The organism is Nonomuraea sp. NPDC047529 (assembly GCF_040642995.1).
Classification (GTDB): Bacteria; Actinomycetota; Actinomycetes; order Streptosporangiales; family Streptosporangiaceae; genus Nonomuraea.
Map to the genome: position 1 here is coordinate 1 of NZ_JBEYTJ010000014.1, position 114,594 is coordinate 114,594.

The following is a 114,594-nucleotide window of genomic DNA, read 5'->3' on the forward strand; positions in this document are numbered from 1 at the left end:
GGCGCCCTGCCGCGCCCGGTCAGGGGCCGCCGGCGCCCTGCCAGGGGTCGTAGTCGACCTCCAGCGGCTCCTGCGCCGGCCGCTCCTCCTCCGGCACGTGCTGGAGGTTGACCCGGATCCGGTACCAGACGCTGCTGCGCCCGCGCATGCCGTCGACCAGCACGTCGGCGGCCTCCAGCAGGGCCGCGACCTCGGGGTGGCGGGCCTTCCAGCGGTCGAGCCCCGCCAGCGCCTCCTCCTTGTGCTGGGCCCTGGCGATCTCGATGACCGGCATGGTCTGCTGCCTGCGCCCGCTGCCCTTGGGCGGCTTGGGCGCGGGCCCGAGCTCCTCGGCCAGCTCCAGCAGCCCGTCGAGCGACCCGGCGTGCAGATCCATGTCCTCCCACGGGTCGCCCAGCTCGGCCAGCCGCTTGGGCACGCTGTCGACCGTGAACGTCTCGGGCCGGCAACCGGGCACCTCGTCCCAGGTCAGCGGCGTGGACACGCGGGCGTCGGGCACCGCGCGCACCGAGTACGCCGAGGCGACCGTGCGGTCGTAGGCGTTCTGGTTGAAGTCGACGAACACGCCGTGGCGCTCCTCCTTCCACCACCGGCTGGTCGCAAGGTCGGGGGCCCGCCGCTCGACCTCGCGGGCCACGGTCTCGGCCGCCTTGCGCACCTTCGCGAACGGCCACCGCCGCTCGATCCGGGCATAGACATGGAACCCGCGCGACCCGGACGTCTTGGGCCAGGCGACCAGTCCGTGGTCGGCCAGCACCTCCCGCGCCACCTGCGCGGTGGCCAGCACGTCGGCCCAGGCGACGCCGGGCACGGGATCGAGGTCGATGCGCAGCTCGTCGGGCCTGGCCAGGTCGTCGGCGCGCACCGGGTGGGGGTTGAGATCGACGCACCCCAGGTTGATCACCCAGAGCAATTGCGCCAGATCGGTGCAGACCACCTCTTCCGCGCTCAGCCCGGACCGGTAGCGCAGCTCGGCCACCTCGATCCAGTCGGGCCGCTTGGCGGGAGCCCGTTTCTGGAAGAACGCCTCCTGCTCGATGCCGTGGACGAACCGCTTGAGCACCATCGGCCGCCCGTGCACGCCGCGCAGCGCCGCCTCGCCCACCGCCTGGTAGAACCGGATCAGGTCGAGCTTGGTGTGGCCCGACTGCGGGAAGACCACCTTGTCGGGGCTGGTGATGTGGACGGAACGCCCCGCGACCTCGATGTCAGGCATGAGATCACAGTACGCGGCGGGTCCGACAGTCAGCCGGGACGCCACCCCCGGCTGCGCGCCTCCCAGTACGTCAGCCCGAGCCGCCGGTGCAGCGCGACCGCCGCCTCGTTGTGCTCGCGCGCCTCCCGGTCGCGGCCGAGCCGCCCGGCCAGCTCGGCCAGCACGTCGTGCACCGAGCCCCAGGCGGCGCTGCCCATCCCCATGACGATGAGCTGGCCGGAAATGGGCAGCAGCCGTTCGTACAGGTCGGCCGGGTCGGGCGTGCCGAGCCGGGCGGCCACCAGCCCCCAGACCGGGTGGAGGAAGTCCGCCGACCAGTCCTCGCGCAGCTCCACGCCCCACCGGCCGATCAGCTCCCTGGCGACCTCGGGCCGCCCGGCCTCCAGCGCCGCGAGGACGGCGAGCGGGCGCACCGGGCTCATCAGCGGCCGCTCCCCCGCCGCCACCAGCTCCTCCAGCAGCTCCGCGCCCCGGTCCTGGCCGCGCCGGCAGGTGTAGAGGGCGGCCAGGCGGCGCGCCTCGATCCCCCACAGGCTGCCGCCGTACGTGAGGCCGGGGAAGCGGCCGAGCAGGGCTTCGGCCTCGTCCCAGCGGGCGTGCAGGGTGTGCGCGGCGGTCTGCGAGACGCGGACCATCGCCTCCAGCTCGGGCCTGGCCACCTCGTGCAGGAGCTGCTCGCAGCGGTCCAGGTCCCTGGCCCACTCGGCCAGGTCGCCCGCGCGCAGCAGGCACGACATGCGCAGGACGCGTCCCACCAGCCGGGCCTCCCTGGGCAGGCCGGGAATGGCGAGCATCTCCTCGGCCGCCTTGAGCCGCACGTCGTTGCGGCCCGGGACGAACCCGGCGATCAGGTAGTTGTTCAGCGCCGTGGCCAGCAGCATCGGGTCGTCCAGGCCGCGGGCCAGCTCGACGGCCTCCAGCGCCAGCCGTTCGCCCTCGGCGCGGCGCGGGCCGTAGTGCAGCTCGATGCCGAGCGTGCCCAGCAGCGCCGCCCTGGACGCCGGGTCGAGGCCGCCGGCCAGCAGGTCCTCCAGCACCGTGACCATCGCCTCGTCCACGACGCCGTACGGCCGCCAGTTCCACACCGACAGGCCGCCGAACACCGAGACGGCGGCCACCAGCGCGTCCTTGTCGCCGAGCCGCTGGGCCTGGGCGACGGCCTCGTCCAGGTCGCGGCGGGCGCCGGCGGCGTCGCCCAGGGTGCGGCGGGCCCGGCCCAGCTCGACGAGCAGCCGGCAGCGCCGCGGCGAGTCGCCGGGCGGGAGGTGGGCCAGCGCCAGCTCCCACAGCTCGACGGCCTCCTGGTAGCCGTGCCGGGCGGCGGCCTGGGCCGCGGCCTCGGTGGCGTGCTCGACGGCCTTGGCCGCCCCACCCAGCCTGGCCGCCGCGGCGAAGTGGCCGGCCAGCAGCGCCGGGTCGGCGCCGGGCACGCCCTCCAGGGAGCGGCCGGCGCGCAGGTGCAGCCGGGCGCGGGCCAGGGTGGTCAGGCCGGCGTCGAGGGCCTGGCGGACGAGGGCGTGCGAGAAGCGGTAGTCGGCGGCCTCGGTCAGCAGCCCGGCGGCCAGGGCGGGCTCCAGGCCCGTCATGACGTCCTCGACCGGCTGCTCCACGAGCGCGGCCAGCAGGTCGACCGAGACCTCGCGGCCCGCGACGGCGGCGGCCCTGAGCAGGTCCCGCGTCGGCCCGGGCAGCCTGGCCAGCCTGCGGTCGATCACGTCGGCCGCGCCGGGCGGGACGAGGTGGCGTTCGCGTTCGGGCAGGCGCAGCAGCTCGGCGAGGTAGAACGGGTTGCCGCCGGAGCGGTCGAGCAGCTCCCCGGGGTCGGCGCTCACCTCGCGCAGGCGCAGGAAGTCGCGCACGCCTTCGGCGTCGAACGGCGCGAGCGGCAGCCTGCGGCCCTCCCTGGACAGCGTGCCCATCGTCTCGCGGAGCTGGGCCGGCTGGTCGGCGGGCTCGGGCCGGAGCGTGGCGATGATCAGGGCGGACGTGCCCGCCAGCTCGCCCGCGACGTGGCCGAGCAGCTTCAGCGACGAGGCGTCGGCCCAGTGCAGGTCCTCCAGCACCAGCAGGAGCGGGCCACCGCGCAGCGAGGCGAGCACGGCGTCGTAGAGGTCGAACAGCTCGGCGTGCGGGGACGGCGGGATCATGCCCGCCCGCGCCCACGGCCAGAACGCCGGGGCCCTGGGGTCGTCCAGGCATCTGCCCCACTCCACCCGGAACCCACGGGCGGCGGCCAGGTCGGCGGCGGCCCTGACCAGGCTGGTCTTGCCGATGCCCGCCTCGCCGGTGACCAGCGCCAGGCCGCCGTGCCCGGCCCTGGCGCCGCCCAGCAGCTCTTCCAGCGTCCGCAGCTCCGCCTCCCGTCCGACCAGGCGTTCTCCCGCCGCCCGTCCGCCCGCCGCGGCACTCGGTGCCGATGGGGCCTTCGCGTCGTCCGCGTCCGGTCGCCGGGGCGGTTCGGCGGCGGTCGTCCCGCCGGGGGCGTCCAGGGCCGGGGACTGGTCGAAGACGGCCTGCTCCAGGCGTTTCAGCTCCGGGCCCGGCTCGATGCCCAGCTGTCCGGCCAGCAGCCCGCGCACCCGGCGCAGCGCGGCCAGCGCGTCGGCCTGCCGGCCCGCCCGGTAGAGCCCGAGCACCAGCAGCCGCCAGGCCCGCTCCCGGTACGGATACGCCTCGGTCAGCGCCTCCAGGTCGGGCACGGTGGCCTCCCCCAGCTCCAGCCGGGCTTCGAGCAGGTCCTCCTCGGCCGCCAGCCGCAGTTGCCCCAGCCGGGCCGGCACGTCGGGCGCCAGCCCGGGGAACTCGGCCAGCGGCTCGCCGCGCCACAGCCCGAGCGCCCGGTCCAGCACCCGCGCCGCCTCGCCGTGCCGGCCCTGCCGCACCAGCCGGGCGCCGTCGGCCGCCCAGGTGGCGAAGCGGGCGACGTCCGTCTGGCCGGGCGCGATGTCGAGCAGGTAGCCGGGCTCGCGGGTGAGCAGCACTTGAGGCGGCGTGCGCGGCTTGCGTCCGGGTTCGAGCACCCGTCGCAGGTGCGACACGTACGCCTGGAGCGTGGCGGTGGCCCTGGCCGGGGCCTCCCCCGCCCACAGCTCCTCGATCAGCCGGTCCAGTGGCACGATCCGGCCCGGCTCCAGCGCCAGCATGGCCAGCACCGCCCGCTGCTTCCTGGTGCCGAGGTCGAGGCGGGCGCCGTCGTCGTCGTCCACCTCAAGCGGACCGAACAGTCTGAACTCCACGGGGCTCAAGTCAACCCCAATTCCCACGCAAGTGGGACCAAGCATCATCGATCACATGAACGAACTGAGGAACATGACGACCGGCCCCGTTCTCCTTCCCGGCGACGACGGCTTCGACCAGGCGCGCCGTCCCTGGAACCTGGCGGTCGAGCAGCCGGTGCGCGCGGTGGTCGAGGCCGCCGACGCCGACGACGTGGCCGCCGTGATCGGCTACGCCCGCCTGCACGGCCTGGCGGTGACCGCGCAGCCGGGCGGCCACGGCGCGTCGGGCGACACCGAGGGGACGATCCTGCTGCGTACCGGCCGTCTGGGCGGGGTGGCGATCCGCGACGGAGTGGCGCGCGTCGGCGCGGGCGTGAAGTGGGGCGAGGTGCTGGACGCCGCGAGCCCGCTCGGGCTGACCGGCCTGGCGGGCAGCTCGCCGGTGGTGAGCGTGACCGGTTACACCCTGGGCGGCGGTCTGAGCTGGTTCAGCCGCAAGCACGGCTTCGCCGCCGACAGCGTGCGCGCCTTCGAGGCCGTGGACGCCGACGGCGGCCGGATCACGGTCACCGCCGAGAGCGACCCCGAGCTGTTCTGGGCCCTGCGCGGCGGCGGCGGCGACTTCGCGATCGTGACGGCCATGGAGTTCGACCTGCACCCCGCGCCCTTCCTGTACGGCGGCCGGATCATGTGGCCGGCCGACCGCGCCGAGCAGGTCATGGCGGCCTTCCGCGAGGTCACCGCCGACGCGCCCGAGGAGCTGTCGGTGTGGTTCCAGCTCCTCACGCCGCCCGGCGCCCCCGGCTTCGTCATGGTCGAGTGCACCTACCTCGGGGCCGACCCCGGGACGCTGCTGCGGCCGCTGGAGGCCGTGGGCGGGGCGATCGCCGACACCAGGCGGGTGCTGCCGGTGGCCGAACTGGCCTCGATCTGCGACGAGCCGGTCGACCCGAGCCCCGGCATGGGCCACACCGAGCTGCTGACCAGGCTGGACGACGAGGTCGCCGGCGTGCTGACCGGGGAGCCGATCGAGCCGCTGCTGGCGGTGCAGGTCCGGCACCTGGGCGGGGCGGTGGCCAGGCCGGTCGAGGGCGGCGGCGCGGTGGAGCGGCTGCCGGAGCCGTACCTCGTGCACGCGCTGGGCCTGCCGTCGCCGGAGGTCTCGGAGCGCATCGAGCGGCTCGGCAAGGTGCTGGTGCCGTTCAGCAGCGGGCGGCGGCCGTTCACGATGCTGCACGGCGGGGAGCAGGCGGCGGCGGCGTTCTCGCCCGAGACGCTGGCCCGGCTGCGCGACCTCAAGCGCGCCCGCGACCCGCTCAGCGTCATCAGGTCCAACTTCCCGGTGCTCGGCTGAACCGATGGGCCCGGGAGCCGCGGGCGGCGGGCTAGGTGAGGTCGCCGTGACGGCCGGCGCCGGCGGCGAACCTGGCGGCGCCCGCCGCCGCGCCGGGCAGCGAGACCAGCCCGTGGCGCAGCTCGTTGCGCATGGCCTCCTCCTCGGTGAGGCCGTGCTGCTCCAGCAGCGACATGCGGTCGCCGCGCAGGCACGCCTGCGGGGACGCGGCGATCCGCGCGGCCAGCTCCTCGGCGTGCCGCCGGGCCGTGCCGGTGGGCACCAGGCGGTTGACCAGGCCCATGTCGAGGGCCTCCGGCGCGTGCACGGCGCGGCCGGTGAGTATCAGGTCCATGGCGCGCGAGGCGCCGATGAGCCGGGGCAGCCGGACCGTGCCGCCGTCGATCAGCGGCACGCCCCAGCGGCGGCAGAAGACGCCGAACACCGCGTCCTCCTCGGCCACCCGCAGGTCGCACCAGAGGGCCAGCTCCAGCCCGCCGGCCACGGCGTGCCCGGCGACGGCGGCGATCACCGGCTTGGACAGGCGCATCCTGGTCGGCCCCATCGGGCCGTCGCCGTCCTCGCCGACGTGGTTGTCCAGCGCCTTGAGGTCGGCCCCCGAGCAGAACGTGCCGCCCTCGCCCCACAACACCGCCACGGCCGCGTCGGAGCGCTCGAAGTCGCCGAACGCGTCCGTGAGCGCGCCGGCGGTCTCCCTGTCGACCGCGTTGCGCGCCGCCGGCCTGCTCAGGACGACGGTCGTGACGGGTCCTTCGCGCTCGACGCGTACGGTCATGCGGCCCTCCTCGGGGAGACCTGGCGAGCGTACTGTCAGGCGAGCGCCCCGGCCAGCAGCTCGTCGAAGTGGTCGGCGGCCGGGGCGTCGACGCCGCGCAGCGGGCCGCGGTCGGCCAGGTGCGCCTCGGCGTACAGGCGGGCGACCAGGGCCTTGCGCCCGTCGTCGAGCCCCCAGGCGGCCTGGTCCTCCAGCAGGGCGGCGGCGTAGACGTCGGCCATGAACTGGGCCAGCGGGTAGAGGCGTTCCTCGGCGAGCGCCGGGTCGAGCCCGTGCCAGGCTTCGACGGCCTTGGACAGGTCGTCGATCCGCGCGTTCACCAGGTCGGAGGTGGCCAGGGCGCGCAGGCGGGCCAGGAAGGGCACGTGGGCCTCCTCGCGCAGCATGGCGCGGCGCACGTCCAGGCACAGGATGTTGTCGCCACCCTCCCAGATCGGGTTGACCTGGGCGTCGCGCAGCAGCCTGGCCACCGGCCACTGCTCGATGTAGCCGTTGCCGCCGTGCACCTCGATCGCGTCGCTCGCCGCCGTCAGGCCGAGCCGGGCGGCGCGCAGCTTGATCAGCGCGGGGCCGAGCCGCAGCCGGGGGCCGACCAGGCCGTCGAACACCATCGCCTGGGCGGCCTCGACCTCGACGATCAGCTCGGCGAGCTTGCGGCGCATCAGCGGCTGGTCGATGAGCGGGCGGCCGAACGCCTCGCGGGAGCGGGCGTAGCAGATCGACTCGACCAGCGCCCGCCTGGCCACGCCGACGCCCATCATGGCGACGCCCAGCCGGGAGGCGTTGGTGAGCTTCATCATCGTCCCGAGCCCGGAGCCGGAGCCCTGGCCGGCCAGCAGGAACGCCTCGGCGCCGGTGAACTCGACCTCGGCCGAGGCGACCGAGCGGGTGCCCAGCTTGTCCTTCAGCCGCCGGATGCGCACGCCGTTGCGCGAGCCGTCGCGCCGCTCCCACAGCGCCAGGAACGGCGCCACCGCGCCGTCGGGCGTGCGGGCGAGCACCACGAACGCCGACCCGTTGGCGTTGGAGGCGAACCACTTGAACCCGGTCAGCCGCCACGCCTCCCCGTCGGGCTCGGCCCACGCCTCCAGGGCGGCCAGGTCGGACCCGCCGGTGCGTTCGGTGAACATCTGAGCGGCCTCGCCGGAGTAGTAGCCGTCGGCGAAGATCTCCCGGACCCGGTCGCGTACGTCCGGCGGCGCGTGCTTCTCGGCCAGCGAGACCACCATGTCCCCGCCGGTGCCGAGCGCGCAGCCCATCCCGATGTCGGCCTGGTCGAGCAGGTACGTCCAAGCCGCCGCCAGCGCGGACGGGTCCGCCCCGTTCGCCCGTGCCTCCTCGGCGAACGACGGCGAGGTGAAGTTGTCCTCCATGAGCGCCGCGCGGGCGGCCTCGAAGGACGGCGGCATGACGACCCGGCTGACGTCCCTGCCCCACTTGTCGTACTTCTCCAGGCGGGGCGGGTTGCGGTCGGTCTCCTCGGCGCACTCGGCGACCAGGCCGCCCATCAGCGCGCCGAGCCGTTCCAGGCGGGGCTCGGCCCAGGCGAAGCCGTCGCCGAGGTGGCGCCGCATGAGCAGGCGCAGCGTGGGGTCGCAGGTCCACCAGTTGCGCCCGGCCGCCCCCTGGTAGCGCTCGGTGGCGTAGCGGTCACTGTGGTCGAAAGGTTCGATGAGATACCGGCCCATACTCGCGAGTGTTACATATAATCAACACGCGATGGAAGACCGTAACACCTCACTCAGCGCCCGGTCGGCGGTCCTGAGCGCGCTGCTGGGCAGCCACCCGCCCCGGCTGCCCGTCCGGCATCTGGTGCGCATCGGCGCGCTGTTCGGCATCGCCGAGGGCACGGTCCGGGTGGCGCTGTCGCGCATGGTGGCGGCCGGCGACCTGACGCAGCAGGGCGGCCGCTACACGCTGTCCGAACGGCTCGTCGAGCGCCAGGCCCGCCAGGACGAGAGCCGCGACCCGCACACCAAACCGTGGGACGGCACGTGGGAGGTGGCGGTGGTCACCGCCGAGCGGCGCGCCCCGGCCGACCGGGCGGCGTTCCGGCACACGATGTCCGCGCTGCGCATGGGCGAGCTGCGCGAGGGCACCTGGCTGCGTCCGGCGAACCTGGTGCGCGCCTGGCCCGAGACCGTCACCGCGCAGTGCACGCTGATCGACGGCCGCCCGCACGGCGACCCCACCCCGCTGCTGTGGGACCTCGACGGCTGGGCGGCCGAGGCACACCAGCTGGAGCGGGCGCTCGACCGGGCCGACGGGCTGGCCGAGGGCTTCCTGGTCTCGGCCGCCGTGCTGCGCCACCTGCTGGCCGACCCGCTGCTGCCCGCCGAGCTGCTGCCCGCAGGCTGGCCGGGAGCCGCGCTGCGGGCCCGCTACGACGCCTTCGACCACCGCTACCGCGAGGTCCTGCGCGCCCACATGGAGGGCTGATCCCCGCCCCCACCTGGTGCCCCGCCCCGGCCCCGGCTCAGAGTGCGACGGCGAAGACGATGCGCTTGTTCCTGAACTCGGTGACGCTCCACAACTTGCCGCCGCGCACCGTCAGGTCCTCGGGCCCGATCGGGTAGGGCCTGGTCAGCAGCTTGTCACCGCTGTGGACGAGCAGCCTGCCGTTGGTGTTGCCGTCGGCCGCCTGGCTCAGGTACCACTTGCCGCCCCAGGAGACCGCCCCCTGGATCTTGGGGTGTCCCATGACGAAGGCGTCCTTGGGCGTGCCGTCGGTCAGGGGCAGGTTCCAGCGGGCGACCCACCCGCCGGGGTCGTTCTCCCGGTACTCGCCCGAGACCAGCGCGGGCGTGGCGCCGCTGCGGTCCACCGACAGGAACGAGAAGTGCGGCCCGCGCCGCGCGAGCTTCCAGCAGTCGGTCTGCGGCAGCAGGTAGCGGTAGCCGAAGGCGTGGAACTTGCCGCCGGAACGCCCGACGCGCGCGGGATCGCCCAGGTCGCTCTGGACGGTGCGCAGGTCGAGCAGGTTGCCCAGGTCGAACACGCGCAGGCCGTTGTAGGTGTCGGCGACGTAGAGCAGGTCGCCGTGGCAGGCCAGGCCACCCGCGTGCACGTCGATCGGCTTGTACGTCCCGTCGGGCGCGGCCTCGACCAGCAGCGCGTGCTGGTACTTCAGCGTCCGGGGGCTCAGGAACGACACCCTGATCCCCCGCTCGCCCGGCGTCGGCTTGAAGTACCAGCTCACCAGGAGCACCGGCACGCCGATGCTGCCGGACTCCTCGCCGCAGGTCACGCCCTGCGGGTACCAGTCGACGGTGTCCTGGTCCTTGCCGTCGAAGGCGTACCAGTCCGACGGCCTGGGCTGCATCGAGCCCAGCGCCGCCGTGGCGCCCTTGTGGACGGCGGTCCTGTTGGCGTGGGCCAGCAGGGCCTCGACCCCGGTCGCGCCGATCTCCCCGGCCAGCTTCGCCGCCCCCTCGGCCAGGGTCCCCGTGGCCCGCGTTAACGCGTAGGGCGCCTTATCGGCCGGAACCATCCCCGTCGCCGCCATATCTGCCTCACTTCGTCCGTCTCTCGGAGTAGTTTGACGGACGAACGGCGGCATTTGTTGGCGTTCAATCCCACAGATGCACCGGCAGGCCCGACAGGGCCAGCTCCCGGTAGCGCCGCACGAGCCGTTCCCGGTCGCCGCCGAAGCGCGCCAGCGCCTCGCGCTGCCAGACCGCGCCGGTGCGCCGCAGCCGGGTGCGCTGGGCGATGACGTCCAGGGCGGTGTCGGCGTCGTGCGGGGTCACCCCGTGCGCCAGCAGCGCGGCCCGCGCCTCGGGCAGCAGCCTGAGCACCAGGTCGGCGGCCTCGAACTCGCCGTCCAGGCCCGGCCAGGCCAGCTTGGCCTCCAGCCCGTCCTGGGCGGCGCGGTAGAAGTTCTGGTACGCCTCGGCGAACCGGTAGCCGGTCAGGTCCCGCTCGGCCTGCGAGAGCGTCAGCCCCAGCAGGAACGCCGTGTTCGCGGTCATGTCCGCGCACGAGGGCCCGGCGGGCAGCGCGCGCATCTCGACCCGCAGGTGCCCGCCGTCGGCCGGGTCGTAGACGGGCCGGTTCCACTGCCAGATCGTGCCCTGGTGCAGCCGCAGCTCGGGCACCTCGTGCGGCTCGGCGCCGTCGGACAGGTCGGGCACGATCGGCTCGTAGTCCTGCACGTACCGCTCGAACAGCTCGTGCGCGCCCTCCCGCACCCAGTCCGAGCCGAACGTGACCCGCCCGTCCCTGCGCCCGCGCCGCTCCACGTCGCGGTCGTCGGCCGCCTCCTCCATCAGCGCGATCCGCGTCTCCGCCCACAGGTCCCTGCCCAGGAAGAACGGCGAGTTGCCGCACGCGGCCAGCACCGGCCCGATGGCGAGCTGGGCGGCGTTGAACAGCCGGGCGAAGCGGTCGGGCGGCGTGCGGATGTGCACCTGCCAGGAGGTGTTGGCGCTCTCCAGGATCACGTCCTCCACCGACAGCTCCAGGTCCTCGATCTTGACGAGGAACGGCTCCAGCCGCAGCCGCCTGATGCCCCTGCTCATGGCCCGGTAGCGGTTCTGGTCGCTCAGCGCGCCGCGGGTGAAGTCCTTCGCGTCCAGCGTGGGCAGGATGCCGATCGGCAGCGCGCCGCCGTCCTCGACGGCGGCGTCCACCTTGGTCACCGTCTCCTGGATCTCGGCCCCCATGCGCTCGAAGGGCGCGCCCGCCAGCGGCGTCGGGGTGAGGTTGACCTCAATGTTGAAGCGGCCCAGTTCGAGCACGACGCGCGGGTCGTCGAGCTGGTCCCGGACCTCGTCGTTGCGTGGCAGCGGCCGTCCTTGCCGGTCGATCAGGAACAGCTCCAGCTCGGCCCCGATCGTGGCCGGCCCCTGCCCGAAGCCGGGGGTTTCGAGCAGCTCGCGAAGCGTGCCGAGTTGCTCCCGGATGCGTTCTCCGAAGCGCGCGTACTCCGCCTCGGAGAACCGCTCCTTGTCCAGATCTCGTCCCATCGCCCCCTTCTGTCCACTACGCAGGTGTCCACACCTCACCAGGCGATCGGTCCGTCATCCTCCAGGTAGGCGCCGGTCGGGCCGTCGGCGTCCAGGGTCGCCAGCCGTACGGCGACGGCCGCCCCCTGCTCGGCGGTGCGGAAGCCGGTGTGCCCGTTGAGGTCGGTGGCGCAGTAGCCGGGGTTGGCGGCGTTCACCTTGATGGAGGTGTCCATCAGCTCCTTGGCGTAGCAGACGGTGATCATGTTGAGCGCGGTCTTGGAGGAGTTGTAGACGGCGAAGTTGAGGTCCCAGAACGGGCCGCCCGGCGTGAGTGCCAGGCTGATCGAGCCCAGCTCGCTGGACATGTTCACGATCCGGCCCGCCGGCGACCTGCGCAGCAGGGGCAGCATGGCGTTGGTCACGGTGACCACGCCGAACACGTTCGTCTCGTAGACGTCCCTGAACGCCTGCGCGCCGGCGGCGCTCGGGACGCCCCCGTCCAGGCCGCCGGCGATCCCGGCGTTGTTGACCAGGATGTCGAGCGAGCCGTACTCGGCCTCGATCCACTTGGCGGCGGCGGCCACGCTCGCCTCGTCGGTCACGTCGATCCGCACGTACGGCAGGCCCAGCCGACCGGCGGCGGCCCGCCCGCGCTCCTCGTCGCGGGCTCCCACGATCGCGGTGATCCCCCGCTCCGACAGCAGCCGCGCGATCTCGTGGCCGATTCCCTTGTTGGCGCCCGTGATGAGGGCAGTCGTCGTCATGGCCCAACGTTCTCCCAGGTCGGAAGGGGTGTGGGAGAGACCCGCGGAAGCTGGGATCAGCGGTACCACCTTCGCGAGCCCGCTCACCTGGCCTCAGGACGGAGGATGGAGGCATGAACCGCGACGAACTGGCCGCATTCCTGCGCAGCAGGCGCGCCCGCGTCACCCCGTCCGACGTGGGGCTGCCGGGCGGTGACCGCCGCCGCACGCCGGGCCTGCGCCGGCAGGAGGTGGCCCAGCTCGCCGGGATGTCGATCGACTACTACATCCGGCTGGAGCAGGGCAGGGGCCCGCACCCGTCGCGCCAGGTGCTCGGCGCGCTGTGCCGGGCGCTCATGCTGGACCAGGACGAGCGCGCCCACCTGTTCCGGCTGGCCGGCCGGCTGCTGGAGGCCCCCCGCATCCGGGAGGACGTGCCCGCGGGCATCCTGCACCTGCTCGCCTTCCTGGAGGACGTCCCCGCCTACGTCCTGGACGCCCGCTACGACCTGCGCGCCTGGAACCCGCTCGCCGCCATGCTCATGGGCGACCTGGACTCCCTGCCTCCCGACCGGCGCAACGTGATCCGCTGGGTGTTCATGTCGCCCGGCATCGCCGAGCACCTGTCCGACGAGGAGAAGGGCCGCTTCGCCCGCGCCTCGGTCGCCGACCTGCGCGTGGCCGCCGGGCGCTACCCCGACGACCGGGCGCTCCAGGCGCTGGTGGCGGAGATGCTGGCGCTCAGCCCCGAGTTCGCCGAGCTGTGGGCCGGGCACGAGGTCGAGGTGCGCAGGGAGCAGCGCAAGCAGGTCACCCATCCGCTCGTCGGCACGATCGACGCCATCTGCCAGGTGCTGCCGTGGCCCGACCGCGACGACCTCCGGCTGGTGCTCTACACCACCGAGCCCGGCTCGCCCTCCCACCGGGCCTTGCGCGACCTGCGGCGACTCACTCTAAGCTCATGAGATGCGAGCGGTTGCCTTTGACGTCTTCGGCGGGGAACTCGACCTGCGCGAGCTGCCCGATCCCACCCCCGCGCCCGGCGGGGCGGTGATCAGGGTCGAGGCGACCGGTCTGTGCCGCTCCGACTGGCACGGCTGGCAGGGGCACGACCCCGACATCACGGTCTTCCCGCACGTGCCCGGCCACGAGCTGGCGGGCGTGATCGAGGCCGTGGGCCCCGACGTGCGCGGCTGGCTGCCGGGGGCGCGGGTCACCGTGCCGTTCGTCTGCGCCTGCGGCACCTGCGCGGCCTGCGCGACGGGCGAGCAGCAGGTGTGCGAGCGGCAGACCCAGCCGGGCTTCACCCACTGGGGCTCCTTCGCCGAGTACGTCGCCGTCGACCACGCCGACGTCAACCTCGTGCCGATCCCCGAGGAGATGGCCTACGCCACCGCCGCCGGGCTCGGCTGCCGCTTCGCCACCGCCTTCCGGGCGGTCGTCCAGGTGGGCGAGGTGCGTCCGGGCGAGTGGGTGGCGGTGCACGGCTGCGGCGGCGTCGGGCTGTCGGCCGTGATGATCGCGGCGGCGTCCGGGGCGCGGGTGGTGGCGGTGGACATCAGCACCGACGCGCTGCAACTGGCCGAGCTGGCCGGGGCCACGCACTTCGTCAACGGCTCGGCGGGTGACACGGCGGCCCAGGTCAGGGAGCTGACCAGGGGCGGCGCGCACGTCTCGCTCGACGCGCTGGGCAGCCCGCGCACGTGCGCGGCCTCGGTCGAGAGCCTGCGCAGGCGGGGGCGGCACGTCCAGGTCGGCCTGCTGCCGGGCGGGCCGACGCCGGTGCCGATGGACCGCGTGATCGGCCACGAGCTGCGGCTGCTGGGCAGCCACGGCATGGCCGCGCACGCCTACCCGCCCATGCTGGAGCTGATCAGGGCCGGGATCCTGCACCCCGACCAGCTCGTCACCCGGACGATCGGCCTGGCCGACGCGGGCAAGGCGCTGGCCTCGATCGGCTCGGTCCCGGGCGTGACGATGATCGTGCCCGGCGGCTGACCGCCGGGCCGGGCTCACTCCTCCAGCTGCACGCCGAGCGCCCTGAGCACCAGCGCCAGCATGGAGTAGTGGGCGACGAGGACGACCAGCTCGATCCTGCGCACCTCGTCGTAGCGGTCGCACAGGGCAGCCCAGGTGGCGTCGGTGAGGTCGCCCGCGTAGTGGAGGTCGTCGGCCACCTGTAGCACCAGGCGGTCCTCGACCGGCCAGAGGGCGTCGAGCTGGCGGACCGACTCGATCTCCACGTCCGTCAGGCCCGCCTCGCGGGCGATGCGGGCGTGATGGGTCCACTCGTACGCGCTGCGGCTGTGGAAGGCGGTGCGCAGGATGGCCAGCTCGCGGTCGCGGGCCGGCAGCGTGCCGTTCAGCAGGGCGCCGCCGAAGCGCAGCCAGCCCTCGTAGACCGCGGGGTGCCGGCCCAGCGTCGTGAACACGTTCTGGGGGTTCGCCTGCTGAAAGTCGTCCCATTCCGCGGGAGGCAGGGGCTTCACTCGAGGCTTCATGGCTTGACCATTCCCCAAATGAGCGCCCTCTTGCGGGGGACGGCTTTACCCTCACTTAGGGGGACTTTCCACAGTGCGGGCAATAGGTCAGGATTAAGACGCCCGCAGGACGTTGCAAGCCTGGTCGACCGCAAGGATCCCATGGTGATTCGAACGTTGCTCGCTGAGGACATGCACCTGGTACGAGGGGCGCTTGTGGCGCTGCTGGCCTACGAGGAGGACATCGAGGTCGTCGCCGAGGTCGAGCGGGGCGACCACATCCTGGCCGCCGCCCAGTCGTGCCGTCCGGACGTGGCGGTGCTCGACATCGCCCTGCCGGGCATGGACGGGCTCGCCGCCGCCCGCGAACTGCACGACAAGCTGCCCGGCTGCGGCGTGCTGATCCTGACCGGCGTCGGCACCCCCGGGCTGCTGAAGCAGGCGCTGGAGGTGCACGTACGGGGGTTCATGGCCAAGGACGCGCCGCCGGAGCGGCTGGCCGACGCCATCCGCAGGGTCGCCGACGGCGAGCGGGTCATCGACTCGGAGCTGGCCATCGCCGCCATGCGCCCCGAGGAGCCGCCGCTCACCCCCCGCGAGCTGGACGTGATCGGCGCGGCGGCCGACGGCGCCTCCATCGGGGAGATCGCCGCCTCGCTGTTCCTGGCCGAGGGAACGGTCCGGAACTACCTGTGCCGGACGACGGCCAAGCTGGGTGCGCGCAGCCGCATCGACGCCATCCGCATCGCCCGCGAGTCCGGCTGGATCTGACCTCCTGCCGCCTCCCCTCAGCCGCCCGCCGCCCGGTCAGGGCCGGGTGTGGGCGGCCAGGAAGGCCAGGACGTCGGCGGCGAGCGCGATGGACCGGCTGACGGCGCGGGCACCGTGGCCGACGTCGCGCTCGTGGCGCAGCAGGACGGGACGGGAGCCGTCACCGGCCCACTGCATGGCCGCGCACATCTTGCGGGCGTGCATCGGGTCCACGCGGGTGTCGGCGGCCGAGACCGTGAACAGCGTCGCCGGATAATCCGCGTCCCGGCGGACGTGGTGGTAGGGCGAGTAGGCCAGCAGCCAGGCCAGATGGTCGGGGTCGCAGGGGTCGCCGTACTCGCCGGTCCAGGACGGGCCGAGGCCGCTGCGGTGGTAGCGGGCCATGTCCAGCAGGCCGGCCGAGCAGACGGCGGCGGCGAACAGGTCGGGGCGCTGGGTGACGGCCGCGCCGACGAGCAGGCCGCCGTTCGACTCGCCCCAGATGCCGAGCTGTTCCGGGGTCGTCCAGCCGTCGGCGACCAGCTTCTCGGCCGCGGCGACGAAGTCGTCGAAGACGTTCTGCTTGCGTTCCAGCATGCCGTCCCGGTGCCAGGACTCGCCCTCCTCGCCGCCGCCGCGCAGGTTCGCGATGGCCAGCACGCCGCCCGACTCCACCCAGGCCAGCGAGTCGGCCGCGTAGCCGGGCATGAGGGGGATGCCGAAGCCGCCGTACCCGTTGAGTATCGCCGGGCGGGGGCCCGACCCGGAGGAGAGCGCGACCACGACCATGCGCACGCGGGTGCCGTCGGCGGAGGTGTACTCGACGTGGTGGCTCTTCACGTCGGGCAGCGCGACGCGGCCGGGCGGGGCGGCCCACAGGGTGCTGGCGCCGGTCCGGGCGTCGTAGCGCCAGATCTCGGCGGGGGTGACGGCGTCGGTGTAGGTGAACCAGGCCTCGTGGCCGCCCTCGGGGCGGGAGGTGAGCGAGGCGATCGAGCCGCTGCCGGGCAGGGGCACCTCGCCCAGCCGCTCGCCCGTCCTGGCGTCGTGCACGGCGATCTCGCCGACCGCGTGGCGGGTCCTGGAGACCAGCAGGCGGTCGCCGTCCAGCAGGGTGAACGCGCCGAGCACCGCCCGGGGGTCCTCGGGGACCAGCTCGCGCCACACCTCCGGCTCGGCCGGGTCGGCCACGCACAGCCGGCGCCGGGGGGCGTTGCGGTCGGTGAGCAGGTACAGGCGGCCGTCGGGGGCCACCGCGCCCGCCGTGCGCACGTGCGTCCCCTCCTGTACGGCCCGCAGCTCCGGCCGCTCGGGGTCGCCCGCGGCCAGGTCCGCCAGCCAGAGCGAGTTGCCGACCGTGCCGCCCGCCGAGATCGTCAGCCAGCGGCCGTCCGCGCTGATCTGCACGCCGTACGAGACCGGCCCGCCGGTCAGGACGGGGACGTCGTCGGGGACGCCGAGCCGGTGCAGGTGCACGCCCTCGTGGAAGCGCACGTAGTAGAAGCCCTCGCCGCCGGGCAGCCAGGCGACCGGCGAGTAGCGGCAGCCGCCGATGGGGCCGTCCACGAGCTTGCCGGTGTCGACCTCCTCGACGTACAGGTCGGCCTTCTCGTCGCCGCTGCGCGAGATCTGGTAGGCGACCAGACGGCCCGACGGGTCGGGTTGCCAGTCGTCCAGGGTGGTCAGGCCGGTGGGGTCGCGGTCGGCGGGGTTCAGGAAGGGCCGGTCGTCGCAGTAGAGGACCGGGTGCTCCTGGCAGCCGGTCTGCCGCAGGTGGAAGCACCGGCCGCCGCGCCACACGGGCGGGGTGACCAGGCCCGTGACGCTCAGCTCGGTGAGCCGGGCCAGGAAGCGCTCGCGGTCCGGCAGGCGCGCGGCGGCCTCCCGCCACAGCCGGTCCTGCCCGGCCAGCCACTCCTCGGTACGGGGGTCGAGGGGGTCCTCCAGCCAGCGGTACGGGTCGGGGACGTCGTGCCCGCCGAGGCGGTCGGTGACCGGTTGACGTTCGGCGGGCGGGTACTCGTCTGCAAATGTCATGACACGGGCTCCGGTTGCCAGTGGCCGGCCAGGTCGGCGTACAGGGGCGAGACCCGGATCAGCTCGTCGTGCGTGCCGATCGTGATCCGGGGACCGTCCATGAGCAGGACGCGGCGGGCGCGCAGCGCGGAGGTGAGGCGGTGCGCGACCACGATGAGCGTGCCGCCCCTGGCCGCGAAGGCGTTCTCGGCCAGGGCTTCGGCGGCGGGGTCCAGGTGACAGGTGGCCTCGTCCAGGATGACCAGCGGGGCCTCGGTCAGGTGGGCGCGGACGAGGGCGATGAGCTGCCGCTGCCCGGCCGACAGCGCCGCCGGGTCCAGCGTGGCGTCGTACCCGCCCAGGCTCTCGACCAGCTCTCCGGCGCCCAGGGCGGCCACGGAGCCGTCCAGGTCGCCGGACCCGGGCACGAGATAGGCGAGGTTGTCGCGCAGCGTGCCGCGGAAGACGTACGCCTCCTGCGGGATCAGCACGCGGGCGGCGGGGTCGGCCCGGCCGGCGGGGACGCCACCGATCAGCACCTCCCCCTCGCCGGGCGGCAGGATGCCGCTGAGCAGGGCGGCCAGCGTGGACTTGCCCGCGCCGCTCGGCCCGACGACGGCCAGGTGCTCACCCTCGGGGACGGCGAGGTCGAGGCGGTCCAGGACGGGCGCGGAGTGCGGCCCGTAGGAGAAGGTGACCGACCGGAGCGCGACGTCGGCGCCAGCCGGGCGGACCCTGGGCGGGGCGGGCGGCGGGGGCGGCGCGGCGGCGGCGATGCGGCGCAGCGTGGCCACGAGCCGCACGCCGCTCACCCCGAGCCCCTGGACGAGCCCACCGAGCGCGGGTGCCAGCGACTGGGTGACGTAGGCGAGCGCGCCGACGATCACGCCCGGCCCGGCGCCGCCGTCGAGCAGCCACGGGGTGCCGGCGAGCAGCAGGACGACGGGCAGCCAGCCGCCGACGGCCAGCGCGGCGGTGCGCACCGAGGTCACCCTGGCCAGCGCGCGGGCGGCGTCGCGCTGCGCGCCGACCTGGCGGGCCAGCCGCTCGTCCTCGCGGTCGGCCAGGCCGCACGCCTCGATGTCGCGCAGCCCGGTGGCCGTCGCGGTCATCGACCGGGCCAGCTCCTCGTCGGCCAGCAGGAACGCGCGCTGCCGCCGGGCCAGCGCGGGCAGCGAGGCCAGGAAGAACGCCAGCCCGGCCGCGAACGGCGGCAGCACCAGCACGAGCGTGCCCGGCGCCAGCGTCAGCAGCCCCAGCACCACGCTGACCAGCGTGAACGCGAACCCTCTGACCGTGGTGACGACGGCGGCGAAGGCGTCCCTGGCCAGCTCGACCTGGAGCCCGGCCCGTGCGGTGGCCGCGCTGTCGGGCCGCTCGGCGAGCGGGCGGCGCAGCGCTCCCTGCACCACCCGCGTCAGGAGGCCGTCGCGGAACGGCTCGGCCACGGCGGCCACGGCCAGCACCACCTGGCGGGCGCCGACGGCGGAGACCAGCCACGCCAGCCCGAGCGCCGCCAGCCAGGCCAGGCCGGTCAGCGGCCTGGCGCGGGCGAAGCCGTCCTCGATGGCGCGGGCGACCGCGTGCCCGACGAGGAACGCGGGCGCCGCCTCCAGCACCGACCACAGCAGGATCGCGACCAGCCGCCGCGGCTCACGGACGAGCACCCGCCAGAACCCGGCGGGGGCGCCGGGGATCGAGGGGCCGTCAGGGGCCGCGGGAACGTCCGGGGCCGGGGTCATGGGGGGCCCTCCTGGAAGACGGCGCGGTAGGCGGGGTCGCGCCACAGGGCGTCGTGGGGGCCGGCGGCGCGCACCCGGCCCTCGTCGAGCCAGACGACCTGGTCGGCGCGGGCGGCGGTGGCCAGGCGGTGGGCGGTGATCAGGCGGGTGCGACCCCGGGGATCACCGGTGAGCGCCCGGCTGACCTCGCGTTCGGTGACGGTGTCCAGGCTGGAGGTGGCGTCGTCGAGCACCAGCACCCGGTCCCCCCGCGCGAACGCCCTGGCCAGGCCGAGCCGCTGCCGCTCGCCGCCGGACATGGGGGTCTCGGCCAGCGGCGTGTCGTAACCGGCGGGCAGGCGGCGGACGAACCCGTCGGCGCGGGCCGCCATGGCGGCCTCCCGTCCGGCCTGGGAGCCGGGGACGGCGCCGATCGCCTCGCCGACGGTGTCGCCGACCAGGACCGGGCGCTCGAAGGCGTAGCCGATGGCCGATCGCAGGCCGTCGCGGGTCAGCTCGCGCAGCGGGACGCCGTCGAGCAGCACGTCCCCGCGTTCGGGGTCGGTCAGCCGGCCGGCGAGCGCGGCCAGCAGGGACTTGCCGGAGCCCGACCGTCCCACCACGGCGGTGACCGTGCCGCCGGGGATCGTCAGGTCGCCCACGGTGAGGCCGTTCGCGGCGACGTCCCGGAACTCGACCGTGCCGGGGCCGGACGGGAGCGGGCGCGTGCCGTAGGAGACCGGCGGCAGGGCGAGGACGTCGGCCACCCGGGCGGCGGCGGCCCGCGCCCTGGCCAGGCCGCCGATGTAGCCGAGCGAGGTGCTGAGCGCGGCGCCGAGCGCGGCGTAGCGGGCGGCGGCGTACAGGTCGCCGACGGTGAGCCGCCCGGCGGCCAGCATGACCCCGCCGGCGGCCAGGACGGCGACCTCCAGCAGCGGGATCATGAGCCCCGACCGGACCCCGGCGGCGGCGTTCGCGCGCCACAGGGCCATGCCGTGCGCGCGCAGCCGGGGCAGGGGCGCGAGCACCCGCCGGGCCTCCTGGCCCGCGGTCCCGGCGGCGGCGATGGTGCGGGCGCCGTCGAGCGCGTCCACCAGGCGGGCCGCGATCTCGCCCTGGACCTCCTGGTAGCCGCCGGAGATGACGGTCGTGGCGCGCAGGAAGGCCCGCAGGACGAACACGATGAGGACGATGCCAGCCCCGAGCGTGAGGGTCAGCAGCGGATGGATGAGGGTGAGCGCGACCAGGGCGCCGGCGGTCGGCACCAGCAGGGCCAGGGCGCCGGTGACCGTCTCGGGGGCCCGTCCGGCCTCCTCGGCGTTCAGCCCGGCCCGGGTGACGAGGTCGCCCTCGGGGAAGCGTCGGGTGGCGGCCCGGCCGACGCCGAGCACGTGCCGCAGCACGCCGAGCCGCAGCCGGGCGGCCGCGTACGCGCTGCTCGCCCCTCTGGCCCAGCCGCCGAGGCTCTCGCAGAGCACCACCACGGCGACCACGCCCGCGCACAGCACCAGAGCGGTGGCGGCGCCGGAGGAGCGGGCGAGGAGCAGGTCGAGCGTGCGGCCGACGAGGAACGGGACGGCCAGCTCACCGGCCGCGCCGGCGACGGCGGTGACCGCCAGCACGGCGGGCCACGGGCCGCAGCGCCGTACGGCGTCCGCCACCAGGCGGTCTCCCGGTCCCACCTGCCGGCCTCCTTCAGACTCGGGAGGTCCCCGCGCCACCACGAAACGGCGCGGGGACCCTGTCAGCTATCAGTGGCAAAGAGCGACACTGAGGTTGCTCGGGTGGCCCGAGTGACACGTGAGAGCAGTGAGCGAGCTGCCGCCGCTGGCCACGTCGCTGGCCGCGGGAGCCTCCAGACCCTGCAGGTCGAGAAGAACCATGTTCTACACCTCCTTCCACGGTTGATCATGCGCAGGCCGCTCGGGTGCGGCCTCCAGGAACGGCAGGCGTGCCGGCTGGTCTCCCAGCACCGCCCCGAGGGCGAACAGCACGCCGGCCGTTCCGGTCGCGAAATCCATGGACAGGCGCAACAGCCCGTCACCGGGGAAGGCCAGGCCGCCGCCGTACGGCATGGCGTGCCAGCTCAACCCCTTGATCAGCTCGCGGGCCACCGGATCTCCGGCGAGCGCCGCGATGATGCCCGCGCGGCCGGTGAACAGCCCCGGCTGGACGAAGAACCCGGAGCGGGCGACCAGCTTCAGCCGGTCCAGCTCCGCGGCGAGCTCCTCGTCGTCGCGATGCACGAGATGACGTCCGAGCACCAGGGCGATGCCCACGGAGCCCTCGTCCAGGTAGGGCAGCGTCCGCCAGCCCTGGTCCACCTGGAGCGAGCCGTCCTCCGAGGCCCGGCAGCGACGCAGGTCCTGCCTGAGCGCGATCTCGGCCAGGTCGAGGAGCGCGTGGTCGCCGGTGTGCTCGTAGGCGTGCAGGAAGAGCAGGGCGGAGCCGGACGAGCCGTACATGAGGCCCGCTCTCGGGTTGTCGCCGCCGCTGATCCCGGGCACGTCCTCGGGGCCGCCGAGGCGGTCGGCGCACATGTCCACCGCGCGCATGGCGTGCTCGGCCAGGGCGGGCTCGGTCCGGCCGAGGCGCAGGAGGTTCAGGCCGATGCCGGGCAGGCCGGAGAACAGGGCCGTCTCCAGGCGGTCCCACTGCTCCCGCAGGGCGATGTCGACGACGTCGAGCGCGTCCTGGCGGTGTCCGAGCCGGTCGAGGACGTGGGCGATGCCGTGCAGGCCGTCGTACAGGCCGATCCCGGAGCCGGCGGCGGGGCGCAGGGCGCGTTCGCGCAGCCATTTCTCGTACTCGGGGAAGGGGCCGAGGCCGGTGGCCGACAGGGCGAGCAGGACGCCGGCCGCGCCGGTCGCGATGTTGAGGCCGCCGCCGGGCCTGAACTGGGCGACGTCGCCGGGGAAGAGGCGGTCGTCGCGGCCGGGGGTCGCGGCCGCCCGGATGGCCCGGCACATCGCGTCCCGCAGCTCGGCCCAGGTGGCCGTCCCCGGCATCGGCACGGGGGTCTCGACGGCCTGGTCACCCGCGATGGTCGCGGCGGCGGTGTCCATGAAGGCGGCGGGGACGGGGAAGGTCTCCTTGACGATCCGCGCCAGCTGGACGATCTTCGGCCGGTGTATCGGCAGCATGATCGTGCACTGCGGGGCGAACAGGGCGAACCGCAGGCAGGCCAGCGCGTACCGGTCGACCTCGACGCCGTGGCGGTCGCGCGGCGCGGCGAAGGCGGGGTGGGCCAGCGCGGCCCTGGCCTGGTCCGCGGCGAGGGTGGCGACCTCGTAGTCGATGAGCACGACCCGGTCGTCCTGGGTGATCAGGATGTTGTCGGGGTGCAGGTCGCCGAAGACCACGCCGCGTCCGTGCAGCGACGCGACGGCCTCCTCGACGCTCTCCAGGGTCGTGGTGGCCCAGGCGGTGTACTCGGCGAGGTCCTGGTCGGTGCAGGTGGCGCGGGTCAGCGGGAAGCGGCGCACCAGCCGCCGCTGGAGCGGGGTGCCGTCCACGAACTCCTGCACGAGGAAGTGGTGGCCGCCGATGCTGAAGTAGTCGCGCAGCCCGGGGGCGGCGGGCAGGCCGGCCAGGCGGCGCAGCATGTCGCGCTCGTGCTGGAGCCTGGCGACCGCGTCCCGGCCGGCCACATCCAGCCCGGCGTGCGGCCTGGCCTCCTTGAGCACCACCCGTTCGTCCGTGCGGGTGTCGCGGGCCAGGTAGACGCCGCCGCCGTTGGAGAAGTGCAGCACGCTCTCGATCCGGTACGGCAGCTCTTCCATGGTCACGGCGTTGCGCGCGGCCAGGTGGGGTTCCAGGAACTCGGGCAGCGTCGTCCAGGGCGGCACCGAGAACGTCGCGCCGCGCACGTCGGGGATCAACGTGCCGTCGCCGTCCTCGACGGCCAGCACCCGCTCCCCGGACGGGGACAGGCAGTGCCGCTCGGCGAACCCGCCGTACCGGACGAACATCGGCCCCTCGCCGTAGCGCAGGTCGCTCAGGATGTACGGCCCCTCGACGCCGCGCAGCAGCTCGTCGAGCTCCTTGAGCACGAGTTCGAGCTGGCCCTCGTCCCGGGGGTAGATGGTGATCAGCTTGCCGCTCGACGCCCGGGAGGCGGCCTTGGAGTTGACCATGACGAGCACGGCCGGGCCGCGCAGGAACTTGAAGGCGACCCCGCGGGGCACGCAGTAGTCCCACACGGTCTGGACGACCTTCTCGGCGTCCTCGACCCGGGCCGACACGTGGATCTTCCAGCCCTGGGTCGGCAGGGGCGCCTCCTGGGTCGGCATGTAGTAGGCCCAGGTGTCACTGAGGTCGTGGGCCCAGCCTTCCGGGACGGGCCGGCGCAGCTGGGGGAAGTCGGCGTCCGCCGCCGTGCTGTGGTCGGGAGTGTCGTAGAAACACTGGTCCACAAGGCAGTAGAGCTCGTACTTGTCCATTTGGCGCGGCCCTCCGAGGCGGTGTGCTTAGAGCCTGCCGCAGCCGCGCCGGGGCGCACTAGTAACACGCAACATAAGTCATATATGGCTATGGAATGCGCTTTGATGTGTTTTTCACAAAAGGTAATTATCTGCGCGGGGCATAAACACTGAAAGAGAACTGCCCGCCGCGCGACGTGGACGCCTCCAGCCAGCCGCCCAGCTCCGAGACGCGTTCGGCCAGGTTGAGCAGGCCCTGACCGGCGTCGCCCGGCCGGCGCGGGGGACGTACGCCATCGTTCCTGATCGACAGGCGGACCACGTTGTCGCGTTCCATGAGCTGGATCCAGCACTGCCCGGCCTCGGCGTGCCGCAGCACGTTCGTCACGCCCTCGCGCAACGCGTGCGTGAGGGCCTCCTCCACGTCAGGGTGCAGATCGCGGCAGGCCACCCTGATCTGGCAGCGCACCCGCGCCGACTCCAGCAGCGCCCGCGCCGAGCTCATCTCGGCCGCCAGCGAGGAGCTGCGCAGGCGTCCGTGCGCGACGGCCCGGACGTCGGCCGACAGCTCCCGCAGCAGGTCGAGCGTCTCGGTCAGCTCCTGCCGGGCCTTCTCGTCACCCTCCGCCACCAGCCGCTGGATGAGCCGCGCCTTGAGCGTCAGGACGGTCAGCCGGTGCCCGACCAGGTCGTGCAGGTCGCGGGTGAAGCGGCGGCGCTCCAGCGTCACGGCCTGGCGCATGACGTCGGTACGGGCCCCGGCCAGCCGGCGCACCTGGGCCAGCAGGCTCAGCAGCGCGAACTCCACGACGCCGACCAGCGGGCAGGCCAGCGCCCACGCCGGCTCGACCTGCCAGGAGGGCGCGGCCAGCAGCACCGGCCCGCACGACAGCGCCAGCACCACCAGCACGACCGACCTGATCCGGGACGCGACCACCAGCAGGGCGCCCGCCAGCAGCCCGCACACCGGCGTCCAGGCCGGCCCGAACACCGCCAGCGGCACGTACGTGAGCCACGCCTGGACGGCCACCAGCCACCACGCACCGGCCCGGCGCGAGGGCTCCTCCAGGACGAACCTGCCGTGCACCGTGAGCAGGACGGCCAGCGCGACCGACCCCTCGACCACCAGCCCGGACCCGGCCAGCCCGGCCTGCACCGGGATCGCCAGCCCGACGCCCCCGGCCACCAGGCCGAGCCCCCCGGCCCAGGACGGCGACGAGAGACTGTGCATCCTGGACCGTAATCGAGGCGTCAGGCCACGGTGTGTCGAGTCCACCTCACCCCCGGTACACGGTTGATGCGTCGGGACAGTACGCGTGGCGAGTGCGCTCACCGCTGCCTCGTTCCTCTAATCGACCTGATCGCGAAGCCCCGTGTAAAGGCCGAGGCCGCTTCCGGACACGCTGACTTCCCACCCCACAACAGGTTAGACAGTTCATATCAGCCATAGGGTGGCGGTATGGAATACATGCGACTTGGCGCGACTGGTATGAAAGTTTCTCGCATCTGTTTGGGGATGATGAGCTACGGCGACCCGGCGCGGCAGGAATGGGCGCTGCCCGAGGAAGAGGCCGAGCCGATCATCCGCCGGGCCGCCGACGCGGGCGTGACGTTCTTCGACACCGCCGACATCTACAGCCGGGGCCAGAGCGAGGTCGTCACCGGCAGCGTGCTGCGCCGGATCTTCCCCCGGCGCGAGGACTACGTGCTGGCCACCAAGGTCTACTTCCCGATGGGCCGGGGCGCCAACGACCGCGGCCTGTCGCGCAAGCACATCCTGTCCGCCGTCGACGCCTCGCTCGACCGGCTCGGCACCGACTACGTGGACCTGTACCAGATCCACCGATGGGACGACGAGACCCCCATCGAGGAGACCATGGAGGCACTGCACGAGGTCGTCAGGTCGGGCCGGGCCCGCTACATCGGCGCGTCCACGATGTGGGCCTGGCAGTTCGCCAAGGCCCAGCACGTGGCCGAGGCCAACGGCTGGACCAGGTTCGTCTCGATGCAGAACCACCTCAACCTGCTCTACCGGGAGGAGGAGCGCGAGATGCTGCCCCTCTGCGCCGACCAGGGCGTGGGCGTGATCCCGTGGAGCCCGCTCGCGCGCGGCGTGCTGGCCCGGGCGGGCTCGGCGGGCTCGGCGGCCTCCGCGACCGCCAGGACCGGCTCCGACCAGCGCATCGACTTCCTGTACGACCCCGACAACGACCGGCAGATCCTCGACCGGGTCGCCCAGGTCGCCGCCGAGCGGGAGCTGCCGCCGGCCCAGATCGCCCTGGCCTGGCTGCTCAACCGGCCGGGGATCACCGCGCCGATCGTCGGGGCCACCAAGGACCGGCACGTGGACGACGCCGTCGCCGCCGTCGGCCTCACGCTGTCGGACAGGGAGATGGAGTTCCTGGCCGAGCCGTACCGGCCGCGGGAGGTCAAGTTCTGATCACCGGGATTGTCGGTCGGAGATCCTAAGGTAGGGGCATGCGGGCTAATGAGGAGGCGGCGGCGGCGCTGCAGGAATACGCGGAGCTGTTCGCGCTGAGCGGCGGCGACGCCTTCCGGGTGCGGAGCTACCAGAAGGCGGCCAAGGCGATCGCCGGGTTCCCCGAGGACATCTCGGAGGTCGACGTGCGCGGCGTCCCCGGCGTCGGGGAGGCCATCGCCAAGAAGATGGAGGAGTTCCTCCAGCGCGGCAGCTTCCGGCAGCTCGACGACCTGCGGGGCCGGGTGCCCGAGGGCGTGCGGCGGCTGACCCGGGTGCCCACGCTCGGCCCCAAGACGGCCATCATGCTCTTCGAGGACTACGGCATCGACTCCACGGTGGCGCTGGGCGAGGCCATCACCTCCGGCCGGCTCGACGGCGTCAAGGGCCTGGGCCCCAAGACGCTGGCCAACCTGCTCAAGGGCATCGAGCAGCTTGAGCAGGCGGGCCGGCGGGTGCACATCGGCGTCGCCATGGCGCTGGCCGAGCAGGTCATCGGCTCGCTCAAGGCCGAGCGCATCGCGTACGCGGGGTCGCTGCGGCGGATGAAGGACACGATCGGCGACATCGACATCCTGGCGGTGGCGCCCGAGTCGGTCATGGCCGACTTCCGCGCGCAGCCCTACGTGGCCGACGTCATCGCCGCCGGCGACAAGAAGACCTCGATCCGCACGACCTCCGGCGTCCAGGTCGACCTGCGCCTGATCCCGGCCGGGTCGTGGGGCGCGGCGATGCAGTACTTCACCGGCTCCAAGGAGCACAACGTGACCATCAGGGAGATGGCGGTGAAGAAGGGCTGGAAGCTGTCCGAGTACGGGCTGTTCGAGGGCGAGCGGGTGATCGCCGCGGAGTCCGAGGAGGACATCTACGAGGCGCTCGGCATGCAGTTCGTGCCGCCGCCGATGCGCGAGGACGGCGGCGAGGTCAAGGCGGCGCTGCGCGGCGAGCTGCCCGTGCTGGTGGAGCTGGCCGACCTCAAGGGCGACCTGCACACCCACACCGACCTCACCGACGGCATCGCCTCGTTGGAGGACATGGTGGCCGCCGGGGCCGCGCGCGGCTACTCCTACTACGCGGTCACCGACCACGCGCCCGACCTGGCCATGCAGCGCATGACGCTGGACAAGGCGCTGGAGCAGCGCGGGCGGGTGGCCGAGCTGCAGAAGAAGTATCCGCACATGCGCATCCTGCACGGGTCGGAGCTCAACATCGCGCCCGACGGCTCGGTCGACTGGCCCGGCGAGGTCCTGCGCGAGTTCGACGTGTGCGTGGCGTCGGTCCACTCGCACTTCGGCATGTCGCGGGAGGAGATGACCCGCCGCTTCATCGCCGCCTGCGAGAACCCGTACGTCGACATCATCGGCCATCCGACCACCCGGAAGATCGGCAAGCGGCCGCCGGTCGAGGCCGACTGGGACGCCGTCTTCCGGGCGGCCGCCCGTACGGGCACCGCGATGGAGATCGACTCCTATCCCGACCGGTCCGACCTGCCGGCCGACCTGGTGCGGCTGGCCAAGCACCACGGGGTGAAGTTCTCCGTCGACAGCGACTCGCACGCGATCCCGCACCTGGCCCACCAGCGGTTCGGGGTCGGGATCGCGCAGCGGGCCTGGCTGACCGGCGACGACGTCATCAACACCTGGCCGCTCGACCGGCTTCTCGCCTTCCTCGGGCGCTAGTCCCGTCCCCGTCCCGCGTCGGAGGGCGGGTCGGGTGCGGCCCGCACCCAGCGCGGGCCGCACCCGAGCCTGGAGGCGGGGGTCCGCCGCGGGCGGTCGCCGCCTTCGTCCTGGAACGGGCGTCCACCCAGATTTCTGCTCTAAAATTCGGACTTAACACCACAAATTAGAACATTTGCCGCATTCTTGCCGCGCCGCGCGCAGATCATCCCGCTTCGCTAGCTTGGACGGCGATGAAGGACAACCATCCCCCGGCCCGGCCCACCGAACGGGCATCCGGGACGAAGAGCAGGCGGCGCTGGTGGCGCATTCTCGTCGCCGTACTGGCCTCGTTGCTGCCGGCCGCCGTCGGCGGGGTCGCGCTGGCCTACCCCTCGCTCGCCGCCACCACCTGCCCCGGCTGCTACGGCCTGACCGAGCTGCACCCGGGCGTCTACACCGAGGACGGCCTGACCCCCGCCCAGCGCACCCGCGTCGGCGAGGTGGCCGAGCAGGCCGCCCGCCGGGTCACCGGCTTCTACGGCACCCGCCTCAGCTCCCCCGGCCTGCTCGTCTGCCTGACCGACACCTGCTACCGGCGCATCGGCGGCGGCCAGGAGCGCGGCGTCGCGGTGCTCAACCGGTCGGTCATGCTCTCGCCGCGCGGCCTCGACCCGGTGATCGCCTCGCACGAGCTGTCCCATGTCGAGCTGCACGCCAGGCTCGCCTCCTCCGCCGCCGTCCCGCAGTGGTTCGACGAAGGGCTGGCGGTGGTGGTCTCGGGCGACCCGCGCTACCTGGCCCCGGAGTCCGCGCCGGACCGCTGCCTGGTGGCGCCGTCCGGGCCGCTGCCGGTGACGCTGGAGGAGTGGCTGCGGACCGCGAGCGCGGACCCCGCCACGTACGCCAGGTCGGCCTGCCAGGTGAGCCGCTGGCTGCGGGAGAACGACGGCCGCACCGGACTGCTCGGCCTGGTGGCCCGGCTCAACGCCGGCGAGCCCTTCTCCACCCTCGTCCGGACGCCCTGACGAACCACCCCGAAAGGCACGGTTGCCGCACCCACGCCGTTGGGTAGGTCTCGTCACGGCCGGAACGGTCCCAGATCCGGGACAGGATTCGGCAGGCACTCGCACGCGGAGACAGCGCGAGGAGATTAAATGGTTTCCAGGTAGGAAATACGTCTTGCGAGAGGTGGCTCCCATGAGGCAAGTCGCGGCGACGATCGTCAAACCGCTCCCCGACCACCTGTTCCTGGTCCACGACGGGAACGCGGAGATGCGATGGGAGGCGATGTCCGGGGTCGGCTACCACACGCCGAACGACCGCTTCTTCGTCAGGAACCACACCTCCACGCCGCTGATCGACGCCGCCGCCTGGCAGCTCCACCTGCACGGCGCCGGGCTGCGCGCGCCGCGCGCCTTCACCTACGACGAGCTGCTGTCGATGCCCTCGCGCACCCACGACGTCGCCATCGAGTGCGCCGGCAACGGCCGCGCGTTCTACGGCACCCAGCAGGGCGACCCCGCGCCCGGCGCCCAGTGGGGGCTGGGCGCGGTCGGCGTGGCGAGGTGGCGGGGCGTGCCGCTGCGCCACCTGCTCGCCGAGGCCGGGCTGCGTCCCGAGGCCGTGGACGTGCTCCCCACCGGCCTCGACGCGCCCTTCGAGCACCACGGCCACGTCCGCCGTCCGCTGCCCGTGGCCAAGGCCGTGGACGACGTGCTGGTGGCGTACGAGATGAACGGCCGGCCGCTGCCTCCCGACCACGGGTTCCCGGCGCGGCTGGTGGTGCCGGGGTGGGTGGGCATCGCCTCCATCAAGTGGCTGGGGGACATCGAAGTCTCCACGAGCAAGCTGTTCACGCCGTGGAACACGGTCTTCTACCGGGACGTGGCGGCGCAGCCCGTGAAGAGCGCCTTCGAGCTGCCCTGGGACGCCCGGCTGCCGATCCGCGGCCCGCACGCCTGGCGTGGCCGTCCGGGGCCGCACGTGCTGCGCGGCCGGTCGTGGTCCGGGCGCGGCCGGATCGTCAAGGTCGAGGTCAGCTTCGACGGCGGCCGGACCTGGCACCTGGCCGAGCACCACGGTCCGCACCTGGTCGGGGCGTGGTTGCCGTGGCACGTCCAGTGGGCGCCGAAGCACCTCGGGTCCGCCGTGCTGATGGCCAGGGCCACCGACGAGACCGGCGCCACCCAGCCCCTGCGCACGCCCAAGCACCCCTTCGGCTACTCCTTCGACGCGGTCGTGCGTCATCCCGTGCAGGTGGTCAACGGATAGGTAAGTGTCACGAACGCGGCTGAGCTGGCCCTTCACGAAAAGGTGGTCCGGAGGTGTGCATTTCATCTGAAAGACTCTCGCGGAAACGTTACGGAAATGACACCGTGCGAGGCTTTCGCACACGACGAAGAAGGGAGAGCAGATGCGCCAGCTGACCCCGTTGGACGCCCAGTTCCTCCATGTCGAGTCCGAGACCACCGCGGCGCACGTCGCCGGGCTGGCGGTCCTCGACCCGGCCGGCGGCGCGGTGGACCGGGACGCGCTGGCCCAGCTGCTGCTGGACCGCGTCCACCTCTCCCCCGCGCTCAGCCTGCGCCTGGTCGAGGTGCCGTTCGGGCTCGACCGTCCCTACTGGTGCGCCGATCCGGCCTTCGACCTGGGCAACCACCTGTTCGAGACGACGCTGCCCGCGCCCGGCGACGACGCCGCGCTGGCCGAGGCGGTGGCCGCGATCCACGAGCGCAGGCTCGACCGGTCGCGTCCGCTGTGGGAGATGCACCTGATCAAGGGCCTGGCGGGCGGCCGGGTCGCGGTCTACACGAAGGTGCACCACGCCGCCATCGACGGTGTGTCGGGCGCGGAGACCCTGGCGACCCTGCTCGACCTGACCCCGGAGGGGACCCGGGAACGACGGCCGCGTCCGGCGGCGCCGCGGCAGGACGCGCCGGGCCTGATGGAGATGCTGGCCGGCGCCGCCGTGCGATCGGTCACCCATCCGGTGCGGGCGGCCCGCTCGGCGGTCAGGGCCGCGGGCGACCTCGACGCGATCCCGCTGGCCGGCGCGCTGCCCGGCGCGAAGGCGATCGCCAGGGCCGCCCGGCTGGTGGCCGGCGACCAGAAGGAGCGGCCCGAGCTGCCGGGCCTGACCGCGCCGCGCACGCCGTTCAACGGGCCGATCAGCGCGCGGCGGGAGCTGTCGTTCGGGTCGGTGCCGCTGAAGGAGGTCAAGAAGGTCGCCAAGGCCAACGGCATCAGCGTCAACGACGTGGTGATGGCGCTGTGCGCCTCGGCGCTGCGCTCGTGGCTGGACGAGCGGGACGCGCTGCCGGAGGAGCCGCTGGTGGTGGCCGTGCCCGTGGCGGTGCGCACGGGCGGCGCCAAGGACGTGGTCGGGAACCAGATCGCGGCCATGGTGGCGCCGATGCCGACGAACGTCCCCGACGCCGGGGAGCGGCTGCGGGCGGTCGGCGAGACCATGAACAGGGCCAAGCGGCGCTTCGCGCTCGCGCCGCCGAGCTGGCTCGGCGAGCTGTGCTCGCTGCTGCCCGCGCCGGTCACCAGCCTGGCCACCCCGGCGATCTTCCGGCTGGCCGGCTCGGCGTTCCCGCCGATCAACCTGATCATCAGCAACGTGCCGGGCCCGCAGTTCCCGCTCTACATGTGCGGCGGCCGGGTGCTGGCCTACTACCCGCTGTCGGTGCTGACCGACCTGTCCGGCGGCGTGAACATCACCTGCTTCTCCTACGACGGCATGCTCGACTTCGGCATCGTGGCCTGCCCCGAGCGGGCGGACGACGTGTGGGGCCTGCTCGGCCACCTGCGCGACGCCCTCGACGAGCTGCTAGCCGAGTGCGTGGGCGATGAGTTCGGCGACGGCGTCGGGGTCGATCTGGTGACCGGTTAGCTGGCAGAGGTTCTCCTGGTAGAGCAGCACGGCGGCGAACGTCGCCGCGGCCACCTCCAGCCGCGCCGCGTCGCCGCGCGTGCCGGGCAGCGCGAGCTCCAGCGCGAACCTGGCCCTGCTGATCAGCTCGCCGTTGAGCCTGCCGAGCCGCTCCTTGACCGAGCCGTGCGTGTCGGCCTCGCGGAACAGGATGCGCCGCATCGCCGGTGAGGCCCGCAGCGGCAGCCCGCGCGCCAGCCGGGCGAGCGTGCCGGCCGGGTCGCCGGGCACGGCGTCGACCTCGCGGCCCTCCTCGACCAGGGTGCGCTCGTCGACCAGGGCGACGAGTACGTCGATCTTCCGCGGGAAGTAGTGGAAGATCAGGCCCTTGGGGACTCTCGCGAGCCTGGCTATCACCGCGGTCGGAGTGGCCTCGTAGCCGCCGCCCGCGAACAGTTCCTCGGCCGCGTCCAGGATGCGCGTGCGCGCGTCACCGATCGACACAGCTCGCACCCTAACGCCACCTGCGACTTCGTCGCCATCCCGCCGGGGCGAGAGCCTGCTGCCCTTGGGCCGTCATGTAGCATATGAGACGTAAATGTCTCATATTCGACGGAGTTGTCTCATGGTGGTGAGCCGGGAGCAGATCATGACCGCGGCGATCCAGCACCTCAACGAACATCCGGCCGCCTCGATGGCCCAGCTCGCCGAGGCGGTGGGGATCAGCAGGGCCACGCTCCACCGGCAGTTCAGCAGCCGCGAGGAGCTGATGACGGCGCTCGGCCACCGCGCGCACGACCGGTGGCACGACCTCCAGGTGCGCGCGGACGTCAGGTCCGCCGCCGCCTCCGACGACCCCCACCTGATCCGGCAGGCCCTGGAGGCCCTGCTGGAGGGCTGGATCGACGTGGCCGACGACTACGGCTTCGGCCTGACCGACTACGCGATGGCCGTGCACCCGGAGCTGCTGCGCCGCGCGGACGAGCTGGAGGAGCACGAGATCGCGCTCTTCGCCGCCGCCCAGCGGGCCGGCCTGCTGCGCGCTGACCTGCCCGCCCGCTGGATCAGCAACACGGTCTACGGCCTGCTCGTGGCCGTCCGGGAGAGCCTGCGCCGCGGCGACGTCGCCCGCAGGGACGTGCCCAGGCTGCTGCGCGAGACGTTCCTGACCGGCGCGGGCGCCGGGGGGTGGTCGTGATGACGGCCACCGGCGTCCCGGCGCGCAGGCGGTGGGCGGGCCTGGCCGTGTTGTCGGCCAGCGTGCTGCTCGTGGTCATGGACATGACCGTGCTCAATGTCGCCCTGCCCGCGATCACCGAGGACCTGCGGCCGACCTCGGTCGAGCTGCTGTGGATGGTGGACGCGTACTCGCTGGTGCTGGCCGGCCTGCTGGTCACGGCGAGCGCGCTGGGCGACCGGTGGGGGCGCAAGCGCATGCTGCTGGCCGGGTTCGCCGTGTTCGGGCTGGCCTCGACGGCGGTCCTGGCGGCCGACTCGGCCGCCGAGGTGATCGCCGTACGGGCGCTGCTCGGCGTGGGCGGCGCGATGATCATGCCGTCCACGCTGTCCATGATCCGGAACCTGTTCACCGACCCGGGCGAGCGGGCCAGGGCGCTCGGCGTCTGGTCGGCGATGGCGGCGATGGGCGCGGCGCTCGGCCCGATCCTGGGCGGGTTCCTGCTGGAGCACTTCGCCTGGCAGTCGGCGTTCCTGGTGAACGTGCCCGTCATGGCGGTGGCCGTGGTCGCCGGGCTGCTCCTGCTGCCGGAGACGCGCAACCCCCGGCCGGGCCGGTGGGACGCGCTGGGCACCGTCCTGTCGATGGCGGGCATGGCCGCGCTGCTGTACGCGGTCAAGACGTTCGGCAAGGACGGCCTGACCTCGCCCGCCGCCCTGGCCGCCACCGCGGTCGCGGCGGTCGCGCTGGGCTGGTTCGTGGTGCGGTGCCTGCACAGGCCCGATCCGCTGCTGGAGATCAGGCTGTTCCGCAGCGGGCCGTTCTCGGCGGGCGTGGTGACGGCGCTGACCACGTCGATCGCGATGGCCGCCGTGCTGCTGCTGCTCGCGCAGTGGATGCAGCTCGTCCAGGGATACGCGCCGCTGGAGACGGGCGTGCGACTGCTGCCCGCCGCGCTGGCCGCGCTGATCGCCTCGCCGCTCGCGCCGGTCCTGGCCGAGCGCGTCGGCGCCCGCCCGGTGCTGACGGGCGGGCTCGCGGTGACGGGGCTGGGGTTCCTGCTGCTGGCCCTGGCGCCGCACCCGCTGGGCTACTGGCCGGTCGCCGTCGCGCTGGCGCTGATCGGCGCGGGCAACGGCGCGCTGGCCATCGCCTCCGCGGTGATCATGGCCGGTTCGCCGCCGGAGAAGTCGGGCAGCGCGGCGGCCATCGAGGAGACCAGCTACGAGGTGGGCGCCGCGCTCGGCGTGGCCGTGCTGGGCAGCGTGGCCGCCGTGGTCTACCGGGACGGGCTGAACTACGGCGGCCCGGCCGCGGGCGCGGCGCGCGAGTCGCTGGGCGGCGCGCTCGACGTGGCCGCCGAGCTGGGGGCTCAGGGGGCGCGGCTGGTGGAGACGGCCAGGACGGCCTTCACCGACTCGCTGGCCCTGACCTCCGGGGCGGGGGCGGCGCTGATGCTGATCGGCGCGCTGGCGGTCTGGCTGCTCACCCCGCGCGCCCTCGACCTGGCCTCCGTGGAGCACTGACGTCAGGTCCGCGACCAGGCACGGACGTGACCGGGGCGCCGTCCGTGCCTCTTCGCCGGGGGCGCGGATAATGGCCGCATGAGATCAATAGGCACGACGGACCTGTCCGTTTTCCCGATATCGCTCGGCACCAACGTCTTCGGCTGGACCGCGGACAAGGAGACCTCGTTCGCGATACTCGACGCCTATGTCGAGGGCGGGGGCAACTTCATCGACACGGCCGACGTCTACCCCCACTGGGTGACCGGCGAGTCCACGTCCGAGCTGATCATCGGCGAGTGGATGGCCGACCGCGGCAACCGCGACTCCGTGGTCGTGTCCACCAAGGTCGGCATGCTGGAGGGGCTCGAAGGGCTGGCCCCGGCCACAATCCGGACGGCCGTCGAGGACTCGCTGCGCCGCCTGCGCACCGACTACATCGACCTGTACTGGGCGCACGTGGACGACCACGACACGCCTCTGGTGGAGTCGCTGGCCGCCTTCGACGCGCTGGTCAGGGAGGGCAAGGTGCGTCAGGTCGGCGCGTCGAACTACGGGCCGGAGCGGCTGGCCGAGGCCCTCCGGATCTCCCGGGACGAGGGGCTGGCCTCGTACGTGGCGTTGCAGCAGCCGTACAACCTGGTCGACCGGGGGTATGAGGGCGAGCTGCGGGACGTGGTGGCGGCGGCCGGTCTGTCGAGCACGCCGTACTTCGGGCTGGCCCGCGGGTTCCTGACCGGCAAGTACCAGCCCGGCGTCACCGTCGACAGCCCGCGGGCCGGGAAGGCGGCCGAGTACCTCGACACCGAGCACGGGCGCAGGGCGCTCGAAGGGCTGCTGAAGGTGGCGGCCGAGCGCGGTGCGGAGCCCGCCTCGGTGGCGCTGGCCTGGCTGGCCGCCCAGCCCACGGTCACCGCGCCGATCGCCAGCGCGCGCGACCCGCGCCAGCTCAAGCCGCTGCTGGCGGCGGCGGAGCTGGAGCTGAGCGAGGAGGAGCTGACCCTCCTCGACGAGGCCTCCCGCCCCTGACACCACGAACCAGGGTGGCAGGCGGCCCCGGGCCGGCAGGTCAGTGCGCGCGGCCGGCCAGGGAGAGGCAGAGCTCCTTGAGCTGGGCGGCGGCCGGCAGGCATTCGTCCAGCACGTCCAGCGCCACGGTCAGGTGCCGGGCGGCCAGCCGGTCGGCGGCGTCCCGGCCGCCCGCCTCCTCGATCAGGCAGGCGGTCAGGGTCAGGGCCGCGTCGTCGGTCTCGCCGGCGGCGAGCGCGTCGGCCAGGCGGCCGGCGGCGGGCTTCCCCGAGCCCAGCGCGGCCAGGATCGGGACGGTCTTCTTGCGCGATCGCAGGTCACTGTGCACCGGCTTGCCGGTGACCTGCGGATCCCCCCAGATCCCCAGCACGTCGTCGGCGATCTGGAAGGCCACGCCGAGCTCCACCCCCATGGCCCACATGCGCTCGGACAGCTCGGGCCGGCCCCCAAGCGCGACCCCCGCCGCGGCGGCCGCCCCCAGCAGCGCGCCGGTCTTGCCCGCCGCCATCTCGGTGTACTCGGCCATGCTCACCTCCCCGGGCCCGCTCCAGGGACGGCTCTCGAACGCCATGTCGGCCGTCTGGCCCTGGACCAGCTCGACGAGGGCTCGCGACAGGTAGCCCATCGCCTCCGGACGGTCGGCGAGCCGGGCCACGGCCAGGGCCAGCAGCGCATCCCCGGCCAGGAGGGCCGGCCCCACCCCGTACGCCTTCCACAGGGCGTCCCGGTGCCTGCGTCTTTCGTCCTGGTCGATGATGTCGTCGTGCACGAGGGAGAAGGCGTGCACGAGCTCGACCGCGACGGCCCCCGGCAGCGCGGACTCGGCGGTGCCGCCGGCGGCCTCGGCGCTGAGAAGGGCGATGGCCGGTCGCACGCTCTTGCCGCCCGCACCCTCGTACGGGCGCCCCTCGGCGTCCGACCAGCCCAGGGTGTAGGAGACCATGTCGGCTCCCCGCGGGTGGAGGCGGGAGACGGCGGCGCGCATGGCGGGCTCCACCAGGCGGCGGCAGCGCGCGATCACGTCGGTGTCCGGCAGGGACGGTCCGGTGCGGCTGAGGTTCACAAGATGTTCCCGTCAAACTTCGATCTTGAATGTCTATGTACGGTCATGTGATACTCCAGCCTGAGTTTAACTTTCGTCATTAAATGTCCGTTATGTAAGACGGGCGCAGAGGAGACACGCCCGTGGCGGACAATGCCACTGCCACCAGAACTGTCCCTTTCCTCGGCAGGCTCAGCAGACACCACCGCATCCCGGTACACGCGCTGGAAGAGGCCGGCGCCGAGGCCGGCGGCCGGGTCGTACGGCTCAACATGGGCCCCTTCCGTCCCTACCTCGTCACCCACCCCGACCACGTCGAGCACGTGCTCACGGTCCGCCAGGCCAACTACGTGCGCGCGGGCATGTTCTGGGACCCGCTCGCGCCCCTGCTCGGCGAGAGCATCCTGTCCGACGGCGAGAACTGGGCCGACAGCCGCCGCATCCTCCAGCCGCTGTTCACCGCCCGGCGCGTCAACGCCATGGCGGAGAACATGGCCCGGATCATGGACGAGCTGATCGAGACGACCGTCGTCCCCGGACGGCCGTTCGACGTGACCGAAGGCATGGGCGCCCTGGTTCACCCGGTGATCGTGCGGCTGTTCTTCGGGGCGAAGATCTCCATGGCGGACATCGACCGCCTGGCGCCGGCCTATGACGTCGCCGTCACCGCCAAGGCGCTGCGCCTGGTGCTGCCGTTCGTGCCGCACCGGGTGCCGCTGCCGGGCGACCGGGCGTTCAGGCGAGCGATCAAAACCATCGACGAGGTCGTCTACGGCTGCATCGCGCGGGCCCGCCACGAGGAAGGCGACGACGTGATCTCGCGCCTGGTCAGAACGAGGGCGGACGACGGCGGCGACCGGCGCATCAGGGACGACCTCGTCGCCATGCACGGCGCCTCCACCGAGACCACCACCACCGCGATGTCCTGGGTCTGGCCGACGCTCCAGGCGCATCCGGAGATCGCCGCGAAGGTGTACGAAGAGGTGGACCGCGTGGTGGGCGACGAGCCAGTCGGCATCGCCCACCTGCCGCACCTGCGGTACCTGAAGATGTTCGTCAGCGAGCTGCTGCGGCTCTACCCCCCCGGCTGGCTCCTGCCCCGCAGGACCGTCGAGGCCGACGTGGTCGGCGGGGTCGGCGTCGAGGCCGGCTCCACGATGATCCTCAGCCCCTACCTGACGCACCGGCTGCCGGAGTTCTGGGACCGCCCCGCCACGTTCGACCCCGGACGCTTCGCCCCCGGCGGGGACGCCCGGCGGCACCGCTACGCCTACTGGCCCTTCGCCGCCGGGCCGCACGTGTGCCTGGGACAGCACCTGTTCGCGTTGAAGGCGCCGCTGCTCATCGCCGGCATCCTGCGCAGGTACCGCCCCCACGTGCACCTCGACCGGCCGATCGTGCCGCGCCTGGCCTCCACGCTGCGCCCGCCGCACGGATTGACCATGACACTGGAGAAGCGACGGTGAACCCCTTCGACATCGGCCGCGCCTGCGCCCTGGCCGTGGCCGGCGGGCGGGAACTGGCCGGGCACGCCACGCGCTTCGGTGACCTGTTCCCCGCCGGCGCCTTCGACGCCGGGCTGCACCTGTCCCTGGGCCTCGCCGGCGCCTTCGGCTCGCCCTTGGCGACCGCCGCCGAGCTGCGGGCCGTCAACCGGGCCTCGCTGCTGGTGTTCGCGGTGGACCGGCTGATCGACCACGAGGCCGGCACGCGCGAGGAGGTCGCGGCGCTGATCGGCGACTGCCTGTCGGAGTCCCCCGCCGGGCCGGCCGGCGCGTTCGCCGCCGACCTGCGGGCGGAGCTGGACACCACGCCGGAGCTCGCGTCGGCCTGGCGTGACCGGCTCGCGCGCATGCTCGCGGCCATGGCCCGCGAATGGGAGTGGAGCCGCGCGGACGAGCCGCCCGCCGTCGAGGAGTACCTGGCCAACGCCGACAGCTGCGGCGCCTCCTTCGTGGCCGTCTCGCACTGGATCGCCACCGGCCAGGTGGGCGCGCCGGGTGACCTGGAGGTCCTGCGCCCGGCGGGCGAGGCGGTGCAGCGCTACCTGCGTCTGCTCAACGACCTGGCCACGCACCACCGGGAACGGGCGTACGGCGACTGCAACGCGTTCACCCTAGGCCTGACCCACGACGAGGTGACCGAGCGGATGGCCGTGCTGGCCCGCGAGGCGCACGCGCTGATCGAACCGCTGCGCGGCGACCATCCGCGCCCGGCCGACTACCTGGCATGGCAGATCGACTACAGCACAGGCTTCTACGGCCTGTCCGACTTCTGGGCGGCGACGTGAACCTCTCCGAACAGGCCTGTCTCCTGGTCAACGAGCTGATGGCCACGCCGTGGGGCCAGGTGTCGCCGTCGGTCTACGAGACCGGCCGCCTGGTCACGCTCGCCCCCGGCCTGGCCGGGCACCGGGAGCGGGTGGCATACCTGCTGGCGGAGCAGCACGGCGACGGCGCCTGGGGCGCGCCCGACGGCTACGGGCTGGTGCCCACGCTGAGCGCCACGGAGGCCCTGCTCACGGCGATCGCGCGCGGCGACGGCGACGACGGCCTCCTGCTCCCGGCCGCCAAGGCCGGGCTGGAGGCGTTGCGTCCCATGCTGGCCGCGGCGTCGGAGCCGCCGGACACGCCGGCCATCGACCTGATCGTCCCCGCCCTCGTCGAGCTGGTGAACCGGCACCGTCCGGAGGGCTCCCCGCTGCCGCTGCCCCCCACCATGGACACCACCCGGCTCACCCGGGTCAGGCGGCTGCTGGCGTCCGGCGCCGAGCCGCCGCAGAAGGTCCAGCACGTGCTGGAGGTCGTCGGGGCGACGGGGGCGATACGACCGGCGCCGATCGGCACCGTCGGCGCCTCGCCCGCGGCCACCGCCGCCTGGCTGTCGGCCCGGCCCGATCCCGAGGCCGCGGGCCCGGCCCTCCACCACCTGCGGGCCGTCGCCAGACGGTACGGCGGCCCGGTGCCGGTGGGGCTGCCGATCACCGTCTTCGAGCGGGCCTGGGTGCTGAGCTGGCTGCTCAGGGCTGGCGTCCCCGTGGACGTGCCGCCGGAGATGACGGCCGACCTGTGGGCCGCGATCGGGCCCGCGGGCACCCCAGCCGGGGCCGGTCTGCCCGCCGACGCCGACACCACCAGCGTCGCGCTCTACGCCCTGGCCCTGCTCGGGGTCCCGTACGAGCCCTCGTCGCTGGCGACGTTCGACACCGGCGCGCACTTCTGCACCTGGCAGGGGGAGGACGGCACGTCCGTCAGCGTCAACGCCCACGTGCTGGACGCGCTCGGCCAGTACGCGCGGGTCAGGCCGGCGGCCGGGGAGGCGTACCGGCCACGGATCGAGCGGGTGGCGAGGTGGCTGGCCGAGCGGCAGCGGCCCGACGGGAGCTGGAGCGACAGGTGGCACGCCTCCCCGTACTACGCCACGTTGAGCTGCATGCTGGCGCTCGGCGAGTTCGGCGGCGCCCGATACGCCGGGGCCGTGCGCAAGGGGCGGGAATGGATCCTGTCCACGCAGCGGGCCGACGGATCCTGGGGCCGGTGGGCAGGCAGGCCGGAGGAGACGGCGTACGGGATGCAGGCCCTCCTGCTGGCCGGCCCCGAGCCGGACGAACGGTGCGCAGGGGCGGCGCGGCGCGGTTATGAGTACCTGAATCGGGCAGCCAATTTATCCGACTATCCTCCGTTGTGGCATGACAAGGAGCTTTACTCGCCGACAGCCATCGTGCGGGCAGCGGTCATCGCCGCTCAGCATGTCACGATATGTAGCACCGAAGGAAATTCCAGGTGCGAAAACAGGACATAATGCCCTTTATGGTGCTCTAGCGTGTTGAGGCAGTATTCCTGCGTTGCTAGGGTGATCCGAGTGCCGGATTCCTGGAGTGCCCCTTTCTCTGCCTTGACATGGCCTGCTGACCCCGCGGTCTTTTCTTCCGGAGGGCTTCATGCGCTTCCGTAATGCCAGTGTCCGGGCCAAAGTCACGGCGCTTATCGTGTCGCTCACGCTGTTGTGGGTGTTCGCGGCCTGGGTCACGCTGCGGGAAGGCGTCAACCTGCTCGGGGCCGCGACGGTCGACGGCAGGATCGTCGAGCCGAGCGAGCCGCTGCTGGTGGAGCTCCAGCGCGAGCGCCGGCTGACCGTCGCCCACCTCGGCACCGGATCCCGCGTCGTGGACAAGGGCATGCGCGACCAGCGAGCCAGGACCGACTCCCTGCGCGCCGAGTTCACCTCCATGGCCCAGGGCAACGTCGTCGACCTCGCCGCCGAAGACTCGCTCGTCCAGCGCATCGCCGCGGTCAACGCCGAGCTGGACAAGCTCGTGGCCGCGCGCAAGGCGATCGACGCCGGCAAGACGGAACCGTCCCGGGCGGCGCAGCAGTACAACACCACGATCGACGCGATGTACCGCATGTACGACTCCGTGGCCGCCTTCGACGACAAGGACATCGCCGCGGACGGCCGCGCGCTGTCGGACATGCACCGCTCCCGGGAGTTCCTGGCCCGCGAGGACTCGCTGCTGTCCGGGGTGTTCGCCAAGGGCAGGTTCACCGCCGACGACCACGCCGAGTTCCTCAGGATGTCGGCCGTCTTCCACTACACGCTGACCGACGCGCTGAACCGGCTGCCCTACGAGGACCGGGCCACCTTCGACGCCTGGCTGAAGAGCGAGCCCGTCGTCCGGCTGCAGACCATGGAGGCGCAGCTCATCCGGCACGAACCGGGAGCGGGTCCGCTTCCGGTGAGCGGCGAGAGCTGGCGCGTGGCGGCCGACGCGACGCTCTCCGGCATGCACGCGCAGGTGGTCGCGGGCGGTGACCGCCTGTTCGACCGGATCGTCCCCGTCGCGATCGGCGTCATCGTGCGGCTGCTCCTGGCCGGTGGTCTCGGCCTGATCGCCGTCATCGCCTCGATCGTGTTGTCCATCACCACGACCAGGCAGCTGCTCGCCCAGCTCCAGAAGCTGCGCGACGCCGCGCACGAGCTGTCCGACGAGCGCCTGCCCGGCATCGTCGAGCGCATCGGCCACGGCGAGGAGGTGGACGTCGCCAAGGAGGCGCCCGCGCTGGAGTTCGGCGACGACGAGATCGGCCAGGTGGGCCAGGCGTTCAACACCATGCAGCACACGGCCATCACCGTCGCGGCCGAGCAGGCCGAGCTGCGCCGCAGCATCCGCGACATCCTGCTCAGCCTGGCCCGCCGCACGCAGGGCCTGGTGCACCGGCAGCTCACCGTCCTGGACGTGATGGAGCGCCGGGAGACCGACCCGGAGGAGCTCAAGGAGCTCTTCCGCCTCGACCACCTGGCCATCCGGATGCGGCGCAACGCCGAGAACCTGATCGTCCTGTCCGGTTCGTCGCCCGCCCGTACGTGGCGGCGGTCCGTCCCCATGGTGGACGTGGTGCGCGGCGCGCTGGCCGAGGTCGAGGACTACACCCGGGTCACGCTCATGCCGATGGGCGAGGTCGTGCTCGTCGGCCGGGCCGTCGGCGACGTCATCCACCTGCTGGCCGAGCTGATCGAGAACGCCGTGTCGTTCTCGCCGCCGTACACGAACGTGCAGGTCAGCGGGCAGCTCGTGGCCAACGGGTACGTCATCGAGATCGAGGACCGCGGGCTCGGCATGAAGCCCGAGGACCTCGACGCCGCCAACGAGCGCATCGCCGACCCGCCCGAGTTCCGCATCTCCGGCACCGCCCGGCTGGGCCTCTACGTGGTCAGCCAGCTCGCCCGGCGGCACGACATCCAGGTCGTGCTGAAGTCCTCCCCGTACGGGGGGACCACGGTCGTGGTGCTGCTGCCGCAGGAGCTGGTCGAGCTCGACCCGGCGCCGCGGCACCCGGAGGGCGACGACCGGCCGAGCCTGCCCCGCCGTACGAGCACCGGGACCACGCTGGCGACGGTCGCGCGGCCCGCCGAGAACGTCCGCACCCTGACCCCGCCGCGTCCCGCCCCCATGTCCGCCCCCGCCCCGCTCCACGCGGTGGCCAACCCCTTCCCAGCACCAGCACCCTCGCCTTCACCTGAACCAGAACCGCCCGCGGAACCGGAGCAGCAGCCTGTGGCCGAGTTCACGCCGTCCGGCCTGCCCTTCCGAGTCCCCCAGGCCAACCTGGCGCCAGCGCTGCGTGACGACACGCCGACGCAGCCCGATTTCGAGGAGGACGATGACGAGCGCTCGCCCGAGGAGATCCGCGCCATGATGGGATCCCTGCAGTCAGGCACCCGTCTTGGCCGCACCGAGGCGGCCAGGCTGATGGAAGAGCAGCCGGGGGGCGAGGCATGACCGCCGCGGCCCGGCTCCCGACGGGAGGCCCGACATGACGCCCACCGCGGGCACCGACCTCAACTGGCTGCTCGACGACCTGATCGGCCGGATCAAGGAGGCCGAGCACGCCATCGTGCTGTCCTCCGACGGCCTGCTCATGGCCTCGTCCGCCGGTCTGCAACGCACCGACGGCGAGCACCTGTCGGCCGTCGCCTCCGGCCTGCAGAGCCTGGCCAAGGGCGTCGCGGACCACATCTCCGCCGGTCCGGTGCGGCAGACGGTCGTGGAGTGGAAGTCGCAGTTCCTGATCGTGACCACCGCCGGCGAGCGCGCCTGCCTGGCCGTGCTCTGCGCCCAGAACGCCGACATCGGGCTGGTGGCGTACGAGATGGCGATGCTGGTGGCGCGGGTCGGCCAGTACCTGACCTCCGGCGCGCGCAACGCCGAGGCCGTGGCCAGGAGCGACCGGTGAGCACCACGGAGGAGTCCACGGACGAGCACTGGATAGATCCGGAGATCATCCGGCCCTATGTCGTCACGCGCGGGCGGACCCAGCCCGCGCACGGCAAGTTCGACCTCATCTCCATGGCGCTGGCGGTGGGTCCGCCGCCGGGCCCCGACGCCGGGCTGGACCCCGAGCACCTGCGCATCCTCCAGCTCTGCCGCGAACCCAAGTCGGTCGCCGAGATAGCCGCGCACCTGAACCTCCCGGCCGGCACGATCCGCGTGCTGCTAGGCGACCTGTTCGACCGTGAACTCGTCTCTGCCCAGGAACCGCAATCCGAGGTGGACATGCATGACATGAAGATGTACAGGGCGGTGCTCGATGGTCTTCGCTCGCTCTGAGCGCCCGCGCCTCCCGACGGCGATCAAGATCCTGATCGCCGGAGGATTCGGCGCGGGCAAGACGACGATGGTCGGCGCCGTGTCCGAGACCAGGCCGTTGCGCACCGAGGAGGTGCTGACCGACCGAAGCGTGGGCGTCGACGACCTCACCTCCGTGGAGGCCAAGCGCACCACCACGGTGGCCATGGACTTCGGACGCATCACCCTGGGCACCGACTACGTCCTGTACCTGTTCGGCACCCCGGGGCAGGAACGCTTCTGGTTCGTGTGGGACGAGCTGGCCGAGGGCTCCCTGGGGGCCGTCATCCTGGCCGACACCCGCCGCCTGGCCGACTGCTTCCCCTCGGTCGACTACTTCGAGCGGCGCGGGACGCCGTTCGTGGTGGCGGTGAACTGCTTCGAGGGGGCGCCGACGTTCGAGCTGGACGAGGTGCGGCTGGCGCTGCAGCTCAACCCGTCGATCCCGATCGTGATGTGCGACGCGCGGAAGCGGGACTCCAGCCGGGAGGTGCTGATCACCCTGGTCAAGCACTCGGCCCGGCTGCGCGCGGAGCCCGTCGGGAGCTGAGCCGCCCAGAACCCGAGCCGACCGGTGGCCGCGCCGGTCGGCTCACCTGGCGGGCCTGGGACGATGGGCCCATGAGAGCCTCCTGGCGCAACACGACGCACGACTGGACGGGCACGGTCGACGTCGAGCATCTCGCCCACGTCCGCGCCCGTCCCGACGTGTTCGCCGCCGGCGGCGTCCGGCACCTGGTGCTGGAGGTCCTCGCGTACGCGGCCGACGAGGCGGAGTCCCGTGGCGGCGGGCGCTGCGTCGTCGTCCTGCGCCCGGACGGGTCCGTCGAGGTCGCCGACGACGGCCGGGGCACCGACACCCGCCTCGACGAGCACGGACGTCCGGTGCGCAAGCCGGTCATGGCGACGAAGGACCTGCGCTTCTTCGACCACCCCGAGGCCCCGGCGCTGCCCGACGGCCGCCCGCGCCGGGGCATGTCCGTCGTCGCGGCGCTCAGCACGTGGCTGGTCCACACCAACCGCCGCCTCGACGGCTCCTGGAGCGGCCGCTACGAGCACGGCGTGCCGGTGACCGGCCTCGAACCCGTCGCCGACGACGGCACGACCGGGACCGTCGTCCGGTTCCTCCCGCAGGAGGGCCTGCCTCCGCTCGGCGCGCTGACCGCCGCCGACCTGGCCTGGCCCCACCTGGCCGTCGAGGTGGACGACCGGCGGGGCTGAGGCCCGGGTCAGGGGATCTGCAGGGCGAGCAGGGCGACGTCGTCGCGGGCGCCGTGCTCGGTCATCACCCGCAGGGCGCGGTCGCAGACCGACTCGGCGTCGCCGGGTCCGGCGGCCAGGGCGGCGCGCAGGTCGTCCAGCCGCCGGGTCAGCGGCTCGTCGCGGGTCTCGACCAGGCCGTCGGTGTACAGCAGCAGGGTCGAGCCCCTGGGCAGGACGAACGTCTGCCCGCCGTAGGCGAACCCGGGGTCCACGCCGAGCGCCTGGCCGTGGTGCGCCTCCAGCAGGCGTACCGCCCCCGTGGACGGCACCAGCATCGGCGGGACGTGACCGGCGTTCGCGATCTCCAGACGGCGCTCGGCCGGGTCGTAGACGGCGAAGAGCATGGTGGTGAAGTAGCGAAGGCCGCCCTGGGTGACGAACACGTTGAGACGTTCGAGCAGGCGGGCGGGGCGCACGCCTTCGAGGGCGTAGGCGTGGACGGCGGCGCGCAGCCTGCCCATGAGCGCGGCGGCCTCCACGCCCTTGCCGACCACGTCGCCGATCACCAGGGCCACGCGGCCGCCGGGCATGGCGATGACGTCGTACCAGTCGCCGCCGACGAGCCGTCCTGAGGTGCCGGGCTCGTAGCGGGCGGCCAGGCGCAGGCCGTCGAGGTCGGGCAGCCGGGCCGGGAGCAGCGAGCGCTGGAGGCTGAGGGCGGTGCGGTGCTCGCGGGCGTAGGCGGCGGCGTTGTCGAAGGCGAGGGCGGCGCGGTCGGCCAGCGCGGTCAGGAAGGCGCGGGCCTGCGGGTCGGCGGTCGCGGCGGCGGGCTGGGCGAGGCTGACCACGCCGACGCTCCCACGCCGTCCCCGCAGGGGTAACGCGAGGAGCCCGGCGGGGTCGGGCGGGGGTGGACCGTGCAGCAGGGCGCGGGCCGGGTCGGATGCGGGCGGGGTGCGGAGGAGGGTGCGGGCGGGGGCGGGGAGGTCGGGGGTGGTGCGGACGGCCTGGCGGCGCGGGGGCGGTGGCGGGCCTCCGGGAGCGTCCGCGTCGTCCGGGACGAGCCAGACCGCGCAGCCGGCCGCGTACTCGGGCACCAGGTGCTCGCACAGCACGCCGGCGATCTCGTCCGGGTCGAGGCTGGCGTGCAGGCGTTCGCCCAGCTCGGCCAGGGCCCGGATGCGCCGGGTCGCCTCGGCGCGCCGACGCAGGGCACGCAGGTGGGTGCCCACCCTGGCGACCAGCTCGGCGGCCGTGAACGGCTTGATCAGGTAGTCGTCCGCGCCCGACTCCAGGCCCTCGACGGTGGCCTCCTGGCCGGCCCGCGCGGAGACCATGATCACGGGGATGGTGCGGGTGCGTTCGTCCGCGCGCAGGGCGCGCAGCAGGCCGTACCCGTCGAGGCCGGGCATCATGACGTCGGTGAGCACCAGCTCGGGCGGCGCCTGCGCGACGGCCCGCAGGGCGGCCTCGCCGTCGGCGACGGCGGCGACCCGCCAGTGCGGGGACAGCAGGCGGACGAGATGCGCCCGCATGTCGGCGTTGTCGTCGACGACCAGCACCTCGGGCGCCCGTTCCGCGGCGGCGGGGTCGTTCGGGACCCAGCCGAGCGCCTCCTGCACGAAGGCGGCCGCGTGGACGCCGCTCCCGGCGGCCGTCCCGGACGCCTGCCCGTCGGGTGCGAACGGCAGCAGGACCGTGAACGTGCTCCCCTCCCCCAGCACGCTCTCCACCTCGATGACACCTCCGTGCCGCTCCACCAGCTCCCGCGTCAGCGCCAGCCCGATGCCGCTGCCCTCGCCGCTCCTGGCCCGCGTGCCGGCGACGCGGCGGAACCGTTCGAACAGCCGGGGCAGCTCGGCGGCCGGGATTCCGACGCCGGTGTCGCCGACGGTGACCCTGGCCCGGTCGCCCGCCACGTCCACGCGGACCCTGATCTCCCCGCGCAGGGTGAACTTGAACGCGTTGGACAGCAGGTTGAGCACGACCTTCTCCCACAGGTCGGGATCGACGAGGACCGGCCTGGGCAGCGGCGGGCAGTCCAGGACGAGGCTCAGCCCGCCGCGCTCGACCGCCGCCTGGAACAGGCTGGCCACCTCGGCGGTGAGCGCGCCGAGCTCCACCGGCCGGGGCTCGGCGGGCAGCGCGCCCTCCTCGCCCCTGGAGAACTCCAGCAGCGTGTTGACCAGCTTGAGCAGCCTCAGCGCGTTGGCGTGCACGGTACGGACCCGCTCCCGGTCGGCCTCGCGCAACACCGAGCCGAGCAGGTCCTCGGCCGGGCCGAGCATGAGCGTGAGCGGCGTGCGGAACTCGTGGCTGAGGTTGGCGAAGAACATGGTCTTGGCCCGGTCCAGCTCGGCCAGTTGCTCGGCGCGGCGGTGCTCGGCCTCGAACGCGGTGGCGTTGGCCAGGGCCGCCGAGATGTGGTTGGCGGCCAGGCCCAGGAAGGTGTGGCAGTCGGCGTCGAGCGGGCGGGCGCTGTTGACGCCGGCCACCAGGAACCCGGCCGGGTGATCGGCTCCCGCCTGCTCCAGCGGCAGGACCAGGGCGGTGTCCGGCGGGTCGAACCCGGGCCTGACCAGCCGGGCGAGCGCCTGGTCGGGTGGGCAGGGCGTCACGACGCGGCCCTTCTCGGCGGCCTCGCGCAGCGGCCAGCGGGTGCTCTCCTCCTCGTCCAGGAGGAGGGTGGCCGGGCTCAGCGCGCCGCCGGGTTCCAGGCCCGCGGCGGCGGCCAGGCGGGCGGTGCGGCCGTCGGCGTCCAGCAGGTAGAGCAGCGCGAACGGCACGTCGTCGCGGTGCCGGGCGAAGACGGCGGCCGCCTGCGCGCAGGCCTCGGCGGCGGAGGTGGCGGTCATGGTCCGCTCGCCGAGGTCGCTCAGCACGGCCAGCCTGCGTTCGCCCACCACCCGGCCGGTGGTCTCGGTGACGGCGCAGAACACCCCGCCCACGCCGCCGGACTCGTCGCGGATCGGGCTGAAGGAGAAGGTGAAGCAGCACTCCTCGGCGTACCCGCTGCGCCGCAGCACGAGGTGCAGGTCGTCGGAGTACGTCGCCTGTCCCCGGTCGAGCACCTGGTGGAGCATCGGGCCGACGACGTCCCAGATCTCCCGCCAGCACTCGTCGGCGGGCTGGCCGAGCGAGCCGGGATGCTTGCCGCCGAGGATCGGGACGTAGGCGTCGTTGTAGAGCTGCGCCAGCTTGGGGCCCCAGAAGATGATCATGGGGAAGCGGGAGGACAGGCAGATGCCGACCGGGCCGGTCAGGCTCTGCGGCCAGCTCTCCGGCGGGCCCAGCGGGGTGCGCTCCCAGGGGTGGCTGCGCATGAGCGCCCCCATGGCCCCGCCCGCGCCGAGCACGGCGTCCATGGCGGACCGGTCCTCGCACAGCCGGTCGGGTGGCTGGTCGGACGCGCCGCCGGAGGGCTTGCCTGAAGGCCGAATGGCGTCCATCTCAACCTCCATACGCTCGGAGGCGTCCAGATTATGCTTGTTCGCTCGCCGCGCGCCTCCCCCTGCCGTACGCACGTGAACGGGGCCCGGCCGGTGACAGGCCGGGCCCCGTTCACGCGGGGGGGGTGGGTCAGTGCTCGGTGGCCTTCTCGGCGCCCACGCCGGTCAGCGAGCGCACCTCGATCTCGGCGTACTTGGCGGCGTTGTACTCCTTGCTGAGGATCGTCCCCAGCCAGCCGAACAGGAAGCCGAGCGGGATCGAGACGATGCCCGGGTTGCTCAGCGGGAACCAGTGGAAGTCCACGCCGTGGATCAGCGCGGTCACCGCGCCGCCCGCGGGCGGCGGCGGGGCCGAGACCACCGGCGAGAAGATCACCAGGATCAGCGCCGAGCCGAGGCCGCCGTAGATGGCCGCGACCGCGCCCGCCGTGTTGAACCGCTTCCAGAACAGGCTGTAGAGGATCGCCGGCAGGTTGCCCGAGGCCGCGATGGCGAAGGCCAGGGCGACCAGGAACGCCACGTTCTGGCCCTGGGCCAGGATGCCGAGGCCGATCGCGATGGCGCCGATGACCAGGGCCGAGACGCGGGCCACGACGACCTCCTGCCGCTCGCTGGCGCCGCCGCGCTTGAAGACGTGCGCGTACAGGTCGTGGGCGAAGCTGGAGGAGGAGGCCAGGGTCAGGCCCGCGACGACGGCCAGGATCGTGGCGAAGGCGACGGCGCCGATGAGCGCGAGCAGGATCGTGCCGCCGACGTCGCCGAACATCTGGGCGCCGATACGTTCGGCGAGCAGCGGGGCGGCGGTGTTGGCCGCCTTGTCGGCCTTGAGGATGTCGGTCTTGCCGACGATCGCCGCCGCGCCGAAGCCGAGCACCAGCGTCAGCAGGTAGAACACGCCGATGATGCCGATGCCCCACAGGACGGACTTGCGGGCGTCCTTGGCGGTCGGGACGGTGTAGAAGCGGATGAGGATGTGCGGCAGGCCAGCCGTGCCGAGCACCAGCGCGAGGCCGAGGCTGATCAGGTCGATCTTGCCCGCCAGGCCCTGGGCTTCGGTGCCGTACTTCAGGCCCGGGATGAGGAAGTTGCCCGGGTTGGCCTTCGGGCCGCTGGTGGCGGCGGCCTCGCCTAGCAGGGACGAGAGGTTGAAGCCGTACTTGCCCAGCACCATCAGCGTCACCAGCGCGGCGCCGGTCATCAGCAGCACGGCCTTGACGATCTGGACCCAGGTCGTGCCCTTCATGCCGCCGAAGACCACGTAGACGATCATCAGGGCGCCCACGCCGATGATCGTCCAGACCTTGCCGGCCTCGCTGGTGATGCCGAGCAGCAGGCCGACCAGCGCGCCCGCGCCGACCATCTGGGCCAGCAGGTAGAAGATGCTGACCACGATCGTGGACACGCCCGCCGCCGTGCGCACCGGACGCGGGCTCATCCGGAAGGCCAGCACGTCGGCCATGGTGAACTTGCCGGAGTTCCGCATCAGCTCGGCCACCAGCAGCAGCGCCACCAGCCAGGCGACCAGGAAGCCGATGGAGTAGAGGAATCCGTCGTAGCCGGAGACGGCGATGATGCCGGCGATGCCGAGGAAGGAGGCGGCCGACATGTAGTCGCCGCCGATCGCCAGGCCGTTCTGGACGCCGCTGAAGGACCGGCCGCCGGCGTAGTAGTCGGCGGCCGTCTTGGTCTGGCGGCTGGCCCAGAACGTGATGGCCAGGGTGCCGGCGACGAAGGTGAGGAAGAGGATCATCCCCAGCGTCGTAGAGCTCACTGCGTCTTCTCCTCGACCTCGTGGCGGAGCTTGTCGGCGATCGGGTCGAGCTTCCTCTCGGCGTGCCGCGCGTACGCCCACGCGATGAGGAACGTCGAGACGAACTGCAACAACCCGAAGACCAGCCCGACGTTGATGTCGCCGAGCAACTTGATGCCCATGAAGTCACGGGCCCAGCCGGACAGCACCACGTACAGCAGGTACCACAGCAGGAAGGCCACCGTCATGGGGAAGGTCCAGCGGCGGAAACGCCGTTTCAACTCCTGGAACTCAGTGCTCTCCTGTACCTGTTCATAGACAGACGCGTCATGTTCTCTGGTCGTCACGAGACCTCCACTGTGATGCGGATCACGCCCAACGTAAGAGCGCAACCTACCCGTCGTGGAGAGCCGCGGGGGCGCTGTTCGGCGAGCCGCTCGCGTACCGCGATTAGTTGGGGATGGCCTGCGGTGAAAGGTCTGTTCAGCGCGATGAGCGGTCGGGTATTCCGTTCACCCCGATATCGGGCCCGCGTTGCCGGGCAGGGCGTCCAGAGCCTGGGCCAGGTCCTCGATCAGGGTCTGGGCGGGCTCCAGGCCGATCGACAGGCGGGCCAGGCCGACGGGGATGCCCATGGTGGCCCGTACGCTCTCCTCGATGGTGAGGGCGGGCGCGTTGACCAGGCTCTCGAAGCCACCCCAGGAAACACCAATCCTGAAATGTCGCAATTTATCGAGAAAAAGTGCGGCTTGTTGGCGATCGTCGGTGGCGAGTTCGATGCTGAACAGGCTGGAGAAGCCGGACATCTGGCGCGACGCGATCGCGTGGCCGGGATGGGAGGGCAGCCCCGGATGGTTCACCGCGCGTACGGCCGGATGCCCCTCCAGGAACGCCGCCACCGCGAGCCCCCGCTCCTGGTGGGCGGCCATCCGGACGGGCAGCGTGCGCAGCCCCTTGATCACCTTGGCCGCGTCGTGCGGCGACATGGCCGCGCCGTAGAGCTGGTACTCCGTCAGCGCCAGCGGCCGGATCAGCCGGGACGGCCCGACCACCACGCCGCCGACCAGGTCGCTGTGCCCGCCGACGTACTTCGACAGCGAGTGCACGACCAGGTCCACGCCGAGCGTCAGCGGCTTCTGGAACAGGGGGGTGGACCAGGTGTTGTCCATGACGGTGACCAGCCCGCGCCCGCGCGCCCAGTCGGCCACCCCCGCGATGTCCACGATCTCGTACGCCATGTAGGAGGGCGACTCGAAGTAGAGTAGGCGCGTGCTCGCCCTGATAGCGCTGTCACATCCCGCGAGGTCGTCGACGTGCGTATGCGTGACACCGAACTTCTCCAGGTAGCGCAGGAACTGCGTGGTCGGCCCGTACACCGCGCCGAGCACCAGCACATGGTCACCGGCGGAGACCAGCGAGGAGATCGTCGCCGAGATGGCGCCCATCCCCGAGCCGAAGCACTTGGCCCGCTCACCGCGTTCCAGCGCGGCCAGCTTGCGCTGCGCCACGTCGACGGTCGGGTTGGTGCCGCGGCCGTAGACGTACCGCTCGTCCTCGTCGCGGATCGCGGCTCCCAGTTCGGCCGCCGTGGCGAAGGTGAACAACGAGTTCTCGAACACCGGCGGGTTCACCGCGCCCAGCGTCCACGGCTCGTCCTCGCCCATCCGGCCGCAGATCCATTCATCCTCCATGGGGGGAGACTATGACAAACCGGAAACCCACCATGGCGGACGTCGCCCGGCACGCGGGCGTCAGCCTGAAGACCGTGTCCCGCGTGGTCAACCAGGAGCCGCACGTCCGGGCGTCGCTCCAGCAGCGCGTGCACGACGCGATCAGCGCGCTCGGCTTCCGCCGCAACGAGGCCGCCGCCCGGCTGGCCCGCGGCGCGACCATGCTGACGCTCGGCCTGGTCATGGAGAACATCTCCAACGAGTTCTACGCCCGTCTCGCCGCCGCGGTGGAGGCCGCGGCGGCCGAGCAGGAGGCGCTGGTGGTGTTCGGTTCGTACGAGGAGCGGCCGGACAAGGAGCGCATGCTGATCGAGTCGATGCACGCGCGGGGCGTGGACGCGCTGATCGTCGTGCCGTCGCCGGCCGACCACGCGTGGCTGGCCGAGCACGGCGGCCCGCGCACGGTCTTCGTCGACCGCGTCCCGCGCGGCCTCGACCACGCCGACGTCGTCATGCTGGACGACGAGCGCGGCGGCCGGACCGCGACCGCGCACCTGCTCGCCCACGGGCACCGCCGCATCGCGCTGATCTCCGACGACGACGGGCTGAGTTCGGTGCACGACCGGGCCCGCGGCTACCGGGCGGCGCTCGGCGCGGCGGGGGTGGCGGCCGACGAGGCGCTGGTGGTGCGGGGGGTGTTCGATCCGGGGCGGGTGTCGTACGAGGTGGGGCGGCTGCTCGGCCTGCCCGACCCGCCGACGGCGTTCTTCGCGACGAACAACCGGGCGGCGATCGGCGTCCTGCAGGCGTTGCGGGGGCGTCCCGAGCGGCCGGCGTACGTGGGGTTCGACGACTTCGCGCTGGCGGACCTGTTCAGCCCCGGCGTGACGGTGGTGCGTTACGACATCGGCCGCCTGGCGCGCGGGGCGGTGGAGCTGCTGCTGGATCCCGTACGCGAGCCGCGCCGGATCAGGGTGCCCGTCGAGCTGGTCGCCCGGGGGTCCGGGGAGCTCCCGCCTCCCTGACCTTCTGGTCAAACCTCCCCCAAGTCCCCACATGTCGGGGCCTGAGGGGATACGCGAGGGGTAATCGCAGGTCATGTCCGAGAGCAGCCCGCACCGCGACGACCGTACGCCCGAGGAGCGGGCGCTCGGCTCCGACGCCTCCGCGCCCGCCTGCCCGAGCCCCGACGGGCGGCTGCCGCGGGCGCGCGACACCTCGACGGGGCCGGGCGCTCCCGACGTCCGCCTGGAGATCTCCGAGGTACGGGTGGAGGAGCTCGACGTCGAGGGCGAGGACCTGCACGCGCGGCTCGGCGGCACCCGGGCGCGAGCGACGCTCCGGATACGGCTGGACGACGTGGCCCACCTCATCGACCGCCTCCTGGACGCCGACCCCCACTTCCTGGACCACCTCCCCGCTTCCCTGCCCCGCCACGCCCTGCGCACCGCGGGCACGTCCGCCCCGGGAACGCCTGCGTCGGCGGCCCATGAAGCCGGAGCGGCCATGGGCCGGGCACGAGAGCCCGGGACGGGCGTCGACCGGGCACGCGAGGGCGGGACGCCGCGGGACTGGCCGAGAGGCGGCGCCCCCTCCTGGCGACCGGGCCGCAAGCACGCGGGCGACCTGGGAGCGGCCACCGGCCGGACCGTCCACCACCCGCCCCCGGTCGAGGAGCCCCTGCACACCGTCCCCGGGCACGAGGTGCTCGACGTCGAAACCCACGCGGGCACGGACGCCAGACCCATGACCGAACAGGCCACCCGGCACGGCGACGTCCCCCGCCCGACGCCTCCCACGAGACCGTACTTCGCCCCCGACGAGGGAACCACCCCGGACGATCCCTCCGACATCACCCCGCACGAGCCTGCCGGCACCACGCAGTACGGCACGCGCGCTCAGCGTCCCGGCCGGACCGCCCGGCCGTCTCCCACGGACGGCCTCTCCCGCCGACCTCGGCCCTCCGCCCAGGACCCGGGCCCCGGTCGCTCCAAGACCCCGCCCACCGACGTCAGCCCGCGTCCGGGCCTGGACCCTCCACCGCCTGAGCCGCCCCACCCGAGCCTCGCCCACCGGATACCGGCCCAACCCGGCCCTCCCCCACACGCACCACCCCATCACGACCGGACACCGCAAGGCTCGGCCCAACCACGCCCCGGCCGCGCCCCGACCCCACCCGGCCCCGCCCTGTACCGCCCCGGCCTGGACCCGCCGCCACAGAGCGGCCGGCCCCACGACCAGGCCCGGCTTCCTCGGCACGCGCGAAGCACCCGCGAGGCCCCGGCCGGACACGACCGCGCAACCGAACCCGCCACCAAGGCCGGGGCCGGAAGCGGGGCTGGGACCGTGGCGGAGAACGAGGGTGCGAGTGGGAACAGGGTGGCGTCGGAGCGGTTGGGAGGCGTCGCCGCAGGCTGGTCGTGAGCCGAGGAGGCGCACCGGCTCGCGTCCCAGAGCACCGGGAAGGCTCGGAAGGCCGTCCCCAACGGGTCAGGGGGAGCGGGGGTGCCAGTCGCCGCGGTCCAGGTCCAGGTTCTCCGGGGTGTGGAGGCGGACCATCGTGCGGGCCACCCCCGGCGGTACGCGGTGCGGCGTCAGGAACGACACCGACACCATCACCGTGAACGCGATCGGCACCGTCCAGGCCGCCGGCTGGGCCAGCAGCGCCCCCGGCAGCCCCTCGTACGGCCCGCCGGTGATCGTGACGAGCACGGCCGCGCACGCCAGCCCGCCCCCCACGAACAGTCCCGCCAGCGCCCCGGTCGTGGTGAGCCGCCGCCACCAGATGCCCAGCACCAGCAGCGGGCAGAACGACGAGGCGGCCACCGCGAACGCCAGCCCCACGACGTCCGCGACCGGCAGCGCCCGCGCCCAGAGCGCCAGCGCCAGCGGCACCGCGACCGCCATGAGCGTGGCGATCCTGAACGAGCGCACCCCGCCCTTCAGCAGGTCCTGCGCGATCACCCCGGCGACGGACACGGTCAGCCCGGACGAGGTGGACAGGAAGGCCGCGAACGCCCCCGCCGTCACCAGCGCGGTCAGCAGGTCGCCGAGCGTGCCGCCGATCATGCGGCTGGGCAGCGTGAGCACGACGGCGTCGGTACGCACGAGGTCGGGGGCGTAGAGGCGGCCGAGCCAGCCGTACAGGGCGGGCAGCAGGTAGAACGCGCCGAGCAGGGTCAGCACGACCAGCGTCGTCCGGCGCGCGGCCCGTCCGTCGGGGTTGGTGTAGAAGCGCACGAGCACGTGCGGCAGGCCCATCGTGCCGAGGAACGTGGCCAGGATCAGCGAGTACGTCGAGTAGAGCCCGTACTCCTTGGCCCCGGCCAGCGGCATCTGCCAGGTGACCGCGTCCTGGACGCTGAGGGCGGGCGCGCCGTCGCCCTTCCAGGCCAGCAGCAGGAACACCAGCGGCACGGCCAGCGCGGTCAGCTTGAGCCAGTACTGGAACGCCTGCACGAACGTGATCGACCGCATGCCGCCGGACAGCACGTTCACCGCCACCACGCCGGCGACCAGCAGCCCGCCGGCCCACACCGGCGCGCCGGTGATCGTGCGCAGCACCAGCCCGGCGCTCTGGAACTGCGGCATCAGGTACAGCCACCCGATCAGGACGACGAGCACGCTGGCCGTCCTGCGCACGGTCATCGACTCCAGCCTGGCCTCGGCGAAGTCGGGCAGCGTGTACGCCCCCGAGCGCCGCAGCGGCGCCGACACCAGCACCAGGAGCACCAGGTAGCCGCCGGTCCACCCGACGGGCAGCCACAACATGTCCACGCCGTAGGACAGGATCAGCCCGGCGACGCCGAGGAAGGAGGCCGCCGACAGGTACTCGCCGCCGATGGCCGAGGCGTTCCACAGGGGGCTGACGGTCCGGGAGGCGACGTAGAAGTCGGAGGTGGTGCGGGAGAACCTGATGCCGTACGCGCCGATGAGCACGGCCGCGGCCATCACGACGACCACCGCGGCGAGGCTCACGACGGGCCCTCAGCGCCGGTCACCGGCGTTCCACCAGCTCGGCGAAGTGGCGTTCGTTGCGCTCGGCCTGGCGGACGTACAGCCAGGCGCCGATGACGAAGGCGGGGTAGATGAGCCCGGCCAGCACCGCCCACGGCAGGGAGACGCCGAGGACGTCCACCTCGCGCAGTTCGGGGATGAGCAGGAACAGCAGCGGCAGGCCGCCGACCACGCAGGCCAGCACGGTGCAGACGAACAGGGCGAGCCGGAACTGGGTGCGCAGCAGGGAGCGCATGTAGACCTCGCCGAGGCGGGTCTGCTCGTCGATCTCCCTGGTGGCCGGGTAGCGGGGACGGCGGGCGGCGGCGCGCGGGCTGGTGACGCTGACCCGGCGCGGCGTCTCGGACCGGCGGAAGGCGTCCATGCGGCGGGCGGCGTCGGTGCGCGGCGCCCCGGCGGGGCGCCCCGGACGGGGGTCGGAGGTCATTCCGTCCTGCCCTTCCTGGCCCGGCGGACCAGCAGGTCGCGCAGCTCGCGGGTGTGCCGCCGGCTCACCGGCAGCTCGGTGTCGCCCACCCGGACACTGCACCGGCCCGAGTCGATGTGCAGCTCCTCGATGTGCCTGACGGCGACCAGATGACTGCGGTGCACCCGGACGAACCCGGCCGGCGCCCAGCGTTCCTCCAGCGTGGCGAGCGGGATGCGGACGAGGTGGCTGCCGGTCGCGGTGTGCAGCCGCGCGTAGTCGCCCTGGGCCTCCACGTAGAGGACGTCCGCGCTGGAGACGAACCTGGTCACACCGCCCAGCTCGACGGGGATCGTGTCGGTCTCACCGGTCTCGGCGGGCACGTCGGCCGAGACCGCCACGCGCCTGATGGCCTCGGCCAGCCGTTCCGGACGTACGGGTTTGAGCAGGTAGTCCTCGGCCTTGATCTCGAAGGCGTCCACCGCGTGCTCCTCGTACGCGGTGACGAACACGACCCGCGGCGGGTTGGCGAACTGCGACAGCAGCCGTCCGAGCACGACGCCGTCCAGGCCGCGCATGCGGATGTCGAGGAAGACGGCGTCGATCGGGCGGCCCTCGGCGATGCCCCGGTCCAGCAGGCGCAGCGCGGCCGCCCCGTCGCGCGCCGTCATCACCTCGCCGATGCGGGCGTCGGCGCGGAGCAGGTAGGACAGGTCCTCAAGTGCGGGTAGCTCGTCGTCCACCGCCAGGACGCGCAGCCCGGTCACACGTGACTCCTCACACCTCGAATGCATTAGACAGTGATGAAACCGGCACCAAACGTCAAGGCCGTCACGGCAGGGTCACAGGTGGGGGCAGGTGTGTGTGAGGGGCGGGTCAGCGGGCCGAGACGCCGGGGTGGTACTTCGGCAGGCGCACGTTGACCTTCGTGCCCGCGCCCGGTCCGGTCTCGACGACCAGGCCGTACTCGTCGCCGTAGACCTGGCGCAGCCGTTCGTCCACGTTGGCCAGGCCGACGCCGCCGGTGGGGGCGATCTCGCCGGCCAGGATGCGGCGCAGCCGTTCGGGGTCCATGCCGAGCCCGTCGTCCTCGACGCTGATGCGGCACTCGGCGCCGGCGTCCTCGGCGATGATCGTGATGCGGCCGACGCCGTTGCGGCTCTCCAGGCCGTGCCGTACGGCGTTCTCGACGAGCGGCTGCAGGCACAGGAACGGCACCGCGACCGGCAGCACCTCGGGCGCGATGCGCAGGGTGACCTGCAACTGGTCGCCGAACCTGGCGTGCTCAAGGGTGAGGTAGCGCTCGATCGAGTGCAGCTCCTCGGCCAGCGTGGTGAACTCGCCGTGCCGCCGGAAGGAGTAGCGGGTGAAGTCGGCGAACTCCAGCAGCAGCTCGCGGGCGCGTTCGGGGTCCGTACGGACGAAGGAGGCGATCGTGGTGAGCGAGTTGTAGATGAAGTGCGGCGAGATCTGCGCGCGCAGGGCCCGGACCTCGGCCTCCATGAGCAGCGTGCGCGAGCGGTCGAGCTCGGCCAGTTCGAGCTGCGAGTTCACCCAGCCGGCCACCTCCTGCGCGGCCCTGACCAGCCCGGCCGAGGCGTTCTGCCCGTAGGCGGCCAGCGCGCCGACGAGCCGGTCGTCGGTGGTGAGCGGCACGACGACGGCGTGCCGGATCGGGCATTCGAGCAGCTCGCAGTCGATGGTGAGCACCTGGGTGCGGCCGTCCTCCAGGGTGGCGGCGGCGTGCTCGAACGCCTGGGCGGCGTGGTGGTCGCCGGCGCCGTCGTAGACGAGCAGGCGCTCGCGGTCGGTGATCGCGAGCGCGGCCGAGCCGAGGAGCGCGCGCAGGTGGCGGGAGGCGCGCTCGGCGCCCTCGGCGGTCAGCCCGGCCCGCAGCGGCGGGCCGGCCATGGAGGCGGTGTGCAGGGTCTCGAACGTGGCCCGCTCGGCCGGGCTCGTGCCCAGCTCGCGACGGCCCCGCATGACGCGCCAGAGCACGATCGCGGGCACGCCCACGAGCACGGCCACGACGGCGACGCCGACCAGGTACTCCACGCGCCCCGAGCCTAGCGCCCCCGCCTCCCGGCCCCGACCCCGCCTGCGGCCCGCACTCCCCCACCGGCCCGCACTCCCCCACGGCGCTCATTCCGCCGCCGTCAGCGCCTTGGCGACGGCCGCCGCGTACGACTCGGCCTCCTGCGCGGACTCGTACGTGGTGCGCGGCCAGAAGAAGCCGCGCAGGCCGTCCTTGCGGTTGCGCGGCACGACGTGCACATGCAGGTGGGGCACGCTCTGGCTGACCCGGTTGTTCATCGCCACGAACGTGCCGGCCGCCTCCAGCCCCTCCTCCACGGCCCTGGCCACGGCCTGGACGCGCGCGAAGAACGGCCCCACGTCGGCGAGGTCGGCCAGCGTCTCGACGTGGACCCGGGGCACGACGAGCACGTGCCCCTTGAAGACCGGCCGGGTGTCGAGGAAGGAGACGGCCACCTCGTCGGCGCTCACCACGTACGCGGGACGCTCACCCGCGACGATCTCGCAGAACAGGTCGGTGCTCACCGGCCGACCTTATCGGCGAAGGCCGTCCAGCTCGTCATGTTGGGCGCCGTCCACTCGGTGGGGGCGTGCAGGAAGTGCTCGCCGACGCGGTCGCGCAGGCGCTGGGGCACGTCGGCGACCTTGGCGCCCCTGCAGTGGTAGACCAGCCCGCCCGGACGCTGTCCCATGGCCATCCAGGGCAGCCAGGGCGAGACCCGGCACCAGGAGAAGACCGCCGGCACGTCGGGCATCCCGGACTCGACGTCGGCGGCGGAGGCGAAGAACTGGAACAGCTCCAGCGCCCGGTACATGTCCCGAGCCGAGTTATCCGGATATTTCGCGACAGGAAGCGGTGAAGGGTAAGAAAGGCGGATATCGGCGTTGAAGACCACCTGCTCCCCCAACCGCGTCACCGGCACCGGATACGCCCCGAGCCGCTGGTTGACCGGGTCGTTGAAGACGTGCATCACCTCCACGGACCGCCCGGTGAGCGGGTTGTCCCACACGTCGAGCGGTTCCCTGGTCCTCGGGTCGAGGTAGAGCGCCGCCTCCCTGGTCAGCAACTCCCAGCCGCCGTCCGCCGGACGCGCCCGCGCCACGTTCAGCCCCTCGAAGCCGAACAGGTGGTGGGGGCCGTCGTCGTCCTGCCAGCCGTAGACGTCGCCGGTCCAATACGAGATCGTCTCGGCGCCGTCGGCCGAGGCACGCACCCGGATGAAGTCCATGATCCGGAGCTTACCCCTTGTTTCGCGACAGCATGTTGCTATCTTTAGGGACATGGTGTCGCTAAATGAGCGGACCCGGCAGAGCTGGCTCCCGCTGTTCGTGCTCGGCGTCGGGATGTCGATGATCATCATCGACGCGACGATCGTGAACGTCGCCGTCCCCGCGATCATGGGCGATCTGGGGCTGTCGGCCACGGACGTCGAATGGGTGAACTCGATCTACTCGCTGGCCTTCGCCGCCCTGCTCATCCCCCTCGGCCGGACCGGCGACGTGCACGGCAGGCGCCGGATGTTCGCCGCCGGGCTGGTGGTGTTCCTGGCCGCGAGCATGCTGGCCGCCGCCGCGCCGACCGGCGCGCTGCTCATCGCCGCCCGGGTCGTCCAGGGAGTGGGAGCGTCCATGGTCGTCCCGATGACGCTGGCGATCATCAACTCCCTCTACACGGGCTCGCGCCGGACGATCGCCTTCGCCGTCTGGGGCTCGATCATCGGCGGCATGGCCGCGCTCGGCCCGCTGCTCGGCGGCTGGGTGGTGACCGACTTCGGCTGGCGGTGGGCGTTCTGGGTGAACCTGCCGATCGGCCTGCTCGTGCTGCTCGGCGCGGCAAAGGTGCCCGAGTCGAAGGACCCGGCGGCGGGCGGCTCGGACGTCCCCGGCGTGCTGCTGTCGGTGATCGGCCCGGCCGCGCTGGTGTTCGGGCTGATCGAGGGCCAGCGCTACGGCTGGTTCACGCCGACCGGCGAGGCCACCCTGTTCGGATGGACCTGGCCGCTCGGCGGCGTCTCGCCGATCCCGTTCGCCTTCGCGCTCGCGGTGCTCGCGCTGGTGGCGCTGCTGCTGGTCGAGCGCGCGCGGGCGCGGGCCGGCCGCCCGGTCGTGCTGGACCTGTCCCTGTTCTCCATCCCCTCCTTCAGGTACGGCGGCGCCGCCGCGATGATCATCACGCTCGGCGAGTTCGGCCTGATCCTGGTGCTGCCGCTGTTCCTCCAGGCGGCCATGGGGTTCACCGCGTTCACCACCGGCCTGATCATCGCCTCGCTGGCCGGGGGCACGTTCCTGGCGGGCGGCGTCGTCCCCCGGCTCAACCTGGCGCCCAGGCTGATCGTGCGGCTGGGGCTCGCGCTGGAGGCCGCCGGCGCGATCGCCATCGGCCTGGCCGTCTCCCCCTCGCTCGGCCCGTGGACGCTGGTCCCCTGGCTCGTCCTGTACGGAGTCGGCGTCGGCTTCGCCTCGGCCCAGCTCCCGAACGTGATGCTCGCCGACGTCCCCGCCCGCCGCTCGGGGGTGGCCTCCGGGCTCCAGAGCACGATCCGCCAACTGGGCGCCGCCGTCGGCATCGCGGTGCTGGGTGCCGTCCTGGTCACCGGCCTGGACGCGGCGATGGCCGAACGCCTGCCGGACAAGCCCGCCCTCGGGCACGCCGTACGGGAGAGCGGCGGCGCGGCCATCGCGGCGATCAGGGAGCCCGCCGACCACGCCGCCGCGGTCGCGGCGGGCGCGGACGCCACCCGCCGGGTCACGATCGTGACCGGCATCGTGCTGTTCGGCGGCGTCGGGGCGACGTTCCTGCTGCCCGATACTGGGAGGAGACGACGCGAGGAGGAGTGAGCCCGGTGCCGAGGATCAGCGCGGCGACGGTGGCCGACCATCGGGCCAGCCAGCACGCGGCCCTGCTGGCGGCCGCCATGGAGATCCTGGTGGCCGAGGGCCCGGCCGGGCTCACCCCCGCGGCCGTGGGCGCGCGGGTCGGGCTGGCCCGCTCCAGCGTCTACCGCTACTTCTCCTCCACCGCCGACATCCTGTCCCAGCTCGTGGAGGACGCGATCCCCCGGTGGGCCGAACGGCTCGTCACGGCCACCCGCGACGGCGGCCTGGAGGAGCGGGTGCGCGCCTTCGGCGCCGTGTCGCTGGCGTTCGTGACCAGCCCCGACTACGCGCTGCTGCGCGCGGTGGCCTCGGTCGACCTGCCCGGCGAGTGCCGGCACCGGCTCGACCAGCTGCACGAGACGATGATCGAGCCGCTGCGCGGCCTGCTCGCCGAGGCCGGCCAGCCGCATCCCGACCTGGTGGCCCACCTGGGGTGGAGCATCCTGGGCGAGGGCCGGCGCCGCCTGGCCGCGGGCGCCGACACCGACGCCGACGCCGACGTGGTCACGACGACCACGCTCGACGTGCTGTGCCGCGCCGTGCTCAGCGCACGGTGATCTCGAAGACCGCCTCGCCCGACTGCCGCCTGCTCGCCTCGTCGGGCGGCGTCGAGCCCTGCCCGCAGCGCCAGCAGTCGCGCAGCGTGATCTGGGCGCTGCCGGGGCTCTTGGTGTTGAAGACGAAGTAGGCGGTGCCGCCGCTGCCGGGGCCCTCGCCGGCGCTCTTGCGCTCCTCGCTGATGTAGGAGGCCACCTTGGCGTCGGGCACCGCCACCAGCCGCCAGTTGTCGCCCACCGACGGGTTGTCCGGCACTGCCAGCGAGAACCGCTGCCCGGCGCGCAGCTCGGCGCGCACGGTGGTGCCCTTGGCGCCCTTGACCACCGTGCCGAAGTCGCTGACTGCCGAGCCGTCGCCGCAGCCGGCCACCAGGCCCGATGTCGACACCGACGTCAACAGGGCGATCGCGACGACGAACCTCCCACGCTTCACTCCGGCAGGCTATCCTCCTTCGGCGGGTCCCGGGGCTCCACGTACGGCTCCCGCTCGGCGGGCTCCCCCTCGGCGATCCGGCGTTCCCTGATCAGCTCGGCGTCCAGTTCGGCGCCCAGCAGCAGGGCCATGTTCGACAACCACAGCCAGATCAGGAACACCACGACACTGGCCAGCGTGCCGTAGGTCTTGCCGTAGGAGCCGAAGTTGGCCACGTACAGGGCGAAGCCGCCGGAGACGACGACCCAGAGCACCACGGCGAGCAGCCCGCCGGGGCTGATCCAGCGCACACCCGGCTGGCGCACGTTCGGCGCGGCCCAGTAGAGGACCATGATCAGCCCGGCCGCGACGAGCGCGAGCACCGGCCATTTCACGATGTCCCAGGCGGTCACCAGCGCGCTGCCCAGGCCGAGCGCCCTGCCGACGGTCCTGGCCAGGTCGCCGGTCAGTGCGACGGAGATCGCGCCGAGCGCCAGCAGCACGGTGGCCAGCACGGTGAGCCCGATCCGGAGCGGGGTCACCTTCCAGAACGGGCGTCCTTCGTCGATGTCGTAGATGGTGTTGCCGGCCCGGATGAAGGCGCCGATGTAGCCCGACGCCGACCAGAGCGCGACCAGCAGGCCGATGACCGCCACCAGGCCGGCCGAGGCCGCGTTCTGCTGGACCGACTGGACGCCCGACACGATCAGGGAACGCACCTCGTCGGGCGCCAGCACCACGAGGTTGCCGACCAGGCTGGCGGTGTCGCGCCGCCCGAGCAGCCCGAACACCGAAACCAGCACGATCAGCGCGGGGAAGATGGACAGGACGGCGTAGTAGGTGAGCGCTGCCGCGAGATCCTGGACCCCGTCGTTCCGGAACTCGACGACGGTCCTCCTGAGGACGCTCCACCAGGCCCTGCGCGGCAGTTCAGCGGGTCTTTCTGGGGAACGCACGCCTACTTCGTCCTGCTGCGCTTCCTGAGGCTCCGCACGATGATGGCGGTCACCGCCGCCGCCGCGGCCATCAGCAGCACGGGACGCTTCCGCGCCCCCGTGGCGGCGTCCTTGACCTGGTGGGGGGTGGCCTCGCGGACCTTGTCCGCGACCTCGCCGGCCTTGCCCTTGGCCACGCCGGTCACCTCCGCGGCCTTGCCCTTGGCCACGCCGGTCACCTCGGCGACCTTGCCCTTGGCCGTGCCCGCCGCCTCGGCGGCCCGGCCCTTGAGGTCGGCCTTGTGGGCCAGGGCACTCACCGTGTCGCCCAGTTCGTTCCTGGTTTCCTTGATGCTCTTTCGCACGTCGTCGTCCTCCTCGTCTTCGTCTTCGTCCTCCCCGCGTCCCCCGGTCAACGACTCCTCCTCGACCGCGCGGCTCTCCACCGCCTCGGTCCGGTCGTCGGGCACGGGGGTCTCGGGGATGAAGGTCTCGTGTTCCTGCCGGGCCAGCTCGGCGCGCCTGGCGTTCTCCGCCGCCCCGGGTCTCGTCGGGGGCACGTTGATCGACTCGCGCTCGGTCGGCGTGCCGACGGTCGCCCTGCGGGCGCCCACGTCACCGGCGTGCTGTTCGCTGTATCCGGGATCCGTCTCGCTCATCGGCGTGCCCTCTCCTTGACCATGTCGATATCGGCCTTGACGCTCGCGATGGTCTCCGCGGGGACCGGCGGCCCGGCCTGTTTCACCTGGTTCTTGCCGGTCAGGCCGAGCAGTGCGGCGGCGATGAGCAGGACCGCCCCCACGATCGCGGCGGCCGCCCACCCGGGCAGGACCAGGGCGAGGAGCAGGATGACGGCGGTCACCAGCGCGGCACCGCCGAAGAACGCGGCCATCCCGGCCGCGCCGAACAGCCCCGCGCCGAAGCCCGCGCGCTTGCCCTTCTCCGCCAGCTCCATCCTGGCCAGGCGCAGTTCGTCCTTGACGAGCCTGGAGACCTGGTCGGAGAGATCACTGACCAGCTTGTGGGTATCGTTCACGACGTCGCCTCCTCCGCTGCGGAAGGCGACTACCCAGCTGACCGCCGGTTATTACCTCTTGGCGGCCTTCAGCAGGAACCCCAGGACGGACACCACCGGCGACTTGGGCACGTCGCACCAGTTGTCAGGCTGCTTCGGCCTGCTCCACGGAGAGGGGAGCTCGCACGAGGGAGCCTGCGGCTCGGGCCGCTCACACCACGATCCGGGAGGATTCATACCTTCATGCTACAACTTCGGGTTCGGCTGGGCGAAGCCTCGGGATCGGCCGCCCGGCGGGCGGCGGTAATCTGCCGAGGTGCTGGTACACGGGGTTTGGGCGGGTGACGGGCTCGCCTTCTGGGGTGAGGATCCCGGTCGTGCCGGCGCCGCCGTGCCGCGTGGGGCGGGCGCGCGTCCCCATCCGTTCGCCGCGTCGCCGGGTGAGCTCGCCGGCGTGGCGGGGCTCGGGGTGGGCGGGCCGCCGTCCAGGGTGCTGGAGCTGCTGCTGCCGGGGTCGGCCAGGGGTCCGCTGCCCTCGCCGGAGACCGGGCTGCTGACGGAGGTGGTCCGGCCGCGGCTGCTGCCGTGGGAGGTGCCCGCGGTGGTCCTGCCGCCCGCCGAGGCCCTTCAGGCGCTGGAGGAGCATCCGGGCGAGGCCACCGCCACCGTGCGCCACTGGGCCGCCGTCGCCGCCCTAGCCCGCGACCTGGTACGCCGCGGCCGGGTCGTCCCCCAGCTCATTCCCGGGAGCCCCGAGGACGGCGGCGCTCTGGCCCTGTGGCGGCCCGTGCCGACCGGGGCCGACGCCGCCTACTTCCGCGACCTGGCGCTCGCCATGCCGCCCGCCTGCCGCACCTGGGCCGCCGAGCGCCCGGCCGCCGTCGTGCAGCTCCAGGCTCTGGAGGCGTTCACCGACGCGCTCGTCCGGCGGGCTGTGGCCGCTCCCCTGGTCGCCGGCCCGAGGACGCCGCGGGAGCGGTGGCTGGCCGCGCTGACCGGCGACCCGGCCTGCCCCGACGACCCCGCGCTGCGCGAGGAGCTGGACCGCTGGCGGGCGGCCGTCACGGCGGCCGAGGGCGCCACCCGCGTGTGCTTCCGCCTGCTCGAACCGGCCGAGGGCGACGGCTGGCGGGTCGAGCTGGCGTTGCAGGCCGCCGACGACCCCAGTCTGTACGTCCCCGCCGCCCGCGTCTGGAGCGGCGAGAAGGGCCTGCCCGGCCGGCCGGAACGCGAGCTGCTGGCCGGGCTCGGCCGGGCCGTGCGGCTCTACCCGGAGCTGGACCGGGCCCTGCGCGTCCCGGAGCCGAGCGAGCTGGCCCTCGACACGGCGGGCGCGTTCGGCTTCCTGCGTCAGGCCGCGCCGCTGCTCCAGGCGGCCGGGTTCGGGGTGCAGCTGCCGCGCTGGGCGGGCCGTACGCGGCTCGGGCTCAAGCTCACCACCAGGACCAAACCGCAGACGGCGGCCGTCAGCCAGGGCTTCGGGCTGCGCGAGCTGGTCGACTTCCGCGTCGACCTGGCCGTGGGCGAGGAGACGATCAGCGAGGCGGAGCTGGCCGAGCTGGCCAGGCTCAAGGTGCCGCTGGTCCGGGTCCGCGGCCAATGGGTGGAGCTGGACGACCGGCAGCTCAAGGCGGCGCTGCGGGCCGTGGAGGGGGTGCGCGCGGGCGAGGCGGCGGCGGCCGACCTGCTGCGTCACATCGTCCAGGGCGACGACGAGCTGCCGCTGCTGGAGGTCGACGCCGACGGGGTGCTCGGCGACCTGCTGTCCGGCCAGGCCGAACGACGGCTCGTCCCGCTCGCGACCCCGCCGGGCCTCGACGCGGTGCTGCGGCCCTACCAGGAGCGCGGGCTGGCGTGGTTGAGCTTCCTGTCGGAGCTGGGCCTCGGCGGGGTGCTCGCCGACGACATGGGGCTGGGCAAGACGGTCACCACGCTGGCGCTGCTCGTCCACGAGCGGGCCGCCACGCCCACGCTGCTGGTCTGCCCGATGTCGCTGGTGGGCAACTGGCAGCGGGAGGCGGCCAGGTTCGCCCCCGGGCTGCGGGTCTACGTCCACCACGGCGCCGGCCGGGACGCCGCCCGGATCGCCGGGGCCGACCTGGTGATCACCACGTACGGCACCGCCCACCGCGACCTGGAGACCCTGCGCGGGCACGAGTGGCGCCGGGTGGTGTGCGACGAGGCCCAGGCGATCAAGAACAGCGGCACCCTCCAGGCCCGCGCCGTACGGTCGATCCCCACCGGCACCCGGCTGGCCCTGACCGGCACGCCGGTCGAGAACCACCTCGCCGAGCTCTGGTCGATCATGGAGTTCGCCAACCCGGGCCTGCTCGGGCCGCGTTCCCGCTTCCGCACCCGCTTCCAGGAGCCCATCGAGGCCCACCAGGACGAGCAGGCCGCCGAGGCGCTGAAGCGGGCGACCGGCCCGTTCATCCTGCGCCGTCTCAAGACCGACCGGTCCGTCATCTCCGACCTGCCGGAGAAGATGGAGGTCAAGGAGTGGTGCCCGCTCACCCCCGAGCAGGCCACGCTCTACCAGGCCGTCGTCGACGACATGCTGGCCAGGATCGACGACAGCGAGGGCATCGAGCGGCGCGGCCTGGTGCTGTCGGCCATGGCCCGGCTCAAACAGGTCTGCAACCATCCGGCCCACCTGCTCAAGGACGGCTCCCGCCTGGCCGGCCGGTCGGGCAAGCTGGCCCGGCTGGAGCAGCTGGCCGAGGAGATCCTGGCCGAGGGCGAGAAGGCGCTGCTGTTCACGCAGTACGCCGAGTTCGGCACCATGCTCCAGCCCTACCTCGCCCAGCGGCTCGGCCGCCCGGTCCTGTGGCTGCACGGCGGCCTGCCGAAGAAGACCAGGGACCGGCTGGTCGACCGGTTCCAGCACGACCCCGAGCCGATGTTGTTCCTGCTGTCGCTCAAGGCGGCCGGCGTCGGGCTCAACCTGACGGCCGCCGGCCACGTGATCCACGTCGACCGCTGGTGGAACCCGGCCGTCGAGGACCAGGCCACCGACCGCGCCTACCGCATCGGCCAGCGCAGGAACGTCCAGGTGCGCAAGCTCATCTGCGTCGGCACCCTCGAAGAGCGCGTCGACCAGATGATCGAGCGCAAGAAGGCCCTGGCCGAGCGGGTGGTCGGCACCGGCGAGGAGTGGCTGACCGACCTGTCCACCGACGAGCTGCGCGAGGCGTTCCGCCTCACGGGAGGGGCCTGACCATGCCCAACCGGCCCAACCGGCCCAACCGGCCCAACCGGCCCAACCGGCCCAACCGGCCCGACCGGCCCGACCGGCCCGACCGGCCCGACGGCGGCGGGCCCGTCGAGGTCGAGGGCGGCCTGCGGGCCCGCTCGCGGCGCGGCAGCATCGGCTCGGCCTGGTGGTCCCGGCGTTTCGTGGACATCCTGGAACGCGTCTGCGACAAGGGCCGGCTCGGCCGGGGCCGCGCCTACGCCCGCAAGGGCCAGGTGCTCTCGATCGACCTGTCCGCGGGTCTGGTACGGGCCTCCGTCCAGGGGTCGCGGCCCGCGCCGTACGACGTCGTGGTGCGGATCGACGCCTACGGCGAGGACGTGTGGGCGCGGCTGGAGGAGGCCGTCGCGGCGCAGGCCGTCCACCGGGCCAGGCTGCTGGCCGGGGAGATGCCGGTGGAGATCGAGGAGCTGTTCGCCGCGCAGGGCGTCGACCTGTTCCCGCGCGACCTGGACATGGAGTGCTCGTGCCCCGACTGGGGGTTCCCGTGCAAGCACCTGTCGGCCGTGCTCTACCTGCTGGCCGAGTCGTTCGACGACGACCCGTTCCTGGTGCTGGCCTGGCGCGGGCGCACCCGCGAGCAGCTGCTCGGCTCGCTGGCCGACGACCCGCCCGCGCCCGATCCGCTGGAGGTGGCCGACGTGCCGTTCGCCGACCGGCTGGCCGACTTCTACGCGCCCGGCGCCACCGCGCACCGCCCCGAACGCCGCCCGGCCGCGGACGCGCCCGACCTGCTGCCGCGGGTCTTCCCGCCGCCCGCCGGCCTGGCGGACGCGCTCATCCCCGCCTACCGGTCGCTGGGCGGCTGAGTCAGTTGTCCTCGAAGGAGTCGGGCACCATCACGCGCACGCCGTTGGGCACCACGCGCAGCGTGATCGGGGTGCGCAGGCGCACCTCGCCGTCGACGTCGGCGGCCATCGGCGGGTCGGTCTCCAGCAGCATCTCCCGGCCGACCACGAACGGGCCGCCCGCCAGGCTGCGCCAGCGGCCGGTGGTCGCCCGCAGCAGCGTCTCGCCGAGCAGGCGCAGCTTCTTGCCGGAGCCGAGCTGGTAGGCCACCAGCATGCCGTTGTCGATGCTGATGTCCTTGGCCACCTGCCAGCCGCCGTGGAATCGGCCGTTGGCGATGTTGAGCTGGTGGGTGAGCAGCTCGTGCCGCCGCCCCTCGACGGTGATGTACGCCCGGAAGGGCCGGTGCCCCGGCAGGACGGTGAGGGCGGTCATCGGGTAGGCCGGACGGCCCACGATGCGCTTGAGCCACGGCTTGACCCGGCCGGCCACCTCGACCGAGACGCCGAAGCTGGCCAGGTTGGCGAAGGGCCGGTCGCCGGCCATGCCGAGGTCGATGTCGGCGACCTTGCCGGTGGAGAACACCCTGATGGCCCCGGCCAGGTCGAGCGGCAGGCCGAGGCTCCTGGCGAAGTTGTTGGTGGTGCCGAGCGGCAACACGCCGAGCGCCACGTCGCGGTGGGCGACGTGGCGCACGGCCGAGGAGAGGGTGCCGTCGCCGCCGCCCACGATCAGCAGGTCGGGGTCGGTGGCGAGGGCGGTGTCGAGCAGGTCGCGCAGCCGCTTGGGGTTGTAGACCGACAGCTCGGCCAGCGGCTCGAACCCCAGGTTGTGCAGCTGCTCGATGACCTCGAAGTAGTGGCGGCGGCCGCGGCGTGAGCGAGTGTTCACCACCACCGCCACCCGGCGATCCCGCCGGATCGCCTCAGTGTGCTCGATCTTGGTGCGCAGTTCGCTCATGGTCATCAATCGTAGGTGCTGGATCCGCCGTTCCGTGCTGGAACGAGGGGCCGCCGGGATGCGGCGGCCCCTCGTCGCCCTACTTCTTCGGCGGGACGACCTGGACGATGGCGCCCAGGTTGCCCGGCAGCGGGCTGATCAGCTTGAACTGCACGCCCAGCGCCTTGCCCTCGTCGCCCGGGTTGCCGGTGCCGGCCACGTGGCCGCCGCCGAGGTCGGTCCCGTACAGCTCGGTGGCGGGGGTGCCGTCCACGTGCACCACGCGGGTGCTGTACGGCTGGTCGCCCTTGCTCGGCACCACCGTGGAGGCGTCGAAGTCACGGTAGTAGAGCGAGCCGTTCTGCAGCTCGAAGCCCGGAACCCAGGTCTTCGCGTCGGTGAAGTTCGGCACGCCCTTGAGCGCGGGGATGGTGGAGCAGTACTCGCTGAACGGCTCGTCCGGCGCCTCCAGGCACTCCTTCAGCGGGTAGGTGTTGTTGAAGGAGAAGGCCGCGTTGGAGGACTGCGTACGGCCTTCCAGGTTCTTGTGCCTGCTCGGGTCCTTCTGGGCGGCGGTGCCGTTGCGGCGCAGCGGGTCGTAGTGCGAGTCCACGACCAGCAGGCTGCCCTTGGAGCCGATGCTCGGCGGCAGGGTCAGGTTGTTGACCACCGAGTTGTTGGTGAAGGTCGAGTCGCGGTACCAGACCAGCAGGCCGGGCGCGTTGTACTTGACCTTCTCCACCTTCCACGCCCCGTCGCGGGAGTAGTTGGTGTCGTAGGCGTACTGCAGGCCCTTGTCGAAGCCGTCGAAGTTGCGCCACTCGGCGAGGTAGAAGCGGGCGATCTCGCGGGAGCCGTTGTTGACGGTCCAGCCCTGGCCGCTGGTGTTGGTGAACGTGCCGCCGGTGGCCTTCCAGCCGTTGTCGCCGTTCTCGACGTCGTCGCTCCAGACGGTGGTGCCGCCGTTGGTGAGCGAGAAGTCGTCGGCGTGCCAGCCGCGCGGTTCGAAGGCGGCGTCGGTGTTGTAGGCCAGACGCAGCTTGACGGACTGGCCGGCGTACGGCGTCAGGTCGACGTAGTCGTGCCGCCACTGGCCGCCGGTGTCACCGGTGAGCCCGTACTTCTTGTTGCCGAACGTCTTGAGGTTCTTGTTCGGGTCCGGGTAGCCGTCGGGGGTGGTGACCTCGTTGCCGGCCTCGTCGCGCACCTTGAGCTGGCTCCACGTCTGGCCGCCGTCGGTCGAGACCTCCACGAAGCCGAAGTCCCAGTCCTGCTCGATCTCGTAGTTGTTCCACATCCAGAACCGCACGTCGGAGCCGGCGGGCACCGGGACCTCGCGGGTCAGGGTCTGGTTGGCCCAGTCCTGGTCCAGGTTGGACCACCAGGCCTTCGTGCCGCTGTGCGGGTCGATCATCTTCAGCGGGGTGGAGGCCAGGTTCACCCGGACGCCGTCCTCGGTGAGCTTGGGTGTGCGCGAGGACTGTCCGACCGTGACGATCCTGGAGGCGTCACCCGGGTTGAACGTCTTCGGGTTGGCCCAGCCGAGCACCCACTTGTCCCACAGGCCCATGTGCGTGGGCATGGACTGGAAGATGGGGCCGGAGTGGGAGCCGCTGGACATCAGGTCCCAGAAGTCCACCGCGGAGCTGGCCTGGCCGCTGGTGTCGTACAGGTCGGGCAGGCCGAGGTCGTGGCCGTACTCGTGGGCGAAGACGCCGACGCCGGAGTCCTCGGGCTGCACGATGTAGTTGGAGATCTTCTTGTCGCTGCCCGGGATCTTGTAGCCGCCCGCGACCGCGCTGGAGTGCGCCCAGATGGCGTAGGTGCCCTCGGCGCCGCCGTCGGAGGACTTGTCCTTGCCGGCGTGCACCATGACCAGGTGGTCGATGACGCCGTCGGGCTCGTCGAAGTTGCCGTCACCGTCGGAGTCGGCCACGTCCTCGACGTCGTAGTCGGCCCACGGGAAGTTCGGCTGCGCCTTGGCGAGGGCGTCGACCGTGTCGATGGCGAGCTGGCCCGCGCCGGTCGGGTTGCTGGGGTGACCCGACATGTCCTGCGGCTGGCCGCCACAGGCCGCGGCGCCGTAGTACGCCTCGGAGTGCGGGGCCTTGATCCAGCCGACGGCCGAGCCGGTGACGGAGTAGGCGCCCTTGGACAGCTCCTCGTACATCTTCTTCATCGTGTAGCCGGAGATGTCGATGCCGGGCTTGCCGTCGCGGGGGTCCTTGAGGTCCTTGCGCACGCGCTCGGTGATGCCCTTGTCGCTGTAGAGCATCTTGTTGAAGTGGTCGGTGCTGAAGTCCTTGAGCCAGAAGGAGTTGTTGTCCTTCTTCGGCAGCGTCGCGGGGTCGGGGATGTTGTTGTGCAGCGGGCCGTTCTTGAACGTGCCCGCCGGCTCGACCACGCAGTCGTCCGGCGCGCTGTCGGTCGTGCGCAGCCGGTTGAAGCCGGAGAAGTCGTCGTTCGCCTGGTCGTTGAACTCGACCAGCACGGTCAGGAGCTTGGCGGTCTTGACCTGCTTGGAGTTCTTGAAGATCCATTCGGCCGGGTTGCGGCCGGTCCTGATCGCCTGGTTCTCCCGGGCGGCCAGAACGCGGGCCGCGGCGGGGTTGCCGGTGACGAACTTCCTGTCGAACTTCTCCGCCGGTGAGAGCGAGCGGGCCTTGCCCTTGTTCAGCCCGGGTTCCTGCGGCTCCTTCTCGACCCGCGGAGGTGCGTAGTTGATGTAGTAGTCCGCCGCCGTGGGCTGGTAGTTGGCCACTGACGTGGCCTGGGCCGCGGGGACGGTCAGCGCGGCGCCGAGGAGGGCGACCGCCGGGAACGCGACTAACAGGCGCTTTGAGCTTGGCACCAGGTACCCTCTCTGCCCGGGGTCGCCGGGCGCATGGCCATAGGGTGTGCAATGCCGGACGCTAGAGGGTGGATAAACGGGTCGTAAAGTACGTTGTTGAAACGTGATCAAACTACGACATTTCAACCAGCAGAATTGCGGCGGCGGTACCGCCCGCAATGGCCCGCGGATAAACGCGACAACGCGATCATGGAATGCCGGCCGCACGGCCCTCCGGGAAGGTCAGTCGGAGGCGAGCACCGGGGGTGGCTCGGGGCCGGCGTCCGGCTCGACCGAGGGCTCGACGGCGGGCTCGTCGTCGAGCGGGGCGTCCTTGTGCGTGGCGTCCTCGTGCGGGTAGTGCAGGTCGAACGCGGGCCGCTCCGAGCGGATCGGCGGCATGCTGGTGAAGTTGTGCCGCGGCGGCGGGCAGGAGGTCGCCCATTCCAGCGAGTTGCCGTAGCCCCAGGGGTCGTCGAGCGTGACCTTGGGCGCGTGCCTGGTCGTCTTGTAGACGTTGTAGAGGAACGGCAGCGTCGAGGCGCCGAGCAGGAACGCCCCGGCCGAGGAGATCTCGTTGAGCGTGGTGAAGCCGTCGGCCGCGCTGTAGTCGGCGTAACGCCGCGGCATGCCGAGCTGGCCGAGCCAGTGCTGGACGAGGAACGTCGTGTGGAAGCCGACGAACAACGTCCAGAAGTGCACCTTGCCGAGCCGGTCGTCGAGCATCCTGCCGGTCATCTTCGGCCACCAGAAGTAGAAGCCGGCGAACATGGCGAACACGACCGTGCCGAAGACGACGTAATGGAAGTGGGCGACGACGAAGTAGGTGTCGCTGATCTGGAAGTCGAGCGGCGGCGAGGCCAGGATGACGCCGGTCAGGCCGCCGAGCAGGAACGTGACCAGGAAGCCGACCGAGAACAACATCGGCGACTCGAACGACAGGTGACCCCGCCACATCGTGCCGACCCAGTTGAAGAACTTCACCCCGGTCGGCACCGCGATGAGGAACGTCATGAACGAGAAGAACGGCAGCAGCACCTGCCCGGTCGCGAACATGTGGTGCGCCCACACGGTCATCGACAGCCCGGCGATGGCGATCGTGGCCCCGATCAGGCTCATGTAGCCGAAGATCGGCTTGCGGCTGAACACCGGGATCACCTCGGTAATGATGCCGAAGAAGGGCAGCGCGATGATGTAGACCTCGGGATGGCCGAAGAACCAGAACAGGTGCTGCCACAGCAGCGGCCCGCCGTTGGCGCCGTCGAAGACGTGCGTGCCGAGCTTGCGGTCCGACTCCAGCACCAGCAGCGCGGCGGCCAGCACGGGGAAGGCCATCAGCACCAGCATGCTGGTCAGCAGCACGTTCCAGGTGAAGATCGGCAGGCGGAACATGGTCATGCCGGGCGCCCGCATGCCGATGATCGTGGAGATGAAGTTGACCGCGCCCAGGATCGTGCCGAGCCCGGACATCACCAGGCCCATGATCCACAGGTCGCCGCCGACCTGCGGCGAGTGGATCGCGTTCGACAGCGGCGTGTAGGCGAACCAGCCGAAGTCGGCGGCGCCGCCGGGGGTGAGGAAGCCCGCCAGGACCATGAGCCCGCCGAACAGGAACAGCCAGTACGCCACCGCGTTCAGCCGGGGGAAGGCGACGTCGGGCGCGCCGATCTGCAGCGGCATGACCACGTTGGCGAACCCGGCGAACAGCGGCGTGGCGAACAGCAGCAGCATCACCGTGCCGTGGATGGTGAACAGCTGGTTGTACTCGTGCTGGTTGACCAGTTGCATGCCGGCCTGCGCCAGCTCGGCCCTGATGATCATGGCCATGATGCCCGCGACCAGGAAGAAGCCGAAGGAGGTGATCAGGTAGAGGTACCCGATGACCTTGTGATCGGTCGTCGAGAGCCAGGAGGCGATGACGGTCCCGGTACGGCGGCGCCTGACCTGCTCGATCGAGGTGTCCCGAACAGTCGTCACGGCTGCTCCCTCCTTCGCGGAGTTGTGCCTGCCCGATGCCGTCCATTCCACGCCAACCAACGCCGGACGGGAAGCGCTTCTTTAGAACGTCTTTGAAGCGGTGTCCCACATGCCGGGCGATTACCGGTCCCCCTGTGGATTTCTTCTATCCTTTGGACCGAACCGACCCGGAGGAGAGATCTCGTGACCGCACAGAGTGACTACGCCGCCCTCGTCCAGCGGGGGCTCTCGCTCGACCTCACCAGGGGCAAGCCGTCACCGCGCCAGCTCGATCTCTCCGACGGCCTGCTCGGGCTGCCCTCCTCCGTCAAGGCCGCCGACGGCACCGACGGCCGCAACTACGGCAACCTGCAGGGCCTGCCCGAGCTGCGCGAGATCTTCGCGCCGCTGGTCCAGGTGCCCGCCGGGCAGCTCGTCGTGGGCGGCAACTCCAGCCTGACGCTGATGCACGACACGATCGTGCACGCGCTGCTGTCGAAGGTGCCGGGGGCCGAGCGCCGCTGGGTCGAGGAGCCGGAGATCACGTTCCTGTGCCCGGTGCCCGGCTACGACCGGCACTTCACCATCTGCGAGCGGCTCGGCATCAAGATGACGGCCGTCCCCATGGACGGCGACGGCCCCGACATGGACGTCGTCGAGCGCCTGGTCGCCGCCGACCCGACGGTCAAGGGCATCTGGTGCGTGCCGAAGTACAGCAACCCCTCCGGGATCACCTACGGCGACGAGACCGTGCGCAGGCTGGCCGCCATGCCGACGGCCGCCCCCGACTTCCGGATCATGTGGGACAACGCCTACGCCGTCCACCACCTCACCGACACCCCTGACGAGCTGGCCGACCTGCTCGCGCTGGCGGCCGAGCACGGCAACGCCGACCGCGTGTTCGTCTACGCCTCCACCTCGAAGGTCACGTACGCGGGCTCGGGCGTGTCGTTCTTCGGCTCCTCGCCGGCGAACGTGGAGTGGTTCCTCGCCAACACCGCCAAGCAGTCCATCGGCCCCGACAAGCTCAACCAGCTCCGGCACGTCGAGTTCCTGCGCGACGCCGCGGGCGTGGCCGCGCACATGCGGCGGCACGCCGCGCTGATCGGGCCGAAGTTCGAGCTGGTCGACAAGGTGCTGACCGAGCGGCTCGGCGACCTGGCGAGCTGGACCAGCCCGCGGGGCGGTTACTTCATCAGCCTGGAGGTGCCGCACGCCGCCGAGGTCGTGGCCAGGGCCAAGGCCGCCGGCATCGCGCTCACCCCGGCCGGCGCCACGCACCCCTACGGCCAGGACCCGGCCGACAGCACGATCCGCATCGCCCCCACCTTCCCCGAGCTGGACGAGCTGGAGCAGGCCATCGAGGGCCTGGCCGTCTGCGTCCGCCTGGTGGCGGAGGAGCGCGGCTAGATCGCCCGGCCCCTGAAGCCGAAGATGTACTCGCGCGTCTCGCCCGGATGGAACGAGACGCCGACCCCCGGCTCGAACGCGACGTTGTCGCGGGCGCAGTAGTACAGCCGTTCCCACACGGCCAGTGCCTTGTCCCGGGCCGGGGCCTCGGCGTGGTCGCGCCTGCGGGCGCCGCGCGCGCCGAGCACGAACAGCAGCCCGAGCCCCCAGAACAGCCCGGTGAGGCAGAACGGCGCCAGCAGCACCTCGGTCCACCGCGAGTCCTTGCCCATCGCGATCACTAGCGACACGACGAGATGCACCAGGGCCGCCGCGCCGAGCATGATCCACCCCTGGTTCCTGGCCCAGGGCGTGTAGTGGCGGCTGGGGAACGACATCCACACCGCGAGCTGCGTACGGCTCATGACGTGCTTCGACGCGCCCATCGACGGCGCCGTCGGCAGGTCGGCGATCTGCCGCTGCCCGGGCAGCCGGACCCTGCCGATCCGGTATGTCGTCCCCGCGGCGACCGCCCCCGGAACCGAGACGAGCTGGTCAGCCTGCGTACACACCGGGCACCTGACTTCCACCCGGGCAGTCTGGCCTTAAGGCACGTTCCGCGCAAACCGTAAGGTGCAGGTGTGAGACCGATTGATGCCCTGGTGAACTCGCTGTCCGAAGCTCGTGTGCTGACCGACCCGGACGTGATCGACTCCTACGCCCGCGACCGCACGTTCGTCGAGCCCGGCAAGCCGCTCGGCGTGGTGCTCGCCGCCTCCCGCGAGGACGTGGTGACGACCCTGCGGTGGGCCACCGAGCACCGGGTGCCGGTCGTTCCGCGCGGCGCCGGGACGGGCCTGGCGGGCGCGGCCACGGCGGGCGACGGGACGATCGTCCTGTCGCTGGCCAGGATGACGGCCATCAGGGAACTCTCCCCCGCCGACGAGATCGCCGTGGTGGAGCCGGGCGTCATCACCGCCGACCTCGACCGCGCCGCCCGCGAGCACGGGCTCATGTACGCGCCGGACCCCTCGTCGTACGAGATCTCCACGATCGGCGGGAACCTGGCCACCAACGCCGGCGGCCTGCGCTGCGTGAAGTACGGCGTCACCAGGGACGCCACGCTCGGCCTTGAGGTCGTGCTGGCCGACGGGCGCGTCCTGAACACCGGCCGGCGCACGATGAAGGGCGTCACCGGCTACGACCTGACCGGGCTGTTCGTCGGCTCGGAGGGCACGCTGGGTGTGATCACCGCGGCCACCGTGCGGCTGAGGAGGGCCCCCGCCGCGCCGCCCGCGACGTTCGCCGCCGAGTTCGGCTCGCTGCGCGAGGCGGGCGCGGCCGTGTCGGCGATCATGGCCGCGGGCTGCCAGCCCTCGCTGATGGAGCTGCTGGACCGGGCCACGCTGGAGGCCATCGACGACTGGCGCAACATCGGGCTCGAACCCGCCACGCAGGCCATGCTGATCGGCCAGTCCGACGCGACCGACAGCCAGGACATGGCCGCCCGCATGGAACGGCTCTGCCTGGACAACGGCGCCTCGTTCGTCGCCGTCTCCTCCAGCCCGCAGGAGACCGAGGAGCTGGTCGGGCTGCGCAGGATGGCCTACCAGGCCAAGGAGCGGCTGGGGGCGTGCCTGGTCGAGGACGTGTGCGTGCCGCGCTCGGCGCTGCCCGAGATGATCACGGCGATCGAGGCGGCGGCGGTCCGGCACGGCGTGCGCATCTGCACGGTCGCCCACGCCGGGGACGGCAACCTGCACCCGGTCTTCATCTTCGAGCACGGCACGGCCGAGCCGCCCGCCGAGGTGTGGGCCGCGGCCGACGAGGTGTTCCGGCACGCGCTGTCGCTCGGCGGCACGCTGACCGGCGAGCACGGCGTGGGCGTGCTGAAGCGGCGCTGGCTGGGACTGGAGTCGGGGCCGGTGGCGACCGAGGTGCAGCAGGGCATCAAGGCGGTCTTCGACCCTCTGGGGATCATGAACCCGGGCAAGGCCATCTGAATTTGCCAAGCCGTGACCTTGGCCTCCGACACGGACACGACCTGCGACGAGACACTGACATCTTTCGTCAGAAAGTGGAAGTTACTTACACGTCCGGCAGACGCCCCACTTGTCACGCTGGTAGCGTTTTGCCCCATCTGTTGGTTGTGATGGGGGTCCGACGTGAATCAGTTCCAGCCGTTGGCAGGGGACGACCCGCGGCGGCTGGGGGCGTACGACATCGTCGCCCGGCTCGGCGAGGGTGGTCAAGGCGTCGTTTATCTGGGCAAGAGTGACTCAGGTGAACAGGTCGCCGTCAAGCTGCTGCACCACGCCCTCGTGGCCGACGCCGACGCGCGGACCAGGTTCCTGCGCGAGGTGGCGGTGGCCCAGCGGGTCGCCCGGTTCTGCACCGCGCCCGTCCTCCACGCCGACCTGGACGGGAGCCGGCCGTACATCGTGAGCGAGTACGTGCCGGGGCCCTCCCTGCGCGAGCTCGTCATCAACGAGGGCCCGCGGCGGGGCGCGGCGCTGGAACGGCTGGCGATCAGCACGGCCACCGCGCTGGCGGCCATCCACCGGGCCGGGATCCTGCACCGCGACTTCAAGCCCGCGAACGTGCTCATGGGCCCCGAGGGGCCGGTCGTGATCGACTTCGGCATCGCCCGCGCGCTGGACTCGCCGGGGGCGACGGCCACCGGGATGGCGATGGGGACGCCGTCGTACCTGGCGCCCGAGCAGCTCAGCGGGGCCGCCGTGTCGGAGGCCGCCGACGTCTTCGCGTGGGGCGTCACGATGGTGTACGCGGCCACCGGCAAGCCCGCGTTCGGGGCCGACTCCATCCCCGTGGTGATGAACCGCATCCTGAACGAGGAGCCGCAGCTCGGCGGGATGGAGGGCGAGCTCGCCGCGCTGGTGGGGCTGTGCCTGTCCAAGGACCCGGCGCAGCGGCCGAGCGCCGACGAGCTGATCGTCCGCCTCACGGGGCAGCCCGCGCCCAAGGCCGCCGTCGAACCGGTCACCGGCGCCACCGTCACTCCCGCCGTCCCGCAGCAGGCCGGTCCGTCCGGGGCCGGGCAGGACGCCTATCCGGGGCCGTGGACCCAGATGTCCGGGACCAATCCCGTCCCGCAGCAGGCCGGGCCGCACAACCGCCCCGCCCCCGGCGCCCCGCAGGGACCGGCGGGCGCCATGCCCGGCGGCCAGCACGCACCGGGCGGCCCTCAGGCGGGCGCGCCCCAGGGCGGCGCGCCGAACGGCCCTCAGGGCGGCGTTCCCGGCGCACCTCAGCACGGCGCACCCCAAACCGGCGCACCTCAGCACGGCGCGCAGGGCGGCGCCATGGGCGGACCGGCCGCGCAAGGCGGCCGGCCGGGTGCGGCCCCGCACGGGCACCCGCACGGCGGCATGCCCGGTGGCCCTCAGGCGGGACCCGCCGGCGGCCCTCAAGCGGGTCATCCCGGCGGACCCCAGGCGGGTCATCCCGGCGGGAACCCGGGGGCGACCCGGATCGGAACCGCCGGTGGTCCGCAGGGCGAGCCGTCCGGTGGAGCGCCGGACAAGCAGCGGCGGACGTTGACGCTCGCCCTCTCCGGCGCGGCCGCCGCCGCGCTGCTCGTGGTGGCCGGGGCCGTCGTCGTGCAGGCCAACAGCGGCGACGTCGCGATCACCGCCACCGGCAACGCCTCCCAGAACCCCAAGGGTGACGGCCAGGGCGCCGGGCAGCCCGGCGAGCCGCCGGTCGCCGAGGTGACCCCCGACCCGATCCTGACGGCGGACACCGGCGAGCCCGTCCCCACGCTGGACGTCGGCCAGGCCGATCCGCCCAAGAAGGCCAAGCACACCAAGGAACCCGTCATCGCGGTCCCGAACCCGGTGACGAACGTGCCCACGACCCACCCCACCACCACCAAGGCCCCCACGGCCAAGCCGACCCCCACCAAGACGAAGAAGCCCACCGGCCTCGTCGACGGCGAGGACGAGCCGACGGCCGACCCGACCTCCGGCCTCTCGGCCACGGCCCCGACGAAGAAGCCGGCGACGACCAAGCCCACCACCAAACCCACCACCAAACCCACCACGAAGCCCACCGCCAAGCCCACGGCCAAGCCGACCGCCACGCTCAAGCCGAACACTTTCAACGTGGTGACCGTCTGCGGCTCGGGCTTCAAGGTGATCGACTCGCACGCGCTGGGCGGTTCGGCCACGATCTACCTGCTCTACAACACCAGCGCGGGCAAGAACTGCGTGGTCACGATGTCGAAGCTGGTCTATCCCGGCAAGGTCTCCATGAACGCCACCCTCCAGGTCCAGGGCGGCGCGAGCGGCAGCAACCCGGGCAAGTTCACCGCGTACGCGGGGCCGGTGCGGCTGGCGGCCGTGAAGAAGTGCGTGATCTGGGGCGGTTCCTGGAACTCGCTGAGCTGGAAGTCCGGCTGGAGCCACTGCACCTGACGCGGCCACGCGCGGCGGGACCCCTTCCTTCCGCGCGCCCCGGTCGCTACCGTGACTGACGTGATCGTCAGGTCCCTGACCCTGCGTGGCAAGCGCACGCGGGCCACGTTGCTCGCGGCCGGGCGCGAGGCGTTCGAGGAGCACGGGTACGACGCCGTGCGGATCGACGACGTGTGCGCGCGGGCGGGTGTCTCCCACGGCACCTTCTACACGTACTTCGACTCCAAGGAGGCGTTGTTCGGGGAGGTGGCGCAGGCGGTGGTCGGCGAGATGTTCGCGGCGAGCGCGGTCGGCGCGGCCGCCCCCGACGACCCCTACGCCCGCGTCGAGGCCGCCAACCGCCTCTACCTGCGGGCCTGGGCGGCGAACTCGCGCCTGGTCCGCATGGTGGAGCACGCCGCCGACGCCGACCCCCGGTTCGGGCGGCTGCTGCTGGAGCTGCGCGAGGCGTTCGTCCGGCGCGGCGCCGACGGGCTGCGCCGCCTTCAGGAACAGGGCCTGGCCGACCCCTCGCTCGACCCGCGGCTGACGGCCGTCATGCTGGGCGGCATGGTCGAGCACTTCGCCCACGTGTGGCTGGACCTCGGTGAGCAGGCCGGCGAGCAGGACGCCGTCGACCACCTGACCCGGCTGTGGGCGCGGGCCATCGGGTTGACGCCCACGTCGACTTCGTCACAGGAGGCTTCGTGATCAGGAGCCGGCTCGACCCGCGCGGCGCCGAACAGCGGGCCCGGCGCGAGGCCATGCTCGCCAAGCTGGCCGAGCTGGACGCCGAGCACGCCAAGGCGGTGGGAGGCGGCGGCGAGAAGTACGTCGAACGTCACCGCCGGCGCGGCAAGCTGCTCGCCAGGGAGCGCATCGAGCTGCTGGTGGACCCCGACTCGCCGTTCCTGGAGCTGTCGCCGCTGGCCGCGTGGGGCAGCGAGTTCCAGGTCGGCGCGGGCATCGTGACCGGCATCGGGGTGATCGAGGGCGTCGAGTGCCTGATCACCGCGAACGACCCCACGGTCAGGGGCGGCGCGTCCAACCCGTGGACGCTGCGCAAGACGCTGCGCGCGGCCGACATCGCGCTCACCAACCGGCTGCCGTACGTGAACCTGGTCGAGAGCGGCGGCGCGGACCTGCCGACGCAGAAGGAGATCTTCATCCCGGGCGGCCGCGTCTTCCGCGACCTGACGCGGCTGTCAGCGGCGGGCGTCCCGACGATCGCGCTGGTCTTCGGCAACTCCACGGCCGGCGGCGCGTACGTGCCCGGCCTGAGCGACTACGTGGTGATGGTCCGCGACCGCGCCAAGGTGTTCCTCGGCGGCCCGCCGCTGGTCAAGATGGCCACCGGCGAGGAGTCCGACGACGAGTCGCTGGGCGGCGCCGAGATGCACGCCAGGACCAGCGGCCTGGCCGACCACCTGGCCGAGGACGAGCACGACGCGCTGCGCATCGGCCGCGCCGTCGTGCGCTCGCTCAACTGGCGCAAGCAGGGCGTGACGCCGCTGCCCGCCCGCGAGCCCGCCTATCCGGCCGAGGAGCTGCTGGGGATCGTCCCGGAGGACCTGAAGATCCCCTTCGACCCGCGCGAGGTGCTCGCCCGGGTGGTGGACGGCAGCGAGTTCGACGAGTTCAAGCCCCTGTACGGCCCGTCGCTGGTCACCGGCTGGGCGCGGGTCCACGGCTACCCGGTCGGGGTGCTGGCCAACGCGCGCGGGGTGCTGTTCAGCGAGGAGTCGCAGAAGGCCACCCAGTTCATCCAGCTCGCCAACCAGTCGCGCACGCCGTTGCTGTTCCTGCAGAACACCACCGGCTACATGGTGGGCAAGGACTACGAGCAGGGCGGCATCATCAAGCACGGCGCCATGATGATCAACGCCGTGTCGAACTCGACCGTGCCCCACCTGACCGTCGTCATGGGCGCCTCCTACGGCGCCGGCAACTACGGCATGTGCGGGCGCGCCTACGACCCCCGGTTCCTGTTCAGCTGGCCGAGCGCCAAGTCGGCGGTGATGGGCCCGGCCCAGCTCGCCGGGGTTCTGTCGATCGTCGGGCGGGCCGCGGCGCAGGCCAGGGGGCAGGTCTACGACGAGGAGGCCGACGCGGCGATGCGGGCCATGGTGGAGTCCCAGATCGAGGCGGAGTCGTTGCCGTTCTTCCTGTCGGGGCGGCTCTACGACGACGGGGTGATCGACCCGCGCGACACCCGTACGGTGCTGGGCATGTGCCTGTCGGCGATCAACAGCGCGCCGGTGCCGCCGGCCGCGGGGTTCGGGGTGTTCCGGCCGTGATCACCCGTCTGCTCGTCGCGAACCGGGGCGAGATCGCCCGCCGGGTCTTCCGCACCTGCTGCTCGCTCGGCGTCTCCACGGTCGCCGTCTTCTCCGACGCCGACGCCGGCGCGCCGCACGCCCGGGAGGCCGACCTCGCCGTCCGCCTGCCGGGGTCCCACCCCGCCGAGACGTACCTGGCGGTGGACCGGATCATCGAGGCGTGCCGGGCCTCCGGCGCCGACGCGGTGCACCCGGGTTACGGCTTCCTGTCGGAGAACGCCGCGTTCGCGCGGGCCGTGCTGGAGGCCGGGCTCACGTGGGTGGGTCCGCCGCCCGCGGCGATCGAGGCGATGGGCTCGAAGATCGCGGCCAAGCGGCTGATGGCGGAGGCAGGGGTTCCGGTGCTGCCCTCGCTCGACCTGGCCGCGCCGGGCGAGTTCCCGCTGCTGGTGAAGGCGTCCGCGGGCGGGGGCGGGCGCGGCATGCGGATCGTCCGGGACGCCGGCGGGCTGGCCGCCGAGGTGGAGTCGGCGCGGCGGGAGGCCGCGGCGGCCTTCGGCGACGGCGCCGTGTTCGCCGAGCCGCTGCTGGAGGCCGCCCGGCACGTCGAGGTGCAGGTGCTGGCCGACGTCCACGGCACGGTGTGGGCGCTGGGCGAGCGCGAGTGCAGCGTCCAGCGCAGGCATCAGAAGGTCGTCGAGGAGTGCCCGTCGCCGGGGATCTCGGAGCGTACCCGCGAGCTGCTGTGCGCGGCGGCCGTACGGGCGGCCCGCCGGATCGGCTACGTCGGGGCCGGCACGGTCGAGTTCCTGGTCAAGGACGACCGGGTGGCGTTCCTGGAGATGAACACCCGGCTCCAGGTCGAGCACCCGGTCACCGAGCTGGTTTTCGGCGTCGACCTCGTACGGCTGCAACTTGAGGTGGCCGAGGGCGCGGCGCTGCCGCCGGAGCCGCCCGGCCCGCGCGGCCACGCGATCGAGGCGCGGCTGTACGCCGAGGACGCCGCCTACGTGCCCCAGACGGGCGTGCTGCACCGGTTCGAGGTGCCGGGTGACGTGCGGGTGGACTCGGGCGTCGAGTCCGGGTCGGAGGTGTCGCCGCACTACGACGCGATGCTGGCCAAGATCGTCGGCTACGGGGCGACGCGGGCGGAGGCGGCGCGGAAGCTGGCCGCGTCCCTGCGCCGGGCCCGGCTGCACGGCGTCACCACCAACCGCGACCTGCTGCTGGAGATCGTGACCAGCCCGGCCTTCCTCGCGGGCGAGACGAACACCGCCTTCCTCTCCCCCGGCGGCCCGCTGTCGCCACTGTCGGCGCCGTCGTCCCCGCCTTCCGGCGACGGCGGGCTGCCGGCGCTGGCCGCCGCGCTCGCCATGGCCGCCGCCAACCGTCGCGACGCCCGCGTCCTGGCCGGGCTGCCGGCCGGCTGGCGCAACGTGCGCTCACAGCCCGCCCGCGCCCGCTTCGAGGAGGCCGACGTCGTCCACGACCCGCTGCCCCCGGGCGTCAGCGTGCTCTCGGCCCGGCCGGAGGAGGTCGTCCTGGAGAGCGACGGCCTGCGGCGGACGTTCCAGGTCGCCCGGTACGACGGCGACGACCGCGTCTACGTCGACTCCGCGGCGGGCGCGGCGGTGCTGACGCCGGTGCCGCGCCTGCCCGAGCCGGTCGAGCACGTCGCCCCCGGCTCCCTGCTCGCGCCCATGCCGGGCAGCGTGCTGCGGGTCGAGGTGGCCGAGGGCGACACGGTGGTCCAGGGCCAGCCGGTCCTGGTGCTGGAGGCGATGAAGATGGAGCATCGCATCGCGGCCCCGGCGGGCGGCGTGGTGTCGGACGTACGCGTCGAGAAGGGACAGCAGGTCGAGGCCGGGGCCGTGCTGGCGATCATCCAGGAGGAGAACCCATGACGAGCCTGGTGCACAGGGAGCTGGCGGAGGGCGTGGCCACCGTCACGCTCGACTCGCCGGCCAATCGCAACGCGCTGTCCAGGCGGCTGCTGGCCGAGCTGGCCGAGCAGCTGCGCTGGGCGCTGGCCGAGCCGGACGCCCGGGTGATCGTGCTGACCGGCACGGGCCGGGTGTTCTGCTCGGGCGCCGACCTGAAGGAGCAGCGCGGCGACTCCGACGCGCCGGTGACGGCGTCCTTCCCGGAGATCATGACGCTGCTCTGGGAGAGCCCGAAGCCGGTGATCTGCCGCCTGAACGGCACGGCCCGCGCGGGCGGCCTCGGCCTGGTCGCCGCGTGCGACTTCGCGATCGCGCCGGACACGGCGTCGTTCGCGTTCACCGAGGTGCGGCTCGGGGTGGCGCCTGCGATGATCTCGGTGCCCGTGCTGCGCCGGCTCGACCCGCGGGCGGCGGCCGAGTACTTCCTGACCGGCGAGGTGTTCGACGCCGCCACGGCGGCCCGCATCGGCCTGCTGACCAGGGCCGTGCCCGAGGACGAGCTCGACCCCACCGTGCGCCACTACGCGGGGATGCTGGTCAGGGGCGGCCCCGAGGCGCTGGCCATCACCAAGCGGCTGGTGCGGGAGGTTCCGGCGGTGTCGTTCGAGGAGGGGCTGCGGCGGATGAGCGAACTGTCGGCCGAGCGGTTCACCTCGGCCGAGGGGCAGGAGGGCATCGCGGCGTTCATGGACAAGCGGCCGCCCAAGTGGGTGCCGTGATGGCGTTGCGCGTCGCCAATTGCAGCGGTTTCTACGGCGACCGGCTCTCGGCGGCCAGGGAGATGGTCGAGGGCGGCCCGATCGACGTGCTCACCGGCGACTGGCTGGCCGAGCTGACCATGCTGATCCTGGCCGGCAACCGGCTCAAGGGCCGTCCCGGCTACGCGCCCACGTTCCTGCGCCAGCTTGAGGACGTCCTCGGCGCCTGCCTCGACCGCGGCATCAGGATCGTGACGAACGCGGGCGGGCTCGACCCGGCCGGGTGCGCCGAGGCCGTGCACGAGCTGGCCGCCCGGCTGGGCCTGTCGCCCAAGGTCGCCCACGTCACCGGCGACGACCTCATGGGCCGCCCGCTCGACCTGATCGACACCGGCACCGACACCGGCGAGCGCGCGCCGGCCGCGCCGCTGACCGCCAACGCCTACCTCGGCGGCCGTCCCATCGCCGCCGCGTTGTCGGCGGGCGCGGACGTCGTGGTGACCGGCCGCGTGACCGACGCCGCCCTGGTCACCGGCCCCGGCATCTGGCGGTACGGGTGGGGCCCCGGCGACCTCGACCCGCTGGCCGGCTCGGTCGTGGCGGGGCATGTCATCGAGTGCGGCTGCCAGGCCACGGGCGGCAACTACGCCTTCTTCCAGGACGTGCCCGACCTGGCCCACTGCGGCTTCCCCATCGCCGAGCTGCGCGCCGACGGCTCGTCCGTGATCACCAAGCATCCGGGCACGGGCGGCCTGGTCTCGGTCGGCACGGTCACCGCGCAGCTCGTCTACGAACTGGGCGGCCCCCGCTACCTGGGCCCCGACGTGGTCGCCCGGTTCGACACGATCACGCTCTCGGACGACGGCCCCGACCGGGTGCTGATCTCCGGCGTCCGGGGCGAGCCGCCGCCGGACACGCTCAAGGTCGCCGTCAACTACCCCGCCGGCTACCGCAACACGATGACGCTGGTCCTGACCGGCCTGGACGTCGAGGCCAAGGCGCGGGTCGCCGAGGAGGCCATCTGGGCACGGGTGCCGCGCGAGACCTTCGACCAGGTGGACGTGACCCTGACGGACGCGGGCCTGCTGCGGATCACCGTCATGGACGCCGACCGGCGCACCGCGGGCCGGGTCTTCTCCTCGGCCGTGGTGGAGACGGGCCTGTCCAGCTACCCGGGCTTCTACGGCCTCACCCCGCCGGGGGACGCCTCCCCGTACGGGGTGTACCGGCCGGCCCTGGTGCCGGCGTCCGAGGTGCGGCCCCGCGTCTTCCTGGACGGCGTGGAGCTGCTCCTCCGGGAGACGCCTCCGGTTTCCCCGGGCGAGCCGATCGAGCCGCCGGTCGAGCCGTCCGTTCCGGCGCCGACCGGCGGGCCCACCGTGCGCGTGCCCCTGGGACGGGTCGCGGGCGCGCGCTCCGGCGACAAGGGCGGCGACGCCAACCTCGGCGTGTGGGCCGCGACCGGCGAGCAGTACGCCTGGCTGGCGGCCACCCTCACCGCCGACCGGCTCAAGGTCCTGCTCCCGGAGCTGGCCGCCCACCACGTCGACCGGCACGAGCTGCCCAACATCAGGGCGCTCAACTTCGTCGTCCACGGGCTGCTGGGCAGGGGCGTGGCGGCCAGCCCGCGCATGGACCCGCAGGCCAAGGCCCTGGGCGAGGAGCTACGCGCCCAGGTGGTCGACGTCCCCGCCCTGCTCCCGCAGGGCGCGCAGGCCGAGCAGGCCGGCGCCTAGCAGGCCCGCGTCCACGCCGAGCGCCGAGACCCGTACCTCGGGCGCGGGACGGAAGGCGAGGCGGGCGGCCAGCCGGGTCCGCAGCGGGGTCAGCAGGGCGTCCCCGGCCAGGGAGAGGCCGCCGCCGGCCAGGGAGAGGCCGCCGCCGACGACGATCACCGCGGGGTCCAGCACCAGCGTGTACGTGGCCAGGCCCAGCGCGAGCGCCTCCACGGCCTCCGCCCACACCCGGGCGGCCGGTTCGCCCCCGGCCGCGGCCCGGCGGACGACGTCCTCGGCGGAGGTCTCGCCGGCGCGGGCGGCGACGGAGGCGGCCGAGGCGTAGGCCGCCAGGCAGCCGCGCTGCCCGCACGGGCACGGGAGCCCGCCGGGGTGCACGGGGACGTGCCCGATCTGCCCGGCCCACCCGGCGGCGCCGCCGTACAGGGAGCCGGACAGGACCACGGCTCCGGCGATGCCGGTGCCGATGGGCACGTACAGCGCGTCGGCGGCGGCCGATCCGTAGGCCAGCTCCGCCTCGCCGGCCGAGCGCACGTCGTGGCCGAGGGCCAGCGGGAGCGTCCCGTCGGTGAAGGCGGCGGCGGGGACGTCCCGCCAGCCGAACGCGGCCGAGAAGACGGCCCGCTCGGGCGTGACCAGACCGGGCACGGCCAGGCCCACGGCCTGGGGGCGCAGGAGGACGCCGGAGACCGTGCGCGGCGGGGTCAGGTCGGCGACGAAGCCGGAGATCGCCGCGATGACGCGTTCGGGCCCTTCGGAGCGGGGAGTGGGACGGCGTTCCCGGTAGAGGATGGTGCCGTCCTGGGCGATCAATCCGCCTTTCAGGGTGGTCCCGCCCACATCAATCGCCACAACACACTTCATCCACCCATATTCTCCCAATGCGGGATGATGTCTGACATGACGCTACGTCGCCTGACATTTGATGACCTGGAGGACTGCACCCGGCTCGCCGAGGACCGCGGCTGGGGCGCCGAGCGGCACAAGTGGCGCCTGCTGTTCGAGGTCGGGGAGCCATACGGCATCGAGGCCCCCGACGGCGACGGCCTGGCCGCCACGAACATCCTCACCCTCTACGGCGACGACCACGCGGTGATCAGCATGGTCCTGACCGCCTCCAGGTTCGCCCGGCAGGGCCTGGGCCGCACGCTGATGCGGCACGTGCTGGAGCGCGCGGGCGGCCGCACCGTCTCGCTGCACGCCACCGAGCACGGCCGCCCGCTCTACGAGGAGTTCGGCTTCCGCGTCACGAACCGGACCGCGACCAGGACCGGCGTCTTCCACGGCGAGCCGTCGGGCCGCACCCGCCCGGCCACCCCGGACGACCTGGACACCATCCTCGCCCTGGACGCCGAGGTGTTCGGCACCGACCGGTCGCCCGTGCTGCGCCGGATGTTCGGCTTCGGCGAGGGCGTCAGGATCGCCGACGGCGGCTACGCCCACCGCTGGGACAACGACGGCACCGCCACCATCGGCCCGGTCGTGGCCCAGGACGAGCGGACCGCCCGCGACCTGATCGGCGACCTGGCCCTGGACTCCGGCCGCAAGGTCAGGATCGACCTCGACCTGGCCAGGGAGGACCTGACGCGCTGGGCGGACGGGCACGGCCTGACCGAGGCGTTCACGAGTTCCCAGATGGTGTGGCACGGCGACCTGCCCGGCGACCGCTCGCGGCAGTTCCTGCCGTTCATGCTGGCCCTGGGTTGACCGGCCCTCGGAGGCTCTCATAGGTTGAAGCTCTCCAGAATATCGTTCTGTCAAAGGGCGGCCATGACCTCCACCCACATCGACGTCAGTGCCATCGACCTCGACGACCTCGGCGCGTGGATGGACGCCGAGGGGCTGCCGGGCGGGCCGATCACGGAGGTCGCCCCGATCCCGGGCGGCACGCAGAACGTCATGGTCCGCCTCGAACGCGGCGGCCGGCCGTACGTCCTGCGCAGGCCGCCCCTGCACGCCCGGCGCAGGAGCAACGAGGTGCTGCGGCGCGAGGCGCGGTTGCTGGCCGCGCTGAGCGGCACGGCGGTGCCCGCACCGCGCCTGGTGGCCGCGCAGACCGCCCGGGAGCCGGTGTTCTACCTGATGGAACCCGTGGCCGGGTTCAACCCTTCGACCGGGCTGCCCGAGCCGCACGCCTCCGACCCGGCGATCCGGCACCGGATGGGCCTGGAGGCCGCCGCCGCGCTGGCCGAGCTGGGACGGGTGGACCCGGACGTGCTGCCCGGCTTCGGCCGTCCCGAGGGCTTCCTCGAACGCCAGGTGCCGCGCTGGCTGAAGGAGCTCGACTCCTACGGCGAGCTCGACGGCTACCCCGGCCCCGACATCCCGGGCCTGGAGGCGACCGCCGGCTGGCTCACCCGCCACCGTCCGGCCACGTTCGTCCCGGGGATCATGCACGGCGACTACCACTTCGCCAACCTGATGTTCGCCCTCGACGGGCCCCGGGTGGCCGCGATCGTCGACTGGGAGATGTGCACGATCGGCGACCCGCTGCTCGACCTGGGCTGGCTGCTGGCCACCTGGCCGGTCAACAACGGGCACGTGCCTGGACTGCCGGGCGAGCGGGAGCTGGTCGCGTACTACGCGGAGCTGTCGCGGCGCGACCTGTCGGCGATCGACTGGTACGCGGTGATGGCCTGTTTCAAGCTCGGCATCGTGCTGGAGGGCACGCACGCGCGGGCGTTCGCCGGCAAGGCGCCCCGCGAGATCGGCGACGTGCTGCACGCCACCACCCTCGGTCTGTTCGCCCGTGCCCACGACATCATGGAAGGTTTGTTGCGCTGAACCCGATGCGGGAAAAGGATCACGCCGAGACCCCAGATGCGTACAATTGCGCGCAATTGCATCTGGCATTCGGGGAAAGGATCGTCATGCGCATGCGGTTCCTCGGCTCCACCTCGGAGGCGGGCGCCTGCCCCACCCTGTACGAGACCGATCGCGGCACCATCGTCGTCCAGGGGCTTCACGTCACCGACCCCGAGGCGCTCGCGGACCTCCGCGACGTGCTCGACGGCGAGGCCGCCGTCGAGGTGCCCCGCGAGCTCCTGACCGAGATCGCCCGCCGGGTCCTGCCCGACGGGTCAGCCGGTGTCCGGCCCACCAGCGACGGGACACCGTCGGCAACCGCTTGATCACGATTGCGCGGCTGGGCCTGGCATGATCGGTGCCCGCGAGGCTAGCCTCTTGCCGCGTGACGTCCTATCAGCAGGCGCGGATCGACCTCGGCGGCCAGCTTCGACAGCTGCGCGAGGCCGCCCACCTGTCGGGCAAGGACCTGGCCGAGCGGCTGCGCTGGCAGCCGTCCAAGGTCTCGCGCCTGGAGAACGCCAGGCAGACGGCGACCGAGGACGACGTCGTCGTGTGGGCGCAGGCCGTGGGGGCCTCGCCCGACACGGCCGACGAGCTCATCAGGCAGGCCATCGCGCTGCTGGAGCGGCACGACGACTGGAAGCAGCGTCACCGCAGCGGCCTGGCCGCCATCCAGGAGGACATCCGCGACCTGGAGGCGCGCACCAAGCTGTTCCGCGTCTTCGAGCCCGGCATCGTGGTCGGCCTGCTCCAGACCTCCGAGTACGCCCGGCACGTGTTCCGCAAGGTCAAGCGCCTCTACAGCGCGGCCGACCAGATCGACGCGGCCGTCCGCGTGCGCATGCAGCGCCAGGAGATCCTCTACGACCGCACGCGCACGTTCCGGTTCGTGGTGCCGGAGTCGGCCCTGCGCAGCGCGCTGGCCCCGGCCGACGTCATGCGCGGCCAGCTCGACCGGCTGCTGGCCGTCAGCACGCTGCCCAACGTGGAGTTCGGCGTGATCCCCTTCGGCACCGAGCTGCCGTCCGCGCCGATCAACGGGTTCTGGATCTACAACGAGGCCATGGTCGGCGTCGCCACGATGACCAAGGACCTGGTGCTGCGCGACCCCGACGACATCGCCTTCTACGTCCGGGCCTTCGACGACTACGCCAAGGTGGCCGAGTTCGGGGAGCCGGGGCGAGAAGTCATCATCCGTATTCTTCGCGAATACCTGCAACAAACTCCACATTAACCTCAGCAATTGCTTGCCACCCGCAGCAAGATCGTGCAATTCTGTCGCGAGACGTTGCGGAGGTGACGCATGATGCTGGATACCGCGCTCTGCCTTGAGCGGTTCGCGTGGCACGCGGGCCGTCACGCCGATCTTTCGGTGCAGAGTGTCGCGCTGGCCAGCGACCCGGCGTACGTGTCGGTGCGCAATCGTTTCTCCGCGACGCTGGCCGAGACCGTGACCTGCTCCGACGAGGGCGCGTACATCACCTCGTGGGGCTACCGCCTCGGCACCGCCGAGGACGTCGAGTCGGCGGCGGCCCGCCTGGCCTTCCTGCTGGCCGCCCTGCCCGCCTGACCCGGGAAACCCGCCTGACCCGCAAGCCTGCCCGCCGGGTCAGCCGAAGCTCTCCTCCGCGATGCCCGCCTCCCTGGCGGCGGCCGTGCGCGCGTGAGCCAGCAGCCGCGCCCGGTCGAGCACGTTGGGATGCAGGGTGTAGCGGATGATCAGGCCGTCGAGCATGGCGTCGATGCGCTCGGCCGCGCCCGCCGGGTCGGCGCAGGCGAACTCCCCCGCGTCGGTGCCCGCCGACAGCACCTGGGCCAGCGCGTCGAGCCAGGCCGTCTCCAGCTCCAGCATGATCGCGTTGACGGCGGGCTCGCGCAGCGCCGTGTTCCAGGCGTCGATCCAGAGCAGCCAGCTCTGGTCGGAGCGCGACTCGGGGATGTAGTAGCGCAGCACCCGGTCGAGGCGCTCCACCGCCGTGCCGGGGCCGTCGGCCAGCTCCTTGAGCCGGGCGCTCTCGATGTCGAGCGTGGCCCGCAACATGGCGGTGATCAGCTCGTCCTTGGTCGCGAAGTGGTAGTGGATCAGGCCGCCGCTGACATTGATGGACTTGGCGATGTCGGCGATGCGCGTGTGGGCCAGGCCGCGTTCGAGCACCACCTTGCGGGTGGCCTCGAGCAGCTCTGCTCTGCGCTGGTCGGCCTGATCGGCTCGGGTCGTACTCGCCACCCGATCAGCCTATAGCGCGCCGCGGGAATGATCCCCGCGGCCGCTCTCGCTCGTTCGTCAGCCGGCGCAGTCGTACAGGCCGGTGTGGCCGTCCACGGCCGCGCAGTTGGCGGTGACCCAGGCGGTGACCCTGCCGGTGACCTCGGTGTCGCCGCCGCCGGGGCCGCCTCTGCCGCCGCCGGACAGCACGTACCTGAGTCGTCCCGCCGCGACGAGGCCGCGGAGGCGGGGGACCGTCATGGCCGGGTCGGAGCCGGTGAAGCCGCCCATGGCGATCACCGGGCGGCGGGTGGACAGGATCATCGAGGACGCCTGCTGGGCGCTGCTCACGGCCGCCAGCCAGGTCGCCTTCCCCTGGTTGGCGACCAGGTACTTCACCGTGGAGTCGGCCACGCCGCCCATGAAGCCGCCGCCACGAGCGCCCGGCCGCTCCTGAGCCGACTCACCGCCCGGCGCCTCACCGCCCTGAGGCGGGCCGCCGGGGAACTCTCCGCCCGAGGGTGGGCCGCCGGGGCCGCCGAAGCCGCCCATGCGGCCCGTGGACGGGCCCGCCGTGGGGTTGGTGCCGTTCACCGGCGACCCCAGAGGCGAGACGGCGTAGGCCGCCGGACCGGCGAGCCCCGCGACCAGGACGGCCGCCAGCGCCACGGCGGTCACCCCGCCCGCCGCCCGAGAGCCGCCCGCCGTCCGCGACCTGGCCACCATTCGAGACCTGGCCGGTACGAGCACCGCCACGGCGGCCGAGGTCGCCCCGAGCACGACCCAGGCCAGCCACGGCAGCCACTCCGGCGTACGGCGCAGCACCGCGAACGCCCACCCGCCCGTCACCGCGACGCCCAGCGGCAGCGCCCACGCCCACCCCCGCGACCTGCGGTACGCCTGCCACATCACGGTCACCCCCATGCCGGTCAGCGCGGCCACGGCGGGCGCCATCGCGGTCGTGTAGTAGGGGTGGAAGGTACCGCTGGAGAAGCTGAACACCGCGTAGTGCACGACCAGCCAGCCGCCCCACACCAGCCACGCGGCCCCGTCGAAGCGCATCCCGCGCAGCCGCAGCAGCACGGCGAGGACCAGGGCCACCGCGCAGAACGGCAGCAGCCAGGAGATCTGCCCGGCCATGACGTCGTTGAACAGCCGCCCGGCCCCGGCCTGCCCGCCGAAGTTCGCGCCGCCGAACCCGCCGCCGGCCCGGTCCTGGCCGAAGATCCGGCCGAGCCCGTTGTAGCCGATCACCAGGTCCCGGACGGTGTTGTCGGTCGAGCCCCCGACGTAGGGCCGCGAGCCGGCGGGCCACAGGTCGACGACCACCATCCACCAGGCGCTGGACACCGCCATCACGACCCCGGCCGCCAGCAGGTGCCCCACCCGCCGGGCCAGGCCGTGCCGCGCGCACGCCAGGTACGCCACCCCGAACGCCGGCACGACCAGGTACGCCTGCAACATCTTGGCGTTGAACCCGAGCCCCACGAACAGCGCGGCGAGGAGCAGCGGCCGCGGCCGTCCCGTGCGCAGCGACTCCAGGCAGAACCAGGCCGCCAGCACCAGCAGCAGCACGAGCACGGTGTCGGGGTTGTTGTCCCGGTTGATGGCCACGGTGATCGGGGTGAGCGTCATGACCACGGCCGCGACCAGCGCCGCGACGTGCCCCTGACAGCCCTGCCCGAAGGACCGCCGGACCGCCGACCAGACCGTGCCGACGGCCGCGACGCCGGCGAGGACCTGCGGCAACAGCATGCTGTACGTGCTGTAGCCGAAGATCCGCGCCGACAGCCCCATCACCCACAGCGCGAGCGGCGGCTTGTCCACCGTGATGAAGGACCCGGCGTCGATCGCGCCGAAGAAGAACGCCTTCCAGCTCTGCGTGCCCGACAGGACGGCGGCGGCGTAGTACTCGTTGGCGTCCCCGCTGAGCGCCCAGGCGTACAGGACGAAGGCGGCGGCGAGCACCGTCCACATCGCGGGCCGCGACCAGCGGGGGTCGCCCTCGGCCCCGGCGAGCAGGCGGACGCGGGCGGGCGCGGCGACGGCGGTCATCGCGCGCTCCTGCGCCTGGGGTTGAACACCCACACGCGCAGCAGCAGGAACCGCACGAGGGTGGCCGCGGCGTTGGCGGCGATGACCGCCATCAGCTCCACCTCGTGCGCGACCCCGTCGGGCAGCAGCGCGAGGCTCCCGGACGTCAGCGCCAGCCCCACCAGGAACGCGATCAGGCCCTCGAACTGGTGGCGCAGCGCCCCGCCCGAGCCCCTGACGCCGAACGTGAAGCGGCGGTTGGCCGCCGTGTTGGCCACGGCCGTGACGAGCAGCGCGACCGCGTTGGCGAACTGCGCGGGGACGACCTGCCGCGACATCGAGAACAGCGCCAGGTAGGCCAGCGTGCTCACCACGCCCACGATCGCGAACCTGGGGAGCTGCCTGGCCATCCCCTTCGGCAGTTCGGCCCGCCGCACCCGGGCGGGCATCGGCAGGCCCGCCGCGCCCGACAGGGTCCTGCGAGCCACCCTGGCCAGCCCGCGCAGGTCGTCCAGGGCGGTCCGGAGGAGGTCCACGCGGCTGTCGGGGTCGTCCACCCAGTCGACGGGGACCTCGTGGATGCGCAGGCCGTGCCGTTCGGCCAGCAGCAGCAGCTCGGTGTCGAAGAACCACTGCTCGTCCTCGACGGCGGGCAGCAGCGCCTGCGCGATCTCCGTGCGCGCGGCCTTGAACCCGCACTGCGCGTCGGAGAACCCGGCGCCCATCACCGAGCGCAGCAGCAGGTTGTACGAGCGCGAGATGAACTCCCGCCTGGGCCCGCGCTCCACCCGCGAGGCCCTGGCCAGGCGGGTGCCGATGGCCAGGTCGCTGTGCCCCGACAGCAGGGGTGCCACCAGCGGGAGGAAGGCGTCCAGGTCGGTGGACAGGTCGACGTCCATGTAGCTGACGACGTCGGCCTCGCTGGTGGACCAGACCTGGCGCAGGGCCCGGCCGCGGCCCTTCTCCTCCAGGTGCACGGCCTGGACCTGCGGCAGTTCACGGGCCAGCTCGGTGGCCAGCCGCCAGGTGTCGTCGGTGCTGGCGTTGTCGGCGATGGTGATGCGGAAGCCGTACGGGAACGTCGTGGCGAGGTAGTCGTGCAGCCGGGCGATGCTCTCGCGCAACGCCCGCTGCTCGTTGTGGACCGGGACGACCACCTCGACCAGGCGCGTCCTTACTGCTGTTGTCTCCATGCAGCCAGCTCACGATTCGGGTCTTTAAGAGGACTTATCCGATTCTGAGTGACGAATGAGAGTTCCGGGAAGCTCGATCGTCGCGATCGCGCCACCGCCGGGCGCGTTGGACAGCCGTACCTTGCCCCCGATCTCGGACACCGCCTGCGCCACGATCGCCAGGCCCAGCCCCGAGCCGGGCAGGCCGCGGGCCGAGGGCGAGCGCCAGAAGCGCTCGAAGACGTGCGGCAGCTCCTCCTCGGGGATGCCGGGGCCGTGGTCGCGGACCGTCAGGCGGCCGTCCTTGAGCGAGACCTCGACCTGGCCCTCGGGGCTGAACTTGCGGGCGTTGTCGATGAGGTTGAGCACGGCGCGTTCGAGCGAGGCGGGGCTGCCGACGACGTACCAGGGGTGCAGGTCGGTGGCCACGTCGGCGCCGCGCAGCCGGGCGCGTTCGGCGGCGGCCGTGACGACGTCGTGCAGGGCCAGCTCGACGTGCGGCTCGTGGTCGGTGTCGCCGCGCGCGAGCTGGAGCAGGTCGCCGACCAGCGTGGACAGCTCGGCGAACTGGGCCTTGACGTTGACCAGCAGGCGTTCCTTGGCGCCCGGGTCGAGCTGCCTGCCGGTCTGCTCGCTGCGCAGCAGCAGGTCGATGTTGGTGCGCAGGGTGGTGAGCGGGGTGCGCAGCTCGTGACCGGCGTCGGCGACGAGCTGCTGCTGACGTTCGCGGGAGCCGGCCAGGGCGGCGGTCATGGCGTTGAAGGAGGAGCTGAGCCGGGCGATCTCGTCGTTGCCCTGGACGGGGATGCGCGTGTTGAGATCCTCGGTCTCCGCGATGTGCTCGGCCGCCTTGGTCAGCCGGACGACGGGACGCAGCGCGGCGCGCGCGATGAGCAGCCCGACCCAGGCCGCCAGCAGGACGCCGAACAGTGCCACGCCGCCCAGCAGCAGCGCCACCGCCTTCAGCGTGTTGCGCAGCTCGCGCAGGGGGGCGGCGTCCATCACCGCGACGCCCGGCGCGATCTGCTGGGTGAGGACGCGCATCTCGGTGCCGTCCGTGGTGACGCCGTTGTGGAAGTGCCTGGACTCGGGCCACTCGCCCTTGGCCACCGCCAGGTCCTCGGGCGTCACCACCAGCGCGGGACCCACGTAGCAGGGCGGGGTGCCGTTGGCGAAGATGAGCTGGGTGGAGTGTGGCGGGCCGTAGTGGTCCTTCGGCGCGGGGGTGGCGCGGCAGCTCTCGCGGATCCAGACCAGGTCGTTGTCGGGGTCCTTGCCCGGCTGGGAGCCGAGCTGGCGGTCGGCCTGCTCGTAGGTCTGGTGGCGGATGATCAGGAAGCAGGCGCCGGCGCTGATCGCGACCGCCAGCGCCACGGCGAACGTGATGAGCAGCGTCAGCCGGGCGCGCAGGCTGTTGCGGATCATGGTGTGGCCCGTAGGACGTACCCCACCCCGCGGACCGTGTGGATCACCCGGGGCTCTCCCCCGGCCTCGGTCTTGCGGCGCAGGTACATGACGTACACGTCGAGGGAGTTGGAGGTCGGCTCGAAGTCGAAGCCCCACACCTCGTTGAGAATCTGGTCGCGGGTCAGGACCTGGCGGGGGTGGGCGAGGAAGAGCTCCATCAGCAGGTATTCGGTCCTGGTCAGGTCGAGCCCGCGGGCGCCGCGGGTGACCTCCCTGGTGGCCGGGTCCATGCGCAGGTCGCCGTACGACAGCGTGCCGCCGTCGGCGGCGCCGGTGCTGAGCGCGCCGCGACGCAGCAGCGCGCGCACCCGGGCCAGCAGCTCGTCCAGCTCGAACGGCTTGACCAGGTAGTCGTCGGCCCCCGCGTCGAGCCCGGACACCCGGTCGCCGACGGCGTCGCGGGCGGTGAGCATGAGGACGGGGATGTGGTTGCCCTGCGCCCGCAGCCGCCGGCAGGCGGTGAGCCCGTCGAGCCGCGGCATCATCACGTCGAGCAGCACCGCGTCGTACGGCTCCCCCGCCAGCGCCTCCAGCGCCGCCTGGCCGTCGTTGGCGGTGCCGACCCGGTAGCCCTCGAACTCCAGGCTCGACTGCAGCGCCTCGCGCAACGCGGGCTCGTCGTCCACCACCAGCAACCGTGCGGGCTCAGTCATGTCTCACAAGATATGAGCCCACTATGAGAACACGATGAACGGGTTCACCGGTGTCCGCCGGGAGTCACCACGCCACGGGCAGGGCCTTGAGCCCGAAGATGACGCCGTCGTACTTGGCGGGCACGTCCTCGTCGGCGACCGTGACGCGCAGGCCGGGGACGCGCTCGTCCCTGTTGGCGGAGGCGCCGAGGACGAAGATGCCCTCGCCCTTCCCGACCCGCTGCCCACCGATCTCCTGGTCCCGCGTGGACACCCGGTCGAAGGCCACCCAGTCGACGACCGAGTGGTAGCGCAGCAGTTCCTCCACCGCCATCGGCCAGCCCGCGGGGTCGGCGCGCAGGGCGGCGAGCTGGGCGGGGTGGCGCAGCAGCGTGAGCACGCCGAGCGGGATCATGTTGGCCGTGGTCTCGTGGCCGGCGACGAGCAGCAGGAAGATCACGCCGACGAGCTCCTGGTGGGTGAGCTGCCCGCCGGTGACCAGGCGGCCGAGCAGGTCGTCCTTCGGCGCGCGTTCGGCGGCGGTGACCAGCTCGTCCAGGAAGCTTCTGATCTCCGTCATTGCCGTGTAGCCCGCCGCAGGGTCCTCGGTGGCCGAGACGATCAGGCGGGTGCGCGACTGGAAGAACTCGTGCTCGGCGTACGGGACGCCCAGCAGCCGGCAGATCACCAGGGACGGCAGCGCCAGCCCGAACGCCTCGACCAGCTCCGCCTCCGGGCCCTTGGCCAGCATGTCGTCGATGAGCTCGTCCACGAGCCGCTGGATGGACGGCCGCAGCTCCCTGACCCGCCGGACGGTGAACTCGGGGATGAGCAGCCTGCGGAAGCGGGTGTGTTCGGGCGGGGTCGAGGTCGATGAAGTGCCCGGCCGCGGACTCGCGCAGCGTCTCGGCCTGCTCGGGCGAGGGCGGCTCGGGCGTGAGCAGCGTGTTGGGGTGGCCGGGCGTGGCGGGGTTGGTGCTGATGCCCTCGCCCGACAACACCCGCTGGGCCTCGGCGTGCCGGGTGACGAGCCACACCTCGCCGCCGGGGAGCGCGGGGCGGCGGACGGACACTCGTGAGCGGATCCAGCGGGTGGCGCTGGAGTTGTTCGCCGAGCGCGGCTACGACAAGACGACCCTCCAGGAGGTCGCCGAGCGCCTGGGGATCACCAGGCCCGCGCTGTACTACCACTTCCGCACCAAGGAGGAGATCCTGGCCGGCGTCGTCGACCACCTCGTGGTCTCGATCGACGAGCTGGTGGCGTGGGCGGGCGAGCAGCCGCGCACGCTGGAGGCCCGGCAGGAGATCCTGCGCCGCATCTCCGGGCTGCTGGAGGACAGGTGGCGGCCGCTGTTCAGGTTCGCCCAGGTGAACCAGGGGGTGATGCAGGACCTGCCGTCCGGCTCGCGGATGCAGGAGGGCCTCATCTCCATGGTGTCGGTGCTGAGCGCGCCGGAGGACGATCCCGTTCAGCAGTTCGAGGCCAGGCTCGCGGTGTTCGCGGTGATCCTGGGGAGCATCCCCTTCCTCTTCGACCTGCAACTGCCCGACGCCGACCGCACGGATGTGGCGCTCACGGTGGCCACGAAACTGATCTCCCGGTGATTCACGCCCGATTCACCGGTTGATTCACACCGGGTTCACGGCACAGTTCCCGCCACAGTTCACGGGCGCAGGAGGGCCATGGCCGCGTTGTGGCCGCCGATTCCGCTCACGCCGCCGCCCCTGCGGGCCGCGGCGCCGCACAGCAGAATGCGTTCGTGCCCGGTCTCGACGCCCCATCCCTTTTCTTCCGAGTACGGCCAGCTCAGGTCGGCATGGAAGATGTGACCGCCCGGCAGTCCCGCGTCCTTCTCCAGGTCGACGGGGGTCTTGACCTCGACGCACGGGGTGCCGTCGGGGGCGCGGAGCAGGCAGTCCTCGATGGGCTCGGCGAGCACCGCGTTCATGGAGGCAAATGTGGCCCGCAACGCCTCTTCACGCGCTTTTTCTGGATTTTTCCGGAAAAGTCGGGCGGGCATGTGCAGGCCGAACAGGGTCATCGTCTCGGCTTTCCCCCGGAGTTCCGGGCCGAGAATGGACGGGTCCGTCAAGGAATGGCAGTAGACCTCCGCGGGCGGCAATTCCGGGATCTCCCCTCGCGCCGCCTGCTCGTACGCCTTCGCGAGCTGGTCGCGTCCCTCGTTGATGTGGAAGGTGCCGCTGAAGGCGGCGAAGGGGTCGGCCGACGGGTCCTTCAGCCGGGGCAGCCGGGCCAGCACCATGTTGACCTTGAGCTGCGCCCCCTCGGGCACGGTCGCGGGCCTGCCGAGCACCCGGTCCAGCACCGCCGGGGGCAGGTTGACCAGCACGTGGCGGCCGTCCACGGTGTGCTCGCCGTCCTCGGCGACGTAGGTGACCTCGCCCGACGGCGAGATGCCGACGATCTCCGCGCCGGTCCTGATCTCGGCCCCCGCCCGCCTGGCCGCCCGCTCCAGCGCGCCGGAGACCGCACCCATGCCGCCCACCGGGACGTTCCACTCGCCGGTGCCGTCGCCGATCACGTGGTAGAGGAAGCACCTGTTGGCCAGCAGGTCGGCGGCCGGGTCGGCGAACGTGCCGATGAGCGCGTCGGTGAGCACGACGCCGCGCACGGTGTCGTCGGCGAACCGCTCGTCCACGGCCTGGCCGACGGGCCGGGCGAACAGGTCGCGCCAGGCCTCCGGGCCGACCAGGCGCTCGATCTCGGCGGGGGTGCGCAACGGTTCGAGCAGGGTGGGGGCCAGGACGCGGGCCACGTCCGCCGTCATGGCGTAGAAGTCGCGCCAGGCCCGGTGGTCGTGCTCGCCGCCGGTGACGGCGCGGAAGGAGGCGGCGGTGCGGGCCTCGTCCTCGTTGTCGACGAGCAGGCCGGTGTCGCCCTTGGGGGTGTAGGAGGCGTACCGGCGGCGGCGCAGGTCGAGGTCGAGACCGAGGTCGCGGACGATCCGGGCGGGCAGCAGGCTCACCAGGTAGGAGTACCGGGACAGGCGTACGTCCACGCCCGGGAAGGCCCGCGTGGAGATCGCCAGCCCGCCGACGTGCCCGAGGCGCTCCAGCACCAGGACCCGCCGGCCCGCTCCGGCGAGGTAGGCGGCCGCGACCAGCCCGTTGTGCCCGCCACCTGCCACGACGACGTCATACGCACCCATCCCCGCACCTTATGACCCGACCTGTGCCATTCGTCAACGGTTTCGGGGCAAGGCGCCGCTTCCCGGTGAGCCCGCGGGACGGTCAACCCGTCTTGTTCACCCAGACGCGCTTGACCGGCCACGGCGTGAGCCGCACCGAGGAGACCCCGCCGACGGCCGTCCAGCCGCCGGTGAGCACGATGGGCCCGGCGTAGGGGTGCGACTGCTCCACGCCGACGGCGTGCTGGCCGGTGCCGGAGGTGCAGCTGCTGTAGGCGTAGCCGTTGCTGACCCAGGCGGTGCAGTCGGTGGGCGCGGCCAGCGCGGGCGACGGCGCGAGGCCCGCCGCCGCCAGGCACAACACGGCCGATCCGGCCAGGGCGACGAGAGGACGACGAAGGCTCATACGGAGTCTCCAGAGGTTCGGGGGGTGAACACGCGTCTTACTCTTAGGAAAGTTTCCTAAGGGAAAGCTAGATCGTGCTCAAGGCGGCGTCAACGGCCCCTTTTCGGCGGCCCTCTCAGGGGCGGCTGGCGATGGCTAGCAGGGTGGCGGCCGGGGCGGTCAGCGAACGTCCGCGCCGCCACACCGCGCGCAGGTTCCGGACCAGGTTGAGACCGGCGAGCGGCACCTCGACCAGGCGCCCGGTCGCGATGTCCGCCTCGACCGCGTAGCCGCTGAGCACCGCGGGCGCGGCCCCGGCCTGCGCCGCCCCCTTGACCGCCGAGTTCGACCCGAGCTCCAGGCGCGGGCTGGCCCGGTGGAGGCTCTTGAACGCCACGTCCAGGGTCTCGCGCGTGCCGGAGCCCGGCTCGCGGACCACGAGCGGCGTGGCGGCCAGCTCGGCGCCCCGCAGGGCCGTCCGGCGGCGGGCCCACGGATGGCCGGGGGCCACCACGACGACCAGCCGGTCGGTGCCCACGACCCGGCTGTCCAGCCCCTCGGGCACACTCGGCCCCTCGACGAAGCCCAGCTCCACCTCCTCGCCCAGCACCCTGGCCGCGACGTCGGTGGAGTTGACGACGTCCAGCCCCACCTGGACCTCGGGCTCCCGGTTCTGCAGCTCGCCCAGCCAGCGCGGCACCAGGTACTCGGCGACCGTCATGCTGGCGGCCACCCGCAGATGGGCCGCCTCGCTGTGGCGTACGGCCTCCACGGCCCGCATCAGCTCCTCGGCCGCGGCCAGCACGTGGGCCGCCCAGCCGGCCACCATCCTGCCCTCGGCGGTGAGTGTGGACCCGCGCGGCGTGCGCTCCAGCAGGGGGACGCCGAGACGGCGTTCCAGCATGGCCACCCGCTTGCTGGCCGACGGCTGGGCCATGCCCGCCGCCTTGGCCGCCTGCCCGAGGCTGCCCAGCTCGCCCACGTCGACCAGCAGCTTCAGCGAGTCGAGGTCCGGCAGCGCACTCATAGCCACAGGCTATGGCCTCCCAGGCAACACGTGTCTACCGGCCGGTACGAAGGCCCCGAAGACTGGGATCATGCCTCTCCCCGACCAGCAGCTCCCCCAGCTCACCGCCCCCGCGCGCCCCCAGGGCGGCACGCCGACCGGAGCGTCGACGTGGCCCGGGATCGGGCTGGCGGCCGTCGCCGTGGTGGTCGCCATTGTGGTGAACCGGTCCGCCCCGGCGTTCAGCCCGGCGGTGATCGCGGTCCTGTCGGGGGCGGTGCTGGCCAACCTCGCGGCGTGGGCGTCCTCGTCCGCGCGGTGGAGCGGGACGGGGGCCGTGTGGGAGCGGTTCAGGCCGGGGCTGGCGTTCGTGGCCAAGAGGGTGCTGCGGGTGGCGATCGCGCTGCTCGGGCTTCAGATCGCGCTGCCGCAGGTGTTCGCGCTCGGCTGGCAGACGCTGGTGATCGTGGTGACGGCGACCGGCGTGACGTTCACGGTGACACCGCTGATCGGCCGCCGGCTGGGCCTGTCGCCCGGCACGTCACTGCTGGTCGCGACCGGCGTGTCCATCTGCGGGGCGGCGGCGGTCGCGGCCATGCGGGAGAGCGCGGAGGACGCCGACGACGACGACGCGGCCGCCGCCCTGAGCGTGGTCGTCCTGTACGGCAGCGCGGCCATCGTGGCCGTCCCGGCGCTGGCGGCGCTGCTGGGGTTGTCGCCGGCCCAGCTCGGCGTCTGGACGGGCGCCGCCGTGCACGAGGTGGCGCAGGTGGCCGCGATCGGCGCCGCGTCGGGCGTCCTGGCCGCCGCGGTGACGGTCAAGCTGGCCCGCGTGATCCTGCTGGCCCCGATCGTCGCCCTGACCTCCCTGCGTGCCCGCCGTGCCCGCGCCGACGCGCCCGCGGCGAACCGGCGGGAGGGACGCCGGACGCCCGTCATGCCGCTGTTCGTGGCGGCGTTCCTCGCCATGGTGGCGGTACGCGCCACCGGCTGGGTCCCGGACGCGGTCACGCAGGCCGTCCCGCAGGTCACCAACGTGCTCATGGCCGCCGCCCTGTTCGGCCTGGGCACCGGGATCGACGTGCGGAAACTCCTCAAGGGCGGCCGGGCCGTGCTGCTCGGCGCCATCGCCACCGGCCTCATCGCCGCCGTCTCGCTCACCGGGGTCGCCGTGCTGCTGTGAGCCGCCTGAGTGGACGTCCTGGCCGGGCCCCCGTACGCTGCTCCGTTCGGAACAAATTCCGACAGGCACGCCGTTCTCCCTGAACCGGCCAGCACCACTCAAGGAGCTTGAAACCCACCATGCGCAGCACCACCGTTCCCCTTCTCCAGCCGTCCGACGAGGTCGCCGAGGCCCTGGCGGGCGGCGCGCCCGTCGTGGCCCTGGAGTCCACGATCATCTCCCACGGTCTGCCGCAGCCGCGCAACCTGGAGGTGGCCCGCGAGCTGGAGGGCGTGGTCCGCGCGGCGGGCGCGGTGCCGGCCACGATCGCCGTCCTGGACGGCGTGGCCAGGATCGGCCTGAACGAGCTGGAGCTGGAGCGCATCGCGACCGAGTCCGGGCTGCGCAAGCTGGGCCAGCGTGACCTGCCGCTGGCCTCGGCGCTCAAGGCGAGCGGGGCGACGACCGTGTCGGCCACGTCGTTCCTGGCCGCCCGCGCCGGTATCCGGATCTTCGCGACCGGCGGCCTGGGCGGCGTGCACCGCGGCTGGACCGAGGACCAGGACGAGTCCGCCGACCTCGACACCCTCGCCCGCACCCGGATCACGGTCGTCTGCGCGGGCGTGAAGTCGATCCTCGACGTGCCGGCGACGTTGCAGCGGCTGGAGACGCGCGGCGTGACCGTGGCCGGCTACCGCACCGACACCTTCCCCGGCTTCTACCTGAACTCCTCCGGCCAGCCGATCGACTGGCGCATCGAGACGCCCGAGGACGCCGCCGCCGTGATGCGCGGCCAGGACGCGCTGGCCGGCCCGGAGACCGCGTTCATCGTCGCCAACCCGGTGTCGCAGGACCAGCAGCTCGACCCGGCGCTGCACGACCGCGTGCTGGCCGAGGCGCTGGCCGCCGCCGAGCGCGAGGGCGTCAAGGGCCAGGCGATCACGCCGTTCCTGCTGAGCTACCTCGTCAACGGCACCGCCGGCGCCTCGCTGGAGGCCAACCTGGCCGCCGTGCGCGGCAACACCGCGCTGGCCGCCGAGATCGCCGTGGCCTGGTCGCGGGCGTGAGTGACACGGGCCTCCTGGTCATCGGTGACGTGGTCACCGATGTGGTGGCGCTGCACGGCTCGCCGGTCATGGCGGGCACCGACACCGCCGCGGAGATCGTGCTGCGACCCGGCGGCTCGGGGGCGAACACCGCCGCCTGGGCCGCCCACCTGGGGGCCGACTCGCGGCTGCTGGCCAAACTCGGCTACGACAGCAGCGAGTGGCACACGACGGAGCTGGTCAAGACCGGGGTCCGGCCGCACGTGACGGTGGACCGGGAGCATCCCACGGCGGTCGTCATCGCCATGGTGGACAAGACCGGCGAACGGTCCATGCTCACCAACCGCGGCGCGGGCGGCCTGATCTCCGAGGCCGACTGGGACCCGTCCCTGCTCGACGGGGTCGGGCGGCTGCACCTGTCGGGGTACACCCTGTTCGCGGCGCCCGGCCTCCGCCTGGTCAGGGCCGCCGTCCGGGACGCCGTCGCCGCCGGGGTGCCGATCAGCGTCGACCCGGCCTCGACGGGGCCGCTGCGGGACTTCGGCGTCGAACGTTTCATGCGGGAGACGTCCGCGGCCGACCTGATCATCCCGAACCTGGACGAGGCCCTGGTCCTGACCGGCGTCCCGGCGCCGGAGCGGGCCGCCGTCCTGCTGAGTGAGACGTACGGCACAGCGGTCGTGAAGATGGGCGCCGAGGGCGCGCTGGTGGCGGTGGACGGCGAGCTCACGGCCACGTGCGCGGGCGTGTCCGCCGAGGTGGTGGACTCCACGGGCGCGGGCGACGCCTTCGCGGCCGGGTACCTCGCGGCCATCCTCCAGGGAGCGGGCGCCGCGCTCGCGCTGGAGGCGGGTTGCCGTGCCGGGGCGGAATGTGTGGCCCAGGTGGGCGGCCGTCCACGGTACGGTTTGGATCTGAACCGTCTTTACCCTATTCACACTGATTGATAGCTTGCCGCGTAGGCTGCACCATTAGCCACATGCGTACCGGGTTGCCCACGCGGCCCACTGGGGAGGATAAGGTCCGCCGATGGAAGTCGAGTCATCGATCTGCCTGAGCGACCTCGTCCCTGCTCTGCGCTGGAGCCGCCCTCAGCAGGTGGCCGAGGTGCTGGGGGATCCGCGGCTGCCGGCGGGGTGGTGGTCCTCCCTCGCGGTGTCCAGGGCGCTCGGCACGGCCGGTCTCGACTGGGTCTGCGAACGGCTCGCCCGGCTGATCTCCGCCCGCTGGGACCATCTGCCGCTGATGGACCTGCTTCCCGCGCTCGCCGTCCATCAGGTCGATCCGGCGCTGCCCGGCTGGCCGGAGGCCACCCGTACGGCGGTCACGGGGCTCGGCGGCTGGCAGCGGCTGCGCCGCCTGGCGCCCGGCGAGCTCGGCACCCCGTCGGCGACGCCCGAGGTGGTGATCGGCTCGGTCCTGCGTGAGGTGCTCGGGCGCATCCCGGCGCAGCGGGAGGCCGTACCGGCCCAGCAGTCCGGGTCGCCGGACGTCACCCGTCCGCTCGTACGCGGCTCGGGCAGTCAGACGGGCTCCTTCCCGGCCGTCCCGGCGGCCGAATCCGGTGCGTACGCCGCCCAGCCCGGCAGCGGCCCCCAGCGCCGGCCCGCCGCCTTCACCCCGCACAGCGACGCCTTCCCCGCCCAGCCCCAGGCCGCCTCGGGGCAGGGACCGACCGGCGAGGGCCCCCTTCCGCAGCGTCCGGCCGCGTCCCGCCCGGCCGCCCAGCAGCCCGGCTCGTTCCCCCCGCCGCCCGAGAACGCCCCGGGGCATCAGACCGGCTCCTTCCAGGCGCAGCCCGAGGGACGCCAGACCGGCTCCTTCCCCGCGCAGGGTGGCGGCGGCCCCCAGACCGGCTCGTTCCCCGTCCAGCCCGACCCGGGCCGCCAGACGGGTTCCTTCGCCGCCCAGCCCGATCCGGGCCGCCAGACCGGCTCCTTCCAGGCGCAGCCCGAGGGACGCCAGACCGGCTCCTTCCCGGCCCAGCCGAACAGCGGCCCGCAGACCGGGTCGTTCCCGGCGCAGGGCGGTGCTCGGCTTCCGCAGCGGCCCACCGCCGGCCGTCCGGACGGCGGCCCGCAGGCCGACGGCCCCGCGTACGCCGCCCCCGTCCCAGGCGCCCCCGTCCCCGGTACCGCAGTCCCCGGCACCGTAGTCCCCGGTGCCGCTGTGCCCGGGGCCGCCGCTTCCGGCCAGGTCCCGGCCGACCCCGACCACGCGATGGTCCGCGTCGTCGACGGCCTGTTCCGCGGCCTGGACAAGCTGGAGCTGGCCGTCGCCGTGCACCGGCTGTTCGCCGAGGACCCGGTCAGCCTGCGGACCCTGGCCCACAAGCTGCTCGTGGACCGCGACGTGCTCTCCCAGGCGCAGCGCACCGCCGAGGAGCGCGTCCTGCACTGGCTGCGCTCGTCGGAGTCCGCGCCGGTGACCGGCCACATGTTCCGGCTCACCGAATGGCTCGGCGCGGCGGCCACCGAGGAGCAGCTGATCGGCGCCGACCCGGCCCACCCGGCGATGGTCCCGTCGCTGCGCACGCCTCTGTGGCGGGTCCTGGTGACGCTCATGCCCGACCGCCGCCTCCAGGACGGCTGGCTCGTCGTCGGCGACATCCACGGCCTCCAGGCCCGTACGCGGCAGCTCCTGGCCGCCGCCCCGCCGGACACCGACGTCGTGGAGCTGCTGACCGAGCTGGGCATCCGGGCCCACTCCGCCAAGGCGTGGCTCGACGCCCTGCCGTCGGAGTCGGCCCCCGGCCCGATGGACGCCTCGCCGCAGCCCGCCCAGCCCCTCCCCCGCCGTACGCCGGGCGCCAACGGCCACCACCACCGCGGCGGCCAGCCCATCCCCGCGGCGAACGCCAACTCCATCGACCCCTCGGCGGCCCTGGCCACGTTGTCGGCGCTGTCCGGCGGGCTGTCGGGCGGCCGGCCGGGGATGATGCCCGGCGCCCTGGCCGGAACGCCGTCCACGCCGCCTCCGCCGCTGCCGAGCCCGTCGTCGGACCCGCGCCGCTGGCAGCGCATCGAGGTCACCCCGGAACACCTCAGGGGCGGCCCGGTGCCGGTGCCGGAGGGCTACGCGGCCCAGCTCGGCATGCGTCCCGGCACCCTGCTGTCGGTGACCGGCCCGGGCGACAACGCCATCGTGCTGGTCTGGCAGGGCCACCAGCCGGTCTTCGACTCGCTCCAGCCGGTGCTCATGCGCCTGAACGCCCGTCCCGGCGACCAGGTCTACGTCACGGTGGACGGCTACCGCCTGGAGGCCCAGCTCACCGGCTGACGGCCGTCCCCGGGCTTCTCAGCCGAACAGGCCCAGCCGGTGGGCCGTCGCCGCCGCCTCGCCGCGCGTGGCGACGCCCAGCTTGGCCAGGATGTTGGAGACGTGCACGCTCACCGTCTTGACCGAGATGAACAGCACCTCGGCGATCTCCCGGTTGCTGCGCCCGTTGGTCACCTCGCGCAGCACCTCCAGCTCGCGCGCGGTCAGCCCCAGCGGCGGCCCGTCGGGCTCGTCGGTGCCGCCGATGCGGGCCCGCCGGCCGAACACGTCGAGCTGTTCGAGCAGCGGCGTGGCCCCGAGCTGCCCGGCCAGCTCCCGCGCCCGCGCGAGCATCCCGGCCGCGGCCCGCCGGTCCCCCTCGGCCAGCGCCGCGTGGGCGGCGCCCATCAGGCACTGCGCCTCCGCGTACGGCTGCCGCAACCCCGCCCAGGCCGCCACCGCCGACTCCCACGCCTTGAGCTGGGCCGCCCCGCCGAGCCCCTCCTCCGGCCCGATCAGCGCCGCGAACGTCAGCCGCTGCGCCTCCTGGAGCTCGCCGTCCACCGCCAGCTCCCGCGCCACCTCCCGCAGCCGCGCGACGACGGACGCCGCGACCCCGGCGTACGGCGAGCCGCTCTCGCCGAGCACCGGCCGCGCGAGCTGCGCGAACGTCACCAGCACCGGCCAGGAGTAGCGCGGCGAGGGCAGCAGGTCCTGCGTCTCCAGCCCCCGGGCCGCGGCCTCCAGCGCCTCGCCGAGCCGTCCCTGCGCCCGCAGCAGCAGGACCTGCCTGCGCAGGTGCGGCAGCATGGTCTGGTCCCGGTAGGTGCCGCGGGCGAACACGCTGGCCGACGACGACAGCAGGTTGTCGGCCCGGTCGATCTGCCCCCGCGCGAGCGCGATGTCCATCACGAACCCCTGGAGGCTGGCCCGGTAGGGGGCCGGCGGCGCGAGGTCGAACGCCTGCTCGACCACCTGGAGCGCCTCGTCCCAGCGGCCCAGCGAGAGCAGCGGCTCGGTCAGGTTGATCGCCAGGAACGTGCCGGACGTGCGGGCCAGGCCGTAGTTCCCGGCCTCCTGGACGCCCTCGCGGGCGACCTGCGCGGCCCGCTCGTGCCGTCCGGCGCCCTCCAGCGCGTCGGACTCGGAGATCGCGCAGCGCATCAGCGCGTTGTAGGCCCCCTGCGCGCGGGCGACCCTGCGCGCCTCGGCGAACTGCGGGAGCTGGGCCTCGATGTCGGAGAAGCACGACCGCGCCCAGGCCAGGCTGATGAGCGCGTGCGCCTCGACGTTGGCGTCGCCCGTCTGGTGGCCGATCTCCATGGCGAGCTGGGCCGTCGCCAGCTTCTCCGGCCAGTCCTCGGGACGGTGCAGCATGCGCGCCAGCGTCTCCAGGACCTGGCCGCGCAGCTTGGACGGCGGGTCGGCGGGCACCAGCTCGGCCGCCTTGCGCAGGTCGTCGAGGTAGCCGGCGCGGCCCAGGTCGTAGCGGGTCAGGCCGCGCTGGCGCAGCAGGGTGGCCGCCCTGATCGGGTCGGCGTCGAGGTCGACCTCGGCGAGCGCGGCCCCGGCCAGGGCCAGGCCGCGTTCGTACTCGCCGGCGAGGTGGGCGACCGTGGCGGTCTGCCTGAGGACGTCGAGTCGGTCGCAGCCGATGCGCTCGGCGGCGTCGGGCACCTGGTCCCACAGCTCCAGCACGCGCGAGAGCATCCGGAGCTGCTCGTCGTAGGCGGTGGACTTGCGGGCCGCGGCGGCCGCGCGCCAGGCGCTGACCAGCGCCCAGGTTGAGTCGTGGGCGGAGTGCCAGTGGTGGGCCAGCTCGATCGCGCCGCGCGGGGCGGGCAGGATCGACAGGTCGCGTTCGAGGGCCTGCGCGTAGCGGGTGTGCAGGCGGGTGTGCTCGCCGGGCAGCAGGTCGTCGTGGAGGGCCTCGCGGATGAGCGCGTGCCGGAAGCCGTAGCCCTCGCCGTCGACCACCAGCACGTTGCCCGCCACGGCGGGGCGCAGCGCCCGCGACAGGGCGGTGTCGTCGAGCCCGGCCACGGCGGTGAGCAGGTCGTGCTCGATGCGCTGGCCGCCCGCGCTGGCCACCCGCAGCAGCTCCTGGGTCTCGTCGGGCAGCCGCTCGACGCTGGCCAGCAGCAGGTCGCGCAGGGACTCGGGGAGCATGTCGCCGCCGTCGGCCTCGCTCAGCAGCGCCTCGACGAACAGCGGGTTGCCCTCGCTGCGGGCGTAGATCAGGTCCATCGCGGCGGGGGACGGCTCGCGCCGCAGGATGCTGGCCGCCTGCGCGACGGCCTCCCTGCGGGTGAGCCGGCGCAGCTCGACCCGGCTCACCCACTCGATGCGGCCCAGCTCGGCCAGCATCGGACGCAGCGGATGGGTGCGGTGCAGCTCGTCGGTGCGGTAGGTGACCACGATCATCAGCCGGGCCGCCGTGCGCTGGTAGCGGACCAGGAAGGAGAGCAGGTCGCGGGTGGAGCGGTCGGCCCAGTGGGCGTCCTCGACCACCAGCAGCACCGGGCGCTCCTCGGCCAGCCGCTCCAGCAGCCCGAGCACCTGCTCGAACAGCCGGGCCCGCGCCTCGGCGCCGTCCTTGTCCGGCTCGCCGAACTCGGGCAGCAGCCGGGCCAGCCCGCGCGTCGTGCCGCCGGGCACCAGCGCCGCCACGCCGTCGCGGCCCAGCTCGCGCACGAGCCCGCGCAGCACGGCCGTGAACGGCGCGAACGGCAGGCCCTCGGTGCCCAGCTCCAGGCAGCCGCCGACGAGCACCCGCGCCTCGCCGGCCCGGTCGGTGAACTCGTTGACCAGGCGGGTCTTGCCGACCCCCGCCTCGCCGCCGACGAGCACGGTGGACGACGCGCCCGCGCGTGCTCTGGCCAGGGCGTCTCCCAGAGCGTTCAGCTCGCGGGCCCGCCCGACGAACAGTGGGCTGACGGCGTGGATGCTCACGCCCCAAGGATGCCATCAAACACCGACAAAACGGACCGTTACTCGGAGCAATCGTCTGTCAGCGCAAAACCTTGCGGAAGAAGGTGGCCGACGCCTCGTAACCCAGCGCGTGGTAGAACTCCGGCGCCCGCCGGGTGGCCATCGCCACGTACCCGGCCTGCCGGGTACGGGCCCACGCCTCGAACTCCTCCAGGAGCCGGCGGCCGATGCCCTGCCGGCGCGAGCCCGACTGGACCATGGCCTCCTCGACCCAGGCGACCGGCCCGTTGGCGAACAGCGTCAGGTGCACGAACCCCAGCAGGTATCCGTGGACGCGGCCGCCCACGACGGCCGTCAGCAGCAGGGCGTCCTCGTTGCGCAGGAGTTGCGGGAGCGCGGCGTCGAAGGCCCCGCGCTCCGGCCTGAAGGTCAGCCCGAACTCGCGCGCCAACGCGAACACCTCGTCCGCGTCCGCCTTCTCCGCCCTCCTGATGAGAAGATCGTCCGCTGTCATGAGGTACGACACTAGAACCTCTGTGCCCTTTCGTCCATCATGGCGTTCTGGCGGGTCAGAGGTCGCCGAGGCCGAGCTGACGGGCGATGAGCATGCGCTGCACCTCGCTGGTGCCCTCCCCGATCTCCAGGATCTTGGCGTCGCGGTAGAAGCGGCCGACCGGGAACTCGTTCATGAAGCCGTACCCGCCGAACACCTGGGTGGCGTCGCGGGAGTTGTCCATGGCCGCGTTCGAGGACACCAGCTTGGCGATCGCCGCCTCCTTCTTGAACGGCGCCCCGGCCAGCATCTTCTCGGCCGCGTGGTAGTAGGCCAGGCGGGCGGTGTGCGCGCGCACCTCCATGTCGGCGATCTTGAACTGGATGGCCTGGTAGTGGCCGATCGGGTGGCCGAACGCCTTGCGGTCCCTGACGTACTTGAGGCATTCGTCCACGCAGCCCTGCGCCAGGCCCACGCTGAGCGCGGCGATGGCGATGCGGCCCTCGTCGAGGGTCTGGAGGAACTGCGCGTAGCCGCGGCCCCGCTCGCCCAGCAGGTTGGCGGCCGGCACCCGGCAGTCGGAGAAGGACAGCTCGCGGGTGTCGGAGGCGTTCCAGCCGACCTTGGAGTACTTCTTGGAGACCGTGAACCCCGGCGTGCCGCTCGGCACGAGGATCGTGGAGATCTCCCGCTCGCCGGTGAGCGCGGCCACGCCGATCACGCCGGTGATGTCGGTGCCGGAGTTGGTGATGAACGCCTTCGTCCCGTTGATCACCCATTCGCCGCCGTCGAGCACGGCGGTCGTGCGCATGCCGCCCGGCACGTCGGAGCCGCCGCCCGGCTCGGTCAGCCCGAACGCGCCCAGCATCTCGCCCGAGGCCAGCCGGGGCAGCCACTCCTGGCGCTGCTCGTCGGAGCCGAACCGGTAGATCGGCATCGCGCCCAGCGAGACCGCGGCCTCCAAGGTGATCGCCACACTGGAGTCGGCGCGGGCCAGCTCCTCAAGGGCCAGGCACAAGGCGAAGTAGTCGCCGCCCATGCCGCCGAACTCCTCCGGGAACGGCAGGCCGAACAGCCCCATGTCGGCCATCTTGCGCACGATGTCGTACGGGAACTCCTCGCGCTCGTAGTAGTCGCCGATCACGGGCGCCACCACGTCACGGGCGAAGGCCTCGACGGTCTTGCGCAGCTCTTGGTATTCGTCGTTCAGCATGATCAGCCTTTCGCGAGGGCCTGGACGACGCGCGAGGGGCTGGGCCGGCCCAGCCGCTCGGCCAGCCAGGTGCTGGTGGACACGAGTTTGTCCAGGTCGAGCCCGGTCTCGATGCCGAGCCCGCGCAACATCCACACGAGGTCCTCGGTGGCGAGGTTGCCGGTGGCGGACTCGGCGTACGGGCAGCCGCCGATGCCGCCCGTGGAGGCGTCGACGGTGGTCACGCCCGCCCTCAGGGCGGCGAGCGTGTTGCCGAGCGCCTGCCCGTAGGTGTCGTGGAAGTGCACGGCGAGCCGGTCGGGCCCGCCGAACGCGCCGATCAGCTCGGTCACGTGGCCCGGCGTGCCGACGCCGATCGTGTCGCCGAGGGACAGCTCGTAGCAGCCGAGCCCGAGCAGCCGCTCGCCGACCTCGACGACCTGCCCGACCGGCGTGGGCCCCTCCCAGGGGTCGCCGAAGCACATCGACACGTACGCGCGCACCCGCAGCCCGTGCTCCAGCGCCCTGGCCACGACCGGCTCGAACATGTCGAACTGGCTCTCCAGCGTGCGGTTGAGGTTCTTGGCGGCGAAGGTCTCGGTGGCGCTGGCGAAGATCGCGATCTCGGTGACGTCCAGCTCCAGCGCGCGGTCGAGCCCGCGCTCGTTGGGCACCAGCACCGGGTAGCGCACGCCGGGCCTGCGGTCGAGGCGGCCGAGCAGCTCACCGGCGTCGGCGAGCTGCGGCACCCACCTGGGGTGGACGAAGCTGGTCGCCTCGATGACCCGGTGCCCGGCGTCGGCCAGCCGGTCGATGAACTCGGCCTTCACCTCGACCGGCACGATCGCCGACTCGTTCTGCAGCCCGTCGCGCGGGCCCACCTCGTAGACCGTGACCCGCTCGGGAAGCCCTTCCATGCGGTACGGCATCACGCCTCCTCACCGGTGACCACGGCCAGCACGGCGTCCATGTCGACCGGCTTGCCCGGCTGGACGGGCAGCTCGGCGACCACGCCGTCACAGGGGGCGGTGACCGTGTGCTCCATCTTCATGGCCTCGACGACGACCAGCGGCTGCCCCTCGCTCACCCGGTCGCCGGGCTGCACCTTGACCAGCAGGACGGTGCCGGGCATGGGGCTGCGGACCACGCCGTCGCCCGCGCCCGCGGCTCCGGGCCGGTCGCCCGGGTCGCCGATGAGGTGGCGGGTGAACGCCCACGACTCGCCGTCGCGGCCGAGCCAGAGCGTGTCACCGTGGCGGGCGGTCAGGTAACGCGTGGTCCGGCCGCCCAGGGTGACCGTCAGCCCGCCGTCGCCGGTCGCGATCCGCGCGGGGACCACGTCGCCGTCGAGCCGCACCTCGGCCGAACGGCCGGGCAGCCCGCGTACGGGCACCGCGTGCACGCCGTCCCGCGACTCGAGCCGCCAGGTCGTCCAGGCGCGCTCGCCGACCCGCCAGCCGTCGGTGACCTGCCAGGGGTCGGGGCCCTGCGGGAGCGCGTGGAAGGCCAGCGCCGCCGCGGCGGCCACCTCCCGGGGCACGCCCTCCCGGGGCAGCAGCTCGGGCAGCACCCGTTCGACCAGGCCGGTGTCCAGCTCCCCCGCCTCGACGGCCGGGTGCCGGACGAGCGCGCGCAGGAACGGCACGTTGGTGACCACGCCGAGGACCGCCGTGCGGGCGAGCGCCCGGTCCAGCGCCCTGAGCGCCGAGGCGCGGTCCGGCGCCCAGGTGATCACCTTGGACAGCATGGGGTCGTAGTCGCTGCCGACGACGCCGCCCTCGGCCAGGCCGGAGTCGACCCGCACCCGTCCCGGGCCGTCGCCGCCGGGCTCGCGCAGGGCCAGGACGCGCCCGCCGCTGGGCAGGAAGCCGCGCGCCGGGTCCTCGGCGTAGACGCGGGCCTCGACGGCGTGGCCGTCCAGCCGCACCGCCTCCTGGCCGAACGGCAGCGGCTCGCCGGCCGCGACGCGCAGTTGCAGCTCCACCAGGTCCAGGCCGGTGACCAGCTCGGTGACCGGGTGCTCGACCTGGAGCCGGGTGTTCATCTCCATGAAGTGGTAGGAGCCGGTGGTGCCGTCGACGATGAACTCGACCGTGCCGGCGCCGACGTAGCCGACCGAGCGGGCGGCCTCGACGGCCGCAGCGCCCATGCGGGCGCGCGTGTCGGGGGTCACGAAGGGCGACGGCGCCTCTTCGATGATCTTCTGGTGCCGGCGCTGCAGGCTGCACTCGCGCTCGCCCAGGTGCACGACGTTGCCATGGGCGTCGGCCATCACCTGGATCTCGATGTGCCGGGGGTTCTCGACGTAGCGCTCGATGAGCAGGGTGCCGTCGCCGAACGCCGCCCGCGCCGTACGGCGGGCCGACTCCAGCGCGTCGGGCAGCTCGGCGGCCGAGCGCACCAGCACCATGCCCTTGCCGCCGCCGCCCGCGGACGGCTTGATCAGCGCCGGGAACTCGGCCCACTCCGCCAGGTCGTCGCCCGGCTCGGCCCCGCCGGGGACGACCGGCACGCCGGCCGCCGACACGGTGGCCTTGGCCCGGATCTTGTCGCCCATGGCGTCGATGGCCTCGGGGGACGGGCCGACGAAGACGAGCCCGGCCTCGGCGCAGCGCCGCGCGAACGCGGCGTTCTCGGCCAGGAAGCCGTAGCCGGGATGCACGGCCTGCGCGCCGGAGGCGAGCGCCGCCTCCACGATCGCCTCGATGTCTAGATATTTCGAGACTTCGAGGGCGATGTCTGCTTCGCGGGCATGCCTGGCGCCCGCGTCGGGCGGCGTGAACACCGCCACCGACTCGACGCCGAGCGCGCGCAGCGTCCGGACGACCCGGACGGCGATCTCGCCCCGGTTGGCGATGAGAACACGGTCGAAGAGCATGATCACATCCGGAAGACGCCGTAGCCGGCGGGTTCGAGCGGCGCGTTGGCCGCCGCGGACAGGGCCAGCCCGAGGACGGTGCGGGTGTCGAGCGGGTCGATCACGCCGTCGTCCCAGAGCCGGGCGGTGGAGTAGTAGGGGTTGCCCTGGTGCTCGTACTGGGCGCGGATGGCGTCGGGGTCGGCGTCGCCGACGGTGGTCAGCACGTTCGCCGCCTGCTCGCCGCCCATGACGGAGATGCGGGCGTTGGGCCACATCCACAGGAACCTGGGCGAGTAGGCCCGTCCGGCCATGGCGTAGTTGCCCGCCCCGAACGAGCCGCCGATCACGACCGTGAACTTGGGCACCCGCGCGCACGACACGGCCGTCACCATCTTGGCGCCGTGCTTGGCGATGCCGCCCGCCTCGTAGGCCTTGCCGACCATGAACCCGCTGATGTTCTGCAGGAACACCAGCGGGATGCGGCGCTGGTCACACAGCTCGATGAAGTGCGCGCCCTTCATCGCCGACTCGCTGAACAGGATGCCGTTGTTGGCCACGATGCCCACCGGGTGGCCGTGCAGGTGGGCGAAGCCGGTGACGAGGGTGGAGCCGTACTCGGCCTTGAACTCCAGGAAGCGCGAGCCGTCCACCAGGCGGGCGATGACCTCGCGCACGTCGTAGGGCTGGCGGGTGTCGGCGGGGACG

The 114,594-nt window shown here is 73.0% G+C and carries 96 protein-coding genes (1 of these 96 only partly in view); 45 read left to right on the forward strand and 51 right to left on the reverse strand.

Annotated features, from left to right (window positions below; all coding sequences use genetic code 11):
• Positions 1-19 precede the first annotated feature (19 nt).
• Both ligD and ABZ815_RS22920 read right to left on the reverse strand, forming a co-directional pair.
• Complete coding sequence (gene ligD / locus ABZ815_RS22915; RefSeq protein ID WP_357700994.1) at positions 20-1,216, reverse strand: non-homologous end-joining DNA ligase; 1,197 nt, start codon at positions 1,214-1,216, stop codon at positions 20-22.
• A gap of 29 nt (positions 1,217-1,245) precedes the next feature.
• A complete protein-coding gene (locus ABZ815_RS22920; protein WP_357700996.1) occupies positions 1,246-4,452 on the reverse strand; it encodes a BTAD domain-containing putative transcriptional regulator in 3,207 nt (1,068 codons plus the stop codon).
• Between the two features lie 55 nt (positions 4,453-4,507).
• Between ABZ815_RS22920 and ABZ815_RS22925 the strand changes: the two genes are divergently transcribed.
• Positions 4,508-5,788, forward strand: coding sequence for an FAD-binding oxidoreductase (locus tag ABZ815_RS22925; RefSeq protein WP_357700998.1), 1,281 nt, complete (start codon positions 4,508-4,510; stop codon positions 5,786-5,788).
• A gap of 31 nt (positions 5,789-5,819) precedes the next feature.
• On the opposite strand, the gene ABZ815_RS22930 is transcribed toward ABZ815_RS22925, so the two are convergent.
• Positions 5,820-6,563 (reverse strand): crotonase/enoyl-CoA hydratase family protein, encoded by a 744-nt coding sequence (locus tag ABZ815_RS22930; RefSeq protein WP_357701000.1) that lies wholly within the window; start codon positions 6,561-6,563, stop codon positions 5,820-5,822.
• Between the two features lie 35 nt (positions 6,564-6,598).
• A complete protein-coding gene (locus ABZ815_RS22935) occupies positions 6,599-8,251 on the reverse strand; it encodes an acyl-CoA dehydrogenase family protein (RefSeq protein WP_357701002.1) in 1,653 nt (550 codons plus the stop codon).
• 31 nt (positions 8,252-8,282) lie between these two features.
• On the opposite strand from ABZ815_RS22935, the gene ABZ815_RS22940 reads away from it, so the two are divergent.
• On the forward strand, positions 8,283-9,002 hold the full coding sequence (locus ABZ815_RS22940) for a PaaX family transcriptional regulator C-terminal domain-containing protein (protein WP_357701004.1): 720 nt from the start codon (positions 8,283-8,285) through the stop codon (positions 9,000-9,002).
• Positions 9,003-9,039: 37 nt separating this feature from the next.
• On the opposite strand, the gene ABZ815_RS22945 is transcribed toward ABZ815_RS22940, so the two are convergent.
• The 3 genes from ABZ815_RS22945 to ABZ815_RS22955 all read right to left on the reverse strand — a co-directional run bounded on the left by ABZ815_RS22945 (position 9,040) and on the right by ABZ815_RS22955 (position 12,276).
• Positions 9,040-10,053 carry a hypothetical protein gene (locus ABZ815_RS22945; RefSeq protein WP_357701006.1) on the reverse strand — a complete coding sequence of 338 codons (1,014 nt, stop codon included), beginning with the start codon at positions 10,051-10,053 and terminating at the stop codon, positions 9,040-9,042.
• Between the two features lie 79 nt (positions 10,054-10,132).
• Positions 10,133-11,530, reverse strand: a complete 1,398-nt coding sequence (locus ABZ815_RS22950) for a glutamate--cysteine ligase (protein ID WP_357701008.1) — start codon at positions 11,528-11,530, stop codon at positions 10,133-10,135.
• A 35-nt stretch (positions 11,531-11,565) separates the two neighbouring features.
• Positions 11,566-12,276 carry an SDR family oxidoreductase gene (locus ABZ815_RS22955; protein ID WP_357701010.1) on the reverse strand — a complete coding sequence of 237 codons (711 nt, stop codon included), beginning with the start codon at positions 12,274-12,276 and terminating at the stop codon, positions 11,566-11,568.
• Between the two features lie 113 nt (positions 12,277-12,389).
• Here ABZ815_RS22955 and ABZ815_RS22960 point away from each other — a divergent pair, with 113 nt between their 5' ends.
• A complete protein-coding gene (locus ABZ815_RS22960) occupies positions 12,390-13,220 on the forward strand; it encodes a helix-turn-helix transcriptional regulator (RefSeq protein WP_357701012.1) in 831 nt (276 codons plus the stop codon).
• Position 13,221: 1 nt separating this feature from the next.
• Positions 13,222-14,253, forward strand: coding sequence for a zinc-dependent alcohol dehydrogenase family protein (locus ABZ815_RS22965; protein WP_357701014.1), 1,032 nt, complete (start codon positions 13,222-13,224; stop codon positions 14,251-14,253).
• Between the two features lie 14 nt (positions 14,254-14,267).
• Here ABZ815_RS22965 and ABZ815_RS22970 read toward each other — a convergent pair whose 3' ends face one another.
• On the reverse strand, positions 14,268-14,756 hold the full coding sequence (locus ABZ815_RS22970; RefSeq protein ID WP_357701016.1) for a carboxymuconolactone decarboxylase family protein: 489 nt from the start codon (positions 14,754-14,756) through the stop codon (positions 14,268-14,270).
• 141 nt (positions 14,757-14,897) lie between these two features.
• On the opposite strand from ABZ815_RS22970, the gene ABZ815_RS22975 reads away from it, so the two are divergent.
• Positions 14,898-15,506 (forward strand): response regulator transcription factor, encoded by a 609-nt coding sequence (locus ABZ815_RS22975; protein ID WP_357701018.1) that lies wholly within the window; start codon positions 14,898-14,900, stop codon positions 15,504-15,506.
• A 36-nt stretch (positions 15,507-15,542) separates the two neighbouring features.
• Here the strand turns inward: ABZ815_RS22975 and ABZ815_RS22980 are convergent, their stop codons facing one another.
• The 6 genes from ABZ815_RS22980 to ABZ815_RS23005 all read right to left on the reverse strand — a co-directional run bounded on the left by ABZ815_RS22980 (position 15,543) and on the right by ABZ815_RS23005 (position 24,874).
• Positions 15,543-17,522 carry a prolyl oligopeptidase family serine peptidase gene (locus ABZ815_RS22980; RefSeq protein WP_357701020.1) on the reverse strand — a complete coding sequence of 660 codons (1,980 nt, stop codon included), beginning with the start codon at positions 17,520-17,522 and terminating at the stop codon, positions 15,543-15,545.
• Positions 17,519-19,243 (reverse strand): ABC transporter ATP-binding protein, encoded by a 1,725-nt coding sequence (locus tag ABZ815_RS22985; protein ID WP_357701022.1) that lies wholly within the window; start codon positions 19,241-19,243, stop codon positions 17,519-17,521. Before ABZ815_RS22985 ends, ABZ815_RS22980 begins: the two co-directional genes overlap by 4 nt.
• Positions 19,240-20,904, reverse strand: coding sequence for an ABC transporter ATP-binding protein (locus tag ABZ815_RS22990; RefSeq protein ID WP_357701024.1), 1,665 nt, complete (start codon positions 20,902-20,904; stop codon positions 19,240-19,242). The genes ABZ815_RS22985 and ABZ815_RS22990 overlap by 4 nt, the downstream gene beginning before the upstream one ends.
• Before the next feature lie 69 nt (positions 20,905-20,973).
• Positions 20,974-21,105, reverse strand: coding sequence for a SapB/AmfS family lanthipeptide (locus ABZ815_RS22995; RefSeq protein WP_352327332.1), 132 nt, complete (start codon positions 21,103-21,105; stop codon positions 20,974-20,976).
• Between the two features lie 3 nt (positions 21,106-21,108).
• On the reverse strand, positions 21,109-23,664 hold the full coding sequence (gene lanKC, locus ABZ815_RS23000) for a class III lanthionine synthetase LanKC (protein ID WP_357701026.1): 2,556 nt from the start codon (positions 23,662-23,664) through the stop codon (positions 21,109-21,111).
• Positions 23,665-23,791: 127 nt separating this feature from the next.
• Positions 23,792-24,874, reverse strand: a complete 1,083-nt coding sequence (locus ABZ815_RS23005) for a histidine kinase (protein WP_357701028.1) — start codon at positions 24,872-24,874, stop codon at positions 23,792-23,794.
• Positions 24,875-25,102: 228 nt separating this feature from the next.
• Here ABZ815_RS23005 and ABZ815_RS23010 point away from each other — a divergent pair, with 228 nt between their 5' ends.
• The 5 genes from ABZ815_RS23010 to ABZ815_RS23030 all read left to right on the forward strand — a co-directional run bounded on the left by ABZ815_RS23010 (position 25,103) and on the right by ABZ815_RS23030 (position 31,678).
• Positions 25,103-26,083: an aldo/keto reductase gene (locus ABZ815_RS23010; protein ID WP_357701030.1), complete on the forward strand. Its 981-nt coding sequence runs from the start codon at positions 25,103-25,105 to the stop codon at positions 26,081-26,083.
• A gap of 38 nt (positions 26,084-26,121) precedes the next feature.
• Positions 26,122-27,801 (forward strand): DNA polymerase/3'-5' exonuclease PolX, encoded by a 1,680-nt coding sequence (gene polX / locus ABZ815_RS23015; RefSeq protein WP_357701032.1) that lies wholly within the window; start codon positions 26,122-26,124, stop codon positions 27,799-27,801.
• Positions 27,802-28,034: 233 nt separating this feature from the next.
• A complete protein-coding gene (locus ABZ815_RS23020) occupies positions 28,035-28,808 on the forward strand; it encodes a hypothetical protein (protein ID WP_357701034.1) in 774 nt (257 codons plus the stop codon).
• A gap of 172 nt (positions 28,809-28,980) precedes the next feature.
• On the forward strand, positions 28,981-30,054 hold the full coding sequence (locus ABZ815_RS23025; protein WP_357701035.1) for a sulfite oxidase: 1,074 nt from the start codon (positions 28,981-28,983) through the stop codon (positions 30,052-30,054).
• 142 nt (positions 30,055-30,196) lie between these two features.
• Positions 30,197-31,678, forward strand: a complete 1,482-nt coding sequence (locus ABZ815_RS23030; RefSeq protein WP_357701037.1) for a wax ester/triacylglycerol synthase family O-acyltransferase — start codon at positions 30,197-30,199, stop codon at positions 31,676-31,678.
• On the opposite strand, the gene ABZ815_RS23035 is transcribed toward ABZ815_RS23030, so the two are convergent.
• Positions 31,616-32,161: a helix-turn-helix domain-containing protein gene (locus ABZ815_RS23035; RefSeq protein WP_357701039.1), complete on the reverse strand. Its 546-nt coding sequence runs from the start codon at positions 32,159-32,161 to the stop codon at positions 31,616-31,618. The genes ABZ815_RS23030 and ABZ815_RS23035 overlap by 63 nt on opposite strands.
• Before the next feature lie 121 nt (positions 32,162-32,282).
• Between ABZ815_RS23035 and ABZ815_RS23040 the strand changes: the two genes are divergently transcribed.
• From ABZ815_RS23040 to ABZ815_RS23050, 3 genes are all read left to right on the forward strand, one after another.
• The gene (locus ABZ815_RS23040; RefSeq protein WP_357701041.1) at positions 32,283-32,855 is read left to right on the forward strand and encodes a TetR/AcrR family transcriptional regulator; all 573 of its coding nucleotides are present in this window, start codon (positions 32,283-32,285) and stop codon (positions 32,853-32,855) included.
• Positions 32,855-34,360: an MFS transporter gene (locus ABZ815_RS23045; protein WP_357701043.1), complete on the forward strand. Its 1,506-nt coding sequence runs from the start codon at positions 32,855-32,857 to the stop codon at positions 34,358-34,360. Before ABZ815_RS23040 ends, ABZ815_RS23045 begins: the two co-directional genes overlap by 1 nt.
• Before the next feature lie 78 nt (positions 34,361-34,438).
• Positions 34,439-35,368, forward strand: coding sequence for an aldo/keto reductase (locus tag ABZ815_RS23050; protein ID WP_357701045.1), 930 nt, complete (start codon positions 34,439-34,441; stop codon positions 35,366-35,368).
• 40 nt (positions 35,369-35,408) lie between these two features.
• On the opposite strand, the gene ABZ815_RS23055 is transcribed toward ABZ815_RS23050, so the two are convergent.
• Positions 35,409-36,431: a polyprenyl synthetase family protein gene (locus tag ABZ815_RS23055; RefSeq protein ID WP_357701047.1), complete on the reverse strand. Its 1,023-nt coding sequence runs from the start codon at positions 36,429-36,431 to the stop codon at positions 35,409-35,411.
• Between the two features lie 122 nt (positions 36,432-36,553).
• Between ABZ815_RS23055 and ABZ815_RS23060 the strand changes: the two genes are divergently transcribed.
• The 8 genes from ABZ815_RS23060 to ABZ815_RS23095 all read left to right on the forward strand — a co-directional run bounded on the left by ABZ815_RS23060 (position 36,554) and on the right by ABZ815_RS23095 (position 44,757).
• A complete protein-coding gene (locus ABZ815_RS23060) occupies positions 36,554-37,876 on the forward strand; it encodes a cytochrome P450 (RefSeq protein WP_352356938.1) in 1,323 nt (440 codons plus the stop codon).
• Complete coding sequence (locus ABZ815_RS23065) at positions 37,873-38,700, forward strand: hypothetical protein (protein ID WP_357701049.1); 828 nt, start codon at positions 37,873-37,875, stop codon at positions 38,698-38,700. The genes ABZ815_RS23060 and ABZ815_RS23065 overlap by 4 nt, the downstream gene beginning before the upstream one ends.
• On the forward strand, positions 38,697-40,211 hold the full coding sequence (locus ABZ815_RS23070; protein ID WP_357701051.1) for a prenyltransferase/squalene oxidase repeat-containing protein: 1,515 nt from the start codon (positions 38,697-38,699) through the stop codon (positions 40,209-40,211). Before ABZ815_RS23065 ends, ABZ815_RS23070 begins: the two co-directional genes overlap by 4 nt.
• Before the next feature lie 187 nt (positions 40,212-40,398).
• Positions 40,399-42,690 carry a nitrate- and nitrite sensing domain-containing protein gene (locus tag ABZ815_RS23075; protein WP_357701053.1) on the forward strand — a complete coding sequence of 764 codons (2,292 nt, stop codon included), beginning with the start codon at positions 40,399-40,401 and terminating at the stop codon, positions 42,688-42,690.
• 34 nt (positions 42,691-42,724) lie between these two features.
• A complete protein-coding gene (locus ABZ815_RS23080) occupies positions 42,725-43,144 on the forward strand; it encodes a roadblock/LC7 domain-containing protein (RefSeq protein WP_357701054.1) in 420 nt (139 codons plus the stop codon).
• Positions 43,141-43,518, forward strand: coding sequence for a DUF742 domain-containing protein (locus tag ABZ815_RS23085; RefSeq protein WP_352356948.1), 378 nt, complete (start codon positions 43,141-43,143; stop codon positions 43,516-43,518). Before ABZ815_RS23080 ends, ABZ815_RS23085 begins: the two co-directional genes overlap by 4 nt.
• A complete protein-coding gene (locus ABZ815_RS23090) occupies positions 43,499-44,086 on the forward strand; it encodes an ATP/GTP-binding protein (RefSeq protein WP_357701056.1) in 588 nt (195 codons plus the stop codon). The genes ABZ815_RS23085 and ABZ815_RS23090 overlap by 20 nt, the downstream gene beginning before the upstream one ends.
• A 71-nt stretch (positions 44,087-44,157) precedes the next feature.
• A complete protein-coding gene (locus ABZ815_RS23095; RefSeq protein ID WP_357701058.1) occupies positions 44,158-44,757 on the forward strand; it encodes a hypothetical protein in 600 nt (199 codons plus the stop codon).
• Between the two features lie 8 nt (positions 44,758-44,765).
• On the opposite strand, the gene ABZ815_RS23100 is transcribed toward ABZ815_RS23095, so the two are convergent.
• The 4 genes from ABZ815_RS23100 to ABZ815_RS23115 all read right to left on the reverse strand — a co-directional run bounded on the left by ABZ815_RS23100 (position 44,766) and on the right by ABZ815_RS23115 (position 51,629).
• Positions 44,766-48,188, reverse strand: coding sequence for a SpoIIE family protein phosphatase (locus ABZ815_RS23100; protein ID WP_357701060.1), 3,423 nt, complete (start codon positions 48,186-48,188; stop codon positions 44,766-44,768).
• A gap of 130 nt (positions 48,189-48,318) precedes the next feature.
• Positions 48,319-49,938: a cation acetate symporter gene (locus ABZ815_RS23105; protein ID WP_357701343.1), complete on the reverse strand. Its 1,620-nt coding sequence runs from the start codon at positions 49,936-49,938 to the stop codon at positions 48,319-48,321.
• A gap of 17 nt (positions 49,939-49,955) precedes the next feature.
• Positions 49,956-50,285, reverse strand: a complete 330-nt coding sequence (locus ABZ815_RS23110) for a DUF485 domain-containing protein (RefSeq protein WP_357701062.1) — start codon at positions 50,283-50,285, stop codon at positions 49,956-49,958.
• Between the two features lie 165 nt (positions 50,286-50,450).
• On the reverse strand, positions 50,451-51,629 hold the full coding sequence (locus ABZ815_RS23115) for a PLP-dependent aspartate aminotransferase family protein (RefSeq protein WP_357701064.1): 1,179 nt from the start codon (positions 51,627-51,629) through the stop codon (positions 50,451-50,453).
• An 11-nt stretch (positions 51,630-51,640) separates the two neighbouring features.
• Between ABZ815_RS23115 and ABZ815_RS23120 the strand changes: the two genes are divergently transcribed.
• Complete coding sequence (locus tag ABZ815_RS23120; RefSeq protein ID WP_357701066.1) at positions 51,641-52,633, forward strand: LacI family DNA-binding transcriptional regulator; 993 nt, start codon at positions 51,641-51,643, stop codon at positions 52,631-52,633.
• Positions 52,634-52,706: 73 nt separating this feature from the next.
• Entirely contained in the window at positions 52,707-54,032 is a 1,326-nt protein-coding gene (locus ABZ815_RS23125) for a hypothetical protein (protein WP_357701068.1), read from the forward strand.
• A 66-nt stretch (positions 54,033-54,098) separates the two neighbouring features.
• On the opposite strand, the gene ABZ815_RS23130 is transcribed toward ABZ815_RS23125, so the two are convergent.
• From ABZ815_RS23130 to ABZ815_RS23155, 6 genes are all read right to left on the reverse strand, one after another.
• Complete coding sequence (locus ABZ815_RS23130) at positions 54,099-55,586, reverse strand: cation acetate symporter (RefSeq protein WP_357701069.1); 1,488 nt, start codon at positions 55,584-55,586, stop codon at positions 54,099-54,101.
• 19 nt (positions 55,587-55,605) lie between these two features.
• Positions 55,606-56,052, reverse strand: a complete 447-nt coding sequence (locus ABZ815_RS23135; protein ID WP_357701071.1) for a hypothetical protein — start codon at positions 56,050-56,052, stop codon at positions 55,606-55,608.
• A complete protein-coding gene (locus tag ABZ815_RS23140; protein ID WP_357701073.1) occupies positions 56,049-56,798 on the reverse strand; it encodes a LytTR family DNA-binding domain-containing protein in 750 nt (249 codons plus the stop codon). Before ABZ815_RS23140 ends, ABZ815_RS23135 begins: the two co-directional genes overlap by 4 nt.
• Positions 56,799-56,907: 109 nt before the next feature.
• Positions 56,908-58,086 (reverse strand): histidine kinase, encoded by a 1,179-nt coding sequence (locus ABZ815_RS23145; RefSeq protein ID WP_357701074.1) that lies wholly within the window; start codon positions 58,084-58,086, stop codon positions 56,908-56,910.
• Positions 58,087-58,173: 87 nt separating this feature from the next.
• Positions 58,174-58,590, reverse strand: coding sequence for an HIT domain-containing protein (locus tag ABZ815_RS23150; RefSeq protein ID WP_357701076.1), 417 nt, complete (start codon positions 58,588-58,590; stop codon positions 58,174-58,176).
• On the reverse strand, positions 58,587-59,294 hold the full coding sequence (locus ABZ815_RS23155) for a DUF1838 family protein (RefSeq protein WP_357701078.1): 708 nt from the start codon (positions 59,292-59,294) through the stop codon (positions 58,587-58,589). Before ABZ815_RS23155 ends, ABZ815_RS23150 begins: the two co-directional genes overlap by 4 nt.
• 52 nt (positions 59,295-59,346) lie before the next feature.
• Here ABZ815_RS23155 and ABZ815_RS23160 point away from each other — a divergent pair, with 52 nt between their 5' ends.
• Positions 59,347-60,903: an MFS transporter gene (locus tag ABZ815_RS23160; RefSeq protein WP_357701080.1), complete on the forward strand. Its 1,557-nt coding sequence runs from the start codon at positions 59,347-59,349 to the stop codon at positions 60,901-60,903.
• Between the two features lie 5 nt (positions 60,904-60,908).
• Positions 60,909-61,499 (forward strand): helix-turn-helix domain-containing protein, encoded by a 591-nt coding sequence (locus ABZ815_RS23165; RefSeq protein ID WP_357701082.1) that lies wholly within the window; start codon positions 60,909-60,911, stop codon positions 61,497-61,499.
• Here ABZ815_RS23165 and ABZ815_RS23170 read toward each other — a convergent pair.
• From ABZ815_RS23170 to ABZ815_RS23190, 5 genes are read right to left on the reverse strand one after another with little or no spacing between them, the layout of a single operon-like run.
• Positions 61,486-61,932, reverse strand: coding sequence for a protease inhibitor I42 family protein (locus ABZ815_RS23170; protein ID WP_357701084.1), 447 nt, complete (start codon positions 61,930-61,932; stop codon positions 61,486-61,488). The genes ABZ815_RS23165 and ABZ815_RS23170 overlap by 14 nt on opposite strands.
• A complete protein-coding gene (locus ABZ815_RS23175; RefSeq protein ID WP_357701086.1) occupies positions 61,929-62,867 on the reverse strand; it encodes a YihY/virulence factor BrkB family protein in 939 nt (312 codons plus the stop codon). The genes ABZ815_RS23170 and ABZ815_RS23175 overlap by 4 nt, the downstream gene beginning before the upstream one ends.
• A 2-nt stretch (positions 62,868-62,869) precedes the next feature.
• Positions 62,870-63,505 (reverse strand): DUF3618 domain-containing protein, encoded by a 636-nt coding sequence (locus ABZ815_RS23180; RefSeq protein ID WP_357701088.1) that lies wholly within the window; start codon positions 63,503-63,505, stop codon positions 62,870-62,872.
• Positions 63,502-63,882 carry a phage holin family protein gene (locus tag ABZ815_RS23185; protein ID WP_357701090.1) on the reverse strand — a complete coding sequence of 127 codons (381 nt, stop codon included), beginning with the start codon at positions 63,880-63,882 and terminating at the stop codon, positions 63,502-63,504. The genes ABZ815_RS23180 and ABZ815_RS23185 overlap by 4 nt, the downstream gene beginning before the upstream one ends.
• A gap of 51 nt (positions 63,883-63,933) precedes the next feature.
• Complete coding sequence (locus tag ABZ815_RS23190) at positions 63,934-64,098, reverse strand: hypothetical protein (RefSeq protein WP_357701092.1); 165 nt, start codon at positions 64,096-64,098, stop codon at positions 63,934-63,936.
• A 79-nt stretch (positions 64,099-64,177) separates the two neighbouring features.
• Here ABZ815_RS23190 and ABZ815_RS23195 point away from each other — a divergent pair, with 79 nt between their 5' ends.
• Both ABZ815_RS23195 and ABZ815_RS23200 read left to right on the forward strand, forming a co-directional pair.
• Positions 64,178-67,078, forward strand: a complete 2,901-nt coding sequence (locus ABZ815_RS23195; RefSeq protein WP_357701094.1) for a DEAD/DEAH box helicase — start codon at positions 64,178-64,180, stop codon at positions 67,076-67,078.
• 2 nt (positions 67,079-67,080) lie between these two features.
• Positions 67,081-67,923 carry an SWIM zinc finger family protein gene (locus ABZ815_RS23200; protein ID WP_357701096.1) on the forward strand — a complete coding sequence of 281 codons (843 nt, stop codon included), beginning with the start codon at positions 67,081-67,083 and terminating at the stop codon, positions 67,921-67,923.
• Between the two features lies 1 nt (position 67,924).
• On the opposite strand, the gene ABZ815_RS23205 is transcribed toward ABZ815_RS23200, so the two are convergent.
• The 3 genes from ABZ815_RS23205 to ctaD all read right to left on the reverse strand — a co-directional run bounded on the left by ABZ815_RS23205 (position 67,925) and on the right by ctaD (position 73,649).
• Entirely contained in the window at positions 67,925-68,863 is a 939-nt protein-coding gene (locus ABZ815_RS23205; RefSeq protein ID WP_357701098.1) for a diacylglycerol kinase family protein, read from the reverse strand.
• A 79-nt stretch (positions 68,864-68,942) separates the two neighbouring features.
• The gene (locus ABZ815_RS23210) at positions 68,943-71,693 is read right to left on the reverse strand and encodes an immune inhibitor A domain-containing protein (RefSeq protein WP_357701100.1); all 2,751 of its coding nucleotides are present in this window, start codon (positions 71,691-71,693) and stop codon (positions 68,943-68,945) included.
• Between the two features lie 222 nt (positions 71,694-71,915).
• Positions 71,916-73,649, reverse strand: a complete 1,734-nt coding sequence (ctaD, locus tag ABZ815_RS23215) for a cytochrome c oxidase subunit I (protein ID WP_357701102.1) — start codon at positions 73,647-73,649, stop codon at positions 71,916-71,918.
• 183 nt (positions 73,650-73,832) lie between these two features.
• Here ctaD and ABZ815_RS23220 point away from each other — a divergent pair, with 183 nt between their 5' ends.
• The gene (locus tag ABZ815_RS23220; protein WP_357701104.1) at positions 73,833-75,038 is read left to right on the forward strand and encodes an aminotransferase class I/II-fold pyridoxal phosphate-dependent enzyme; all 1,206 of its coding nucleotides are present in this window, start codon (positions 73,833-73,835) and stop codon (positions 75,036-75,038) included.
• On the opposite strand, the gene ABZ815_RS23225 is transcribed toward ABZ815_RS23220, so the two are convergent.
• Positions 75,035-75,589, reverse strand: coding sequence for a hypothetical protein (locus ABZ815_RS23225; protein ID WP_357701106.1), 555 nt, complete (start codon positions 75,587-75,589; stop codon positions 75,035-75,037). The two genes, ABZ815_RS23220 and ABZ815_RS23225, sit on opposite strands and share 4 nt — an antisense overlap.
• 69 nt (positions 75,590-75,658) lie before the next feature.
• On the opposite strand from ABZ815_RS23225, the gene ABZ815_RS23230 reads away from it, so the two are divergent.
• From ABZ815_RS23230 to ABZ815_RS23260, 7 genes are all read left to right on the forward strand, one after another.
• Entirely contained in the window at positions 75,659-77,020 is a 1,362-nt protein-coding gene (locus ABZ815_RS23230) for an FAD-linked oxidase C-terminal domain-containing protein (protein ID WP_357701108.1), read from the forward strand.
• Positions 77,021-77,182: 162 nt separating this feature from the next.
• Positions 77,183-79,453, forward strand: coding sequence for a protein kinase (locus ABZ815_RS23235; RefSeq protein WP_357701110.1), 2,271 nt, complete (start codon positions 77,183-77,185; stop codon positions 79,451-79,453).
• Between the two features lie 60 nt (positions 79,454-79,513).
• Positions 79,514-80,143: a TetR/AcrR family transcriptional regulator gene (locus tag ABZ815_RS23240; RefSeq protein ID WP_357701112.1), complete on the forward strand. Its 630-nt coding sequence runs from the start codon at positions 79,514-79,516 to the stop codon at positions 80,141-80,143.
• Between the two features lie 53 nt (positions 80,144-80,196).
• Entirely contained in the window at positions 80,197-81,729 is a 1,533-nt protein-coding gene (locus ABZ815_RS23245; protein WP_357701345.1) for a carboxyl transferase domain-containing protein, read from the forward strand.
• On the forward strand, positions 81,726-83,615 hold the full coding sequence (locus ABZ815_RS23250) for a biotin carboxylase N-terminal domain-containing protein (RefSeq protein WP_357701114.1): 1,890 nt from the start codon (positions 81,726-81,728) through the stop codon (positions 83,613-83,615). Before ABZ815_RS23245 ends, ABZ815_RS23250 begins: the two co-directional genes overlap by 4 nt.
• Positions 83,612-84,373, forward strand: coding sequence for an enoyl-CoA hydratase-related protein (locus ABZ815_RS23255; protein WP_357701116.1), 762 nt, complete (start codon positions 83,612-83,614; stop codon positions 84,371-84,373). Before ABZ815_RS23250 ends, ABZ815_RS23255 begins: the two co-directional genes overlap by 4 nt.
• Complete coding sequence (locus tag ABZ815_RS23260; RefSeq protein WP_357701118.1) at positions 84,373-86,088, forward strand: acyclic terpene utilization AtuA family protein; 1,716 nt, start codon at positions 84,373-84,375, stop codon at positions 86,086-86,088. The genes ABZ815_RS23255 and ABZ815_RS23260 overlap by 1 nt, the downstream gene beginning before the upstream one ends.
• Here ABZ815_RS23260 and ABZ815_RS23265 read toward each other — a convergent pair.
• On the reverse strand, positions 86,017-86,940 hold the full coding sequence (locus tag ABZ815_RS23265; protein ID WP_357701120.1) for an ROK family protein: 924 nt from the start codon (positions 86,938-86,940) through the stop codon (positions 86,017-86,019). The genes ABZ815_RS23260 and ABZ815_RS23265 overlap by 72 nt on opposite strands.
• A gap of 48 nt (positions 86,941-86,988) precedes the next feature.
• Between ABZ815_RS23265 and ABZ815_RS23270 the strand changes: the two genes are divergently transcribed.
• The 5 genes from ABZ815_RS23270 to ABZ815_RS23290 all read left to right on the forward strand — a co-directional run bounded on the left by ABZ815_RS23270 (position 86,989) and on the right by ABZ815_RS23290 (position 90,466).
• The gene (locus ABZ815_RS23270) at positions 86,989-87,795 is read left to right on the forward strand and encodes a GNAT family N-acetyltransferase (RefSeq protein WP_357701122.1); all 807 of its coding nucleotides are present in this window, start codon (positions 86,989-86,991) and stop codon (positions 87,793-87,795) included.
• Positions 87,796-87,858: 63 nt separating this feature from the next.
• Positions 87,859-88,872, forward strand: a complete 1,014-nt coding sequence (locus tag ABZ815_RS23275; RefSeq protein WP_357701124.1) for a phosphotransferase family protein — start codon at positions 87,859-87,861, stop codon at positions 88,870-88,872.
• 86 nt (positions 88,873-88,958) lie between these two features.
• Entirely contained in the window at positions 88,959-89,219 is a 261-nt protein-coding gene (locus ABZ815_RS23280) for a hypothetical protein (protein WP_357701126.1), read from the forward strand.
• Positions 89,220-89,278: 59 nt separating this feature from the next.
• On the forward strand, positions 89,279-90,130 hold the full coding sequence (locus ABZ815_RS23285; RefSeq protein ID WP_357701128.1) for a helix-turn-helix transcriptional regulator: 852 nt from the start codon (positions 89,279-89,281) through the stop codon (positions 90,128-90,130).
• Positions 90,131-90,199: 69 nt separating this feature from the next.
• A complete protein-coding gene (locus ABZ815_RS23290) occupies positions 90,200-90,466 on the forward strand; it encodes a hypothetical protein (RefSeq protein ID WP_357701130.1) in 267 nt (88 codons plus the stop codon).
• Between the two features lie 39 nt (positions 90,467-90,505).
• Here the strand turns inward: ABZ815_RS23290 and ABZ815_RS23295 are convergent, their stop codons facing one another.
• From ABZ815_RS23295 to ABZ815_RS23320, 6 genes are all read right to left on the reverse strand, one after another.
• Positions 90,506-91,123 (reverse strand): TetR family transcriptional regulator C-terminal domain-containing protein, encoded by a 618-nt coding sequence (locus tag ABZ815_RS23295; protein WP_357701132.1) that lies wholly within the window; start codon positions 91,121-91,123, stop codon positions 90,506-90,508.
• A gap of 57 nt (positions 91,124-91,180) precedes the next feature.
• Positions 91,181-93,157 carry a glycosyltransferase family 39 protein gene (locus tag ABZ815_RS23300; RefSeq protein ID WP_357701134.1) on the reverse strand — a complete coding sequence of 659 codons (1,977 nt, stop codon included), beginning with the start codon at positions 93,155-93,157 and terminating at the stop codon, positions 91,181-91,183.
• Entirely contained in the window at positions 93,154-94,329 is a 1,176-nt protein-coding gene (locus ABZ815_RS23305) for a bifunctional glycosyltransferase family 2/GtrA family protein (protein WP_357701136.1), read from the reverse strand. Before ABZ815_RS23305 ends, ABZ815_RS23300 begins: the two co-directional genes overlap by 4 nt.
• Before the next feature lie 24 nt (positions 94,330-94,353).
• On the reverse strand, positions 94,354-95,733 hold the full coding sequence (locus ABZ815_RS23310) for a HAMP domain-containing sensor histidine kinase (protein ID WP_357701138.1): 1,380 nt from the start codon (positions 95,731-95,733) through the stop codon (positions 94,354-94,356).
• Positions 95,730-96,428 carry a response regulator transcription factor gene (locus ABZ815_RS23315; RefSeq protein ID WP_357701139.1) on the reverse strand — a complete coding sequence of 233 codons (699 nt, stop codon included), beginning with the start codon at positions 96,426-96,428 and terminating at the stop codon, positions 95,730-95,732. Before ABZ815_RS23315 ends, ABZ815_RS23310 begins: the two co-directional genes overlap by 4 nt.
• Positions 96,429-96,492: 64 nt before the next feature.
• On the reverse strand, positions 96,493-97,179 hold the full coding sequence (locus ABZ815_RS23320; protein WP_357701141.1) for a hypothetical protein: 687 nt from the start codon (positions 97,177-97,179) through the stop codon (positions 96,493-96,495).
• Positions 97,180-97,343: 164 nt separating this feature from the next.
• On the opposite strand from ABZ815_RS23320, the gene ABZ815_RS23325 reads away from it, so the two are divergent.
• Entirely contained in the window at positions 97,344-98,012 is a 669-nt protein-coding gene (locus ABZ815_RS23325; RefSeq protein ID WP_357701143.1) for a TetR/AcrR family transcriptional regulator, read from the forward strand.
• A gap of 59 nt (positions 98,013-98,071) precedes the next feature.
• Here the strand turns inward: ABZ815_RS23325 and ABZ815_RS23330 are convergent, their stop codons facing one another.
• The 3 genes from ABZ815_RS23330 to ABZ815_RS23340 all read right to left on the reverse strand — a co-directional run bounded on the left by ABZ815_RS23330 (position 98,072) and on the right by ABZ815_RS23340 (position 100,968).
• Positions 98,072-99,577, reverse strand: coding sequence for an NAD(P)/FAD-dependent oxidoreductase (locus tag ABZ815_RS23330; RefSeq protein ID WP_357701145.1), 1,506 nt, complete (start codon positions 99,575-99,577; stop codon positions 98,072-98,074).
• 82 nt (positions 99,578-99,659) lie between these two features.
• Complete coding sequence (locus ABZ815_RS23335; protein ID WP_357701147.1) at positions 99,660-99,962, reverse strand: hypothetical protein; 303 nt, start codon at positions 99,960-99,962, stop codon at positions 99,660-99,662.
• 115 nt (positions 99,963-100,077) lie between these two features.
• Complete coding sequence (locus ABZ815_RS23340) at positions 100,078-100,968, reverse strand: LysR substrate-binding domain-containing protein (protein WP_357701149.1); 891 nt, start codon at positions 100,966-100,968, stop codon at positions 100,078-100,080.
• A gap of 70 nt (positions 100,969-101,038) precedes the next feature.
• On the opposite strand from ABZ815_RS23340, the gene ABZ815_RS23345 reads away from it, so the two are divergent.
• The 4 genes from ABZ815_RS23345 (at position 101,039) to ABZ815_RS23360 (ending at position 106,434) form a co-directional block, all read left to right on the forward strand.
• Positions 101,039-102,130 carry a putative sulfate exporter family transporter gene (locus ABZ815_RS23345; protein WP_357701151.1) on the forward strand — a complete coding sequence of 364 codons (1,092 nt, stop codon included), beginning with the start codon at positions 101,039-101,041 and terminating at the stop codon, positions 102,128-102,130.
• Positions 102,131-102,249: 119 nt separating this feature from the next.
• Complete coding sequence (locus ABZ815_RS23350; protein ID WP_357701153.1) at positions 102,250-103,176, forward strand: pseudouridine-5'-phosphate glycosidase; 927 nt, start codon at positions 102,250-102,252, stop codon at positions 103,174-103,176.
• On the forward strand, positions 103,173-104,102 hold the full coding sequence (locus ABZ815_RS23355; protein WP_357701155.1) for a PfkB family carbohydrate kinase: 930 nt from the start codon (positions 103,173-103,175) through the stop codon (positions 104,100-104,102). Before ABZ815_RS23350 ends, ABZ815_RS23355 begins: the two co-directional genes overlap by 4 nt.
• 82 nt (positions 104,103-104,184) lie before the next feature.
• Positions 104,185-106,434 (forward strand): hypothetical protein, encoded by a 2,250-nt coding sequence (locus ABZ815_RS23360; RefSeq protein ID WP_357701157.1) that lies wholly within the window; start codon positions 104,185-104,187, stop codon positions 106,432-106,434.
• Positions 106,435-106,452: 18 nt separating this feature from the next.
• Here ABZ815_RS23360 and ABZ815_RS23365 read toward each other — a convergent pair whose 3' ends face one another.
• The 6 genes in view from ABZ815_RS23365 to ABZ815_RS23390 are tightly spaced (at most 58 nt apart) and all read right to left on the reverse strand, a layout consistent with a single transcriptional unit that may run on beyond the window.
• On the reverse strand, positions 106,453-109,365 hold the full coding sequence (locus ABZ815_RS23365) for an AAA family ATPase (protein ID WP_357701159.1): 2,913 nt from the start codon (positions 109,363-109,365) through the stop codon (positions 106,453-106,455).
• Between the two features lie 58 nt (positions 109,366-109,423).
• Positions 109,424-109,858 carry a GNAT family N-acetyltransferase gene (locus tag ABZ815_RS23370; RefSeq protein ID WP_357701161.1) on the reverse strand — a complete coding sequence of 145 codons (435 nt, stop codon included), beginning with the start codon at positions 109,856-109,858 and terminating at the stop codon, positions 109,424-109,426.
• 55 nt (positions 109,859-109,913) lie between these two features.
• The gene (locus ABZ815_RS23375; protein ID WP_357701163.1) at positions 109,914-111,050 is read right to left on the reverse strand and encodes an acyl-CoA dehydrogenase family protein; all 1,137 of its coding nucleotides are present in this window, start codon (positions 111,048-111,050) and stop codon (positions 109,914-109,916) included.
• Between the two features lie 2 nt (positions 111,051-111,052).
• Complete coding sequence (locus tag ABZ815_RS23380; protein WP_357701165.1) at positions 111,053-111,958, reverse strand: hydroxymethylglutaryl-CoA lyase; 906 nt, start codon at positions 111,956-111,958, stop codon at positions 111,053-111,055.
• Positions 111,958-113,907 (reverse strand): biotin carboxylase N-terminal domain-containing protein, encoded by a 1,950-nt coding sequence (locus ABZ815_RS23385; protein WP_357701167.1) that lies wholly within the window; start codon positions 113,905-113,907, stop codon positions 111,958-111,960. The genes ABZ815_RS23380 and ABZ815_RS23385 overlap by 1 nt, the downstream gene beginning before the upstream one ends.
• Positions 113,908-113,909: 2 nt before the next feature.
• Positions 113,910-114,594: the 3' portion of a carboxyl transferase domain-containing protein gene (locus ABZ815_RS23390; RefSeq protein ID WP_357701169.1), read on the reverse strand. It continues 884 nt past the right edge of the window; the window shows 685 of its 1,569 coding nt (coding positions 885-1,569); the start codon falls outside the window, past its right edge; its stop codon occupies positions 113,910-113,912.

Bases quoted from the DNA above. Each gene is read 5' to 3' on its own strand.
- ABZ815_RS23280 (WP_357701126.1), top strand. From the start codon at position 88,959: ATGCGCATGCGGTTCCTCGGCTCCACCTCGGAGGCGGGCGCCTGCCCC.
- ABZ815_RS23120 (WP_357701066.1), top strand. From the start codon at position 51,641: ATGACAAACCGGAAACCCACCATGGCGGACGTCGCCCGGCACGCGGGC.
- polX (WP_357701032.1), top strand. From the start codon at position 26,122: ATGCGGGCTAATGAGGAGGCGGCGGCGGCGCTGCAGGAATACGCGGAG.
- ABZ815_RS23275 (WP_357701124.1), top strand. From the start codon at position 87,859: ATGACCTCCACCCACATCGACGTCAGTGCCATCGACCTCGACGACCTC.
- ABZ815_RS23040 (WP_357701041.1), top strand. From the start codon at position 32,283: ATGGTGGTGAGCCGGGAGCAGATCATGACCGCGGCGATCCAGCACCTC.
- ABZ815_RS23030 (WP_357701037.1), top strand. From the start codon at position 30,197: ATGCGCCAGCTGACCCCGTTGGACGCCCAGTTCCTCCATGTCGAGTCC.
- ABZ815_RS23080 (WP_357701054.1), top strand. From the start codon at position 42,725: ATGACGCCCACCGCGGGCACCGACCTCAACTGGCTGCTCGACGACCTG.
- ABZ815_RS23205 (WP_357701098.1), bottom strand. From the start codon at position 68,863: ATGAGCGAACTGCGCACCAAGATCGAGCACACTGAGGCGATCCGGCGG.
- ABZ815_RS22985 (WP_357701022.1), bottom strand. From the start codon at position 19,243: ATGACCCCGGCCCCGGACGTTCCCGCGGCCCCTGACGGCCCCTCGATC.
- ABZ815_RS23330 (WP_357701145.1), bottom strand. From the start codon at position 99,577: ATGGGTGCGTATGACGTCGTCGTGGCAGGTGGCGGGCACAACGGGCTG.
- ligD (WP_357700994.1), bottom strand. From the start codon at position 1,216: ATGCCTGACATCGAGGTCGCGGGGCGTTCCGTCCACATCACCAGCCCC.
- ABZ815_RS23100 (WP_357701060.1), bottom strand. From the start codon at position 48,188: ATGGACGCCATTCGGCCTTCAGGCAAGCCCTCCGGCGGCGCGTCCGAC.
- ABZ815_RS22935 (WP_357701002.1), bottom strand. From the start codon at position 8,251: ATGGGCCGGTATCTCATCGAACCTTTCGACCACAGTGACCGCTACGCC.
- ABZ815_RS23020 (WP_357701034.1), top strand. From the start codon at position 28,035: ATGAAGGACAACCATCCCCCGGCCCGGCCCACCGAACGGGCATCCGGG.
- ABZ815_RS23380 (WP_357701165.1), bottom strand. From the start codon at position 111,958: ATGCCGTACCGCATGGAAGGGCTTCCCGAGCGGGTCACGGTCTACGAG.
- ABZ815_RS23375 (WP_357701163.1), bottom strand. From the start codon at position 111,050: ATGCTGAACGACGAATACCAAGAGCTGCGCAAGACCGTCGAGGCCTTC.
- ABZ815_RS23360 (WP_357701157.1), top strand. From the start codon at position 104,185: ATGGAAGTCGAGTCATCGATCTGCCTGAGCGACCTCGTCCCTGCTCTG.
- ABZ815_RS23200 (WP_357701096.1), top strand. From the start codon at position 67,081: ATGCCCAACCGGCCCAACCGGCCCAACCGGCCCAACCGGCCCAACCGG.
- ABZ815_RS23245 (WP_357701345.1), top strand. From the start codon at position 80,197: ATGCTCGCCAAGCTGGCCGAGCTGGACGCCGAGCACGCCAAGGCGGTG.
- ABZ815_RS22955 (WP_357701010.1), bottom strand. From the start codon at position 12,276: ATGACGACGACTGCCCTCATCACGGGCGCCAACAAGGGAATCGGCCAC.
- ABZ815_RS23095 (WP_357701058.1), top strand. From the start codon at position 44,158: ATGAGAGCCTCCTGGCGCAACACGACGCACGACTGGACGGGCACGGTC.
- ABZ815_RS23180 (WP_357701088.1), bottom strand. From the start codon at position 63,505: ATGAGCGAGACGGATCCCGGATACAGCGAACAGCACGCCGGTGACGTG.
- ABZ815_RS22965 (WP_357701014.1), top strand. From the start codon at position 13,222: ATGCGAGCGGTTGCCTTTGACGTCTTCGGCGGGGAACTCGACCTGCGC.
- lanKC (WP_357701026.1), bottom strand. From the start codon at position 23,664: ATGGACAAGTACGAGCTCTACTGCCTTGTGGACCAGTGTTTCTACGAC.
- ABZ815_RS23090 (WP_357701056.1), top strand. From the start codon at position 43,499: ATGGTCTTCGCTCGCTCTGAGCGCCCGCGCCTCCCGACGGCGATCAAG.
- ABZ815_RS23385 (WP_357701167.1), bottom strand. From the start codon at position 113,907: ATGCTCTTCGACCGTGTTCTCATCGCCAACCGGGGCGAGATCGCCGTC.
- ABZ815_RS22960 (WP_357701012.1), top strand. From the start codon at position 12,390: ATGAACCGCGACGAACTGGCCGCATTCCTGCGCAGCAGGCGCGCCCGC.
- ABZ815_RS22945 (WP_357701006.1), bottom strand. From the start codon at position 10,053: ATGGTTCCGGCCGATAAGGCGCCCTACGCGTTAACGCGGGCCACGGGG.
- ABZ815_RS23305 (WP_357701136.1), bottom strand. From the start codon at position 94,329: ATGGAGACAACAGCAGTAAGGACGCGCCTGGTCGAGGTGGTCGTCCCG.
- ABZ815_RS23340 (WP_357701149.1), bottom strand. From the start codon at position 100,968: ATGAGTGCGCTGCCGGACCTCGACTCGCTGAAGCTGCTGGTCGACGTG.
- ABZ815_RS22930 (WP_357701000.1), bottom strand. From the start codon at position 6,563: ATGACCGTACGCGTCGAGCGCGAAGGACCCGTCACGACCGTCGTCCTG.
- ABZ815_RS22950 (WP_357701008.1), bottom strand. From the start codon at position 11,530: ATGGGACGAGATCTGGACAAGGAGCGGTTCTCCGAGGCGGAGTACGCG.
- ABZ815_RS23350 (WP_357701153.1), top strand. From the start codon at position 102,250: ATGCGCAGCACCACCGTTCCCCTTCTCCAGCCGTCCGACGAGGTCGCC.
- ABZ815_RS23300 (WP_357701134.1), bottom strand. From the start codon at position 93,157: ATGACCGCCGTCGCCGCGCCCGCCCGCGTCCGCCTGCTCGCCGGGGCC.
- ABZ815_RS23115 (WP_357701064.1), bottom strand. From the start codon at position 51,629: ATGGAGGATGAATGGATCTGCGGCCGGATGGGCGAGGACGAGCCGTGG.
- ABZ815_RS23310 (WP_357701138.1), bottom strand. From the start codon at position 95,733: ATGATCCGCAACAGCCTGCGCGCCCGGCTGACGCTGCTCATCACGTTC.
- ABZ815_RS23045 (WP_357701043.1), top strand. From the start codon at position 32,855: ATGACGGCCACCGGCGTCCCGGCGCGCAGGCGGTGGGCGGGCCTGGCC.
- ABZ815_RS23050 (WP_357701045.1), top strand. From the start codon at position 34,439: ATGAGATCAATAGGCACGACGGACCTGTCCGTTTTCCCGATATCGCTC.
- ABZ815_RS23315 (WP_357701139.1), bottom strand. From the start codon at position 96,428: ATGACTGAGCCCGCACGGTTGCTGGTGGTGGACGACGAGCCCGCGTTG.
- ABZ815_RS22995 (WP_352327332.1), bottom strand. From the start codon at position 21,105: ATGGTTCTTCTCGACCTGCAGGGTCTGGAGGCTCCCGCGGCCAGCGAC.
- ABZ815_RS23290 (WP_357701130.1), top strand. From the start codon at position 90,200: ATGATGCTGGATACCGCGCTCTGCCTTGAGCGGTTCGCGTGGCACGCG.
- ABZ815_RS23345 (WP_357701151.1), top strand. From the start codon at position 101,039: ATGCCTCTCCCCGACCAGCAGCTCCCCCAGCTCACCGCCCCCGCGCGC.
- ABZ815_RS23255 (WP_357701116.1), top strand. From the start codon at position 83,612: ATGACGAGCCTGGTGCACAGGGAGCTGGCGGAGGGCGTGGCCACCGTC.
- ABZ815_RS22970 (WP_357701016.1), bottom strand. From the start codon at position 14,756: ATGAAGCCTCGAGTGAAGCCCCTGCCTCCCGCGGAATGGGACGACTTT.
- ABZ815_RS23105 (WP_357701343.1), bottom strand. From the start codon at position 49,938: ATGATCCTCTTCCTCACCTTCGTCGCCGGCACCCTGGCCATCACGTTC.
- ABZ815_RS23335 (WP_357701147.1), bottom strand. From the start codon at position 99,962: ATGAGCCTTCGTCGTCCTCTCGTCGCCCTGGCCGGATCGGCCGTGTTG.
- ABZ815_RS23135 (WP_357701071.1), bottom strand. From the start codon at position 56,052: ATGACCTCCGACCCCCGTCCGGGGCGCCCCGCCGGGGCGCCGCGCACC.
- ABZ815_RS23190 (WP_357701092.1), bottom strand. From the start codon at position 64,098: ATGAATCCTCCCGGATCGTGGTGTGAGCGGCCCGAGCCGCAGGCTCCC.
- ABZ815_RS23025 (WP_357701035.1), top strand. From the start codon at position 28,981: ATGAGGCAAGTCGCGGCGACGATCGTCAAACCGCTCCCCGACCACCTG.
- ABZ815_RS23125 (WP_357701068.1), top strand. From the start codon at position 52,707: ATGTCCGAGAGCAGCCCGCACCGCGACGACCGTACGCCCGAGGAGCGG.
- ABZ815_RS22980 (WP_357701020.1), bottom strand. From the start codon at position 17,522: ATGACATTTGCAGACGAGTACCCGCCCGCCGAACGTCAACCGGTCACC.
- ABZ815_RS23155 (WP_357701078.1), bottom strand. From the start codon at position 59,294: ATGGACTTCATCCGGGTGCGTGCCTCGGCCGACGGCGCCGAGACGATC.
- ABZ815_RS22925 (WP_357700998.1), top strand. From the start codon at position 4,508: ATGAACGAACTGAGGAACATGACGACCGGCCCCGTTCTCCTTCCCGGC.
- ABZ815_RS23260 (WP_357701118.1), top strand. From the start codon at position 84,373: ATGGCGTTGCGCGTCGCCAATTGCAGCGGTTTCTACGGCGACCGGCTC.
- ABZ815_RS23270 (WP_357701122.1), top strand. From the start codon at position 86,989: ATGACGCTACGTCGCCTGACATTTGATGACCTGGAGGACTGCACCCGG.
- ABZ815_RS23010 (WP_357701030.1), top strand. From the start codon at position 25,103: ATGGAATACATGCGACTTGGCGCGACTGGTATGAAAGTTTCTCGCATC.
- ABZ815_RS23160 (WP_357701080.1), top strand. From the start codon at position 59,347: ATGGTGTCGCTAAATGAGCGGACCCGGCAGAGCTGGCTCCCGCTGTTC.
- ABZ815_RS22975 (WP_357701018.1), top strand. From the start codon at position 14,898: ATGGTGATTCGAACGTTGCTCGCTGAGGACATGCACCTGGTACGAGGG.
- ABZ815_RS23370 (WP_357701161.1), bottom strand. From the start codon at position 109,858: ATGACAGCGGACGATCTTCTCATCAGGAGGGCGGAGAAGGCGGACGCG.
- ABZ815_RS22940 (WP_357701004.1), top strand. From the start codon at position 8,283: ATGGAAGACCGTAACACCTCACTCAGCGCCCGGTCGGCGGTCCTGAGC.
- ABZ815_RS23005 (WP_357701028.1), bottom strand. From the start codon at position 24,874: ATGCACAGTCTCTCGTCGCCGTCCTGGGCCGGGGGGCTCGGCCTGGTG.